We start from the raw sequence: 114,932 nt of genomic DNA, 5'->3' as shown, positions 1-114,932 counted from the left end.
AGCACCCGGCACGCCGCGGCGTCGGCCGCCTCGGAGGCCAGCGCCAGCACTCGCGCGTCCGGTTCGGTGCCGAACAGCGGCGCGGGCCGGGTGGCCACCCAGTTGTCGTAGTCGGCCTCCACGCTGCGCCATTCGGCGGTGACGCGGTAGTTCAGCCCGGTCCCGAAGGGGACCTGAAACGAGACGACGATCTCCGAACGCTGGGTGGCCGTGTACGCCTTCGCCAGCTCGGCTTCCAGCGCCCTTTTGAGCTGAGCCGATTGTTCGGGGGTGTACACCACGCCGAAGGTGGCGCACAGGTTGCCGCACAGGTGGACGTATTCGTCGATCAGGGCCGGCACGGCCGGCAGTGTGATTTTGCCCTCGGCCACCGTGCGGCGATACAACCGGCTGGCCATCGCGTCGCGCAGCAGCGCGGGATCGAACGACTCCGGTGGCTCGCCCACCAGACTCTTCTACACGACCCGCTCCGTGGCCGCACGGCGGACGAGGCGCGAGTTCGGCGCGAAATTAGCTATCGTTACCCGCCGGGGATGTACTACTAGGGGAAGTGCGAGTGTTTGCCGGCCCGGTCCTGACTGCGCCGTCCAGTACGTCGTCACCGAACCCGCCGGCGTGCTGGCGGAGTGCGCCCCGATCGGAGGAAACGACATGGACTTCGCAGCGCTGCCACCGGAGATCAACTCCGCGCGCATGTACCTGGGTCCCGGGTCGGGGCCGATGCTGGCCGCCGCGACGGCCTGGGACGGGCTGGCCGCGTCGCTGCACGCCGCGGCGAGCTCGTACCAGTCGGAGCTGGCGGCGCTGACGGCCGGGCCCTGGCTGGGCCCGGCGTCGGCGCTGATGGCCGCCGCGGCCGCCCCGTTCGTGGCGTGGACGAGAGTCTCGGCCACGCAGGCCGAGCAGGCCGCCAATCAGGCCGCGGCCGCTGCGGCGGCGTACGACGCGGCGTTCGCGGCGACGGTGCCGCCCCCGGTGATCGCGGCCAACCGCACCCAGTTGATGACGTTGGCCGCGACCAACATCTTCGGGCAGAACACTCCGGCGATCGCGGCCACCGAGGCGCAATACGCCGAGATGTGGGCCCAGGACGCCGTTGCGATGTACGGCTACGCGAGCGCCGCCGCGGCGGCGACGGCGCTGACGCCGTTCTCGCCGCCGCCGCAGAACACCAACTCGAGCGGGCCGGCCACCCAGGCCGCGGCGGTGGCCCAGGCCACCGGCACCTCCGCCGGAGACGCGCAAAGCGCGGTGTCCAGCGTCCCGCAGGCGATGTCGGCGGTGCCCACCACGCTGACCAGCCTCGCGGCCGCGCCGGCCCAGGTCGAGCCGGCCGACGTGCTGGGCGTGATCAACCTGCTGGGCAGCCTGAGCGGCATCTTCGTCGATCCCGAGATCGGCTCGGCGGGGCTGGCCAGCAGCCTGGTCGCCCTGCCGTACGACGTGGTCGGCGCCCTGACCGGTTTCCACACCGACGACATCGTCAGCGGCTGGGCGGGCATGCAGCCGTTCCCGGGGACCGGGCCGGTGCCGCCCTCGCCGTTCCCGGTCATCACCAACCTGGCGGGCGGGTCGGCCGTGACGGCGGGACTGGGCGAGGCGAGAGCCGTTGGGGCGCTGTCGGTTCCGCCGGCCTGGACCGCCGAGACGACGATGATCCGTCCGCTGGCGGTCGCGTTGCCCGCCGCGAGCGCGGCCGCCGCCGAGGCCGGCGCCGGGAGCGCCGGCAGCCTGTTCAGCCAGATGGCCCTGGCGGGCATGGCCGGGCGCGCGATGGCCGGCACCGGGGGAGGCGGCGGTGGCGCGCCCGGTCGTCGGGAGCGGATCGGCGCGCCCACGACCGGCAAGAAGGATGCCGACGACAAGGACGCGCCCGCGGAGACCCCCGCCGGCGGCCCGGTGACGAGCATCGCCGCCGAGCTGCGCGAACTGGCTTCACTGCGCGATTCGGGAGTCCTCACCGAAGAGGAATTCACCGCGCAAAAAAAGCGCCTATTGGCGCACTGAGCCCCTGACAAATTGTCCCTCAGGGCAATAGTTGCCAATTGATCGCTAGTAACGGCGCCAGCATTCCGGCGGCCCCAAAGCAAGCGCCTCCGTGCAGCTCACTCGCCTAATCGACGCGCGCGAATTTCTATATTTTTAATATTTGAATCGGCATAAGCACCCATATACTGACGGCACCCCAGACGACCAAAAAGAAGGGCACGAAAAATGTTTGCACCTCGCTGGCTGACCAAACTGACCATCCCCGTCGTGGTCGGCGCCGCCCTGACGACCGGCACCGCGATCGCCGCGGCCGACAGCACCGACGACGCCTACATCGCCAAGCTGCACGGCCTCGGCTTCACCTGGTCTTCGGGGGCCGACTCCGACATGGTGTCCATCGGGCACCAGATCTGTTCGGACCGCATGGCCGGCCAGACGCCCGACGCCATCGCCTCGGACATTCACGGCAGCCTGAGCTCGAAGGGCTACTCGTTCGCCGACGTCACCGGCATGGTCAGCGCGGCGGAGTCCGTGTACTGCCCGGGCTGATCGACGCGGGGGGCATTGCATAGCGACGCATACTGATCTCGTGATGCGGGTGGAAAGTCTGCGCCGCTACCCGGTGAAGTCGATGCTCGGCGAATCCGTCGACAGCCTGTTCGTCGACGAGGGCGGTGCCGAGGGGGACCGGCGCCTGGCGCTGGTCGACACCGAAACCGGCCACGTGGCCAGCGCCAAGCAGGCGCGCCTGTGGCGCGGGCTGCTGAAGTGCACCGCCCACGCCGGCGCCGGGCCGGTGAGCATCGACCTGCCCGACGGCACCAGCGTCACCGCCGACGACCCCGGCGCCGACGACCTGCTCTCGCGGCTGCTGGGGCGGACGGTCCGGCTGGTCCGCCAACGACCCGACGGCGCGACGCTGGAGCGCCCGGACCCGGAGAAGCTGCTCGAGTTCGGGTTGGACGCGCCGGACGCCGAGGTGGCCGGCCGGATCGTCGAGATCGCCCAGGCGACGCCCGGTGACTCGTTCCACGACGAGGCCCCGCTGCACGCGATCACCACGGCCACCCTCGAGCACATCGGCGTCGAGGCGCTGCGCTACCGGCCGAACCTGATCATCGCGACGCCGCCGGACCACCCGCCGTACGGCGAAAGCGATTGGATCGGAAGGGAAATCGCGGTGGGGGAGGCGCGGCTGCGCGTGTTGTCGTCCACGTCGCGGTGCGTGGTGCCCACCCTCGAGCACGGCCCGCTGCCGCGGGCGACGCAGGCGCTTCGCACACCCGCGGCCGAGAACCGTTGGGACACCGGCGGTCACGGGCAGCAGGCGTGTGCGGGGGTGTACCTGGCGGTGCTGGCCGAGGGCGTCATCCGGGTCGGCGATTCGTTCACCCTCGATCCCTAGACAGGCTCAGTCGGCGATCGCAGCAAAGTCCACCCACAGGTGTCGTGGCCCGCGGAACACTTGGTTGTGCCGATACGGCGGAGGGTCAACGACCAGCTTCGGGGATTCGACGCGGCGCAGGATGACTTCCAGCGCCAGGTTGACCTCCAGGCGCGCCAACGGGCCGCCGATGCAGGTGTGAATGCCGCTGCCCCAACCGAAATGCTCGTTGTCCTCGCGTAGCGGATCGAAGCGATCCGGGTTGTCGAACCTCCGCGGATCCCTATTGGCCGCCGCATATACCAGGTGCACGGCGGCCCCGGCCGGGATCACCGTCCCGCCGACCTCGATGTCGGTGGTAGCGCTGCGGCTGGGGAAGAACTGCACCGCGGACTGCAGCCGCTGCACCTCTTCGATTGCGCGCGGGATGAGCTCCGGGCGCTGCCGCATCAGATCCCAGGCACCGGAATTGCGCAGCAGCGTCATCACGCAGTTGGTGATGGTGTTGACCGTCGAGTCGTGGCCGGCGACCAACAGCAGCATGGCGTTGGAGGTCGTCTCCGCCACCGACATCGGCCCATCGGGCCCGTCATCGTGGAGCAGCCGGGAGAGCAGGCCGTCGCCGGGGGTATGTGCGAGCTTCTGCACCAGGCCGCCCAGATAGTCCTGCAATGCGGTGGTGCTTTCGCGGGCCTTCGCGGCCAGGGCCCGGCCCTGTTCGGTGGCGCCCTCCGGACCGAGGTCGGTCCCCATCATGAAGTCGAAGATCCAGGAGTGAAACCTCGGCTCGTCTTCGACTGGCACGCCGAGGATCTTGCAGATGACGGCGACGGGTATCGGGTAGGCGTAGTCCTCCACCACGTCCAAGCGGGTCTTGCCCCGGGCCCTGACGTCGTCCAGCATTTCGTTGGCGAGTTGCACGACGAACGGTTCCATGCCCGGGATCAGATCGGGGGTGTGCGGCGGGCCGAACTGGCGCATCACCTGCCGGCGCGCCCGGTCGTGATCGGGCGGGTCGGAAACGATGATGCTGGGGACGCGACCGTAGCCCTGCATGTGCCCGCTGCCGGCAGCGGTTTCGGGCTCGTCGCGGCGGACCGGGCTGCGGCGGATATCCGAGCTGATCCGTGGGTCGTGGGCCAAAGCCAGCAGCTCCCGGTAACCGCTGACGACATACGTCTTGTCGGCGACCTTGGCCACCGGCGTCTCGCGCAACGCCGCGAAATATGGGTAGGGATTCGGGCGGTTCTCGAACTTCATCGCCTCGGTCCAGGCGGTTTCGGCGTCCATCGTTGCGGGCTCAGCGGCTTCTGGGACGGAATTCGGCGCCGCGGGAGGTGGGGTCGTGCCCGGTCAGAACCACGTCGAGAACAGCGGTAGGTTCCCGGGGGTCGGGGAATCGGGCCGGCATCGGCTCGAAGATGGCCGGACGGTCATAGCCCGGCGGGGGCGGCGGGAACGGAGCGGACCGCTCGATGAGCGACGCGTAGTACGGCAGCCACTTGCCGTGGTTGAACGTCACCGCCCCGACGATGCGGCCCCGGTAGCCGTAAGCCGCCGCGAAGCGGCGCTGCGCGGGCGAGCCCTGGGTGAACACGATCTCGTCGCCGAACGAACACACCCCGACGCTTTTGATGTTGACACCGAACTGGCCGGACCAAAACGACGGGAGCGGCAGGTGTGGGCGCCGCCCCAATTCCAGGCTGATCATGTTGTTGGCCGCCACCTCCGCACCGAAAACGGCGTTGTCCCAATGCTCTTGAGACATGAACTGGTACTCGTACAGCACGTGCGGGGCGCGGGCCACATCGCCGGCGACGAAGATGTTGTCGGTCACCACACCGTTGATGTCGAAGGCGCGGCACCCGGCGTCGCACGCCAGCCCCCAGAACCCGCTCGCCAATTGTGCGCCGTCGAGCCATTCCACGTTGCGGATCGAGCCCAGGCAAGCTACCACGACGTCGACGTCGAGCACGGTGTCGTCGGACAGCCGTGCCGTGCGGACGTGGCCGTCAGCATCGCCATCGAGGCCGTTCACCGCTACACCGGTCCGCAGGTCGACTCCGGCGTCGACCTGCATCTGGGCGGCGATGTCGCCGATCACACCGCCGAGGGCGCCGGTGAGCGGCGCCTTGCCGCGTTCGGCGACAGTCACCGGAAGGTCGAGATCACGGCAAACCGAGGCGATTTCGGAGCCGACGAACCCCGACCCGACGATGAGCACGCGGCGCGGCCGCGCCCTCAGAGCGGCGGCCAGCTTCGCGGCGTCGTCACGGGTGCGCAGCGTGAACAGGCCCTCCAGCGCGGACTCGTGTGGGTTGAACCATGGGCGCGCCCTCGTCCCGGTGGCGACCAAAAGGCGGTCGTAGTCGACCTTTTCGCCATTGGCGAGCAGGACCTGGCGGTTGGTCCGGTCCAGGCCCACCGCGGCCACACCGAGCCGCCAATGCGCGTCGACGGGGCGCAGGCGGGGGAGCTTGGTGTGATCGGCGGGCACCCAGCCCTTCAAGACCTGCTTGGACAGGGGTGGCCGGTCGTAGGGCTCGTGCGGTTCCTCGCCGATGATCGTGAGCTGGCCGCGAAAACCCTTCTGCCGCAGGGCTTCAGCGGCTCGCAGACCGGCCAGCGACGCGCCCACGATGACGATCCGGCCTTCGCGCTTGAACGTTTCGACGAGCCGGCCGACCAGCGAAGCCGCCGTCATTCGGTGTCCCGGTCCGACGGGGGATCCACTTCCAGGATGATGGCCTGCACGGGACAGGACGCCGCCGCGCGCAACACGCGCTGCCGCTGAGTCTCTTCCGGATTCGGGTCGTAGGCCAAAGCCTCCTCGCCGACGAGTTCGAATACCTCGGGCGCGAGCGGGACACATTGGGCGTAACCCTGGCACTTGTTGAGATCGACCACCAACCGCATGTCCCGAGCCTTTCGCCCGTCGGCTAACTGAGCCCTCGCGCGCAGAGATTACTTGGCAGCGAGCGACCGCGACAGGCATAGCCGAAAAGTGCGGCTCAGCGCCACTTGATGCCGCACCCGATCGACGGCCGCTGGTCGGGGTCGACCGGGCGCCCGGCCAGCACGGCGTCGACGGCGGCGCGCACGTCGGCGCCCGTCACCGGCTTGTCGTTCTTCGGGCGGGAGTCGTCGAGCTGGCCGCGGTAGACCAGGCGCCGCTCGCCGTCGAAGACGAAGGTGTCGGGCGTGCAGGCCGCGGAGTAGGCGCGGGCGACGTCCTGGGTCTCGTCGTAGAGGTAGGGGAACGTCCAGCCGTGGGCGCGGGCCTCGGTGACCATCTGGTCGGGCCCGTCCTGCGGATAGGTGACGACGTCGTTGCTCGAGATGCCGACCATCGCGACGCCCTGGTCCGCGAGGTCGCGGCCCAGCGCGGCGAGCCCGGCGGCGACGTGCTTGACGTACGGGCAGTGGTTGCAGATGAAGGTGACGACGAGCGCGGGACCGGTGAGGTCGTCGAGGCCGACGGTGTTGCCGGTGGCCGGCTCGGGCAGCGCGAACGACGGGGCGGGGGTACCCAGGGCGAGCATGGTGGACTCGATGGCCATGCCCGCCAGCCTAACTCGGCGCTACAGCTTGGACCCCAGCCCCGCAATGAGATTGACCGTGACGGCCAGCACGACCGCCCCGAGCAGATAGGACAGCATCGCGTGGCGCAACACCGTCGCCCGGATCGACGTCAGCCCGATCTCGGTGTCGGACACCTGGAACGTCATGCCGACGGTGAACGCCACGTAGGCGAAGTCGCGGAACCGCGGCGGCTCCGGGTCGTGGAAGTTGATCCCGCCCGGCTCGTCGGAGTAGTAGAGCCGCGCGTAGTGCACGGTGAACAGCGTGTGCACGGCGAACCAGGACGCCACCACGGTCACGACGCCGAGCAGGGCGGCGGCCACGGACTCGGCGCCGGTGCGCGAGCCGGCGGCCACCACGTAGCCCACCCCGGCCACGCTCGCGACGCTGGCCCACACGATCACCGAGTCGGCGACCCAACGCGTGGGGTCCTCGCGGGTCACGTATTCGCGGGTCTGATCGGCGTCCATGCCGCCCAGCAGCAGCCGCGTCCACACCACATACAGCCCGGCGGTCGCGGTCCAGCCGACCAGCGCGAACCGCCAGCCCGCGGCGTTGCCCACCGCGACGGCGACGGCGACGCCGAGCACGACGGCGATCAGGATGCGCACCGCGACGGTGTCGCGGGTCAGCGCAACGAGGGATCGCACCCGCTCTACGTGGTGGGAGACGCCGGGCCGAGGTGGTTGACCACGAACGTCGCGGCCTGGTTGGTCATCCCGGACTGGATGTAGGAGACGTGGGCCATGATGTTGCCGCCCGACGAGCAGATCGGGTCGTCCGGCGCGCACAGGCTGATGGTCCTGCCGGCCAGCTGCGGGCTGATCGTCGGCAGCGGCTGGCCGCCCCACAGCATGCTGGAGAACCCGCTGGAGGGCTCGCCGAACAGGGCGACGGCGGCCACCCGGTCGGCCACCGGGGGCGGGAGCGTCTGACTGGCCAGGTCGATCACGGTCGAGCCCTGCGAGTACCCGCCGAGCACGATCTTCGACTTCGGGCAGCTGGCGACGACGTCCTGGATGTGCGCGCTGGCGTCGCTGGAGCCGGCCGTCGCGCTGTTGTGGTAGTCGTCGTTGGCCGGGTAGTTCACCGCGTAGGCGTCGACGGAGCGGCCGCCGGCCTGCGCGGTGAGGGAGTCGACGAAGGCCTGGCCGACGTCGGCCAGGCCCGGCTCCTGATGGGTGCCGCGGGCGTACACCACGGCGACGTCCGAGCATGGGTCGGCGGAAGCGGGGCCGATCACGGGCGCGCTCAGCGCCGCCCAGGCCGTCACGGCCGAGATACCAACGATGCGGGCAAGGCTGCGTGCACTCATGGCCAAATGCTGACACACCGCCGGCGGTGCCTTGCTATGCGGTCGGTGTGACGTTTGATCAATCCCGAGATTTTCGGGCCGGATTTTCCTAGAGTCTGGGCGTACCGGCACTAGTGACGCACCCCCGGTGAACGACGTGGTCTTGGGGCAGAGCGAGAAGGGACACCCTGGGGGATGAGTTTTCTGACGTCGCCGCCCGAGATCATCTCGTCGCTGCTGTATTCCGGGCCCGGATCGGCGCCGATGCTGGCGGCCGCCGCGTCGTGGGACGGGTTGGGCACCGAGCTGGCCACCGCGGCGCAATCGTTTTCCTCGGTCACTACGGGGCTGGCCGGCCAGGCCTGGCAGGGACCCGCGTCGGCGGCCATGATGCAGACCGCGACGCGCTACGCCGGCTACTTGAGCTCGGCGGCGACGCAGGCGCAGACCGCCGCCGCCCAGGCCCAGGCCGTGGCGAGCGCGTACGAATCCACGATCGCCGCCACCGTGCACCCACTGGCGGTGGCCGCCAACCGCAACGGTTTCGTGCAGCTGGTCATGTCGAACCTGTTCGGGCAGAACGCGCCCGCGATCGCCGCCGCGGAGTTCGACTACGAGCGGATGTGGGCCGCCGACGTGGCCGCGATGATCGGCTACCACGGCGGCGTCTCGGCGGCGGCTTCGCAGTTGCCGTCCTGGGCCGCGGCCGCGCAGGGACTGTCGACCCAGCTGTCGGGGGTGGTGGCCAACCCGCTGGGCGCGCTGGCCGCGGCGACCGCGGCGGCCACCAGTAACCCGATCGGCACCCTGGTCACCGACGTGCAGGCCGGCTTCGGCCAGGCCGAACAGAACATCCTGGGTGTGATCAACGCGCCCACCAACTACTTGCTGGGACGCCCGTTGCTCGGCAACGGCACCAACGGCGCGCCGGGCACCGGGCAGGCCGGCGGGGCCGGCGGCATCCTGTGGGGCAACGGCGGCAACGGCGGATCGGGAGGCGTTGGTCAGACGGGAGGCGCTGGCGGGCCGGCCGGTTTGATCGGCAACGGCGGCGTCGGCGGCACAGGTGGGAACGGTGCCTTTGGCGGCGCCGGCGGGATCGGCGGCTGGCTGTACGGCGCCAACGGGGCCAACGGCGCGCTCGGCGTCAACGCGCCGTCGACGATGCAGGTGCCGATCTCGATGTACGGCGTCACCGAGCCCATCGTCAACCTCTCCGTCAACGGCGGGCCGTCGGTGCCCATCCTGGTCGACACCGGGTCCACCGGACTGGTCATCCCGCTGCAGTACATCGGCTGGCAGCACCTCGGCATCCCGACCGGATTCGGCATCAGCGGCTACAGCGGCGGGCTGAACTACATCTACGCCTCCTTCAACGGACCGGTGAACTTCGGCAACGGCGTCGTCACCTCGTCGACCACCTACAACGTGCCGCTGATCTCGTGGCCCACCCGGCTCGGCGGGGCCTGGACCTTCACCCAGTTCTTCGCCCCCGACGGGGTGGTCGGCGTGCTGGGCCTCGGAGCCAACGCGGGCGGCCCGGGCGTCTCCATCCCGACCCAGGCGCTGCCGGCGGGCTACAACCAGGGCGTGCTCATCAACGAGGTGACTGCTGCTTCCCCCTCTCCCAACTATCCCGACTTCAATCCAAATCCCTACCCGTACATAGAGTTCGGTCCCGCCCCTGCCGACGTAGGGGCCGCGCATCCCATCGCCACGGTCAGCGGATCGCCGATCACCACGCTGAATGTCGAGATCAACCACAGCGGGATTCCCACGCCCGTTCTCACGAACGTCGACTCCGGCGGCGTGCAAGGAACGCTCACATTCAATGCGCAGACGGGCGACCACATCTACGTGTCCGCGCCTGACGGCACGCCTCTCTACGACTTCATCTACAACCAGGACTACTTCCCGACGCAATCGACGGGCAATATGAACACCGGCGCCTTGCCGTTCCTGACTCGCCCGATCTACATGGACTACACCAACGGGACGACAACTTTCTACGGCTGAGCGAGATACCTTCTTCCGCTTGATGTTTCGGCTCTAATCCGCCAAGCCCTCGCGACACGTAAACCACACACACGACACGCCGGAACTGCTCGCAGTGGTTTACGTGTCGATGAAAAGCGGGCTGGGGCCGCGCCGGACCGCGACAATCGCAATCATGCCGCGGCGCAACGCCGCTCGCGGGAAGGCGCATTTTCAGCTCTCCGGCCCGTTCCTTTCCTAAAGTCCTCCTACGGAGGGAAGGACATCGGGGATGAGTTTTTTGGTCTTGCCGCCAGAGATCAATTCGATGTTGATGTACGCGGGCGCCGGCGCGGAGCCGATGCTCGCCGCCGCGGCGGCCTGGGACGGGCTGGCGGGCGAGTTGAGTTCTGCGGCGCAGTCGTTTAGCTCGGTCACCGCGGGGCTGGCCACCGAGGCGTGGCAGGGACCGGCGTCGGGCGCGATGCTCTCGACCGCGGCGCAGTACACGCGGGTGCTCAGCGCGGCCGCCACGCACGCGCAATCGGCAGCCGCACAAGCCCAAACCGTCGCGGGCGCTTTCGAATCCGCCGTCGCCGCCACGGTGCATCCCGCCGTCGTCGCCGTCAACCGCAACCAGCTCGTGCAGCTGGTCGTGTCAAACCTGTTCGGGCAGAACGCGCCGGCGATCGCGGCCGCGGAATCCGAGTACGAGCAGATGTGGGCCAAGGACGTCGCCGCGATGGTCGGCTACCACGGCGGCGTCTCGCAGGCGGCGGCACAACTGTCGCCGTGGACGGCGGCGCTGAAAACCGTGCCGGCACAGGTGTCCGCCGCGACCATCGCCAACCCCGTGGGCGCGGCGCTGGACTGGCTGGGCGCGGCGGTCGGCAACAGTCCCGTCGCGGGCCTGCTCGGCCAGGCCCAGCAAGCCGTCATCAACGTCGTGAACACGCCCTCCGAGCTGCTGTTCGGCCGCCCGCTGATCGGCAGTGTCCCGACCGGCGGTGTCGCCACCGGTCCGCCCGGGACGGTCCCGATCACCATGGTCGGCGGCGTGGAGCCCGTGGTGGGCGTCGCCGTCGGTAGCGGGCCGATGGCGCCCGTCCTCGTCGACACCGGATCCACCGGCCTGGTCGTCCCCCTAAGCAACATCGGGGGGATCTTTGGGCTGTTCAACCTCGGGCTGCCCACCGGGTTCGGTACCAGCGGATACAGCGGCGGGCTGAGCTACCTCTATGCGACGTTCAACGCGCCGGTGAACTTCGGCAACGGCCTCGTCACCCCGCGCACCCCGGTCAACGTCGAACTCTTCGCGTGGCCGACGACGCTGCAGTCCGCGCTGGCGCACGGCCTGACGTGGGACTCGTACTTCGCCGCCGACGGGGTGACGGGCGTGCTGGGCGTGGGGCCGAACGCGGGCGGCCCGGGCCCCAGCATCCCGAACCAGGCGCTGCCGGCGCCCTACAACCAGGGCCTGCTGATCAACGAAACCGGGCCCAACCCGTACCTGCAGTTCGGTCCGGCCCCGGGGAACCTGACGCCGATCGCCACGCTGAACGGATCGCCGATCACCACCCTGGAGATCAGCACCGGCCCGCTGGGATGGCTGGGCCCGCAATATTCGGTCAACTCGGTCATCGATTCCGGCGGTGTATCGGGAACCATCCCGTCGGGCCTGAACGTGCAGACCGGGACGCCGGTGTATGTCTGGGCGCCCAACGGGCAGTTGCTGTACGCCTTCACCTACGGCGTCAACTATTCGCCGACGCCGTCGCCGTACATCATGAACACCGGGGCGCTTCCGTTCCTCGAACACCCGGTGTACATCGACTACGGCGCCAACACCACGACCTTCTACGCCGCCTGAGCCGCCCCTTCGCAAACACCGCGGCGATCGCTAACGTTTGACGGGTGCGCCGCTACCGCGTATTCGCCTGCTGCGCCGCGCCGCTTGCGCTGGCGGCGCTCGCCTTCGCGCCCGCCTGCTCGGGCGCGCCCGGCGGCGCGCAGCCCGGGCTGGCGTCGGACCCCGCGCAGCTCGCCGACGACCTCGTCGCCGACGAGCACGCGCTGCGTGACCCGTCGGCGGGGGAGGGCGCGCTGGCGGCCGCGGCGCATCGCGAACAGGCCGCCTACCGCGCGATCGGCCGGCACCCGGAGTGGGATGCGACGGCCCGGCCGCGGATCCCGCCGCCGCTGCTCGACGTCTACGACCGCAACGTCGACGCGCGGCGGCAGCTCACCGCGATGACGCCCACGCGAGACACGTTGCCCGCGTGGCGCATTGAGCCGCCCGCCCCCGCCGACGAGCTGCTGGGCTACTACCACCAGGCGGAGGCCGAATCCGGGGTCGGGTGGAACTACCTGGCCGCGATCAATCTCATCGAAACCCGGCTGGGCAGCATCGCCGGGGTGAGCACAGCCGGCGCGCAGGGGCCCATGCAGTTCCTGCCCGCGACGTTCGCCAGCTACGGGCAGGGCGGGGATATCGCGTCGCCCCACGACAGCATCCTGGCGGCGGGCCGCTACCTGGCCGCCAACGGCTTTGCCGGCGACCACGATCAGGCCATCTACCGCTACAACCACGCGAACCAGTACGTGCGCGCGGTCGACGACTACGCGGCGCTGATCGGCGCCGATCCCGCCACGTTCGCCGCCTACTACCGCTGGGACGTCTACTGCCACACGAGCAGCGGCGACGTGCTGCTCCCCATCGGCTACGCCGCGAGCGGGCCGATCCCGGTCGCGGACTACCTGGCAAGCCACCCGCAGCAGCGCACCAAAGCGCTTGGGGCAGTTAATGATTCGGGGTAACGTTTAAGGGGACGGTTTTCGGTCCGTCCCACCTCACCATATTACGCACCCGGGGGCTTGCGGCAAGGCCGGGGTCATGGCGCACAATCGCTGGCCGGGAACCTGCGGAATGGGGGAGTGCGACATGGGTGACGGACCGATCGCCGAGCATGCGGTGGTGATCGCCGGGGCGGGACCGACGGGATTGATGTTGGCCGGCGAGCTGGCCCTGGCCGGGGCCGACGTCGCGATCGTCGAGCGGCGCGCCGACCGGGAGCTGATCGGTGCGCGGGCCGGTGGCCTGCACGCGCGCACCCTCGAGGTGCTCGATCAGCGCGGCATCGCCGACCGTTTCCTCGCCGCGGGCGAGGTGGCGCAGGTGGCGGGGTTCGCGCAGATCCGGTTGGACATCGGCGACTTTCCCAGCCCGCACCCCTACGGGCTCGCGCTGTGGCAGGCGCATATCGAGCGCATCCTGGCCGACTGGGTCGACGAGCTGGCCGTGCCGATATACCGCGGGCGCGAGGTGACCGGCCTCGCCCGGGACGGCACCGGCGTCGACGTTCAGCTTGCAGGCGGCGAGCTGATGCGGGCGCGCTACGTCGTCGGGTGCGACGGGGGACGCAGCGCCGTCCGCAAGGCGGCCGGCATCGACTTCCCGGGCTGGGACCCGACCATGAGCTACCTGCTGGCCGAGGCCGAAATGGCTTTGGCGCCGGGGGAATCGCCGCCCTGGGGCATCCGCCACGACGCCCTCGGCGTCCATTCGCTCAGCGCGCCCGCCGAGGGCGGGCCGGTGCGGGTCATGGTCACCGAACGGCAGATCGGGCCCGCCGCCGAGCCCACCCTGGCCGAGCTGCGCGAGGCCCTGGCCGCCGTCTACGGGACGGACTACGGAATCCACAGCGCCGCTTGGATTTCCCGGTTCACCGACGCGTCGCGGCAGGCAGCGAGGTACCGCCACGGCCGCGTCCTGCTGGCCGGCGACGCCGCCCACGTGCATCATCCGGTGGGCGGGCAGGGCCTCAACACCGGCGTGCAGGACGCGGTGAACCTGGGCTGGAAGCTGGCGTCGGTGGCGCAGGGAAAGGCCCCGGACGGCCTGCTGGACACCTACCACGCCGAGCGGCACCCGGTCGGGGCCCGGGTGCTGCGCAACACGATGGCACAGATGGCGTTGCTGCGGCCCGACGATCGCCTGAAAGCGTTGCGCGAGTGTATGTCCGAGCTTCTCGCCATGGACGAGCCGCGCCGACAATTCGGCGCGATGATGTCGGGCCTGGACATCCGGTACGACCTCGGCGACGGGCACCCGCTACTCGGGCGCCGCATGCCCGACCTGAAACTGGTCACCGCGCACGGCGCGACGCGGGTGTTCACCCTGCTGCACGACGCCCGCCCGGTGCTGCTCAACCTCGGCGCGCCACTGGATATCGGCCCCTGGGCGGATCTGGTCAGGCTGGTCGACGCGAAATACGCTGGCGTGTGGGAACTTCCGGCAGTAGGCGCGGTGTCCTCCCCGGCGGCGGTGTTGATTCGCCCCGACGGACACGTCGCCTGGGTGGGGGACGGCTCCGACGCCGGGCTCGCCGACGCGCTGACCACCTGGTTCGGCGCGCCCGTTTAGGGGCCAGGGTCGGCGAATGGACTCACAGCCCGCACCTCGCGGCGTTTCACACCGCGCATGAGCACCGTTTAGTCGGGAGGCTCCTGCTCCGAGCCGCGGGTCGCGGTGTTCTCCCGTTCGCTGGGTTTGCCGGGGACGTCTTCGGCTTCGCGCTCGTTGGCGACCTTCTCGTCGAGCCGGTCGACGATGTTCTCCAGCTCCTCGTTGTGGCTGACGGGGTCTCGGTCGGGATTTGTCACCGCTATCCAGTACCCCGCAATAGGGGGCTGCACACACGCGCCGGCGATGGAAGTATCGAACGGGTGGCCACCAAAAAACCGCAAACGATCTCCTACCCGGCGCCGGGCGCGCGCCCGCACCGCCACGACGCCGTCCCGCTGGACCCGCACGTCATCGTCCTGTTCGGCGCGACGGGCGACCTGGCCAAACGCAAGCTGCTTCCCGGCCTGGCCTACCTGAACCAGTCCGATTTGGCGCCCGAGGTCCAGATCGTCGCCACCTCGCTCGAAAACTTCAGCAACGACGAATTCCGCGAGCTCGCCAAGAACGCGCTCGACTCGTTCGGCGCGCACAAGCTCACGTCCGAGCAGTGGGCCGATTTCGCGAAGAACATCTCCTACGTGCCGCAGGGAGCCGGGCCCGAGGCACTCGCCGAGATGGTCGCCGAGGCCGAGAGCAACCTGGGCCCCGACGTGCGCAGGCTGCACTATCTGTCGGTGCCCCCGAAGGCTGCGCGCGACGTGATCACCACGCTGCGCGACGCGAAACTCGTCGAGCGCTCCCGCGTGGTCATGGAAAAGCCGTTCGGCACCGATCTGGAAAGCGCGGTGTCGCTCAACGACTTCCTGCACGAAACGTTCGAGGAATCCCAGGTTTTCCGCATCGACCACTTCCTGGGCAAGGAGGCGGCCCAGAACATCCTGGCATTCCGCTTCGCCAACGGCCTGTTCGAGCCGATCTGGAACCGCAACTTCATCGACCACATCCAGATCGACATTCCCGAGGAACTCGGCCTGGATCAGCGGGCCAACTTCTACGAGAGCACCGGCGCCTACAAGGACATGGTCGTCACCCACCTCTTCCAGGTGATGGCGTTCGTGGTGATGGAACCGCCGACCGCACTCGAGCCGCGCGCCATCAGCGAGGAGAAGAACAAGGTCTTCCGGTCGATGTTGCCCGTCGATCCGTCCAACGTGGTGCGCGGCCAGTACAACGGCTATCGCGAAGAAGAGGGCGTGGCAAAGGATTCCGACACCGAGACGTTCATCGCGCTCAAGGTGGGCATCGACAACTGGCGCTGGGCCGGCGTGCCGATCTATCTGCGTACCGGCAAGAAGATGGCCGAGGGCATCCGCATCGTGTCGATCGCGTTCAAGGAGGCGCCCCGCACGATGTTCCCGCCCGGGTCGGGGGTGGGCACCCAGGGCCCCGACCACCTGACCTTCGACCTCGCCGACAACTCGAAGGTGTCGCTGTCCTTCTACGGCAAGCGACCGGGTCCCGGCATGAAGCTGGACAAGCTGTCCATGCAGTTCTCCTCGCAGGAGATCGATACCGTCGTCGACGTGCTTGAGGCCTACGAGCGGCTCATCCTCGACGCGATGCGCGGCGATCACACGCTGTTCAACACCGCCGAGGGCATCGAGTCGTTGTGGGAGCGGTCCGAGGAACTGCTCAACGACCCGCCGCCGGCGAAGATGTACCAGCCGGGCACGTGGGGCCCCAACGCCATTCACCAGCTGATCGCGCCCAACGCGTGGCGGTTGCCCTTCGAGCGGGGATGGCGCGAGTCCAAAGGCGACTGCTAGCCCGTCGGCTCCGGCGGGTGGCCCAGCCAGTCGCGCAGCTTGTCGTAGATGGCGGCGTGGTTGAGCAGGTCGAAGTGGTGCAGCCCGGTCAGGGTCAACCCGTGGTCGGGCTCGAACGGCACCCGCCGGGACTTGCCCACCCCGGACGCGCTCGCCGAGCGCACCAGGCGATCGCCGAGCATCGAGCCGACCGCGCGCGGCCCCGCCGTCGCGGCGACGAAGTGGTAGACCGCGCCGGGCAAAAACGGCACCTCGTGGCAGCGGTCGCGCAGGAACTCGTCGGGGTCGCAGTCGCTCCAGTCCTCGTCGAGCAGCGCGCCGTAGCGCAGGTCCTTGGTGCCCGAGCTGCGGGCGTTGAGAAACCAAGCCACGCCCTCGGTTTCGGGCAGTCGGGCCAGCGCCCAGGACGCGGCGTTGACGCCCTTTTCCAGGTCGGCGCCCAGGTGCGGGGAGCCCAGGCACACGACGTGGCGGACGGCGTCGGGCCAGTCGTGTTCGTGGCGGCTGCCGTAGTGGCAGGCGCTGCGCGCCACCAGGCCGCCCATCGAATGGCCGATCAGCGCGATCTCCTCGACGGGGACCGGCCACCGCGCGCGCAGCTCCTCGATCAGGGCGGCCAGGGACTTGCCGTTGTCGGAGATATGCAGACCCGTGTTGTAGCGCAGGTAGACCGGGGTGAACCCGAGGTCGTCGTGCAAACGCGCGCCGTAGGGGCCGACGCTGTCGCCGTCGCGCGGGGGGCGCCGCCACGCCCGTTCGGTCATGCACCAGCCATGCACGAACACCGCGATCCGCCCAGTGGCGTGCGGGAACGCGGCCGCGATGGCGTCGGCGTCCATCCCCACCGGCCTGCCGTGGCGGCGCACCTGCATCGTCAGCGCGAAGCCGTTGCCGCGCTCGGTGAGCTCGTCGCCGTAGATCCCGTTGAGCGCGGCGATGACGCCCGCGACCTTGGGGTTGGCTTCGACCGTGTCAGCGTCGTCACCGCGGGTTCCGGCGGCCAGGTGGCCGGCGCCGCGCAACGCGCCCCGCAGCGCACGGTCGACGGCGTAGTAGGTCGCCGCGGCCGTCGTGTTGTGGATGACCTCGACGGGTCTGGCGACCGGGCCCACCGCGCCGAACACCCGGCGCGCGATGCCGCTGTGGGTGTCGCGCACCAGGGTCGTCAGCACGCGGGTGCCCTCACCCGCGAGGTCGGCCAGTGACCGGATTTCCTGTCGCTGCATGAGCGCCTCCTTCCCGCTGCGACGCAGGGTTCCCACTCGGGGCGCCCGCCTACCAACCTCGAACGTGCGGCCAGCCGCACGTTCAACCTCGAATGTGCGGCCAGCCGCACATTCGCGGGGCCTTAGGCTCAGTAGGCTCAGTCGGTGGCACCCACCCTGCGCCCGCGCCGATCCGCCCTGTACCTGCCCGGCAATAAGGACCGGGCGCTGGAGAAGGGCACAACGCTGCCGGCGGACCTGTTGATCCTCGACCTCGAGGATGCCGTCGGGCCCGGCGCCAAGGCCGACTCGAGGGCGCGGGTGTGCGACGCGGTCGCGTCGGGCAGCTACGGGCCGCGCGAGGTCGTGGTGCGTATCAACGGCCTGGACACCGACTGGCACGACGACGATCTGGCCGCCGTCGCCGCTTCGCCGGCCGACGGGGTGCTGGTGCCGAAGGTCGAGACCGGCGCCCAGGTGGGGGCGCTGGCCGCGGCGCTCGATCGGCTCGGCGCGCCGGAGCCCATGCAGCTGTGGGTGATGATCGAAACGCCGCGCGCCTTCCTGCGGGCCGAGGAGGTCGCCTCGGCCAGCGAGCGGCTGGCCGGGCTGGTGGTCGGCACCAACGATCTGGTCAACGAGCTGCACGGGCTGCACGTGCCCGGGCGCACGCCGGCGCTGACCGCGTTGTCATTGGCCGTGCTGGGAGCCAGGGCGGCCGGAAAGGTCGTCCTGGACGGCGTTTTCAACGACATCACCGACGAGGCCGCGTTCCTGGCCGAGGCCCGCCAGGGCCGCGAGATGGGCTTCGACGGCAAGACCCTCATCCACCCGTCGCAGATCGCACCCGCCAACGACGTGTTCGGGCCGTCGCCCGACGAGCTGGCCGACGCCCGCAAGATCGTCTCGGCCTACGAGGAGGCGCAGGCGGCGGGCAACAGCGTCATCACGGTCGACGGGCGGATGATCGAGAACCTGCACGTGCGCGACGCCCAGCGGATCCTCGCGCTGGCCGACCTGATCGCGCAGTTGGAGTCCTAGCGGCCGCCGTTGCGGTCGATCCACCCGGTGAGCGCGTCCTCGAGCGCGGCGTCGACGCGCATCCCCGCGCCGTCGGCGGCCCGCTCGAACCGCTCGACCAACTCCGTCGGCACCAACGCGTCCACCCGGGAGTGGGTGGGTTTCGGCTTCGCCGCAGGCTCGGGTTGGGACACGGGCACGTGCTTCGCGGCGGTGGCCTCCATGGTGTCGCGCAGAGCGGGGATCTCGTCGAGCAGGCGGGCCAGGTCGTCGCGCTCGATGCGCAGCACCTCGGCCGGGCCCGTCGTCGTCACGGTCGCCGACCGCAATTTCCCACGGCGAAGCGCGGATTCGCCGATCACCTCGCCCGGCCCCAACAGGGCGACGCGGTCCTCGCCGACGTACACCCCGGCCTCCCCGCTGAGCAGGATGTAGCAGGAGTCCGACGGGGTCTGCTCCTGGATCAGCGGCCAGGGCTTGGATCTGGCGACGCGGTGGGCGGCCCCGACGAGACGCTGGAGCTCACCGTCGGAGAACTTGTTGAACGTGGTGAGCTCGCGCAGCCGGCGGAGGTCCTGCTCCTCATGTCCGTTCGCATCGACTTTCATGGCGGGCTCCTAGCGCGCGATGTGACCCGGGTCACGAGGAGCGTAACCCCATTTGCGGTGGCGAACAGCACAAATTCCGCGCCTGAAACCTGCCGCACCCGCCGGAACGGTAGGTTGAACGCGAATCCGGACGACCGTGAGGGGAGACACCGTGCGCCAGACCGCGGCCATGGCTGAGGCCGACCGCGCGTGGATGATCGATACGCTGCTCGCGCTGCTGCAGACCCCGAGCCCGGCGGGTCGCACGGACGCGGTGATGCAATTGATCGGCGACATCCTGGACGACTGCGGCGTGCCGTTCACGTTGACCCGCCGCGGGGCGCTGACCGCCGAACTGCCGGGGGAGTCGCCCACGACTGACCGCGCGCTGGCGGTGCACGCGGACACCATCGGCTGCATGGTGCGCAGCCTCAAGGACAACGGCCGCCTCGAGCTGATCCCGGTCGGCACGTTCTCGGCCCGGTTCGCCACCGGCGCGCGCGTGCGGATTTTCATCGACGACCCCGAGGAGTTCATCACCGGCACCGTCTTGCCGCTCAAGGCCAGCGGGCACAGGTTCGGCGACGAGATCGATACCCAGCCCACCGACTGGGAGCACGTCGAGGTCCGGCTCGACCGCAAGGTGTCCTCCCGTGAGGACCTGATCCGTCTCGGCCTGAACGTCGGCGACTTCGTCGCGTTGATCGCCAGCCCGGAGCTCACCGCCGACGGCTTCATCGTCTCCCGTCACCTCGACGGGAAGGCCGGGGTGGCGATCGCGCTGGCGCTGGCCAGGAGGCTGTCGCAGAACAAAATGGTCCTGCCGCACCGCACCATGATCATGGTCACCATCACCGAAGAGGTCGGCCACGGCGCCAGCCACGGCCTGCCCGCGGACGTCGCGGAGCTGATCTCGGTGGACAACGCGGTGTGCGCGCCCGGCCAGCACTCCATCGAGGACGGCGTGACCATCCCGATGGCCGACATGCACGGCCCCTTCGACTACCACCTGACCCGCAAGCTGTGCCGCCTGGCCGACGAACAGTCCATCCCGTTCGCGCGGGACGTGTTCCGCTACTACCGGTCCGACGCCGCCGCCGCGATCGAGGCCGGTGCCGAAACCCGTGCCGCGCTGGTCGGTTTCGGGCTCGACGGCAGCCACGGCTGGGAGCGCACGCACATCGACTCGCTCGAGGCCGCCTACAACCTGCTGCACGCCTGGCTGCAGACACCGCTGACGTTCGCCAAGTGGGACGCCAAGCCGTCGGGCAATCTGCGCGACTTCCCCTCTTCGAAGCAGCCCGCGCCGACCGAGCAGTGGGTGCCGCTGGCCCGCGGCGAGTACGAAAGCCCCGGCGAGGCTTCGCCCGGATCGCACTGGCCGCCCTCGACGGGCCCCCAATCCTGAAGTCGCGCGGGGTCTTTACCTGACCCGGTCCAGGGGATAGCGTGAGCGCCGAGTATTAAATCAACCAATTTATTTAGCGTTCCCGATATCGAAGGAATCGACATGCCCCAATCCGTTGCGAGCAACGAAAACGAACAGCTGGTGCTCGACTTCATCCACGCCGCCTACGGCGAACACATGGACGTCGACGCGATGACCGCACTGATGGCCGAGGACTTTGTCTGGCAGCTCCACGTCCCGCTGTCGCCGGTGGTGGCCGGGCGCGACGCGGCACGCGCGGAGCTCGAAAAGCACAACGGCCTGTCGACCGGAATGATCGACGGCAGTGAAATCCGCACGATTGTGTCGAGCGGGGACACGGTGGTCGTCGAACGGGTCGACGTGAACGCGATGAATGGCGTCGCGGTCACGTTTCACGTCACGGCATTTTTCGAAGTGCGCGACGGCGCGATCACTCATTGGCGCGAATATTGGGACACCAGCCATGTCGCCCAGCAACTCGGCATCGACCCGGCGCACATGTTCGCCCCGCTCACGGGGTAAGCACACCTTCTTAAACGAAACCTAAGAGGATCTTACGATTTTCTTAATCATCGTGTAGCGTCGCCTGTCATGCCCTTCGATGTGGTGATCGTCGGCGCGCGGTGCGCCGGCTCGCCGCTGGCCGCGACGCTCGCGCGACGGGGCCTGAGCGTCTGTCTCGTCGATCGCGCGAAGTTTCCGTCGGAGACGCCGTCGACACACATCATTCAGCCGTCGGGGGTCCAGTTGCTGGATCAGCTGGGCGTGCGCGACGCGGTCCTGGCCGCCGGCGCGGTCCCGCTCAATCGCATGACGCTGGTGGTCGACGACGCGGTTCGCATCGATGCGACGATCGATCCCGCGGACATGATCCAGCCGAGCCTGTGCGTGCGGCGGGTGACGCTGGACGCGCTGCTCGTCGACGCGGCGGCCGCCGCGGGCGCCGACGTGCGCACCGGATTGCGCGTCACGGGCCTGGTCAGCGAAGGCGGTCGCGTCACCGGGGTCGACACGGCCGCCGGCCGCATCGAGGGCCGGTTGGTGGTCGGCGCGGATGGCCGCCACTCGACGGTCGCCGCGCTCGTCGGCGCCCGCGAATATCACGTCGCGCCGCCCGGAAAGATGTTCGCCTGGGGCTATTTCGAGCACGTGCACGATCGGGAAGGCCACGCGCGGCTGGGCCGCCGCGGGGACGTGGGCTTCCTCGCCGGCCCGACCGACGGTGACCTCTACATGGCCGCCATCGCGATCGATATGGCGAAACAGGCCGAGTTCCATGCCAATCGCGACGCCAACTTCACCGCCGGCCTGCGGTCGTGGCCCGAACTGGCCGAGGCGATCGGGGACGGGCGGCGCGTCGGCCCGATCCGGGTCCTGACCAACTGGCACGGGTACTTCCGGGAGGCCGCCGGTCCCGGCTGGGTCCTGGCCGGCGACGCCGGGCACTTCAAGGATCCGGCACCGGGACAAGGCATCAGCGACGCGTTCCGTCAGGCCGATTCGCTGGCCCGTTCCATCGAGGAGGGGCTGGGCAACGCTCACCCGGACGAGGCCACGCGACGCTGGTGGCACTGGCGCGACGACGATGCCTACGAAATGCATTGGTTTGCCGCGAATTTCGGCGCGTCCGGCGCTACGACGCCGTTCAATACCCGCGTGATGAAGGACATCGCGGCCGACCCCAAGGCCACCCAGCTGCTGTTCGGTGTGCTCAACCATATGATCCGCCCGTCGCAGCTGTTCACGTCGCGCAGGATCGCTCGTTCCGCTCTGCGTACGCTGCGTGACAGACCGGACCGGGCGATCTCGACGCTCCGGGAGATCGTCAGGGCGGGCAGGGAAAACGCCCGGCATTCCGGGCAGCACCGGGTGGTGGGTCAGGTCACCGATCGCTCCAAGCTCGCAAGCGATTCGGCGACGTAGTCGTCACCGAAGGCGGGCATCCCGCCGATCCGGTCGCGAAAGTCCTGCGGCGTGCCGCTCCAGTCGTAGGTGAGGGTGACTTCGGTGCCATCGCCGTTCGGGGTCAGGTCGTAGCGCCAGAACCAGCCGCCGGGGCTGTGGTTGCCGGCGTCGTCGAGCATGCCCGGCATCCACCCGATCGCGCGGTCCTTGTCGAACACGTTGACCAGGTTGTAGGTGACGTAGTCACCGCCGGCCTGCGGGAGGTACATGTTCATCGCGAATACCTGCCCCGCGTTGGTGATTGGTGCGGTGTCCACCGCGTCGCGGACCCAATCGGTGGGTTCGGTGTTCTGGTGGCGGACGGGGTCGGCGAGGACGGCGAAGATCTCGCCGGCGCCGGCGGCGATGGTGCGGGTGGCGACGTAGCGTTCGGTGGTCATGCGTGCTCCTTGGGTCCGTAGGCGGCGGCGATGTCGGGGGAGTCGAGCCAGCCCGAGTAGGTGGGGCGAGACGGCCAGCCATCGGGCGAGTCGAGCCAGTCTTCCTGGCGGCCCCAGGGCAGGACGTCGATCAGTCCGAAGGAGTGGCTGAGCTGTTCGGTGCCGCGTCCGTTCGTGTGCCATGTGCGGTACACGGTGTCGCCGTCGCGCAGGAACACGTTGACGCCGAAGCCCCCGCCGGGCGGTGCGTCCATGTCGGCGCCGAAGGAGCTCGCCGACGACGAGTACCAGTCCATCCGGTTGCCGACCTTCTGCTTGTAGGCGAGGGCCTCGTCGATCGGTCCGTTGGTGACAACGACGAAGCGCGCGTCGTAGTTATCGAGGAACTCCAGCCGGGTGAATTGCGACGTGAAGCCTGTGCACCCGCCGCACTGCCACTCCGCGCCGTCGGACCACATGTGGTGGTAGACGATCAGCTGCGCGCGGCCGCCGAACACGTCGACCAGGCGGACGGGGCCGTCGGCGCCGATCAGGGTGTAGTCGGGCACCTCGACCATCGGCAGGCGCCGCCGCCGGGCGGCGATCGCATCCAGCTCGCGGGTCGCGGCCTTCTCGCGCTTACGCAGTTCGTCGAGGGCGGCGCGCCAGGTTTCGTGATCGACGACGGGCGGCAGGGCTTCTTCGGCCAAGGCCATGGCACTCCACCTTTCACTCGGTTTGTCCGTTCCGGAAGGTATGACCATTGGCGCGCCCGAAATTCATCGGTCCGTCGGGATGCGCCGGCGCGGCGGTCCTCCGCCTCCGCGCCGAACGTGTAACTACGGCGAAAAAAGTCGCGAAATTTCGCCGTGGCTTCACGCGCGGCGAATGGTCCTGGACGACTTTTGCTTGACCTGCCCGCCCCGGCTCGGTTCGATGATTCATACACGACCAGGGGAGGCCCACAATGAGGACGTTCGTTCGCCATCTTGTTGCCGTCGTCGGGACGGTGTTCGTCTCGATGGCCGCCGTGACGATCGCGATGCCGGCGGTCAGCTCGGCCGACTGCGGGGACGGCGAGTGGTGGGACCCGACCGGCAAGGTCTGCCGACCGCTCGGCGTCGGGCCACAACCGCTGAACTGCGACCCGGGCCAGTGGTGGGACCCGACGGCCAACGTGTGCCGGCCGTTGGGCGTCGGGCCACAACCGTTGGCGTGTGACAACGGCTGGTGGTGGGACCCGGCCGCCAACGTGTGCCGGCCGCCGTTGGTGCCGGGCGGCTAACCCCCGTCGTACCGGCTCAGCGAAGGATGGCGACCAGAAAGTCGGAGTCCTCGGTGAACGGTCGCAGATCCCAGGTGGAGAGCAACAGGTCCGGGGTGAACCCGGCTTCGGCGGTGTCGTCGAGGAACTCGCCGAACTCGTAGTCGCGACCGGCGCCGAAGCCGATCACCGCCCGACCGTCGTCGGCGAGGTGGGCGCGCAGCCGGGTCAGCACCCGCACGCGGGTGCTGTGGGCCAGAAATGCCATGACGTTGCCGGCCGACATGATGACGTCGAACGGCTCGGGGATGCCGCGCGCGGGCAGGTCGAGCTCCGCCAGGTCGCCGACCAGCCAGCGCGGTCCGGGATGGTCGTGCTCGGCCGCCTCGATGAGCACCGGGTCCACGTCGACACCGACGACGTCGTGCCCGGCCGATGTCAGGTACGCGCCCAGCCGGCCGGGGCCGCAGCCGGCGTCGAGGATGCGGGCGCCGCGCGGCGCCATCGCGTCCACCAGGCGAGCCTCGCCGGCTAAGTCCTCCCCGGCGCGGGCCATGGAACGGAAGCGCTCCACGTACCAGTGCGAATGCCCGGGATCGGCCGCGACTTTTTGCATCCAGATGCTCGGCTCCGTCATGCCGACCATTGTTGCACCGCACCCGGCGCCCCGCGTAAACCGCACGCCGAGAGCGAGATTCACGACGCGACAACCGCGCAATTCACTTTCGGCGAGAACGGTCGAGACGAGTTACCCGGCGGGGACTCGCGGTTCCGACTACAGTATCTCCCGCATCATGTCCCTGATGTGCGGTTGCTGTGGCTGTGCCGGAGGCACCAGTCATGGCTGGTCAAGACGAGGCAGGCAGCTTTGGAGCGCTTGCTCGAGCGCGAGGCGATACTGGCCGAGCTCGGCACGCTGGCGGGCGCGGCCCGGCGCGGTGCCGGCCGGCTCGTGTTGCTCCGAGGGGAGGCCGGGGTCGGCAAGACCGCGGTGATCGGCCGGTTCACCGCCGGCCTCGACGACGGATTCTGCGTGCTGCGGGGGTGGTGTGACCCGTTGGCGGCGCCGCGCCCATTGGGTCCGCTGCTCGACGCGCTAACCGGGGTCGGTCCCGCGGCGGCCGACGCGCTGGGTTCAGCGATCGAATCGGGCGACACCGGGACGCTGTATCGGCGGCTGCTGGCGGTCCTGCGCGACGGGCACCGCTGGGTGTGGGTGATCGAGGACGCGCATTGGGCCGACGGTGCGACCCTGGACCTGTTGCGCTTTTTGGCGCGGCGTGTCGATTCGCTGCCCCTTTTGCTGGTCGTGTCGTACCGCGACGATCAGCTCGACCGGGAGCACCCGCTGGCCGTCGCCCTGGGCGACGTGGCGACCTGCGCGGGCGTGGCCCGCATCGGACTGCAACCGCTGAGCCGCGAAGCGGTCGCTGCGCTGGCCGCGGGCAGCGGCATCAACGCCGACCAGTTGCATGATCTCACCGACGGCAACCCGTTCTTTGTCACCGAGGTCTTGGCCGGCGGTGTCGCGGCGCTCTCAAATAGGTTGCCGCGCAGCGTTTCCGAGGCGGTATGGGGGCGGCTGGCGAGCCTGTCGCCGTCCGCGCGCGAGACCGCGCACGCCGCGGCGGTCTGCGGCCCGCACGCAGACCCCGCGCTGGTACGCAAGATTTGCCCGGCGGCACGAGCGGGGCTGGGCGAATGCCTCGACGCCGGAATTCTGGTGACCGACGGTGACACGATCGGGTTTCGTCACGAACTGGCCCGGCGCGCGACGCTCGAACAGGTCCCTCAACATCAGCGCAAGGCCCTGCACCGTCGCGCCCTGGCTGGGCTGTCCGAGCCGCAGGTCGACCCGGATGCGTTGTCCGCGCTGGCTTTTCACGCTGACATGGCCGGCGATGGGGAGGCGGCGTTGCGTTACGGGGCCGCCGCCGCCGAGCGGGCCGCGCGCTTGGGTGCGCACGGCCAGGCCGCCGACCTGTACGCGCTCACGCTGCGTCACGCCGATAACGCCCCCGACGATCAGAAGGTGCTCTGGCTCGAGGGCCACGCGTACGCGTCGTACTGCTGCGGGGCCGGGGCGGCGTCGGTGTCGTCGTGGAGCGAGGCGATCACACTGCGCCGCGCGTTGGGCGACACGCTGGGAGAAAGCGACGATCTGCGCTGGCTGTCACACCAGCTGTGGGGGACAGGCAAAACGGGCGCGGCCGTTGACACGGCCAAGGCGGCGCTGCAGGTGGTGCGCGACGCCGGCCCATGCCCACAGCTGGCGTGGTCCCTGGTGAACATGACCGAGGTGAGCACGTGGGGTTTCGATCCGGCCGCGGCCGACTATGCCGCCCAGGCGATTACGGTCGGCACCCAAATCGGTGACGACGCCGTCGTCAACCGGGCGCGCGGGTTCGCGGCCCTGACCCGGGTGCTGCGCAGCGACACCGGGTGGGAAGAGGCCGAAGCGGCGTGGCACGCCGCGATGGCCGGCGACGGCCCCGGCGAGGACGCCGGCCTGCTCGGCTCCAACCTGGCCGTGTTCGCCGCGCAGCACTTCGACCTGGATCGGGCCGAACGCTACGTCGCGGAGACGATGCCATATTGCCGGGACCGCAACATGTTCCAGTACGAGGCCAACATCCTGGGTGCCGGCGTGCTCGTCGGCACCCATCGGGGCGACTGGGACCGGGCCGCCTCGACCGCTTTGGAGCTGCTCGCTCGTCCGGCGGTGGTGGCGGTCAATCAGCTGCCGGCGCGCCTTGCCCTCGCCCTCATCCGAGCCCGTCGCTCCGGACAATCCGTTACCTCGCTGCTCGACGAGGTCGCCGTCGCCTCCGACCACGAGCGCATCATGTCCGTCTGGGCGGCGCGCGCCGAGTCCGCCTGGCTGGCCGGCGATGACGACGCCGCACACTCCCTGGCGCAGCGCGGACTGGACGCTACCGGTCCCGCCGGGGACCCCTGGCTGATCTGGCAGCTGCGCCGGTGGGTCCACCTTTCGGGGGGATCCGGCGCGACCGCCGACGCCGACGGCCCGATCACGCCCTTCCATCTCGAGGTCAGCGGCGACTGGCAGGGCGCGGCCGATGCCTGGGCGCGCCGTGGCTGCCCCTACGAGGCGGCCATCGCCCAACTCGGCGGTGACATTGCGGCGGTGGAGTCGGCGCTGGCCACCTTCCGCCGCCTCGGGGCGCGGGCCGCCGCACGCCGGGCCCAGCAGCGGCTGGGGGAATTGCGCGGGCCGACCCGGCGCAGCCGGCCGGGAGACCTTCGCGCCGACCCAAACGGGTTGAGCCGCCGCGAACGTGAGGTGCTCGACCTCATCGCCGACGGCCACAGCGACGCCGAGATCGCCACCCAACTGTCGATCAGCCCCAAAACCGTTGGGCACCACGTCAGCTCGATCCTGACCAAGCTCGGTGTCGCCAACCGCACCCAAGCCGCGCGGCAATACACCCGGGAAACGTAGGGTTTCTCCCCTTCCCTCCGCCGAGTGTGAATTTCAGGACGCGACACGCCGCTGCAGCGTCGCGCGATTCACTCCGGGCAACGGTCCCGGGCCGTGTCGACCGGGTCTGGGTTGCGGGACAATGACCACCATGACAGAAACGGTGAAGGTGACGCTGGATCGCAACAGCGTTGCCATGGGCGACGACACCGAGTCACACCGAGTTTTCTGGATCTTCCCCGGCTCAGCCACGGTCGATGACCTTTTGGTGGAGATTGCCCGGGGCTACGTTCCCGGGGTAGCCGGGCCGGTCGGGTGGTTCGTCGACGTCAATACGGACGATCAAATCAGCCGTCGCGAGCTCGGCATCGTCTACTCGCGCGACGACCTCAGGCAAGAGCCTCACATTTGCAGATTGGTGAACGGTGAGACGACATTGGGCGATCTGGCCCGCCGGGCGAAGGTCCCAGACCTTGACGTGTACGCCCGCTATATGACTTGGGACATGGGGCGCCCGCTCGCGCTGAGCGAGGTGACAGGCGGACCCACGTACACCGGGGCTCGGCCGACCAAATTGGAATCCGAAGCCGCGGCACAGGCCAAGACCGATTGGGTACTGGTAAACGAATTGGATCGCCGCGCCGCCGATGTCGCAGCAGCGCGGCGGGATTGGATTCGCGCCAACATCGTTTCCGCAGCCGCGCCGCCACCGGGCTCCGATGCCTTTATCGCCCGCAATTTCCACTTCTTGACCGACCTGCACTGTCCCGCCAGCATGCACGTCGCCGCGCAGCTGCTGACCAACGACGACGCCGGATTCAAAGACATCGAAGCGATAGTCGACACCGACCGGCGGCCCGCCGTGGTGACCCTCGCGATGGTGCTCGCGGCGTTCGAATGGAACATCGACCGCGGCAGCTGGGATGCGCAGGGTCGTCCATATTGCAAGCCGTACTTCGAATTCCTCACCGGCTGCGGCTATCGGCTTTCACCGATCGAGCAAGTCATGGCCGGCCACATCAGCGTCGAGCAGATGAAGTTCTCCACCCAGGACATCGCCAGGCTCGACCGCATCCGTCAACTGCGGGATCAGCAATATCAGCTGCGCACGGATCGCTACTACGCGAAGTCCCTCAGCGAAGATGAATACCGGGCAGCCATCGGGCCCGTCCATGCCGAACTTTCGGCGTTGGGTGAGTTGCCCGGTCCCATGTAGTTCGGCGTGTGCCCCACGCCTCGGCATGTTGATCGCCGAAGGCTGCCACGTCATCGTCGGCCAAGCTCACGCTCCTTCCAGTAGCGATGAGCCAAAATGTCCAATTGGTACAAAATAGACGAAACAGCTAGACTTGGAGGTCTGCAGACGAACGAGGGGAGCGCCATGACCACCGTCTTGTTCCGTGACCGCGACGGCAAGCTCGTCGATGTGCCCACGGTGACCGCCAGCCGCTTCAAAAACGAGTTCGGCAAGGTCTTCGACCAGGCCGCGGTCAGCGGGGCGGTGGTGATCACCAAGCACGACACCCCCAGGGCGGTGCTGCTGTCGTATTCGGAATTCGAGGCTCTGACCGCGTCGGCCACGCCGGCGCTCGACGAGCTCAGTGAGCGCTTCGACAAGCTGCTGGCGACCATGCAGACGCGCAAGGCCAAGGCCGGGGTGGCCGCGGCGTTCGACGCCACACCGGAGGAACTGGGCGCCGCCGCGGTGAAGGCGGCGCCCACCGCGGCGCGACGCTGATCCACCCGCTCCACGACGATGCCGCCGCAGATACACGTATTGGCGGGCGTCAACGGCGCCGGCAAGAGCAGCATCGTCGGCGCGACGATCCGCGCCAAGGGCGGCGAGTACTACAACCCCGACGAGGCCGCGCGCGAGATCAGGGCGGCCAATCCCGGACTGGGCCAGACCGAGGCCAACGCGGCGGCATGGGAGCAGGGCCGAAGGCTTCTGCAACGGGCGATCGACGAAGGCCTCGATTTCACCGTCGAGACCACGCTCGGCGGCAACACCATGCCGGCAATGCTGGCCGAGGCGGCCAAGCGAGGCATCGAGGTCCGCGTCTTCTACGTCGGGCTCGACAGCGCCGACGCCCATATCGAGCGGGTGCGACAACGGGTCCGCGCCGGGGGGCATGACATCCCCGAAGCCGACATCCGCCGTCGCTGCCGCCACAGCCTGATCAATCTCGTGGCGTTGCTACCGGTGCTCACCGGGCTGCGGGTCTATGACAACTCCGCGACCGGCGACCCCGCCGCCGGGCAGGCACCGAAGCCGGTCTTGGTGTTGCACATGGAGCGCGGCCGCATCGTCGCGCCGGAGGATTTGACCGCCACACCGGCTTGGGCCAAGCCCATCGTCGCCGCCGCGCTGGAGCGTTCGCAGCTCAGCCCGTAGCGCTGAGGATCTTGATCGCGAAGATGAGCGAGTCGCCGGGCCGGATTCCGGCGCTGGGCTGGCCGTTGGGGTAGCCGTCGGCGGGGACCATCGCGACCGCGACCGTGGACCCGACCTTTTGTCCCGCGATGGCCTTCTGAAAGCCCGGTACGACTCCGGTGAGCGGGAAGTCAACCGGCGCGCCCCGTTCGTAGCTGCTGTCGAAGACGGACCCATCACGTCCGTTGACGCCCATGTAGCAGACGGAAACCCGGGCGGTGGACGAGACCACCGGTCCGTCACCGGCGTGCAGCGTATGAACCTGAGTCTGAACGACGGCAAACGGCGCCGTCACGCTCACGCGCGGAGCGGTCGTATCAGTGGAGCCGGTGACCGCGACGCTGCCGGTGCTCCCGGCCAGCGTCCAGTCTGGAGTGCCGCCATTCGGAGGCGCCGCGGTGGGGCAGGAGCCGGCCGCGGTTGCGGTGCCCGTTCCGGCGAGCGTCAGGACGGTTGCCGCGACACAGGCCGCGAGCGCGATGGAGGAATTCACCCGGGAGAATTTCACCGCCGTCACGCTACAGCAGCCCGCCGCATCAAATGCACCGAGCAGGAAAGCCCGTCGCGCTCAATGCAGCGTCATTTGCCGTTGTCGACCTGGCTCATCGCGCCCGCATCCATTGAAATCGGCGGTAGACCTTCAACCTCTGGGCCATGGCTCTGACCTGGGACCCTGACGGCGTTGTGTTGGCTAAGGTTTCATAACGGTTTCGGTTGAGCAAAGGTACGGCAGCTTACCCGCGACGCGCGGGCTTATATCGCCTGCCTGGCCTTAATGTTGGCCGCTATGGCAGCACTGCACAACGGCGTGAAACGCTGGCGCACAGCGCTTCACGTGATCGTATCGGCATTGATGGTTGCCATCCCCGGACTCATCGCCACCCCCGTAGCTCATGCGGCCGCGGCCACGGCGACGTTCACGGTGGAACATACGTGGCAGACCGGCTTCATCGCCCGCTTCACCATCACCAACGCGAGCATCGCACCGCTCAGCGATTGGCGGATTGACTTCGACATGCCGGCGGGACAATCCGTCCTGCACACCTGGAATAGCACCGTCACCCAATCGGGCACACACTACGTTCTGACCCCCGCGAATTGGAATCGCGTCATCGCACCGGGCGGCACAGCCACAGGCGGCATCCGAGGCGGGCTCACCGGTACCTACTCGCCGCCGTCGAACTGCGTGCTTAACCGGCAATTTCCTTGCACGTAAAGGTGTTTGCGCACTTCGGCTCGATCACATAGCGATTCGGCCCCAAACGGGTTCCTGTCACGAATCCCCCAGCGGGGGAGCGGCGCACCTTGCACCACCCGCTGGGCATCGAAATCCGTTGGTGTGAAGCGTGTTAGAAATTTTGCGGTAAATCCGAGTCGCTAGCCTTTCCAGACGACCTTGTCCGTGCCCCCGGCGTCCCGGTAGACGACACTGTCGGGGTTCGTACCGCTGCGAACGTCGAAGTAAATGCGCCCCGTAACAGGATTGCCTAAGGGAAGTGGCCCCTCAGGAAGCCCGTCGGTCTGGTTGCCCTTCATCACCGCGAACGTGGAGCTGTTGACGGCGCGGGCATTGAAGTCGGCAATGTTCGGGGTTGCATTACCGCTCACACCTTTGGCGGTGACGTCGGAGTACCAGATGCCGTCGTTGTGGCCGCTGGGCTGCAGGTTGTTCACGGTGCAGTCGATGGTGCCGCCCATGCTGGAAATCTCGGCCATCTGGCCGAATTGCAGCACTTGCGGAGCGGCGAATGCCGGTGCGGGCGCGAAAAGTCCGACCCCGGCCAATACGGCTGTTATTGCCGTTGTTTTTGATGCAAGGTGTGAGAAGGCCACGTCGGGCTCCCTTCGTGAGGTGCCGGCTGTCAAAGGTGGCAGCTAATTACCCGGTGAGGTCTATCCACAGCACGGAATTTCAAACCTGATCTTCGCTTGCGCGTTTGTCGTTTCATGAATCTCGCGCCGTGCCGGACTCACCGTCTACGACCGCGGCGTAAGTTCGTTCGGAGCTACGAGGACCGCCACAGACCGCGCCACTCGCGAGAGGAAGCCCATGAAAGCGATCGGATCCCACCACGCAGCAGTCGTCGGCCTGGCCGCCGTCGCGCTGATCGCGGTGGGCTGCAGCAATGGCAAGAGCGTCCACGCGTCGGCACCGCCTCAGGCCGGGGTGAGTGCCACCTCCACGTCTCCATCCCCGGCGCGGCCGCCCGAGGTGAAGCTCATCGGGGAGAGCGACGTCGAGGTGACTCTGACCGGCCCGATCGCCGCCAAGTACTCGTCGGCAACCGAGGATCAAAAGAAGGCTCTCGGCAAGCCGCTGACGGGTGACCGCAACGCGGGGACACGGGAGAGCGGCGTGGTATTTCAGCAATTTCAGGGCGGCGTGATCACCGCCGAAAACGCCAAAGCCGGCACGCCCGCCTATATCACCCTGGGCAAGATCCGAGAGGCCTGGAATGTCCCGCGCGCCGCGGACGGTACGCCTGCGACCACCGGCACTAACGGATCGGCAGGTCCGCTGGGCCTACCCATCAGCGACGGAAACGCGGTCGGCGATCTGCTCGTGTCGAACTTCGAGCACGGCAAGATCGAGTACAACCCGAAGACCGACCAGGTCCAGGTGACGGTAAACGGCAAGGTCGTACCATCCGGGCTGTAAGGCGCGCACAGGTGACCCAATCGCTTTGCAGCGCCCGCTATTCGGGGACGCGACAACCACCGAGACGGAAACGCTGCACGGCGAAGACAGGGCAGCCTGATTCCGTTGATTATTGCCCCGCCACGACGAGCCGGAGTCCGGCGTCGACGGCCTCGAGACTATTCAGATCGCGATGGCGAATCTCCCAAGCACCCGTATCGAGGTCCTCGCGTAGCCGCTTGAGCCCAGGATCAAGATCCTTTGCCGGGAGCCGTGCTAGGCCTGATATGCAGCGCCGCACGCCGGGGTCAAGATACGCGGCAGGTCGGCGCCAATAGGCCGGGCCAAAGCCGTCCGAGCAATCATGCGGCACCAGAACCGTCTCGATCCGGTCGGCGCCAATCACTTCGGCTACTTCGGCGATAGGTAGTTCCGAGGCCGCCGACACACTTGCAGCGGCGGGGAAGTACTCCTGCCAAAGCCAGAACGCGCTGTGGACGGCCGGCTCGTAGGCAAAGATGACGATGCGCCGAGCGACGCGGACAAGTTCGCGCAACCCTGCGAGGGGATCGGACCAGTGGTGGATCGTCAAGACGGCCATCGCCGCATCGAAGGCCTGGTCGCAAAGCGGTAGTCGTTCAGCGGCGGCCCGGATGCATGGCGCCGCATCTGGAGCCCGCTGCTTGACCATCACCCCGGAGGGCTCGACCGCAAGGACGACGCGATCGATGGGCTCATAGGAACCCGTCCCGGCGCCGACGTTCACCACGTTCGAAGCATCGCCGAGAGCCGACGAGATCCTGGCTGCGATCCGAGAATCGGGGTTGCGAAAGCGCGCATAACTTACACCAACGCGGTCATAGGTGTTGCGCGCAACCGAACGCTTCACCCATCCACTCTGACCGACAGCGACGGCAACAAGCCAGCAATTCGTGCCTGGCGCAAAGCCGCCGCGGCCCCACAGCGGCCAAGGGGATGAACGCGCCGGCAGGGTCGAGCTGCCGGACGTCACCGACAACGATTACGGGTAACCCGCCTTATTCGAGTCGGCCGTATTCCACCCGAATCGAGCGGCGACGCGAGCGCTGGGCAGGACCTGGAGTCTGAGAGCAATGGCCGAGACGACCCAGACGCGCATGTTCTGTTTGCTACCGGCCACACCGGTTGTCGGTGGACAGGCGCTGCTGGAGTTGCCGCTGCTGGGTCAAAAAACGCCCATGTGGATCCAGCGGTCGTCTTACAAAACGTCGTACACTGTTGCGATGGCTGACACGATCACCTTCAGGCCCGACGAAGACACATCAAAGGCGCTGGAGGTCTTGACCAAAGACGGAACCGCCGTGTCCGTAGCCGTTCGATCTGCTCTTATCGATGCCGCACGACGGAAGGCCGGCGCGGCGATTCGTGCCGAGGCGGAAAGGCTTGCTGAAGACGAGTCCGACCGCGCTGAGGCTATGCAGGTGCTGCGCGATATGGAGACGTTGCGTGCGTGGTGAGGTCTTTCAGTTGCGTGCCCCGCGGGGGAGTCGCGGTCACGAGCAGTCCCGTTCCCGCTACGCCGTAGTAATCCAGTCAGATCAACTGCCGCTGTCGACGTGGCTGATTGCACCAACATCCACGTCGGCTCGTGCCGCCAGTTTTCGTCCCGAAGTTGAAATCGGCGGCGTGAACACCCGCGTGCTTGCCGAACAGGCCGCCGCAGTCGACCCGGGCCGACTCGGCAAGGGCGTCGGGTTCCTAAGCTTCGATGAGATGCGCCGCGTTGATGCGGCACTGCGCATCGTCCTCGATCTATGAGCGTCGGACAAGCCTCGATATCTGAAGAGACCATAGACCTTTTGCCCAAGTCCCCGCCCATGAGACGCGCAGTCGGGGGCAGGTCTGATTCATCTGACGAAACCGGAGAAAGTTTACCTAACATAATGTCGCTTATCGGTAAATGACTAATGCCGAGTTCATGCCACTCTCGGCGACGGTGATGATATGAGCCGACGCCCGCCACCTCTGCTCCACCGGCGTACAGCCCGTCGGAACCCAACTGGGCGCCCGTCGCGCCACCCCGGGAACCGGCAATGAGAGCGACGTGTTCACTGGGCGAGGCACTCGCACGCAAAACGGGGCCACTCGTTCGCCCCACCCACACCTACAGGCGAGATCGGCACTAATTTGTCACGGTGACGAATTGCGATGGGCCGCTGGCACTTTCCCGATGTCACCCGAACGGATCCCGACCCCCGCCCGTCAGTCCGTGCGGCCTAGCGGCGCCGCGCCTCGAGTACGTCAAGCTTTACCGATCGAATGGCAGTGCCAGCAGGTCGTTACGTATCCATACCAACCAGGGGGCGCACTTCCCCCGACTCGCCCATCGTCGCCAAAACGTCACTGTGACGAATATTGGTGCAGCGCAAGGTTATTGGGCTGCGGGCCGGCGTTTCTGGATCGGCTCAGTAGATAGCAGCGCCGCTGATCACCACTCATCGTCCACGGCGTCGAGTACGCGGTGGCCCACCGCCACCGCGGCAGCCTCCGCTTCGTCGTCGCCTTGCAGATGCACTAGTGCACTATCGATCTGTCCAGTCAGCGATTGTGCGGCTCGAGTAAAGAACTCGGATCGACTCATGCCCAGGTCACTCGCTCGCTGAACGACACGATCGAACGTCTCGTCCGGAAGCGATATGGCTGTCTTCATATGGAACTATAACCCGGTACCTGATGCCCCCTTCGCCGCATGCCTTGGTAGGCACTCGCAGCTGTCGAGCACGCACCGTTTACTAGATGGAACCGGCCTGCGTTGCACTGACTCTGCGCTCATGGCGCGCCCTTCTCGTACTTTTGCGCCCTGGACGCAGAGTCAACGCGGCGGGAACCCACCAAATGCTCTGCCCCGCAGGCGATTTCCAGACATTACCGTCACGGTGACGAAACTGCCGGGGCGGTCTGGATGACCCCGGCGCATGCTGATGGGTCGCCGCACCCCCTAAGAGCGACACTTTGCCGGCGAAGGATGCGAGGGCCGCAGCGACACCTGGCCGCGGCGCCGCATACGCTATCGATGCGCAAGGCCGGCGGGGAGGAACTGCATCCATGAGCGATGTCGATGCGGAGGGTGCGGGCGAGGGGTCCGGCTTAGAGCCGCCCGTCTCACCCGAGGTACGCAAAGCCTTCGAGGTGTTGGAGCGGTGCGCGCCGGAGCTGGGAGCGTGCTGGGCGATCGAGCTGTGGTGCACGCCGCCTGATCCCAGGTCGACTCGCATGCCGCCCGGCGTGGGCGCTGGCGAGCGCGTGGAAGCGCGGTGGTCAGGCCACCGGGTTGCCGGCGAGGCCTGGGGTGAGGGGCCACCCGTGTACCTGGTGCACGGCTGGGGCGGGTGCCGCGCACACCTCGGCGTGTTCATCAAGCCCCTTGTCGCGGCCGGGCATCGCGTCATTGCGTTCGACTTGCCCAGCCACGAGGAGTCCGAGCGCGGCGACCTGGCTCCGGGGCGCACGACGATCGCCGAATGTGCGCGTGCGGTACAGGCCATGGTGGATGCCCACGGGCCTGCGCGAGCGATCGTCGCCCACTCCCTCGGCGCCAAGGCGGCCGCGCTGGCGCTGTCCTGGGGAGCACCCGCCGAGCGGCTGGTCTTTCTGGCGCCGATGGGTGGGTTTTCGAAATATCTCGACTGGTTCGCGCGCCGCCACGGCTTCGGCCCGCGCATCCGCGACGCCCTGCACCGCCGACTCGATCGTCGACTCGGGTTCCCCTTGCTGCACTCAGACCTCACGCACCTGGCGTCGTGCATTGACGATCCGCCGCCGCTGCTGGTCGTGCACGACCCCGATGACCCCGACAGCCCCTTCGAGATGAGCAAAGACCTGGTCAGCAGGTGGCCGGGGGCGACCTTGACCGCTACCCAGGGACTCGGGCGGCTCGCGCACTACCGCATCTTGCGCCATCCAGAGGCGGTGCGCGCCGGCGTCGAGTTCGCGCTTGCGGATTCGCCGGCGGCAGCGCTGCCCGACACGGTGTGAAAGCGCGTCGGCGCACCATTTCGTCACGGTGCCGTTTCTCTCGTTCCCACGCCCCCGCTCGACAAACCGGAAAATGTGCGCCTATCGCACACGCGCCGGACGGTCGGCAGTCCTGAGCCCGAATTCCTCCCGTGCGCGCTCGATCAACGCGGTCTCGACGAGGTCGCGCGCTGGGCCGATCTGGCTCGCAGCGCTGACTTTTCGGGCGTCGCCGCTTCGGTGCGCCCGATCTAGGACAACCGCCGCTAGCCCGTCGCGACCACCGACGCGGAGTTCCACGGCGCGGGGCGCTCGGGCGAAACCGCGGTGTCGGGCAGATCCTCGGTGACGTCCCAGGTCGCCGAGAGCCGCCCGATGCCCAGCGCGACCGCGCAGTGCACACCGAGCTCCACGAGCTGGTCCTCGGTGAAGTGCTCGCGCAGTTCGTCGTACACCGCGTCGTCGATGGCCAGATGGTCGGTGGCGAACAGCTCGGCGAAGCGGATCGCGGATCGCTCGGCGGCCGAAAGGTTTTCGGCTTCGGCGGGCCGTTCCAGCGAGCAGACCGCGTCCTCGTCGAGGCCGTCGTCGATGGCGCTCTGATAGCGCACCGCGATGCAGCTTCGGCACTGGTTGAAAAATGCGATGCGCAGTCGGGCCAGCTCGAGCAATCTTGGCGGCAACGTTCCGCTGTCACGCAGCGCCGCGGTCAGTGAGCCCAGCGCCCCGGCCACCGCGGGAAGGCGTCCCATGATGGCGGCGACGCCGAGATTGATCCGATCGCCCTGACCGAGATCTTGGGTGGGCACCGCAGCAAAGGCCGCCGAAGGCTCGATTCGCGTCACTGCATCGTCTCCCGTTCACCGAATAGCCCCGGCGCCACGCTACTCCCCTGCGTCGCCCGTCCCGCCGAAGGGCGGACCGTCGAAGCGCTCGGAGGTGGCGAACTCGGGCACGGACCGTCGGCGCAATTTGGTGACCTGACGCACCGGCCTGCCGAGCGGCACCACCGCGGCGATCGCATACGGGTCGGGCACGCCGAGCAATTCCTTGACTCGGGGCTCCTCGGCCACGGCCATCGTGGTCAACACCCCGCCGTACCCTTCGTTGCGCGCGGCCAGCAGCACGCTCCAGACGAACGGGTACACCGAAGCCCCGGCTATCACCCCGATCCGGTCGAGGCCCTGATCGCTGGCGGCGACGACGCCGAGGTCCAGGCAGATCACCAGCACCACCGGCGCCTCGCGGACCGAGGCCGACATGCGCGCGGGCGGCTGGGTCGCCTCGATCGTGGCGGCGTCGACTCCACTGGGCCGCAACGGATTCCACGGCGACTCGCCGGCCGCGAGCTGCGCGGTGTACCGGCGGGCGGCGGGTAGACCGAGGTCCGCCAGCGACGCCCGGGTCTGCCGGTCGCGCACCGCGATGACGCGCACGCCCTGCCGGTTGCCGCCCGTCGGCGCGAAGCGGGCGTGGTCGAGGATGCGCGCGAGCACGTCGTCGGGAAGTGGGTCTTCGCTGAATTCGCGCACCGCGGGCGTGGATCGCATGACGTCGTACAGCTCCATGGCACCATCGTGCCGCACGCGTCACTCAGGCCGCGTCGTGAAAGATCAAACCGAGGGTGCAGCGCACGCCGGACCGGACCACCGACACCCCGTGGCGCACCGGAGCGGCGGACCATCCCCGCGTCGTGCGCACCGGCCGTTCCCGAGTGGTGAAGATGTAGCCGTGCCCCTGCGGCAGCGTCGTGGCGGTACCACGCGACTGGGCGCGGGGCCGCTGCTCGACGAGCAGGAACTCACCGCCGGTGTGCGCCACGCCCGGCTGGTGCAGGTTGATGACAACCTGCAGCGGAAAAACGAGTTCCCCGTAGAGGTCTCGGTGCAAGGCGTTCCAGTCGCCCGGGCCGTACTTGAGCAACAACGCGGTCGGTTTGGTTTGGCCGGCGCCATGGCACACGTCCAGCCACTCGTCGAGACTGTCGGGCCAGGGTGGCTCGCGGCGCAGCTTGGTCCACCAGTCGCGGGCGATCGGCAACAGCCGTGGGTAGAGCGCCTGTTTCAGCCCCTCGATCGGCCGCGGCAACGGGCGGTCGAAGTAGCGGTACTCGCCCCGGCCGTAGCGGTGGCGGCCCATGTCGATGGTGGCGCGAAACAAGCCGTCGTCGCGATACAGATCGAACAGCGCCGCGCACTCGGTCGCAGTGAGCAGCGGCGGAAGCAGCGCGCCGCCAACGTCGTTCATGGCGACGGCGACGGCGTCCCAGTCCGCGGCGTTTACCCGCCGATCCCATTTCGACGGCATTGATTCACCTTCCCTGCCCAGCCGCGAAAGTGCGACTGGCGACGCGCTTCTCGAGTACGGGTGTCGGTAGTTGCACTCTCGCGGCCAGAAACTGAGGTATGGTCGGCGAAAGCCGGGCACGGGAGAGCACGCGATGGCAAATGCATACGCCGAGAACGCCTTCACGGCGCGGCACGCGATGGCCCCCGGTCTGCGCAAGGCGGCCCGATTCGTGCCCCGCGGATACGCGCTGAATCGCGGCTACCGGGTGCAGCGGGCGCTGATGAACCTCATGGGCAACGCGGGCCGGCTGCGCCACGTCCCGGTCGCGCGGGTCAACGAGCACGTGACGGTCCGGCTGCATCGCCCGGCCAGCCTGCCCGAGCGGGCGCCGGCGATGTTGTGGATCCACGGCGGCGGCACGATCATGGGCCACGCCGCCCAGGACGACAAGTTTCTCCGGAAGCTCTCGCATCTCACCGATGTCGCGGTGGCCGCGGTGGAACACCGGCTGGCACCCGAGCATCCCTACCCGATCCCGGTGGAGGACTGCTATGCGGCGCTGCAATGGCTGGCGCGGCAACCGTGGGTCGACCCGGATCGGGTCGCGATCGGGGGGGCCAGTGCCGGTGGACATTTCGCGGCGGCGGTGGCCCAACGGGCCCACGATCGCGACGACATCAAGCTCGCCTACCAGATGCTGGTCTATCCGATGCTGGACGACCGGACCGGCGCCGGCGGGGGCGACAAGCGAATCGTTTGGACCGCCAACGACAATCGGCTGGCGTGGCGGTGGTATCTCAACGGCGCGGATCCCAGGGAGGCCGCGCCGGCGCGACGGGAGAACCTGGCCGGCCTGCCCCCGACCTGGATCGGGGTTGGCTCGCTGGACCTGTTCTATCAGGAATGCTTGGACTACGCGCGACGGCTGCGCGAGGCGGGCGTCCCCGTGCATGAAGAGATCGTCCCGGGGGCGTTTCATGCGTTCGATCAGATCGCGGACAAGGCGCCGGTGTCGGTGAAGTTCTTCGCCAGCCAGTGCGACCACCTGCGCGACGCCTTAACCTCAAGACGCCCGTGAGGTAGTCGGCGCGGACGGACCCGTCACAACCTGACTGCAAAGTTTGCGTTTTGTGCAACTATTAGTGCCATGGGCAACGAGATGGGACTTCGCGAGCGGCGCCGCCGCCAGACGAGCGCGGACATCCGCGACGCCGCGGTGCGCCTGGCGAGCGACCGCGGTTTCGACAAGGTCACCATCGAGGAGATCTGCATCGACGCCGGCATTTCCACGCGCACGTTCTTCAACTACTTCCCCACCAAAGAATCCGCGATCGCCTACGGCCCCTCCGACCTGCCCCCCGAGTTGGCCGAGGAATTCATCGCGGCCGGGTCCGCCTCGTACCGGGTCGTGCTGGCCGAGCTCATCACGCTGGCGGCCCACCATCTGCGCGACCTGCCGCCGCGGCGCGAACAGGCCGCCGGCATGATGGAACTGGCCAAAACCAGCCCCGCCGTCCTGGCCGCGTTCCTCGCCGAGTTGGAGCGATTCCAGACCCAGCTCACCGACATCGTCGCGCGCCGCCAGGCGATGCGGCCCGACGACGACATCCCCGCCCTGATCGCGGCGCTGGCGTTGACGGCCGTCCGTTCGGGCCTCGAGCGCTGGGCCAGCGACGACTCGAAGTACGCCGACGACACGCCGATGCCCTACGTCGAGCGCGCCGCCGCGCTGGTCAACAGCATTTTCGAAGCGCCCGCGACAGTTAGCTAGATCACTTTTTTGCACTGTCTGCAAATTATGCAGGCAATGTACTATGCTTTGGTGGGCTAAGTAGGGGGTAAGGCGATGCGGGGCCGGCATCCCAGCGCCCAACGATCGAAAACACGCGGATCGCGATGATCGGCGAAGTCCACTGCGCCGCAAGCTGATTGCGGCCAGTGCCACCCGACCTCGCCCGGTCCGGCCGCCGAGTGACGCCGAGCGATGAGAAAGGACGCCCGCAGGTGCAGCTATCGAAGGTGGTGCGCAACGCCTGGCTGCCGCTGTTGATCGTGGCGGTGGTCCTGGTCGGCGGGTTTGCCGTCGCTCGAGTCAAGTCGTTCTTCGGCGCGCACGACACGGGCGTCATGACCAGTCCGCGACTCGATGAGTCCAAGCCGTTCAAGCCCAAGGTCGTCAAATACGAAGTCTTCGGCTCGGCGACCCACGCCAACGTGAACTACCTCGATCTGTCCGCCGACCCGAAACGGATCGACGGCGCGCCGCTGCCGTGGACGCTGGTGCTGTCCACCACCGCGCCTTCGGCGTTCCCGAACCTCTCGGCGCAAAGCGACGGCAACTCCCTGGGCTGCCGCATCACCATCGATGACGAGGTCAAGGACGAGAACCTCACCCACGGCGTACACGCGCTGACCTTCTGCATGGTGAAGTCCGCATGAGCACGACGTTCAACGACGCCCGCACCGACACCATCCCCGTCGTCAGCGAACCCGTGCGGGACAAGATCCCCCGGCTCATCCGGACGTTCGCCGTGCCGATCATCCTGGGCTGGATCGCGATCATCGCCGTGCTCAACGTCTCCGTCCCCCAGTTGGAGGAGGTCGGCAAGACGCGCTCGGTGTCGATGGCCCCCGACGACGCGCAGTCGGTGGTCGCGACCAAGCGCATGGGCGCCGTGTTCAACGAGTACAAGTCCAACAGCTCGGTGATGATCGTCCTCGAGGGCCAGAATCCGCTGGGCGCGGATGCGCATAAGTACTACGACGAGGTCGTCAAGAGACTCGACGCCGACACCAAACACGTTGAGCACGTTCAGGATATGTGGAGCGACCCGCTGACCGGCGCGGGCGCGCAGAGCAACGACGGCAAGGCCGCCTACGTCCAGGTCTACCTCGCCGGTAACCAGGGCGAGGCCTTGGCCAACGAATCGGTGGAATCGGTTCAGAAGATCGTCAAGAGCATGCCCCCGCCCGGCGGGGTCAAGGCCTATGTCACCGGCCCCGCGGCGCTGGCGGCGGACCAGCACGAGGCCGGTGACCGCAGCATGCAGCTCATCACGGCGACCACATTCACGGTGATCATCGCGATGCTGCTGTTGGTCTATCGCTCGATCGTCACGGTCCTGCTCACGCTGGTGATGGTGGTGCTCGAGCTGTCGGCGGCGCGCGGAATGGTCGCGTTCCTGGGCTATTTCAAGCTCATCGGGCTCTCGACGTTCGCGACGAACCTGTTGGTCACCCTGGGGATCGCGGCCGCAACAGATTATGCGATCTTTCTGATCGGTCGGTATCAGGAAGCGCGCGCTATTGGCGAATCCCGAGAAGATGCGTACTACACGATGTACAAGGGCACCGCCCACGTGGTGCTCGGGTCGGGCTTGACCATCGCCGGCGCCACCTTCTGTCTGCACTTCACGAACCTGCCCTACTTCCAGACGCTGGGCATCCCGCTGGCGATCGGCATGGTGGTCGTCGTGGCGGCAGCCTTGACCCTGGGCCCCGCGGTCATCTCGCTGGCGTGCCGCTTCCGCAATACTCTGGAACCCAAGCGGGCGCAAAGGATTCGCGGCTGGCGCAAGGTCGGCGCCCTGGTCGTGCGGTGGCCCGGCCCGATCCTGGTGATGACGATCGGGGTGGCGCTGGTCGGCTTGCTGACCCTGCCCGGCTACCGCACCAACTACAACGACCGCAACTACCTGCCCACCGATCTGCCCGCGAATGAGGGTTACGCGGCCGCCGACCGGCACTTCTCGCAGGCACGGATGAATCCCGAAGTGCTGATGATCGAAAGCGACCATGATCTGCGTAACTCCGCGGACTTTCTGGTCATCGACAAGATCGCCAAGACCATCTTCCGGGTCCCGGGAATCTCTCGCGTGCAGGCCATCACCCGGCCGGAGGGCACGCCGATCGAGCACACGTCGATCCCGTTCCAGATCAGCATGCAGGGCGTCACCCAGCAGATGAATCAGAAGTACCAAGAAGACCAGATGGCCGACATGCTCAAACAGGCCGACATGATGCAGACGACGATCGACAGCATGGAAAAGATGTCCAGCATCACCGTGCAGATGTCAAACGACATGCATGCCATGGTCAAGAAGATGCACGACATGACCATGCATATCGACGAATTGCGTCAGCACATGGCGGATTTCGAGGACTTCTTCCGGCCGCTCCGCAGCTACTTCTACTGGGAAAAGCACTGCTACGACATCCCGGTCTGTTTCTCGATCCGGTCCGTCTTCGATGCGCTCGACGGCATCGACATCATGACCGACGACATCCAGAGCCTGCTGCCGGTCATGGATCATCTCGACACGCTGATGCCGCAGATGGTTGCGCTGATGCCGTCGATGATCGAGAACATGAAGGCCATGAAAACCACGATGCTGACCATGTATTCGACCCAGAAGGGCCTGCAGGATCAGCAGAACGAGGCGCAGAAGAACTCCAACGCCATGGGCAAGGCGTTCGACGCGTCCAAGAACGACGACTCGTTCTATCTGCCGCCGGAGACGTTCAACAACGCCGAGTTCAAGAAGGGCATGAAGAACTTCATCTCCCCCGACGGCCACGCCGTGCGCTTCATCATCAGCCACGACGGTGATCCGATGTCGCAGGAAGGCATTTCGCACATCGGCGCCATCAAGAAGGCCGCCTACGAGTCGCTGAAGGGCACTCCGCTGGAGGGCTCCAAGATCTACCTCGCGGGCACCGCGTCCATCTACAAGGACCTCAGCGACGGCAACACCTATGACCTGCTGATCGCCGGGATCGCCTCGCTGTGCCTGATTTTCATCATCATGCTGCTGATCACCCGGGGCGTCGTGGCGTCGGCGGTGATCGTGGGCACGGTCCTGCTGTCGCTGGGCGCTTCCTTCGGGCTTTCGGTGCTGATCTGGCAGCACCTGATCGGCATCGAACTGCACTGGATGGTGCTCGCGATGTCGGTGATCATCCTGCTGGCCGTCGGCGCCGACTACAACCTGCTGTTGGTGGCGCGGTTCAAGGAGGAGATCCACGCCGGCCTGAATACCGGGATCATCCGATCGATGGGCGGCACCGGGTCGGTGGTGACGTCGGCGGGTCTGGTGTTCGCGTTCACGATGATGACGATGGCGGTCAGTGAGTTGACGGTGATCGGCCAGGTGGGTACGACCATCGGCCTGGGGTTGCTGTTCGACACGTTGATCGTGCGCTCGCTGATGACGCCATCGATCGCCGCGCTGCTGGGCAAGTGGTTCTGGTGGCCGCAGCGGGTGCGACAGCGCCCGAAGCCGTCGCCCTGGCCGACTCCGGCCAAGCATCGCGAAGAGCTCGTCGACGCCGGACCCGCGAAAGTGCAGTAGGGCTTAGGTGACCCACTCCGGCTGTTGACTGGCGTCCACCGCCGAGAAGTCCTTGTGCCCCAGGCCGGCGGTGGTGCCGCCGTCCACGACGAACTCGGAGCCTGTCGAGTAGCTCGACTCGTCGCTGGCCAGGTACACGACGAGGTTCGACACCTCGCGGGGGTCGGCGGCGCGGCCCAGCGCGGTCTGGAAGATGTCGTCGGGCACCCATTCGGTCATCGGTGTCTTGATGAGCCCGGGATGGATGGAGTTCACCCGGATCCCGCTCGGACCCAGTTCCAGCGCCACCGATTTCGTCAGCCCGCGCACGGCGAATTTGCTTGCGGTGTAACCGTGGGAGGCGATAGTGCCGGCCATCCCCTCGATGGATGAGATGTTGATGATCGACCCGCGTCCCGCCTCCTTCATGGGCTTCACCACCGCGCGGATGCCGAGGAACACCCCGGTCACGTTGATGTCGAAAATCCTGTGCCACTCGGAGAGTTCGTAATCCTCGACGGTGCCGATGTTGAGGATGCCGGCGTTGTTCACCAGCACGTCGACGCCGCCGAACTCGCCGAGGGCCGTCGCCACCGCGGCTTCCCAGTGCTCGGCCTTCGTGACGTCCAGGTGTAGGTAGCGCGCGGCGTCACCGACTTCGGCCGCGACCGCCTTGCCCTCGTCGTCGAGAATGTCGCCGAACACCACCTTGGCCCCCTCGGCCACCAGCGTCCTGACGTGCGAGGCACCCATCCCCCGCGCTCCGCCGCTGACGATCGCGACCTTTCCCGCCAACCGTTCTGCCACTGTGCTTCTCCTGTCGCGTGCCGGGGTTTTCTGCACCCTATCTGGTCAGTCGACGACGTCGAAGATCGCCGCGGCCGAGGTGACGGCCTTGTCGGCGTTGCCCTCGTCGTGCAGCAGCATGCGCACGCCGACGCGTCGCGGTCCACCTCCTGAACCGGCGAGATGCGCCGTGCCCTCCACGCGGAAGGGCCCCACCTTGCCGCGCGACATGAACATGACGTGCCAGCTGGCGACCTGCACCCTGCGGGTGGCGGCGGCGTCGGCGGCCAGGTCGGTCGCCGCCGTCTCGAGGACGACATGCTGAGGCCCGATGTGTAGCGCGGCATCCGGTGAGGCGAGTTCGGTGCTCAGTTCGGGCAGCGTCCAGTGGCCATCGTCGCGCTTGCGGGCGCCGAAGGCCTGCCACAGCGGCGGCAGGTCGGGCGAGTCCTCGACCACCAGCTCGGTGCCCGAAACATCCATCCTGCCAAGGCCTTCCGGTGGCACCCCGATGACCGCCCCCTGGCCCTCGTTGAACGCGATCACCCGATCGGGGTTGTCGGCGTCGACGATCTTGCACCGCCCGTAGCCCATGGTCCGGCCCTGGTGCACGATGCCCGACCCGACAATCTCGATCCGTGTGACGTCGTAGCCGGGGTCGACGATCTGCACCGACGCGATGACCGGGTTGGGGACCGCGACCATGTCCGTCTGGCAGCCCTCGGGCGACGAGATCGCCAGCGGCGCCACCATCAATCCGCCCGCCTCGTTGCGCATGTCGCGGCGGATGGTGACCGTGTCGTCGGTCTCGCCGAGGTTCATCGACGAGTGATTGCGCCCGATGTAGCGGTAGCTCAACAGGCCCGTCCAGCGCCGGTACAGCTCCTCGCGGTAGGCGTCGGTGTCTTCGGCCAGCTCGCGGATATCACGAAGTTGATCGCTCACTTCTGGCCTCCTCCTGGGGATTTGCCGTGGCGCACCTGTTTGAACGGCACGCCGCGGTCGGCGGCGTACTCGCGCGGGAAGTTCAATACCCGTTCGCCGATCACGTTGCGCGCCATCTCGGTGGTGCCGCCGCCGATGCTGGCGACCTGGCGGCCCAGGTACCGCGTGCCGATGTTGAGCAGCCCCGCGTCGTCCTCGACCACCCCCGCCGCGCCGGCAACGGAGTGCGCGGTGTCGTTCTCGACGTGACTCACCTCGGCCATGTCGAGCCGGATGATCGATCCGGCTGCGGGGGGCAGGGTTCCGGCGACGACGGCGTGGTAGACGTGTTCGCTCAGTTGCCCGTGCACCGCACGGTGGACCAGGGCGCGGCCGACCATCTCCCCGACGCGTTCGTTGCCGCCCTGCCCGGTGCGCTCGACCAGCGCCATCAGGTCGACCGAAACGTCCTCGGCCTCAGTGATTCCGGGCCCGCTGGTGTATTCCGAGCCGTCGCCCATGCTGCGGCGCTCATGATAGAGCTGGCGCGACGCGACCTCCCACCCCTTGCCCGGCTCCCCGACGACCGCGTCGTCACCCAGGTCGACGTCGTCGAAGAACTCCTCGCAGAACTCGATTGAGCCGTTGACCTGCTGGATGCGGCTGATCGTCACCCCGGGGTGGTGCAGCGGCACCAGAAACATCGTCAGGCCCTCGTGTTTGGGTGCGTCCCAATCGGTTCGGGCCAGGCACAGGCCGTAGTCGGCCGCGAACGCCCAGGTGCTCCAGGTCTTGGCGCCGTTGAGGATCCAGCGCCCGTCGCGGCGGTCGGCGCGTGTGAGGACGCCCGCGAGGTCCGAGCCGCCGCTGGGTTCCGACAGCAGCTGCACGAGCACTTCGTCGCCGCGCAATGCCGCCCGAATGTGGGTGCGCTTCTGCTCCTCACCGCCCATGTCGAGGATCGTCGCGCAGCAGATCGCGAAGGACGGGACGTTGAGCAGCAGCGGTGTCTCGTAGGCCAGGGCCTCGGCGTCGAACGCCTTCTTGTACTCGTAGCCCAACCCGAGGCCGCCGTACTCGCGGGGAAAGCAGATTCCGGCGAATCCCCCGTCGTACAGCATCCGCTGCAGTTCGCGGGCGCGCTGCCAGGACGTCAGTTCGTCGCGCTCGAGGACCATCGCGTCCTCGGAGTCCAGCCGCGGCAGGTTCTCGGCCAGCCAGGCCCTGGCCCGGTCGCGGAATTCCGCTACGGACTCGGTCGCGTCGCCGCTCACGGGCGGCCTCGAATTCGCCTGGGCGTCATCGCCGGTGGCCTCCCGCGCTGTTCGAGAGATGAGCTGGTGCTGGGCGACTGTACAGCACTTTTCGTGACTATACAGCCTTGACTGACGGGTTACAGTTTTGGCGTGAAATGTCACGCTCCGGCCGGATCCCGATGACCGCCGGCACCATCCTGATCACCGGCGCATTCGGTCAGGTCGGCAAGCGGTGCGCGCAGCTGCTGCTCGAGCGGGGCCGCACCGTCGTCGCCACGGACCTGCGGACCGACAAGACCGTGGCCGCCGCGGCCGAATTGTCCGCGGGCGCCGGAGCGCTGGTTGCTGTCTACATCGACCTGACGGATGCCGCGTCGGTGCGCGAGTTGCTCGCCGCCCACCAACCCGAGGCGATCGTTCACCTCGCGGCCATCGTGTCACCGCCGTCGTATCGCCACCCCGGGCTGGCGCGACGGGTCAACGTCGGGGGCACCGAGAACCTGCTGGCGGCCGCCACGACCCTGACCGCTCCCCCGCTGTTCCTGATGGCATCCAGCGCCGCGGTGTACGGGTCGATCAACCCCTACCGGCACCCCGAGCGGATCACCCCCGAGACCGCGGTGAATCCCATCGACCAGTACGGCCAGGACAAGGTGCTGGCCGAGGCGGCGGTGCAAGCCAGCGGCCTGCCGCACGCGCTGTTCCGGCTGGGCGGGGTCATCTCGCCGGATGGGCAGGCGAACTTCAGCGGCGACTACCTGGTGCTGGTGCAGTCGATGCCGCGCGACAACCGCATTCACGCCGTCGACGCACGCGACGTGGCACTGGCCTTCGCCAATGGTGTCGACCGCCAGGACGCGATCGCAGGCAAGGTGCTGCTCATCGGCGGCAACGAATCGTATGTGAAGCTCCAGCGCGACCTGGAGGACGACGTGATGGCCGCCCTCGGGCTGGGCCGCCTGGGCCCCTCGGCGAGCCTGCCCGGGGACCCTGACGACGAGCGCGGGTGGAGTTTCACGGGCTGGTTCGACACCACGGAATCGCAAGCGCTGCTTGGCTTTCAGGAGCACGACTGGGACCAGACGGTGGCCTGGGTCGCCGATCCCCAGCGGCACCTGCGCATCGTCTTGCGCGTGCTCGGCCCGATGTTGCGGCCCCTGATGCGCGCCGCGCTCAAGCTGCAGCGCAGGGTTGAGGGCCGGGGCAAGTACGCCGATCCGTGGACGCTGATCGAGAAAAAATACGGCCCGGGCGCTTTGGCCGCCGCGGACTAGCTCCGCGATTCGCCCGTCCGCAGCGCACAAGCCCGTGTGCGGAGCATGACTTGACGCCCAATCGCGCAGGGCTTTTCCCGCGGTCCCAGCTCGTCGGGTGCGGTGGTGCGCGAGGCGTAACGATGCACGCTTGCCAAAAACATTGGTTGGATCTGTCGGGGTCCTCCCCTATCCTGGAGTCGCTCAAGAGCGGACGGCTGTTCGGGTACCTGGCCCGCCGTCCCGGCAACCGCGCCACCACCGCACGGTGCCCCAGGGGAAGAGCCGGCACGTGACACGTGCAAGTGGTGGACGCCCGAGGGTGGCGTCGCCGGGAATGGCGAAGAAATGACCAAGCAGAAGCTAAGCATCACTGATGCGGCACTACGCAAGCGCAATACCGAGTTGTCCGTGCATATTCCTTGCGGATGGCTGCGAGGACCCGTGCCGACCACCTGCAGGTGGAATTATCTGCACGGTCGTTGGCAGTCGTGCGGGGACGAAGACTCGCCCGAGAAATGGAAAGGTTGTGATGTCTCCCGTGCGCTCGACCTGTGCATCATCTGCTGCAGGGGAACGGCTGGCGGCCCCACGCGGTGGTCATGGCTGGCGTGTGCCGATTGCCGGGCCGTAAACGCGGAACTGCAGTCGGCGTGGGGATTTCGCCCACTCGCCCTGGGACGACACAGCCTGATGAATCGGATCGGCGTGGGGGGCAACAGTTCACCGGAAGTCCAGAAGGCGCAGATCGACCGGCTGATGGGGTTCACGAAACACGTCCAGCGGCTCGGCGAGTGGAAGAAGCAGGAGTACGGGCGGTTGGCGAGCAGGTTCGACCCGCTTGCCGACGTTCCCCTGAGCGCGTGGCAACAAGAATGGCCGCCCGGCCCAGACGCATCGTGGGACGCGTTCTCACGTCTGACCGGGCTCGAACCTCCTCCGCGACGATAGACGAGCGGAGGACGGAAGACAGGTCAACGCGTCGAACGACAACCCGCAAGGCGGGTCCAGCCCGGCATCGAGCGCGCCGAAGGCCTCGGACGATTAGCGGCGTGACGCGAAAAAGATTGCGGCCTTGCGGATCGAGTCTTCGACGGGTTCGGGTTTCCACCCGAGTTCGCGTTCGGCCTTGGAATGGTCCAGGGGCGACATGAGCTCGGCCATGCGCATCCCGGCGTAGGCCAACGGGAGGTCGCGGCGCAGCAGCCGCGCCAGCAGGTCGTTGACGCGCGCCCCGGCGCGCAGCACGGGCATCGGGATGGGTATGCGCGGTGGGCGCCTACCCACGGCGGTCGCGGCAATGCGGTGCAGCTCCTTGATGCTCAGGTACTTGTCCGAGATGATGTAGCGCTCGCCGCTTCGCCCGCGCTCGGCGGCCAAAAGCATTGCCCTGGCTGCGTCTTCGATGCCGACAACTTCTGCCGAGTAGCCCAGATAGAACGGGAACCGCCCGTTGGCGACCAGGGAGATCACAGAGCCGTGCGGGGTCGGCGCCCAGTCTTCGGGGCCGTAGGTGGTGGAGATGCACATCGCCGCGGCGGGCAGCCCTTTGTCCCGCGCGTAGGACAGCAGCAGCTCTTCGCCGGCCACCCGGGCCTGGATGTAGGCCCCGCCCTGATCCCAGTTGTGCGGATCGTCTTCGGTGACCGCCCTGGTCTCGCTGATAGCCAAAGAGCCTGTGGTGCTGGTGTATATGAACTTCGTCAGGTCCGCGGCCAGGGCGGCGTCGAGAACGTGCCGCAACCCTTCGACGTTGGTTCGAAACAGCGGCGCGGGATCGCGCAGCCACATCCGGGCGTCGACGACGCAGTAGTAGACGACGTCACACCCGGCCATCGCCGCACGCAGCGCGGCGTCGTCGAAGACGTCGCCGTAGCACCGCTCGACGGCCAGGTCGTCGATCCCCTTGGTGGAGCTGGTGCGGCGCAACATGACTCGCACGTCGGCCCCGGCGGCGACAAGCTGCCGCGTGACATGGGAGCCGAGGAAGCCGCTGGCGCCGATCACCAGCTTCTTGTCGCCGGCCACTAGCGGTCGATCCAGCCCATTTGCGCCTCGGCGTGGTGGCCGCCGACGGGTGGGGTGAGCCGGTCGATGCTGGCCAGCTGATCGGGGGTGAGTTCGACCGTGTCGGCGGCGGCGTTCTCCTCGAGCCGCGCGACGCGCTTGGTTCCCGGAATCGGCACGATGTCAGGCCCTTTCGCGAGCAGCCAGGCCAACGCAATCTGGGCGGGGGTGGCGCCGGCGTCGCCGGCGATGGCGCGCAATTCGTCGGCGCTGTTGAGGTTGTGCGCGAAGTTCTCGTCGAAGAAGCGCGGGTTGGTCTTGCGGTAGTCGCTGTCGGGCAGCTCGCGGTTGGAGCGGATCGCGCCGGTGAGGAAGCCGCGGCCGAGCGGCGAGTAGGCGACGAATCCGATGCCCAGTTCGCGCAGGACGTCGAGCACCCCGTCCTCGGGGTCGCGCGTCCACACCGAATATTCGGACTGCACGGCGGTGATCGGGTGAACGGCGTGGGCGCGGCGAATGGTGTTGACGCCCACCTCGGAAAGGCCGATGTGCCGGAGTTTGCCGGCGCTGACCAGCTCGGCCAGCGCGCCGATCGTGTCCTCGATCGGAGTCTCGCGGTGGAGGCGGTGCTGGAAGTAGAGGTCGATGCGGTCGGTCTCCAGCCGTCGCAGCGAGCCGTCGACGGCGATGCGAATGTTGGCGGGGCTGCTGTCGAGGCCGTCTCGTCCGGTGTGGGAGATCAGGCCGAACTTGGTCGCGAGCGCGACCTCGTCGCGGCGGCCGCGCAGGGCGCGGGCGACCAGTTCCTCGTTGACGTAGGGGCCGTACACCTCGGCGGTGTCGATCAGCGTGACGCCCAGGTCGATGGCGCGATGGACCGTGCGGATGGATTCGGCGTCGTCGGTTCCGGCGCCCGCGTAGGCGACGGACATGCCCATCGCGCCCAGGCCGAGGCGCCCGACTTCGAGTTCGCCGAGGTGAGCGCGCTTGATGGGCCCTTGCATGGGCCTATTGTGCGCGACGGCATTTCGGCCCGTTTGGCGGGTAGCCTGGCGCGGGTGCACACCGCGCGACCGGTCCGCGACCTGGCGGTCGACTTCTATCGGGTGTCCGGTGTCGTCCTCATCGTGCTGGGCCATTGGCTGGCCGGTTCGGTGACATATCACGACGGAGCATTCGGCAGGCAGAACCCGCTCGTCGACCTGCCCTGGACGCAGTGGCTGACGTGGCCCTTCCAGGCGGTCCCGACGTTTTTCGTGGTGGCCGGCTACGCGGGCGCGGTGTCCTGGGCGCATCGGCGGGAGGCCGAGGGGGTGTCCCGGCAGGCCTGGCTGCGCCGGCGGCTGGCGCGGGTGCTGGGCCCGACGGCGGCCTACGTCGCGCTGGTCTCGGTGGTCGTGGTGGCGCTGGGCGCCGGTCACGTGGCCGGTTCGACGCTTCAGTACGCGGGCTGGGCGGTGGCGATGCACCTGTGGTTTTTGGCCGTCTACCTGATGGTGGTGTCGCTGACGCCGATCGCCATTGCGGCACACCGGCGTTGGGGGCTGCTGGTGCCGGCCGGCCTCGCGGCGGCGGTGGTGGCGGTGGACATCGCATCGATCGCCGGTCATGCACACCATCTCGCGTGGGCGAACTACCTGCTGTGCTGGGGCACGTTCTACCAGCTCGGAATCGCTTGGCACGGTGGGTCGTTGGCGCTACGCAGATCCGCGGTGCTCGCGGCGGCCTCGGGTATCGCGCTGGCCCTGTTGACCGCGCTGGGCCCCTATCCGGTCAGCATGATCGGTGTGCCCGGGCAGACCATCGACAACACCACGCCGCCCACCGCGGCGCTGCTGGCTTTCGGATGCGCGCAGGCGGGATTGGTGATCATGCTCGCGCCCGCGCTCAACCGCGCATTGCGCGCGGGTGTGGTCAAGCGGGCGCTGGCCATTGGGAACAACAACGTCATGGCCCTGTACCTGTGGCACATGATCCCGGTGGTGATCGTCGCGCTCGTCGCGTATCCGGCGGGCCTGCTGCCGCAACCCCCGGAGGGTACAGGGGCGTGGTGGCTGGCCCGGCTGGAGTGGGTCGTCGTCCTCAGCGTGGCCACGGCGGCCGAGCTCGTGTTGTTGTGGTCGCAGCGGCGCGTCTTCGCGACGCCGCTCCCCATGCTCGGTATCCCCCTCACGGACCGTTGGGGTGAGGCACCCATGCTGGTGGGTGCCGCGGTAGCCGCCGCCGGTCTGAGTTTCTTCGCCGGCGGCGGCTTCGCGCCGGACGGGCGTTTTCCGTGGCTGACCGCGGCGGCCTTCGGCGTCGGGGTGCTGCTGGTGGCGCTTAATCCCACAAAGGTCAGCCGACAGTCGGTTGGCCCGGCACCTGCGGCCGGCTGAGCTCCCGCGATTACCGGCCTCGGCCGGTTTGTCAAGCGACTTACGGCCCCTGGAGAGGGGCCGCAAGGCCCTGGTTGCAGGCCATATCCGAGGAGAAATGTCGCATACAGGGAATGTTCGAGCTCCCGGACCAGATCGAGACAACCTCGCTATGGGAGTACACAGATGTTAGACAGCCTGGCGGTCACCAACAACCACGTCCCTCAGCAGCGCACACAGGATGCCGAGCTATTGAAGGAATCCGGCGTGCACAAGCTCGTTGTCCTAGATCGTGACGGGAACTGCTTGGCATTCGTATTGGCTTGGGACGGCTTCGATTACGACGCTGATACGGACACATATGTGTGCGTTGCCGACCGTGATGGCAGAGAACTCATGACCGTATACACCGAAGGTGAGGTCACGTCAGCACCCGGCGCGAACATGTATGTCGTAAGCGCGCCCGATGGGTCCGGTAAAGGGCGCCGCGGGCCCCGTTGACCTAATCGGCCGCCGGCGAGGAGTTCCCCGGCGTGGCGCAGTCGTGCACCGATATGGTCACGACGGATGAGGATTTGCTGTCACGGACGATTATGATGAACCGTTCGTACGGTTAGTTGTGCCGAGGGGTTGAAGATGCCCAGATCGCCTGGCAGGCGTAGCGAGATCCTGGACGCGTTCGTCCGCTACGTCGCCGAACGCGGCTATGACAGAACGAATATCGGTGATATCGCCGACGAACTTGGCATGTCGAAGGGCACCATCGTTCACCACTTCGGAACCAAAGCGCAGATGTTGCGGGAGTTGGAAGAGACCCACTTGACCCTCCATCTCGATGTGCTGCGCATGGTATGGGATCGCCTGGCCGCGCCGCACGAACGCATCGCCGCAATCATTTTCGCCTCCGCACTGCTCCAGGTGATCGGCCGCGAAGCCACCGTTGCCAGCCAGCGCGAGGTGGTCCAGCTGTTCGATGATCCGGCGATGCAGCAAGTGCGCACTTTGCGCGATCAATTGCAGGCGCTCGCGATTGACGAAATTCGCACCGGGATAGAGAGCGGTGTGTTCCGAAGCGTCGACGTCGAACTGGCCGCGCTGCAGCTGTGGGGATCGCTGCAGTGGATGTGGGTGTGGTTCGACCCCACCGACTCCCGGGCGCCCGAACAAGTCGGCGCTGCTTTCGTTGACGTGTTCCTCGGCGGACTGCTGCTCGACCGCTTTGGACTTAGCAGGTGGGCGGACCCCTCCACGGGCGTCGTCTCGGTGGTGCGCGAATGCCTGACCGCGTTAGCGAGCACCGAAGGTTGACCTGAAACAGGATGCTCTGCGCGGGAAGATAATTCGCCGCCAATCGGTCTCGACCTGAAACGCTGAGCCGCCCCGGCAGCGACATCGCCGGGCCACGACACCGATCAACGCGCGCCAACCGGGTTGCAGGAGGTGCAAAAGCGCTGGTAGGGCCAAATGATGCGCGGATCAGCGAGAAGTGTTGGCGGCGGCGGGCGGGCCACATTGCCGATTTATTGACCGCACGTACGGTCTGATGTCATAGTTGCTGGCGTGGCGCAAAGACTGGCGGCGTGCGGCCGGGCGGGGATCGGGGCCGACGCTTGGGGGGATCATCGGGTTGGCTCACATCCGCAGGTACGTGAGCCACGCCGCGGCTCACACCAGGAAGCGCTGGGCCCGAGCTTCGGCCGAAGACGTCGCCGGCGGTCCTTGTACGCGCGAGATTCGGAATGTGTTCTGGCGGCGTACTTTTCGCGTCGATCGGCCGTGCGATACCCGCTCGGGCGAGCGGCCGAAGACCTGTGGCTCATCACGTGGTCACGCCGGGGAGCACACCGATGACAACCACGCAGCTGCTTTCCGGCAAAGTCGCCGAAAAGATCCGGCCGGGCACGGAAGTGGCCGGCGGTTTCTTCCGGATGTGCGTGCTGACCGGCAAAGCTCTGAGGCAGCCGTTCGAGTGGCGTGAGTTCATCTGGACCGGCTGGTTCCTCATGCGGGTCTCGCTGCTGCCCACCATCGCGGTGTCCATCCCGGAAACCGTGCTTCTCATCTTCACCCTTAACCTCCTGCTGGCCGAGATCGGCGCGGCCGACGTCTCCGGTGCCGGCGCCGCGATCGGTGCGGTCACCCAACTCGGCCCGATCGTGACGGTTCTGGTCGTCGCCGGCGCGGGGGGCACCGCCATCTGTGCCGACCTCGGCGCGCGCACCATCCGCGAGGAGATCGATGCGCTCGAGGTGCTCGGGATCGACCCTATCCACCGGCTGGTGGTGCCGCGCGTCGTTGCCTCGACGATGGTCGCGATACTGCTCAACGGCCTCGTAGTCGCCGTCGGGCTGGGCGGCGGCTACCTATTCAGCGTCTACCTGCAGAACGTCTCGAGCGGTGCCTACCTGTCCACGTTGACGGCGCTCACCGGGCTGCCCGAGGTGGTGATCGCGTTCGTCAAGGCCGCAACGTTCGGGCTGATCGCCGGGCTGGTCGGCTGTTACCGCGGGCTCATTGTCCGCGGCGGGTCCAAAGGTCTGGGCACCGCTGTGAACGAGACGGTGGTGCTGTGCTTCATCGCGCTGTTCGCGGTCAACGCGGCACTGACCACCATCGGTGTCCGGTTCGGAACGGGGCACTGATGGCCTCAGCTACGGGGGCTGCCCCGGCGCGTATGCACTTCCCGCAGGCAACCCTCATCCGATACGGAGAAGCCCCGGTCCGGCTACTGGTCGAGATCGGTCAGATGGTCTGGTTCGCGTTGACCACCGTCGGGCAGATCCCTTTCGCCATGCGCCGCTACCACAAAGAGATGCTGCGGATGGTCGCCCAGATGGGGATGGGTACCGGCGCGATGGCCGTCGTCGGTGGCACCGCCGCCATCGTCGGCTTCATCACCCTGTCCGCCGGCTCATTGGTCGCCATCCAGGGCTACGCGACGCTGGGCAACATCGGTGTCGAAGCATTCACCGGATTCTTGGCCGCACTGGTCAACGTGCGGTTTGTGGCGCCGGTGGCCGCCGGTCAGGCGCTGGCCGCAACAGTCGGTGCCGGCGCCACCGCGGAACTGGGCGCCATGCGCATCAGCGAGGAGATCGACGCGCTGGAGGTGATGAGTATCCGGTCGGTCGCCTTCCTGGCATCCACCCGGGTAGTGGCAGGTCTCATCGTCATCATCCCGCTGTACGGGTTGGCGATCACCCTGGCCTTCGTCTCCCAGCAGGTCACCACGGTGTTCTTCTACGGTCAGTCCGCCGGTACCTACAACCACTATTTCCACACATTCCTGCGCCTCAACGATGTGGGCTGGTCGTTCGCGGAGGTGATCCTGGTCGCGGTGGTCGTGATGACCACCCACTGCTACTACGGCTATACCGCCAGCGGCGGGCCGGTCGGCGTCGGTGAAGCGGTCGGGCGGTCGATGCGGCTGTCGTTGATCACGATCGTCGTGGTGGTGGTGCTGACCGCGATGGCTGTCTACGGCAAAAGCCCGAACTTCAACCTCACCGTGTAGCCGCCATGACGTCCCCAGCGAAGGAGAACCCGCCACGCATCCCGCCGTACAAGACGGTCGCTGTGGTGTTCTTGGTGATCGCAACGGTGGTGTTGGCGTTCGTGTGGCTGCAGTTTCGGGGCCGGCTCACGCCGAGGACGCCCTTGACGATGGTTGCTGCCCGGTCGGGTCTGGTGATGGATGCGGGGTCGAAGGTCACCTACAACGGGGTGGAAATCGGCCGGGTGACAAACATTTCGGAGATCCACCGCGATGGCACGCCTGCGGCAAAGTTCGTCTTGGACGTCGACCCCAAGTACATCAAGCTGATTCCGGCCAACGTGGAGGCCAATATCAAGGCGACTACGGTGTTCGGCAACAAGTATGTGGCGTTGACCTCACCGAAAACTCCTACGCCGCAACGCATCACACCGCAGCACGAGATAGACGCGAGGTCGGTGACGACGGAGTTCAACTCCTTGTTCGAGACCATCACCTCGATCGCGGAGAAGGTGGATCCGGTCAAGGTGAACCTGACGCTGGCCGCGGCCGCGCAGGCACTGACCGGGCTGGGCGACAAGTTCGGGCAGTCGATCGCCAATGCCAACGCGATCCTCGACGACATCAATCCGCAGATGCCGCAGTTACGACATGACATTCAGCGGCTGGCCGCCCTGGGCGACACCTACGCCAACGCCGCACCGGATCTGTTGGACTCGCTCAGCAACGCCGTGATCACGGCGCGCACGCTGCACCGACAGGAAGCCGACCTGGATGCCGCGTTGTTGGCCGCGGCCGGGTTGGGCAACACCGGGGAAGACATCTTCCGCCGGGGTGGGCCCTACCTGCAGCGGGGGGCTGCCGATCTGGTGCCAACCGCCCAGCTGCTCGACACCTACAGCCCAGAGTTCTTCTGCACCATCCGCAGGTACTACGACGTGGAACCCGCGGCCTTTTCGACGACGGGCGGCGGTAACGGCTACGCGCTCAGAACCATGACCGAGCTGACGTCGGGGTTGGGAGCCATCCTGACCCTCCCCGGGTTGACCGGCACAGTGCTCACCCAGGGACTGCTCGGACTGGCCGGACTGGTAGGCGGGGCGCCGAATCCCTATGTGTTTCCGGACAATTTGCCGCGGGTGAACGCCCGCGGCGGGCCGGGCGGCGCGCCGGGTTGCTGGCAATCCATCACCCGTGACCTGTGGCCGGCACCGAGTCTGGTGGTGGACACCGGCGCCAGTCTCGCGCCGTACAACCACCTGGATACCGGCTCGCCGTACGCCATCGAGTACGTGTGGGGCCGCCAAGTCGGGGACAACACGATCAACCCATGAAAATCACCGGCTCCGCTATCAAACTCGGCATCGTCTCGCTGGTGCTGCTGCTGATCACCGTGTCGATCGTCGTGGTGTTCGCTCAGATGCGCTTCAACAGCACCAACAGCTATTCCGCGGAGTTCAACAATGCCAGCGGGCTGAAAAACGGCCAGTTCGTCCGCGCCTCCGGAGTGGAGGTCGGCAAGGTCAAAGAGGTGCGGCTGATCGACGGCGGCCGGCGGGTACTGGTGAAGTTCGACGTCGACCGTTCGACACCGCTCTATCAGTCGACCACCGCGCAGATCCGCTATCTCAACCTGTTCGCCGACCGCTACCTGGAGCTCAAGCGCGGCGAAGGCGAAGGCGCGGACCGGGTGCTGCCGCCGGGCGGATTCATCCCGTTGTCTCGCACGTCACCGGCGCTGGATCTCGACGCCCTGATCGGTGGCTTCAAGCCGCTGTTCCGGGCGCTCGAACCCGAAAAGGTCAACACCATCGCGTCGGCGATCGTCACCGTGTTCCAGGGTCAGGGCGGCACCATCAACGACATCCTCGACCAGACCGCGCGGCTGACCGCACACCTCGCCGACCGCGACCAGGCGATCGGCGAGGTGGTCAAGAACCTGAACGTCGTGCTGGACACCACGGTTCGGCATCGCAAGGAGTTCGACCAGACCGTCGACAACTTCGAGAGATTGATCACCGGGTTGCAAAACCACGCCGACCCGCTGGCCGCCGGCACCGCGCACATCAGCGACGCCGCCGGAACGGTGGCCGACCTGCTCGCGGACAACCGCGCCCTGCTGCACAAGGAGATCAACTACCTGCAGGCCCTTCAGCAGCCGCTCGTCGACCAACGCGATCAGCTCAACGATCTGATCCACAAGACACCGACCGCGCTCAACCTGATCGGACGCAGCATCGGGCTCTACGGGGACTGGGTGAACTTCTACGTCTGCGACCTCACGATCAAGTGGAACGGGCTGCAGGCCGGCGGCCCGGTACGCACGGTTCGGCTCTGGCAGCAGCCCACCGGTAGGTGCGCGCCGCAATGAGAACGCTGACGGAGTTCAACCGAAGCCGGGTCGGGCTCATGGGCATCACCGTGCTGGTGCTCGCGGTCGCCGTCGGCCAAAGCTTCACCAGTGTCCCGATGATGTTCGCCAGTCCGAGCTACTACGGGCAGTTCACCGACACCGGTCAACTCAACAAGGGCGACAAAGTGCGCATCTCGGGCGTGAATGTCGGCAAGGTGGAGGCGCTCGACGTCGACGGCGACCACGTGCGCATCAAGTTTTCCATCGGCAGCAGCACCATCGGCACCGAAAGCCGGCTCGCGATCAAGACCGACACCATCCTGGGCAAGAAGGTGATCGAGATCGACCCGCGGGGAAACCGGACGTTGCGGCCGGGAGGCGTTTTGTCGCTGAGCCAAAGCACTACCCCGTATCAGCTCTACGACGCGAACTTCGACATCACCAAGGCCACCTCCGGCTGGGACATCGACACCGTCAAGCGGTCACTGAACGTCTTGTCGCAGACCATCGATGAGACCTATCCCCACCTGAGCGCCACACTCGACGGCCTGGCCAAATTCTCCGACACCATCGGTAAACGCGACGACCAGATCAAACACCTGCTCGCTCAGGCACATCAGGTGGCCGGCGTGCTCGGTGACCGCAGCGGACAAATCAACCGGCTCCTGGTCAACGCGAAGACGCTGCTCGTCGCGTTCAACGAACGCGGACGGGCTATCGGCGCCCTGCTGCAAAACATTTCCGCCTTTTCCGCCCAGGTGCAGGGGTTCATCAACGACAACCCGAACCTCAATCCTGTGCTGGAGCAGTTACGGACCATCAGCGACGTGCTGGTGGCGCGCAAAGACGACCTGGCTCAAACCTTCACGTACGTCAGCCAATTCGCCGCATCGCTGGGGGAATCCATCGCATCGGGACCGTATTTCAAGATCGTCCTTTCCAACCTGCTGCCGTACTGGATGTTGCAGCCGTTTGTGGACGCTGCCTTCAAGAAGCGTGGCATCGACCCCGAGAACTTCTGGCGCAGCGCCGGGCTGCCCGAGTTCCGCTGGCCCGACCCCAATGGCACCCGGTTCCCCAACGGTGCGCCGCCGCCCGCGCCCCCGGCGCTGGAGGGCACGCCGGATCACCCGGGCCCCGCGGTCCCCCCGGGAACGGCGTGTTCGTACACCCCGGCCGCCGGCGCACCGCCACGGCCGTGGAACCCGTTGCCGTGCGCCGGCATCGAGGTCGGACCGTTCGGCGGCAGCTTCCCGGCACCTATCGACGTGCAGGCCTCGCCGCCGAACCCGAATGGCCTGCCACCGACACCGGGTATCCCGATCGCCGGGCGGCCGGGCGACGCGCCTCCGGACGTTCCGGGCACACCGGTGCCGCTGCCGACCCAAGCGCCACCGGGCGCACGCACCGAGAACCTGCAACCCGCCGGCCCCACGCCCCCACCGTCGACGTTCGCGCCGGGGCTGCCGGCGGGGCCGTCCGCGCCGCCGGGACCGGGACAGCAGCTGCCGGCACCGTTCATCAACCCCGGCGGCACCGGCGGCAGCGGCATCACGGGAGGCAACCAAAATTGAGCGGCGTCTTTAGCGTGCGTAACCCGCGGTCCCGGAAGGCGATCGGGACGCTCATCGTGGCGCTGGCTGTCCTGGCCGGGTTCCTCGGGTTGCGGCTGTACGACAAGTTGACCACCAACACCGTGGTCGCTTACTTCCCGTCGGCGAACGCGATCTATTCCGGGGACAAAGTCCAGATCATGGGCGTTCACGTGGGTTCGGTCGACAAGATCGAACCGGCCGGCAACAAGATGAGAGTGACGTTTCACTACAAGAACAAGTACAAGGTGCCCGCCAACGCGTCCGCCGTGATCGTGAACCCCACCCTGGTGGCATCGCGGATCATCCAGTTGGAGCCGCCCTACAAAGGCGGTCCGGTGATGGCCGACAACGCGGTGATTCCCATCGAGCGCACACAGGTCCCGGCGGAGTGGGATCAACTGCGCGAGGGCGTCGCCAACGTCATCGACAAACTCGGCCCGACACCCGAGCATCCCAAGGGACCGTTCGGTGAGGCCATCGAGTCGTTCGCGGACGGGTTGGCGGGCAAGGGCAAGCAGATCAACACGACACTGAACAGCCTGTCGCAGGCGTTGACCGCGCTGAACGAGGGGCGGGGCGACTTCTTCGCGGTAACGCGCAGCCTGGCGCAGTTCGTCAACGCCCTGCATAAAGACGACCAGCAGTTCGTCGCGCTCAACACCAACCTGGCCCAGTTCACCGACAACTTGACCGGGTCCGACCGGGACCTCGCCAATGCCATCCAGCAGTTCGACGGCCTGCTGTCCACCCTGCGTCCGTTCCTGGACAAGAACCGGGAGGTGCTCGCGCACGACGTCGACAACCTCGCCAACCTGACCACCAGGCTGGTCCAACCCGATTCGCTGAACGGTTTGGAGACCGCCCTGCACGTCCTGCCGACGCTGGAGACGAACCTCAGCCAGATTTACCACCCGTCGCACGGTGCGGTCATGTCCATCCCGGCGATCCCGAGCTTCGCGAACCCAATGCAGTTCGTGTGCAGCATGATTCAGGCCGGCAGCCGGCTGGGCTACCAAGAGTCCGCCGAACTATGTGCGCAGTACCTCGCGCCGGTTCTCGACGCGATCAAGTTCAACTACCTGCCGTTCGGGCTGAACCTGTTCAGCACCGCCGAGACGCTGCCCAAGGAAATCGCTTACTCCGAGCCGAGGCTGCAGCCGCCGAACGGATACAAGGACACCACCGTGCCCGGGATCTGGGTGCCCGACACCCCGTTGTCGCACCGCAACACCCAGCCCGGCTGGGTCGTCGCGCCGGGCATGCAGGGCACCCAGGTGGGACCGGTCACCGGGGCACTGTTGACCCCCGCCTCGCTGGCCGAACTGATGGGCGGCCCGGACACGCCGCCTCCGCCGTCAGGGCTGCAGACCCCGCCGGGACCGCCGAACGCCTACGACGAGAACCCGGTGGTGCCCCCGATCGGCGTGCAGGCCCCGCGAGTGCCGATCCCGCCGCCGCCACCGGGGCCGGGGGTGGTCCCGGGCCCGGTCGCCCCGACGCCCGCGCCGGTGGCCGCCGCGACGGGAGCGGGCTCGTGAACACGTTGCGCACCTTGGCTATTCGGGTCCGATACCGAGCGCGGCACGGAGTAGCGCTACTGGCTGTCGCCGTGGCGCTGACGTCGTGCGCGCAGTGGCACGGGATCGCAAACGTACCGATGCCCGGCGGCCCGGGCAGCGGGCCCGGGTCCTACACCGTCTACGTGCAGTTGCGCGACACCCTGGCCCTCAACGACAACAGCCGGGTGCGGGTGGCCGATGTCTTTGTCGGCACGGTGCGCGCGATCCAGCTGAAAAACTGGGTCGCGACGCTGACGCTGCGCCTGGGCAAAGGCGTCAAGTTACCCAAAAACGCGACCGCGAAGATCGGGCAGACCAGCCTCCTGGGTTCTCAGCACATCGAGTTGGCCGCGCCCCCCCATCCGTCCCCGGAGCTACTCAAGGACGGCGACACCATCCCGCTGGAACATGCGTCCGCATATCCCACGACCGAGCAGACGCTGGCCAGTCTCGCCATGATCTTGCGCGGAGGCAACATCCCGAACCTCGAAACACTGCAGAACGAGGTGTACAACGTCGTCAACGGGCGGGCCGACCAGATCCGTGCCTTCCTCGGCAAGCTGGACACCTTCACCGCCCGACTCGACGAACAGCGGGCCGACATCACCCGAGCCATCGATTCCACTAACCGGCTGTTGGCGTACGTGGGCCCACGCTCGGACGTTCTGGATCGGGTCCTCACCGAATTCCCCCCACTGCTCAAGCATTTCGCCGACAAGCAGAACCTTTTGATCAACGCGGTCGAGGCGACGGGACGGCTCGGCCAGGTTGCGGACCAATACCTGTCCGCCTCGCGGAACGACCTCCACGAAGACCTGCTGGCGCTGCAGTGCCCGTTGCGCGAACTCGGCCGTGGCGCGCCATATCTGATCCGCGCACTCAAGCTGATCATCGTGCGGCCCTTCGACATCGACGCGGTGCCCAAGGCGTTCCGCGGCGACTACTTCAACCTGTCGCTGACGCTCGACCTGACACTCAGCGCCGTCGACAACGCGGTCCTCACCGGGACGGGATTCTCCGGAGCGCTGCGCGCGCTCGAACAAGCGTGGGGTCGTGACCCCGAAACGATGATCCCCGACGTCCGGTACACGCCGAACCCGAACGACGTGCCGGGCGGCCCGCTCGTGGAAAGGGCGGACAGGCAATGCTGACACCCTTCATCAAGCGCCAGCTGATCCTGTTCGGCATCCTGTCTGCGATCACGGCGGTGGTGCTGGGCGGATATTACCTGCAGATTCCCACCGCGGCAGGGATCGGCCAGTACACCCTGAACGCAAACCTGCCCGCGTCGGGCGGTCTGTACGAGACGGCCAACGTGGCTTATCGCGGCGAAACGATCGGTACGGTAACCGCCGTCGAGCCGACCGAGTCGGGCGCCCGGGTGACCATGCGGATCGCCGACCGCTACAAGATCCCGATTGACGCCTCGGCCAACGTGCATTCGGTGTCGGCGGTCGGTGAGCAGTATCTGGACCTGGTGTCACCCGGCAACCCGGGCAAGTACTTCGCCCCGGGACAGACCATCACCCGTGGCACCGTGCCCACCGAGATCGGGCCGGCGGTGGATGCCGCGAACCGCGGGCTGGCCGCGCTGCCCAAGGACAAGATCGCCTCGCTGCTCGACGAAACAGCCCAGGCCGTAGGGGGTTTGGGACCCGCCCTGCAGCGCCTGGTCGATGCGACGCAGGCGATCGCCGGCGACCTCAAGACGAACATTTCCGATGTCAATGACATCATCCAGAATTCCGGGCCGATCATCGACAGCCAGGTCGATTCGGGTGACTCGATCGAGCGCTGGTCGCACAACCTGGACACCCTGGCCGAGCAGAGTGCCGGAAACGACCAGCACGTGCGAAGCATCCTGACGCAGGCGGCACCGACCGCCGACCAGGTCAACACCGTGTTCGGCGACGTCCGCGAATCGCTTCCGCAGACACTGGCGAACGTCGAGATCGTGCTGGAGATGCTCAAGCGCTACCACAAGGGCATCGAGCAATTGCTGGTCGCCTATCCGCAGGGAGCGTCGGAAGGCCAGACGGTAGTGGCGCCCTTCCCGGGCTACGCCTCGCTGGGCACCTCGCTGACGATCAACCAGCCCCCGCCGTGCCTGACCGGGTTCCTCCCGGCGCCGGAATGGCGGTCACCCGCCGATACCAGCCTGGCGGCCATGCCGTCCGGAACCTATTGCAAGATCCCGCAGGACACTCCGGCCAACGCCGTGCGCGGGGCACGCAACCTTCCCTGCGTAGATGTCCCCGGCAAGCGCGCCGCGACGCCGCGCGAGTGCCGCGACTCGAAACCGTATGTCCCGCTGGGAACCAACCCGTGGTACGGAGACCCGAACCAGATCCTGACGTGTCCCGCACCCGCGGCGCGCTGCGATCAGTCGGTGCGGCCGGGCATGGTGATCCCGGCGCCGTCGATCAACAACGGCATGAACCCGGCGCCCTCGGACAGGGTGCCGGGGACGCCGCCCCCCGTCAGCGATCCGTTGCAGCGGCCGGGATCGGGGACCGTCGAGTGCAATGGCCAGCAGCCCAATCCCTGCGTCTACACACCTAGCAACCCGCCCGCGGTCGTTTACAGCCCACAGAGCGGTGAACTCCTGGGGCCCGACGGGGTCAGGTACGCGGTCGAAAACTCGACCAAGACCGGGGACGACGGCTGGAAGGACATGCTGGCCCCGCCCCGTTGACTCGGGTCTGAGTTTTCTGTGCTGCGTTTCAATCCGGCTGATCCACAGCACCATTGGGGGACAGGCCCGGGACTGTCGGCGGTGGGAACGCTCGCCCCGCAACTCCCCCGATCGTCGCCCAGCCCGGCCGGACCATTGACACTGACCGCACGTACAGTCATATACTGACACGACATGCGACAAGCTGACCGCTTCGGTGCGTCGAAGTGTGCCCCTGGCTCGACAGCCCGCGGCCGGCCGGCGAACGACAGAGATCGGAGCGACATGCCGGAAGTGATTGGCCTAGGCCAACTCCGGAGTGACGCCTGCGCGTATCTCGAGCGGGTTGCCGCCGGCGAGACGATCGAAGTCGTCCGTCGTGGCAAGTTGGTGGCACAAATCGCGCCCGTAGGCGACTGGAGGGTGGCTCCGATCCCCGCGCGATCCGTCCAAGTCCCACCACCCCACGCCGGTGGCTGGGTCGGGCTCGAGGAACTGCGAACGCGTGCCGGGCGGTGCTTCGACCGGGTCGCGTCCGGCGAGACGGTCTATGTCGTCCGTGGCGGGAAGTTATTGGCGCGGATCGTGTCGGCCGGTGCCTCGACGACGACGCCGCTGCCTGCGGACGCCGGTCGCCGGGTAGGGCTCGACGAGCTGAGAAAGCGTGCCGGGCGCTACTTCGACGAGGTGGCGGCGGGCCAGACGATCGAGGTCGTCCGCGGCGGCAAGCTGGTTGCCCACATCGTGTCGGCGGCCGGGACCGACGCCCGCAAAGGCGCCTGACCGCGCCGCTGCCTCCCGCCCGGTGTCAGCGCGCCGGGCCGTTGGCCAGCAGGGCCTCGCTCTCCTGCGGACGCATTCGCTAGCGCGGGAAGGCACGTCCGGTTCAGGATCCCGGCGGTTGCGTCACGAAGTCGATGAGTTCCTCGACGCGGCCGATGAGGACCGGTTCCAGATCGTTCCAGTCGCGCACCCGCGAGCGGATGCGCCGCCAGGCCCGGGCGATGTCGGCCTGGTTGGCGTGCGGCAGGCCCAGCGCCGTGCAGGCGCCGTGCTTCCACTCGATGTGCCGCGGAACGTCCGGCCAGGCCGCGAGGCCCAGCCGGTGCGGCTTGACGGCCTGCCAGATGTCGACATAGGGGTGCCCCACCACCAAGGTGTCGGCCCCACCGGGCCCGTCGCGCACCGCGTCGGCGATCCGCGCCTCCTTGGAGCCCGCGACGAGGTGGTCGACGAGCACGCCCAGCCGGCGGCCCGGGCCCGGTGCGAATTCCGCCACGATGCCCACCAGATCGTCGACGCCGCCGAGGTGTTCGACGACGACACCCTCGATGCGCAGGTCCTCCCCCCACACCTGCGCGATCAGTTCGGCGTCGTGGCGGCCCTCGACGTAGATCCGGCTGGCGCGCGCGACCCTGGCGCGGGCACCTGACACCGCGACCGAGCCGGAAGCGGTCCTGCCCTTGGCTTTCGGCGCGGGGCGGTGAGGGGCGGTGAGGATCACCGGGCGGCCGTCGATCAGGTAGCCGGGACCGAGCGGAAAGCCGCGGACGTGGCCGTGCCGGTCTTCCAGGTCGACTCGACCGTATTCGACGCGCACCACCGCTCCGACGTAGCCGCTCGTCGCGTCCTCGACCACCAGGCCGGGCTCCGCCGGCTGCTCGGTCGAGCGGGGTTTGCGCCGGCCCGCGGCGAGGATATCGGTTCCGTAGCGATCTGGCACCCGGCAATAGTAGGGGAAGCGTTGCGGCTAAAGGCCGTTAGGGCGCGCCCGCCCGGGAGCTATTCGAAATTGTTAAAGCACTAAGGATTCGGGAGTAAGACTGAAAAATTCATAAATAGTTGTAAGTAACTGCGTTGTCTTACCAGGCTGATGGCGCTACCGCTGATAGGTTGCTAACCGCCGCTAATACGCAGCGGTGAGCGAGGTGGACGTTATGGACCTGTCCCATTGGGTGTCGAGCATCGTCGCTTTTGTGCGCGCCGGCTATGTGCCGCCGACGGCTTTGTCGCATCGGCGCGTATCCAATGACGAGATCACCGCTATTACAAGAGAACTGATTGTGCGTCAATGCCGGTCGATCAGCGCGGCCGACGTCGGGGTGGCGATCACGTACGTCACCGACGAGCTGCCGTCCCAGGGTGACATCGCCCGCGTGCAGCGCAGGCTGCAGGCGATCGGCTAGTCCTTCCGGCGCCCAACGTCGACTGTTGGGGAAACGTTGGCGCTCTGGCCCGCCACCTCCACGTTCGGCGCCCGCCGTTGCGAAGGTGCTCATGTGATCCTCAGGCCGTCGACGCCGAAGAAGTGCAGGTGTCCGGGCTCGGGCCGCAGGTGCACGCGGCAGCCCCGCTCCGGTGGGTGGCGGCCATCGGCGCGGGCCACGACGGGCTGATCGATGACCTTGTTGGAGCCGGTGATTCGTCCGTACAGGTACGCGTCCGCGCCCAACTCCTCGACCACGTCAACCTCTATCTCGACGCCGATACCACCCAGCGCGAAGTGCTCGGGACGTACCCCGACGACGACTTCGCGCGCCGTCCCGGAGATCTCCCGCGGCACCGGGATGGTCCAATCCCCCAGGGACACCGATGCGTCCGTGATCGGCAGGGTGAACAGGTTCATCGCTGGGGATCCGATGAATCCCGCGACGAAGACGTTGGCGGGATCGCGGTAGAGCTCGCGGGGCGCCGCGAACTGTTGCAGCACGCCGTCGCACAGCACGGCCACGCGGTCCCCCATGGTCATGGCTTCCACCTGATCGTGGGTGACGTAGACCGTGGTGGTGCCAAGACGCCGTTGCAGCGCGGCGATCTGGTTGCGGGTCTGCACGCGCAGCTTGGCGTCGAGATTCGACAGCGGCTCGTCCATCAAGAACACCTGCGGGCGTCGCACGATCGCGCGCCCCATCGCCACCCGCTGGCGCTGCCCACCGGAGAGGTCTTTGGGCTTGCGGTCCAGATACGGTTGCAGGTCAAGCAGTTTGGCAGCCGCCAGCACCCGCTCGCGGACCTCTGCCTTGGGGGTCTTGGCGATCTTCAAGGCGAACCCCATGTTCTGCGCCACGGTCATGTGCGGGTAGAGCGCATAGTTCTGGAAGACCATCGCTACGTCGCGATCCTTGGGATCGACACCGGTGACGTCGTGTTCGCCGATGCGGATGCGTCCGGAGTCCAGCGTCTCCAGACCGGCCACCATCCGCAGCGAGGTCGTCTTGCCGCATCCGGATGGTCCGACCAGCACGACGAACTCGCCGTCCCCGACGTCCAGGTCGAGGCCATCCAGGGCCGGGCGGTCCGACCCCGGATAGCGCCGCGTCGCACGCTCGAAACTCACCGAGGCCATCGCTATCCGTTCATTCCGGTCACGGCGATGCCACGGACGAAGGAGCGCTGGGCGGCGGCGTAGATGACGACGAGCGGCACCATGATCAGCATCGAGGCCGCCATGATGATCGGCCACCGCGCGACGTATTCGCCCCGCAGCCGGACCAGGCCCAGCGTCAGGGTCGCCAGGCTGTTGCGTTGCAGCATCAGCAGCGGCCACAGGAAGTCGTTCCAGACGTTGACCCAGGTGAGCACCGCGAGCACCATCACCGCCGGGCGGGCGTGCGGCAGCAGGATGCGCCAGTAGATCTGCCACGGGGAGCAGCCGTCCAGGATTGCCGCCTCCTCGAGATCGCCGGGGAGCGTGCGGAAGAACTGCCGCATGAGGTAGGTGCCGAACGCGCTGCCGAACAAGCCCGGCACGATCATCGCCCAGGGGGTGTCGACCCAGCCCGCCGTTCGCATCAGGATGAACTGCGGGATCACCGTGACCGTCAGCGGCACCATCAGGGTGCCCAGGTACAGCACGAACAGCGTGTCGCGGCCGCGAAATTGCAGTCGCGCGAACGCATACCCGGCCAGCGAGCAGAAGAAGACCTGCCCCGCGGTGACGCAACCCGCGTACAGCACGGTGTTGAAGAACATGCGCCCGAACGGCATCAGCGTGAAGACCTCGGTGTAGTTCGACCACCGCGGGTGGGCCGGCAGCAACCTCGGTTCGCTCACCTCGCCTTCCCGCTTCAACGAGCCGGACAACGCCCAGGCGATCGGGAACAGCCAGCACCACGCGATGGCGAGCAGCGCGGTGTAGACCCCGACGGCACGAAACACGTTGCGCGCGAACACCCGCTCAGCCGAGCCCATGCGAGGCCTCCAAGGATCGCTGCCGGGTCAGGCGCAGCTGCACCACCGTCAACGCCAGCAGGATGGCGAACATCACCCACGCCAGCGCCGACGCGTAGCCGAATTCCAGGAAGGAGAACGCGTGCTGGAACAGCATGATGCCCAGCACGTAGGTCGCGGTTTCCGGGCCGCCGTTGGCGCCGTTGAGGACGTAGACCAGGTCGAACGCCTGGAACGCGTGGATGATCGAGATCACCACGACGAACGACATCGCTCCCCTGATCAGCGGCACCGTGATGAAGGCGAACTGCCGGATCTCCCCGGCACCGTCGATTCTGGCCGCCTCGTAGACGCTTTCCGGTACCCCCTGCATCGCGGCCAGCAGGATGACGGTGGCGAACGGCACGGCGCGCCAGACGCTGACGAGGCACAGCGAGAACATCGCCCAGTTGGGGTCCACCAGCCATGGGACGGGGCCGATCCCGGCCCAGCCGAGCATGATGTTGAGCAGCCCGCTGTCGGTGTTGAAGACGAACTGCCACACGACCGCCATCACCACCGACGAGATGGCCAGCGGCAAAAAGACGATGGTGCGAAAGACGCCGATCCCCTTGACCTTTCGGTTCAATACCCCGGCCACCACCAGGCTGATGACGATGGTCGGCGCGACGGTGCCGACCGTGAAGATCACCGTGTTGCGGATGGCGATGAGAAACAGCGGGTCGGAGGTGAACAGCTCCTGAAAGTTCTTCAGGCCCACGAACTTCGGGGGCCGGAAGACGTCCCACTGCTGGAAGCTCATGTACAGCGAGAATCCGAGCGGGAACAGCATGAACACCGCGACGGCGGCCAGGTTGGGCGCGACGAACAGGCGACCGGCCCGGGCGCGCCGTCGTGAGGGGCCGGAGCGGTTGGACCCGTGGCGGGCAACGGATGTCATGGGCTGCGCAGCACCTCGTCGATGGCGGGCGACATCGCCGCCAGCGACGTCGCCGGGCGGGACCCGCGCAGCACCGGTCCGAAGTTGCGGTCCATCAGCGCCACGATCTTCTCCCATGCCGGGGTGACCGGCAACCCGTCGGAGTGCGCGGGGCCGTCGGTGAGCACACCGAGGTTGCCGACGCGGTGGTGGGCCGCGGCGAATCCGGTCGAGCCGAGCGCGGACCGCAGCACCGGCACGAAGAGGCTGGATTCAGCGATCAGTGCCTGCCCGACGGGTCCGGTCGCGAATTTGACGAATTCCCATGCCTGCTCCTTGCGTTGGCTGCTCGACGAGATGGCCAGCCCGGTGGAGCCGATGTTGGAGCGGGCGGGCTGCCCGTGCCGGCGCGGTCCCACCGGCAGCGGGGCGACGTCGAAATCCAGGTCTTCGGCGCGGATGAACGTCTGGTTGCGCCAGTGACCGCCGAGTGCGATCGCGGCCTTGCCCGCCGCGAACAGATCCGGCGTGGACATCGACTGCACGTCCGACGCGTTGGGCGCCACCCTGTGCTTGTTTGCCAGGTCGGCGTAAAACTGCACCGCCTCGATGAAGGCGTCGTGGTCGAAGTTGAAGTGGGCCGGGTTCTTCAGCGGGGTGGACCACGGCACCCCGTTGTTCATGGCGAACAGGCCGGCCGAATAGTAGGAAACGAAGACGTTGACGAATCCCCACTGGGTGGTACGACCGGATCCGTCCCGCTTGGTGAGAGCGGTTGCGGTGTCGAGGAATTCGGCCCACGTCCAGGGCCGGTCCCACGCGCTGGGCGGCGAGGGCACGCCGGCGTCGGCGAAAAGCCGTGTGTTGTAGAACAGGTAGTTGCCCGACCACTGCTCCGGAAGCGCGTACTGGCCGCCGTCGAAGGTGAAGGCGTCGTACAACGGCGCGATGCCGTCCGACGCCAGTTGCGCGCTGAAGGCACGATCGTGGGCGAGCATGCTGTTGAGGTCCAGCAGCACCCCGCGGGCGGCCAGTTCGGCGTAGGTCAGGTCCCACGCCATCAGCACGTCCGGGCATCTGCCGCCGGCGCAAAACGTCGACAGCTGCTGCATCACGCCGGGCGCGGACAACACCGCCCGTACCTTGATCTCGGGACGGCGGCGCTGGAATTCGTCGACGATGCGCATCCGGGCGTCGCGTTCCTCGGGGTTGGCCGCGAAGAAGAACGTCAGCGCGTCGTCGTCGGGGGCGCAGCCGCCCTCCCAGGGCGCCATGGAGGCCACTGAGGCCGCGGTGAGCGCACCGGCGCCCCGCAGCAGGCTGCGCCGCCCGAACGGCCTAGCAGGCATGGTGCTCCCTTGGCCGCTCGGGAGGCGGTGCGGGCAGCGCGAGCGCGACCCGGCGCAGGGTGCCGGGGTCCCCTGTGATGTCGACGGTGTGAATGCGGTTGTCGGCTCCCACGCCGATCCGCAGCAGGATCTCCGCGTGCCCGCGCGGCGCGATCGCGATGCCGGGCGCGCCGTCGATGAGCACGACGACGCCGGCCCGCGCGCGCCGGGTGAAGCGGCGGGTCTCCTCGGCGACGCGGCGGGCCCCGCGCAGCTCGGTCGGCACGTCCCCGGGCACCAGCCCCGGGTCGACCCGGCGGACCACGTCGGGGGCGAGTAGCTGGAGCAGCGTGGTGATGTCGCCGCCGCGCGACGCCGCGAGGAACGCCTCCACGACGGCGACGAGCTCGGCCGCGCGGCCCGGCGGGGCGGACGGGCGGCTGTGCAGCCGCCCCCGCGCCCGGCTGGCGAGCTTCTTCGCGGCCGCGGGCGAATTGCCCAGCAGGCCGGCGATTTCCTCGAACGGCATGGCGAACACGTCGTGGAGCACGAATGCGACGCGCTGCCCGGGTGACAGCCGGTCGAGCACCACGAGCATCGCGTCGCTGACCGAGTCGGTCAGCAGCGCGGCCTCATCCGCGGGCGGTGCCGTCGCGGCGAGCCGGTCCAGCTCGTCGGGATCGGCAAGGGACTGCTCGGCGCGCCGCGCGCGCGCCCGGAGTTGGTCGATCGCCGCGCGGACGGTGATGGTGGTGAACCACCCGGTGAGGTTGGCTATGCCGGCGGTGTCCGAACGGCTGGCCTTCAGCCACGCCGACTGCACCGCGTCGTCGGCGTCGGCCCCCGAGCCGAGCAGTTGAAACGCGACCGATCTCAGGTGCCGACGATCCGCGTCGAACCGCTGGGCGAGGTCTACCAGATCCTGTGGTGCGCTCAAGGGTCACCTTTCTTGCGCGGGAGTCGTCAAGAAGATGTGCGCATCCATCGAACTCTCTGTCGCAAAAGGAGACCAACACGATGACCCTATCGATTGTGCGCCGCCACGGGCGCCGCGGCCATTCGGCTCGCCGTTGCGGAAACAGCTGGAAGACAAGGGGCTAAAGCACATGTCACTGATGTCCCACACCGTCTATGTCGTCATCACGCTGGCCACGGCCGCCGTCACCGCCGGCATCGCCGTGGCCGACCTCATCCCGGCCCGATTCGTCCTGTCGAATTCGGCCGAGGTGGGGGTGCCGCGCTCGTGGCTTCCGGCGCTGGGCGCGGTGAAGCTGGCCGGGGCCTGCGGGCTGCTCGCCGGGCTGCTGGGTCTGCCGGTGCTGGGGATCGCGGCCGCCGCCGGCCTGGTCCTGTTCTTCGTCGGCGCGGTACTCACGCACATCAGGGCCCGGGTCCTCTACAACATCGCGTTTCCCGGCGCCTACCTGGGCCTGTCGGCGGCGACGCTCGCGTCGATGGTGGTGCGCTGACTCCCGAGGCCGATCAGGCGGGAAAGTACCGAATCGCGTTGAGCGCGTTGCCAGGCCACGCCACGTCGACGAACACGATGCCGCGCCCGTGAGCCGCGTTGACCGACACCGCGACGGTGCTGCCCGCGCCGATCACCTTGGTCCAGCTGAGCCCGTCGAGCCGTTCGACAAGTTCGGGGATGCCGAGCGGGATCCCACCATCGATGTCGCCCAACGTGATTGGCGCCTCTGGCGACAGCGCGCGCAGGGCGGCGCCTTCGTCCTTGCGCGCGACGGCACCGAGGAACTCCTCGGCCCGCCGCTTGTGCCGTGCACCGGGGCGCCGAAACCCGGCCAGGAAGCCCGCACTCCCCCGCAGCCCCTGATTGGCCAGCAGGCCACGCGACAGCGCCACCGCGGGCGACGCCGCGCGGGTCCCGGTGCGCAGGAACTGCAGCATCATCGCCGGCAGCTCCCAATGGGCGCGCAATCGCGCAATTATCCAGTGGCCGCTGGCTTCTCGGAGGTCGTAGCGCAGGAACGCGGGGATGTGCATCGTCACCGCGGAACCCATCGACACCTCGAGCTCGAGGTCGCGCAGCACGGCGGTGCCCGACACGATGTCGAGGTCGCGGTGGAACGTGATGTCGCGCGGACCGATGAACGTGTCGTAGAACCGGCCGATCTGCGTGTGCCCCACGTGCGGCCGCGACCCCACCGGGTCCTCGACGACGCCGTCGGCGCTGAACAGCCCCACCCACTCGGCGCGGTCGTGCGCGGCGGCCGCCTGCGGCGACCGTTCCACCGCGGCGAGCAGGCGTTCGGGGTCCAGCGGAGCCACCGTCAGGGCCCGCCGACCAGCTCGACGCCGGCCGACCGCATCGACGCCAGCGCGCGCTCGGCCGAATCCGCCGCCACGGCCGCCGTCAGATTCACCAGCACCCTGGTGGTCAGGCCGGCCCGCGCCGCGTCCTCGGCGGTGCGCCGGACGCAGTGGTCGGTGGCGATGCCCACCACGTCGACCTGATCGACCCCGCGCCGCCGCAACCAGTCGAGCAGCTGGGTCCCGTCGTCGTCGGCGCCCTCGAAGCCGCTGTACGCGGCGCCGTGGGCGCCCTTGCGGAACACCGCCTCGATCCGGGCGGGGTCGAGTTCGGGGCGGAGCTCGGCGCCCGGGCTTCCGGCGACGCAGTGCGGGGGCCACGACGACGAGTAGTCGGGCCGGTCGGAGAAATGGTCGCCAGGGTCGATGTGGAAGTCCTCGGTGGCCACGACGTGGTCATAGCCGGGCCCGCACGCCAGGTAGTCGTCGATCGCGGACGCCAGGCCCGCACCGCCGCGCACCGGCAGCGAGCCTCCCTCGCAGAAGTCGTTTTGCACGTCGACGACGATCAACGCTCGCACGCGCTCCACCGTAGTCCGGGGCCGCCGCCCGGTTGGCTCTGCGTCCAGGGCGCAAAAGTACGAGAAGGCCACACCCTCAGAGCAGAGTCAACAGAAAGGTCACGGAGCCAAGGGCCCGCGGGCACGGTTTGTTTGCGGGTCCGTGGGGTAACCCAGCTGCCATGTTGTTCCGCAGAATAGCGAGACCCCTGTTGTCAGCGGTGTTCGTCGGCCAAGGTATCGACTCACTGCGCAATCCCAAACCGGCGGCGGAAGCCGCGGCTCCGACGGTCGACGGCCTTCGGGCCCTGCCGGATCCGGTGGGTAGCCGCGTTCCCAGCGATCCCCAGACCGTCGCCCAGATCACCGCGGCCGTTCAGATCGGCGGCGGCTTGCTGCTCGCCACCGGCAAAGCCCCGCGCGTCGCCTCGGCGGCGCTCGCCCTGACGGTGGTGCCGGCCAATCTCGGCGGCCACATGTTCTGGAGCGAGAGCGACCCGCAGCTCAAAGCGCAGAAGCGCAAGGACTTTCTGACCGACCTCAGCCTGCTGGGCGGGCTGATGATCGCGTCCGCCGATACCGCGGGCAAGCCGTCCCTGGGATGGCGCGGCCGCCGGGCCGCCGAACGGCTCTCCGAGCGGGTGTCGTCGGCGCTGCCGGGATCCCTGGAGTCCCCCGATGCCGACTTCGGCGAGCTCGGCGAAAAGATCGCGCGCGGTTTGCACGTCGGCGCCGAGCGCGGCCGCGAATTGGCCAGCACCGCAGCCGAGAAGGGCGCCCCCTACGCCGAGGCCGCCCTCGAGCGCGGCCGCGAGCTGGCCAGCACGGCCGCCGAGCGGAGCGCCCCGTACGCCGAGGCCGCCCTCGAGCGCGGCCGCGAATTGGCCGAGACCGCCGCGGAACGGAGCGCGCCGCTGGCGAAGAAGGCACGCAAACGTGGCGAGGAACTGGCGAGCACCGCGGCTGAAAAGGGCGCGCCCCTGGCGAAGAAGGCGCGCAAGCGCGGCGAGGAACTGGCGAGCACCGCCGCCGACCGGAGTGCGCCTCTGGCGAAGAAGGCGCGCAAGCGCGGCGAAGAGCTGGTCGACGTGGCGCGCGACCGTGGGACCGAACTCGCGGAGATCGCGCGGCTGCGTGGCAGCCAGCTCGCCAGCGAGGCCGCAGTGCGCGGCACTCACCTGGCCGACGCCGCCCGCGAGCGCGTCGGCGAGGGGGTCGTCAAGACACGGGTCAAGGCCCGCCGCCGCCGTCCCTGGTAGCCGCGCTCAGTTGAGCCTCGTGGTGAACCGCTTGATGGGGGCGGGGCCGTCGCGTTGGGGCTGCCGCTGAACTGGACGTTGTCGCTCGCCTCCGCGGCGACCCAAACCGCCAGCCGCGCCACGAAGGCGCGCGTCGTTCAGGCGCCCGACACGAACGCATCGACGATCGCGTCGACACGCTGACCGACGTCCACGGTGATGCCGGCCTCGTCGGCGCCCAAGGGCTCCAGCGCGTCGAACTGCGAGCGCAGCAACGCAGCCGGCATGAAATGTCCGGGCCGCCCGGCCAGCCGGGCGGCGATGAGCTCCGGTGAACCGCGCAGGTGCAGGAACGTCGCGCGCGGACAATGCGCCCGAAGTTGGTCGCGGTAGGCGCGTTTGAGCGCCGAGCAACTCATCACCCCGCCGTCGCGGTGGGCGGCCAGCCATTCGCCGACCCGCTCCAGCCAGGGATGGCGGTCGTCGTCGGTGAGGCTCTTACCGGCGGTCATCTTGGCGATGTTGGCGGGGGGATGCAGGGTGTCGGCGTCGGCGAACGGCACTCCCAGCCGACCGGCCAGCGCCGCCCCCACCGTCGACTTGCCGGATCCGGACACGCCCATCACGACGACGGGCGCCGTGGCGCCTACTCGGCGCGGTGGCGGTTCCATTCCACCCAGCCGACCCCGCTGCGGCCGTCCGCGGTGTGGACCGTGGCCCAGGCGCGCGGAAACTGGCTGGCCCGCCCGTCGGCGGCGGTCAGGCGCACCGGCGCGTGGCCGCGCAGTTCGACCTCGGCGGTGATCCCGCCGGGGCTGAGTTCCAGCGTCGCATTCCGCGGTAATCCGTTGTCGCCGAAGCCTTCCCGCGAGGTGACCGTCTCCAGCTCGGTGAGGTCCCCGCCCGCGTCCTGGGCGTAGCCGATGCTGAACTCCGGGGCGCCCGGAATGCGGATGTTCACGCCGTGCAGGTGGCTGCCGTCGTCGAGGTGCAGCGCGCTCCAGATCCAGTCCATGCTCCACCAGTCGCGCACGCCCCACGAGTGGTCGCGCTGCCCGGGGACCGCGTCGACGCGATAGCTGGTGTCCCCGATTGTGACGGTTCCCGTGACGGTACAAGGGATTTCGTAGCGCGTCGTCACCCGGTACTGATACGGCGTGCCGTCGGTGGCCCACACCAGATTCATCGTCACCGCGACGGGAGTCCCCGGCTCGCCGCGCAGCAACGCCGACGGATCGGAAAAAGCCTGGCCCCGCCCGCGGATGTCCACCCGATAGGACTGCAACGGGGCGGCGGCGGAGTGGCCGACCTCGAGGCCGTCGGTGCGCACCACCCACGGGTCGCACGGCAGCGCGACCTCGGCATCGATGGCGACGGTCGGCATGTCGGGTCCGCACAGCAATGCGTGCACCCAGGCCGTCTGCTGGTTGGCGATCAGGCCGAGGCGAAACCAGCCGCCCAATCCCTGTGCGGCATCGACGAAGTCGGCGTACCAGCTTTCGCTCCACAGCGGCTCGGCCGTCGGGACGTGGGCGCCTTCGTCGTCCTCCGACGGTCGCAGCGGCTCCGGCAGTGCCGCGACCGGTAGCGTCGCCAGCGCGTCGGTGTCGAGCACGTGGTCGCAGTTGCGTTGCAGCATCGTCATGAACATCCGGTCGCCGCGGTCGGTGCGCTCCACCAGCATCGACGAGACGATCGCCATCATCACGCCGAAAAAGCTTTGCCGGCGCACACCTTCGGCGACGTCGGTGCGCCCGATCGGCGCCTGCGGCCCCAACGCCTCGTGATAGGCGGTCAGCAATTCGTCGTAGCGCTCCCGGCGGTCCTCGGTACGCAGCGCGCAGCCCAGGAAGTACGCCAGGTCGGTCAGCGCCGGCCCCCAGGACACGGTCTGCCAGTCGACCACGGTCAGCGCGCGTTCGGCCCCGGCGGTGCCGAACAGCATGTTGTCCAGCCGGTAGTCGCCGTGCACCAGACCCATGATCCGGCCCGGCTCCGACTCCTGGGCGAGGTAGCCGTCGAACGCGGACACCAGGCGTTCGCACACCACCCGGTGTTCCGGGGCGATCTGGTCGCCGTAGCGGTCGACGAAGCCGGCGTACAGCGCCGCGATCATCGCCTGGTTCAGCGGCGCGTCCCGGTTGAGCCATGGCGCCTCGGCCAGGGTGGTGTCCCCGAGCAGCGGGCCGTGCAGCCGCCCCAACTCGACGACACCGACGCGGGCCTGCTCGGTTGTGGCACCGGCGATTTCGTCACCGACGAGGGCCGGCCCGGCGTCACCGAGCAACAGGTCGAACACGCCCGTCGCAGTATCGACCGCGCCGTGGTAGCACGGCGCGATGGGCCCGCCCAGCCGCGGCGCGATGTCGCCGTAGAAGCGGACTTCGCGCTCGTAGAGGCCCAGCGCCGAGCCCGTCTGCCGGCTCACCGGATCCGACGCCGCGACCTTGAGCACCACCGACCCGGGTCCCCGGCCTTCCGAATCCGCATAGGTGAGCAACACGCGGTAGCACTCGCTCATCTGGCCGGTGCCGATGCGCTCCACGGCAAAGTCGGCGACGGGCCCCGCCCCGAGCGCCGCGGCCAGCCAGGCGGCCGTGAGATCGTCGGGGCGTTCGATGATTTGCTCGGTGTCGGCGTGCATGGACCTCAGCGTGCCAGCTCATTGCGCAAGGGAGAAACCGTCCCAGGCGATTCGGCGGTGCGGGTGCGGGTCGAACTCGACCCGGCTCTTGCGGTCGAAGACCATGACGGCGCGGTCGGCGGGGGTGTAGGCGGGCCAGTCGTCGCCGGGCGCGCCCGTGCGGCTGAACGACCGCCACCGCCGTTGCACCTCGTTGCTGACCCGAAGGGCGGCGCCGCGATCGGCGGCGGCGGTCAGCAGCGCGCCGAGCCGGGTGCGGTAGACGTCGAAGACGGCCAGCAGCTCGGTGGCATGCGTCGCTCCCAGGCCCGACCAGCGCAGCGTGCGCGGGGCGTAGTCGTACCGGTACAGGTAGGTGGGCGCGTGGCCGCTGTGGGCCTCGGCGATCTGCCACGCCGCCGAGCTGAACGCGAAGTCGCCGCCGAGCTGGATGCAAGCCGAGGGCGCGGGGTATCCGGGGTAGGCCGCCGTAATGCGTTCGCGGGCGGCCGGTTCCGTGTCGGCCAGCAACTCTTCGATCATCGATTTGTTCGTCGGCAGCATTTTGAGGAACCGGGTGAACAGGCGGCCCTCCTCGGCGTTGGTGCCCACGATGAGCGGCACCCGGTGCGCCCGGCCGCGGCGCATCGCCTCGACGGGCTCGACGGGCAGGACGTCGTCGCCGAAGCTCGGCCCGATGGGAAAGGCGCCCAGCCTGCTCTCCATGCCCTCGTCGATGAGCCGGTGCTGGGCGCGGACCAATTGCGACGCTGACGCCCGCATCACCGCGTGGGCGGCGTCCCCGCCGCGCGCGCCGAGCAGCCGGGCAAATCGGTTCGCGAATTCCTCGGCGACCTCTTGCGAGCGCACCAGGCCCGACGCCGGGCTCTCCGAGATCGCCCGGGCGAACAGGCCTTTGGCCGCGGGCACGGCCAACAGCGTGGAGGTGATGCACGCCCCGGCGCTTTCGCCGAAGATGGTGACACTGCCGGGGTCGCCGCCGAATTCGGCGATGTTGTCCTTGACCCATTGCAATGCCAGGACGATGTCGCGCAGGTACAGGTTGCTGTCGATGCTGACATCCGGTGTCGACAGCGACGACAGGTCCAGGCATCCCAGCGCGCCGAGCCGGTAGTTGACCGACACGTATACGCATCCGCGACGCGCCAGCGCGGCGCCGTCGTAGATCGGGGTGGCCGAGCTGCCCAGGATGTAACCGCCGCCGTGAATGAACACCATCACCGGCAATGGCTCCGTCGGCGCGGCCTCCGGGGTGACGACGTTGAGGGTGAGGCAGTCCTCGCTGGTGGGCTGGTAGCGGCCGATACCTAGCAGGGTGTAGCGGCGCTGCTGGGGCGCGCAGTTGCCGAAGCCATGGCAGTGCCGCACCCCCGACCACGGCAGCGCCGGCTCCGGCGCCCGCAGCCGCAGGCGCCCCACCGGCGGCCGGGCGTACGGGACGGATCGCCAGCGGTTGACGCCGTCGCGGGTGAATCCTTCGACGATCCCGGCGGTCGTGCGGGCGCGCGTGGTGCGCTGATGCATACCAGTGACGGTAACTGACACACGCGATCCGCAGGGCCACTAGTGCGCCGGACCGCGGGGCGTGGCGGCTAACCTGGCGGGATGCGGATCGCCGCGCTGGTCGCCCTGACGTTGCTGGTTGCCGGTTGCTCGCATGCGGGCGAGGGGAACTCGGGGCAATCCCAGACCACCTCGCCGACATCGGCCGGCGGTTCGCCGACAACGACCGGGCCGTCGGGCAGCAAACCGGCGGCCCCGTCCGTCGCGCCCGCGGCCGGCGCCCCGATCTCCGACGTCGTCGCGTGGATCGAGGCAGGTCACCCCGCCGACCCGGGCCGCTATCACAGCGCGACGCGCGACGGCGCCAGCACACCCCTCGGCGGCGACGTCGCGCTCACGGCAACCGCGGGCGCGGTTTCCTGCATGACCGACTCCCAGCACACCGGCGGTGCGCTGGCGTGCCTGGTGAACCTGACCAATCCCCCGCCCCGGCCCGACACGGCCTACGGCGAGTGGAAGGGCGGCTGGGTCGACTTCGACGGGGTGAACCTGCAGGTCGGGTCGGCGCGCGCCGATCCCGGCCCGTTCATCAACGGCAACGGGCCCGAACTCGCCAACGGGGATTCGCTGTCGTTCGGCGATTACCGCTGCCGCGCGGACCAGGCGGGCCTGTTCTGCGTGAACTACGCCCATCAGTCGGCGGTGCGATTCGCGGCCGCCGGCATCCAGCCGTTCGGCTGCCTGAAGTCCGTGCCGCCGCCGGACGGGGTCGGCACCGCGTTCAGGTGCTGACACCCCCGATGATGCCGGCGAAGAGCTCGCTCATCTCGTCGCCCGGCCCGCCCGGAACGGTGTAGCCGGCCTCGTCGCGGATTTCGTCGAGGTGGTCGCGCACGTCCTCGACGGACAGCCCCGGGCGATGGAAACCCTTTGTCCTGCCGATGAAGAAGCGCGCGACGTGGCCGGCGCCCACCGTGTAGATCTCCCCCGACACCGGACAATCCCGGTGTGCCAGGAAGGCCACGACCGGAGCCACCAACGCCGGGTCCAGCCGCTGCAGGTACTGGCCGACAAGGTCGTCCAGCACCTCCCGCGCCGCGGGATCATCGGGTGCGCCCGCCTCGTCGATCGAGTGCGTCAACATCCGCGTGTAGGCGATCGGGGCGATGGCGTTGACCTTGATGCCGTGGGCGGCGCCCTCCGCGGCCAGCACGCGGGTCAGTCCGATCAGCCCTGCCTTGGCGGCACCGTAGTTGCTCATCCGTTCGGCGCCAAGGATTCCCGCGGCCGAGCACGTGTTGAGGATGCGGCCGTAGCGCCGCCCGCGCATCGCCGCCCACGCCGGCCGGGTCACGTAGAACGCGCCCTTGAGGTGCACGTCGACGAGCGGCTCGAGCCGGGCGGCGGTCATGTCCTCGAAGGGGGCGTCGCCGACGATCCCGGCGTTGTTGACCACGATGTCCACCCGGCCCCAGGCGCGCAGGGCGGTGTCGACGATCGCCTGTCCCCCTTCGGGAGTCGTCACGGTGTGGGCGTCGGCGACGGCCTCGCCGCCCAGCGCGCGGATCTCGTCGGCGACGGCGCCGGCCGCCGCGGCGTCGGACCCGCCCCCGGTCACCGATCCACCGACGTCGTTGACCACGACGCGCGCGCCGCGCGAGGCAAGCAGCAGCGCGTACTGCCGGCCCAGGCCGCCGCCCGCGCCGGTGATGACGGCGACCTCGTCGTCGAAGCGAAGTTCCGCGGCGCTCACCAGCTGACCGGGAGTTCTTTCATGCCATAGATGTTGGCGTCTTTGAACCGCAGTTCTTCCGGCGGCACCGCGAGCTTGAGGCCGGGCAGGCGGCGCGCCAGCGTGGTGAACGCCACCTGCATCTCGACGCGGGCCAGGTTCGCCCCGATGCATTGGTGTGCGCCGTACCCGAAGCCCAAGTGCCCGCGGGCGTTTCGGAAGGCATCGAACGCTTCGGGATTGCCGACGAATTCGGCGTCCCAGTTCCCGGCCAGCAGGTTCATCATGACGAACTCCCCGGCACGGATCAGCTGGCCACCGATCACCAGGTCCTCGGTCGCCACGCGATCGACCTGGCTGTGCACGATGGACAGGTAGCGCATGAGCTCCTCGACGGCGTTGGCGACGAAGGCGGGGTCGTCGGTTTGCCCGAGTCGGGCGAATACGTCCGGATGTTCCAGCAGCGCAACCGTTCCCAACGCGATCATGTTCGCGGTCGTCTCGTGGCCGGCCTGCATCATGATGACGCTGTTCATCGACGTGGTGGCGTGGTCGAGCTGGCCGGTCGCCGCGTATTCGGTGAGCAGACGGCTGATCAGGTCGTCGCCGGGTTCGTGCGCTTTGCGTTCCACCAACTCCTGGATGTAGGCGTACATGGCCCCGAAGGCCTGTCCGCGCTCCTCGTCGGTGCTCCTTTGGTCGAGTCCCCGCGTGGTGTTGTGCTGGAAGAGTTCGAGGTCTTCGGGCGGCACCCCCAGCAGCAGCGCGATCACCATCGACGGCACCGGCAAGGCGAATTCACGCACCAGATCGGCCGGCGCGCCCTTGTCGATCATCCGGCCGAGATAGTGGTCGACCATGTCCTGGATGTGCGGGCGCATCGACTCGCAGCGCCGGAAAGTGAAGTTGCTGGTCATCATGCGCCGCAAGCGCTGATGCTCGGGATCGTCGGCCCGCGCGAACATCACCGGCACCTTGTTGTCCTCGTCCGTCGGCATGATCGAGTCCGGAATGGTCTTCGCGGACAGGCGCGGATCGACCAGCGCCGCCCTGATGTCCGCGTACCGGCTGACCACCCAGACCGGGTTGCCGCCGAACATCGCCCGTCGCAGCCCGGGGCCGTCACGCCAGTCCGCGAACTCCGCGGGTGCCGCCAGCGGGCAGTGCGCGGCCCGCGGCACGGGCAGGACAGGAAGTTCGATCTCCGATTCGGAAGTTGTTGAGGTCACCGGCATTTCCCAATAAGTGTCAGTCGGCTGTCAATTACAAGAGCGTAGAACGTCGGTGCTGGGCAGTCAACCGTCGGTTAGGCTGTCACGATGACCGCGGTTGCAGACCGGCCGTTGCGGGCGGACGCGGCGCGCAACGTCGAGCGCATCCTGCGCGCGGCGCGGGAGGTCTATGGCGAGCTCGGGCCGGATGCGCCGGTGGAGGCCGTCGCGCGCCGTGCCGGCGTCGGCGAACGCACCCTCTACCGCCGGTTTCCGGCCAAGGCGGACCTGGTCCGGGCCGCCCTGGATCAAAGCATCGCCGAGGATCTCACGCCGGCCATCGAGGACGCCCGCCGCGCCGACGACCCGCTGCGCGGCATCGGCCACCTGATCGAGGCCGCGATCTCGCTGGGGGCCCGGGAACACAACCTGCTGGCCGCCGCGCACCGCGCCGGGTCCCTGAGCGCGGACATCTCGGACACCCTGAACCAGGCCCTCCACGAGCTCGTCGTCCGGGGCCAGCGGGCCGGGCTGGTGCGCGCCGACCTGGTCGCCGATGATCTTCCGCGGCTGATCGCGATGCTTTACGGCGTACTGCCGACGATGGATTCGAACAGCGATGGCTGGCGGCGCTACGTCGCACTCATCCTCGACGCGGTGTCGAGCACCGAACGAAAGCCGTTGCCCCCCGGGGCCGCCCTGCAGATTTCCGAGCCCAGCAGCTGGCGCGTGTAGCGGTTCAGTTGATCGTAACCCCGGCGTCGACCTTGAACTGCAGCCCGGTGACCCACCTGGACTCATCGGAGATGAGAAACAGCACCGCGTTGCTGACGTCGGCGGGCTCGACGGCGGGTGTGGGCATCGCGTTGACGAAGATCGGGATCAGGTCGGGCCGTTCCTCCCCCAGGGCGACGCCGAACGACGGGGGAATCATCCCGGTATGGCAGCCCGTGGGAAGCACAGCATTCACCCGCACATTCTGGGCGGCCAGTTCATTGGCCAATCCCAGGGTCAGACCCACGACACCGTATTTCGCGGCCGTGTAAGGCAGCTGTAGCGGATAGCCTTTCACGGCTCCCGCAGAACTGATGTTGACGAGACTGCCGCCTCCTTGCTCGAGCAGGTGCGGTATCGCGGCCGCGCAGGTGTTCCACACTCCGATGAGATCGATGTCGACCACCGTTCGCCACTGATCGAGTGTTGTTCTGTCCCAAGGCGCCGACGTCAACACGCCGGCATTGGCCACCGCTCCGTCCAGGCCGCCCAGCTCGCTTACGCCGTCATCGACGGCCGAGCGCAACTCAACGTCGTCACGGACGTCGACGACGCGGCTCACGCAGCGACGGCCCAACTCGAGAACCAGGCGTACGGTCTCGTCGAGGTCATCCTCGGTGGCCAAGGGATAGTCGATCTGCGGCAGCGACTGGCAGATATCGACCAGGATGAGATCCGCGCCCTCCTCCGCGAGCCGCAGCGCGTGGCTGCGCCCCAAACCGCGGGCGGCGCCCGTAATAAGTACGCGTTTGCCGGCGACGCGGCCCGAGGGTGAGGCCGTCACCAAATCAGGCCGCGCATCGTTGCCGATTGGGGAATGTCCTCGACGGCGATCAGCCCTTGCGGCGCACCGCATACCCAGTCGATCGCGTTGACGGCCCGGCCCGCCGTCGAGATGCAGCCGGCGTCGGTGGAATCGAAGACCGGATGGGAAACGTGGGTGTTGATTTCGACGCGCGGTTCACCCTCCACAACGACACGGTGCACGCCGGTATGGCCATCGGGCGGGAATTCCCAGTCGGGCGCCGCGGCGATGGTAAGCCGTGTCACGTGCTCGAGGGTGATCACCGGCTCGCCGTCGCGGACACCCTCGGTGGCGAACCGCACCGCGGCCATCTGGCCCGGCTCGACCGTCATCATCGTGCATTCGATGCGCTCCGGTGTGTACCACGGTTCGACACGTTGGCGCACGTCGTCAAGGTTGATGTCGAGGTTGTCCGCCAGGCTGCGCACCTGACCGCCCCACATCGACACGATTACCCCGGGCAGAAACATCATCGGCGAGTCGTCGTCCGGAGTCGACCCAAAACCCATTGCAGCGCCGGTGAACTCGGCATCGTCATAGTTTCCGTAGTCGAAGATCTCCTGCACGGTGATCGAGGAGACCCGGGTGGTGAGGCTGACCGCCGAGTGCACCAGCGTGTCGCCGGAGAAGCCGGGGTCGATGCCGTTGACGTAAAGCGACGTGTTGCCGCCCTCGCAAGCCTTTTGCAGCGGCTCTCGCAACCAGTCGTCCGCGTGGCGGGGTGTGACCAGCCAGACCATCGACGTACCGACGACGTTGGTTCCCGCCGCGAGGAATTTGGCCATCTGGTCGATGGCTTCCATCGGCCTCGTCTCGCCCTGCGAGGTGTAGACCACGCAGTCGGCATCGAGGGCAATCAGGGCGTCTATGTCGTCAGTGGCGATGACGCCGGTCGGTTCGTCTAGTCCGCACAGCTGCGCTGCATCCTTGCCGATCTTGTCGGCACTGGCGGCATGCACCCCTACCAGTTCCAGGTCGGGTCGGCCGATGATCGCGCGCAGCGAATGTCGGCCGACATTCCCGGTGGAGAATTGGATTACTCGCCGCATTGCTGCCCTCAACCTCCTTCAGATCCGTTGCGCCGCCGGTCAAGTCCGCCCGGGCCGCCCGTCAGTAGTCGGGTATCGGCAACGGCGAATTGTTCGAGTCTATGCCGCCGTCGACGTGGAAGGTCGCGTTGGTCGCGTAACAATCGCGCGTGCATAGATACACGGTAAGCCGCCCGAGGTCCTCGACGTCGCCCAAACGATGCAGCGGCGTGGCCTCTTGCATCTTTTCCAGCGACCCAGGCATCAAGTCCAGGCTGCCCTTCAGGCCGTCGGTGGCGAACGAGCCGAGCGCGATGGCGTTGACGCGGATCTTCGGCGCGAGTTCCTGTGCCATGGCGCGCGTGAGCGCTTCCAGAGCGCCCTTCGCGACGCAATAAGCGGTCAGCGCCCGAATGCCGAACCGGGCCGATCCCGAGGAGATGTTGACGATGGATCCGCGTCCGCCCTCCAGCATGTGCGGGGCCACAAGCTGGCTCATGATGAAGGCGGAGGTCACGCACCAGTCGAACGTATGCCGAAAATCTTCGTCGGTAATGTCCAGAAACCGGGCGTAGGTAGACCCACCCACATTGTTGACCAGGATGTCGATGCGGCCGAAGCGCTCCATGGCGGTGTTCACCACACGCTCTCCGTCCGGACGACTCATCGCGTCCGCGACGATCGCCAGCCCCTTGCCACCCGCGGCCTCGATACCCTCAATCGTGCCAACGATATCCGCCTCGGTGCGCGCGGTGCCGACGACCGTCGCCCCCGCCTCCGCCAGCACCCGGGCGATACCTGCCCCGACACCCTTCCCGGCGCCGGTGACGATCGCGACCTGTCCATCCAGCTGGAACTGCTCCAACGCCATGCCGGGCTCCTTCGGTCGTGCGTGGTGTGTGCGCCGTTCAATCTAAGAACGAATCTGACTAAAGTCAACGACAATGTGCGATCCGGACTCGCATCGACAAGGGCAGGGCAACGATGTTCAAAGTAGTACAAGCCTTTCTGACACAAACACGTCATACTGGTTGAACAACCCCCGGAATTATCATGCGAGTCAAGTCAACTGTGAGGAACCGAAATGGCTGTGACGGACAGGGTGTCTGCGCGAGAAGCCAAGCGCTTGCAGACGAGGGAGCGATTGATGGGCGCCTCGATCGCCGAGTTCGCCAGGGCCGGAATGGCCGAAGCCGACGTCAGTGCCATCGTGGCCGCAGCAGGGGTCGCCCACGGAACCTTCTTCTTCCACTTCCCCACCAAGGAGCATGTTCTGCTCGAGCTGGAACGACGCGAAGAGGACCGGATAGCCAAGCAGTTCGCCCAGTTCTTGAAGTCCAAGCACGACCTGCCTAGCGCCTTGCGGGAGGCGGTCCGCCTGGTGGTCGGATTGGAACGGCGGCTGGGCGACCTGTTATTCAATGACTTTCTTGCGCTGCATTTTTCGCAGACCCGCCCGCAGACCGAAGACGGCAGAGACCACCCGTTGATCGTTCTGGTCGCCCAGGAAATCGCGCATGCTCAAGAACGCGGCGAGACGGACCCCAGAGTCAATCCGATGAACAGTGCGGTGTTCTTCCTATTGGGTCTCTACGCTCTTTTGATCACCACCAACCACTGGCCGACAGGCCACGAACTGCTGGAAGATTACGTCGTCAGAACGTTGCGGAGTATGAAGTCCTGACTCAGGCGAGTCACGGGCGTATCACGCCGCGCAGCGGCATGAGCCCGAGTTCGTTGTGGGACATGAACCCCGGCGGAGCGTCGCAGACCGCGGGAATGGCGTTCGCGGGGCCCATCGCGGTCCAGGTGTACCCGGGCAGCGCGTAGCCGCCATTCGGGTCCTGTGCCCCCTGCAGGATCAGCTCGGTGGACGAATCACCCTCGATCACTATGCGGTAGTGGTAGTGCTGAGGCCAATCCTCCTGCGGTTCAATGGCGTCGAAGGTGTCCATCGTGTAAATCTCGTGAAAAATTATGAGCGGCTTGCCATCCACCCACGCCGTCCACTTGTGATGCTGGCGAGCGACGGTACCCTTCTTGATCACGCCCTTGAAGCCCGGCATGTCGCTGGTCTCCCCGCCTTCGAAGGGGATGTCGCGCGTGGCAGACCCCAGCTCCACCTCTGTCGTGTATTTCTCGACTGTTTTGCCCATGCCCTCCACGATCATCGCCATCGATTGCGCGAACAATGGCCATGCTTGCCCCAGCAGATTCGGGCCGTCCTCGAATCCGGCCGGATCGCTCCCCATCCCCATCTCGAACAGATACTTCAGCGTGTCCCGGCCGAAATTCACCACCTCGTAGATGTGAATCGTATCGATCTGGCTGACGATTCGGGCCAGAGTCAGCACGAGCAGGTCTCCCGCGAAACCGGGATTGACACCACCCGCGTGGAACGATGTCCCGCCCTCCAGGCAGGCCGCATGGATCTTGTCGATATCCGCCTGGCTGTGCTCTGTTCGGTACCACCACGCGCCACCCGATGCGACCACGTTCTTCCCGCCGCGCAGCAGGCGGCAGACCTCGTCGGGGTCAGACCACAGTGGCGCGTAGAACACGCAATCGGCATCGAGCGCCTCGATGACCGCCTTGTCGTTGGTCGCGAGCACTCCCGTCGGTGGTTTACCGCAGAGATCGCCGGCGTCCTTGCCGACCTTCTCCGGACGATTGCACAGCACTCCAACCAGTTCGTAGGCCGGGTTATGCGCAAAATGGCGGAGCGCTATCGTGCCGACGTTGCCGACGCCCCACTGGATAACGCGATACTTCCTCTCGGCCGGGGACTTTCGCGTCGCTGCCTCCGCTTGGGTGAGCGTCATTGCTACTCCTTACCTGCACCGACACGACGAAAAACGAACGGCTCTTCGCCGGAGCACAGCGGGCCGGCGTAAGAGGCTGGCTGCCGGCAGTTCGCCGAGCCTGAGCGGCAGAGCGCTTGCTGAGCCTAGGCCCTTCTTGAACATTGTGTCAACGATACTAATGGCTGACTCATGTCAGTACTGGTACGCGATTGCGCCCGATGCAACCGGCGGTAGGTAGCCCGCGCACGCATCGCTCTGCTGCACCCGCCGAGCACAGGAGCCAAGGCACTTGTGGCATACAACGGCAAGAATTAGTCGCATTCCGGGTCAATTGACCGCCAACTCGCGCCGCAGCTACGACTCGACACGAATTTGAAGGTTTTCCTTGACGCGGCGGCCCTTCTACTGAGTACAGTCAGTGAGTCACGTCACCATACGTGCGGTGGCGATTGGCAAGCATCATCAAACCTGCAAGCAGAATGGTTCCTACCCATGCTTCAAGATCGGAAGATCCTGGTGACCGGGGGTACCGGTCAGATCGCGGGACCGATTGCCGAGGACTTCGCCAGGCACAATGAGGTGTGGATCGCGGCGCGGTTCAGCAACCCCGACCGGAAGGCGGAACTCGAGGCGCTCGGCATCAGGACTTGTGTATGGGATATGGACACGGGCGACAACTCGATGCTGCCAGACGACTTCACCCACGTGGTCCATTCGGCGCTGAACCTCAGCCCTGACCATGACCGGGCCATCGCCAACAACGCTGAAGGATCCGCGCTGCTGATGCAGCACTGCCGCAAGGCAAAAGCGTTCCTTCATGTCTCCAGCACCTGCGTCTACAAGCCTCACGGAGATCATCCCAACCATGCCTATGCTGAGACCGACCCGCTCGGCGGCCTCGCCAGTTACGCTGAGGTCTATCCGGTCGCAAAGCTCACCTCCGAGGGCAGCGTTCGCGCGGCCGCACGTCTGCTCAACCTCCCGACCACCATTGCTCGAATGAACGTGGGATACAGCTGGACGGGTCACGGTGGACTGCCCATCATGCAGTATCAGACCTTCAAGAATGGACAACCTTGGCTTACACCGGTGGGCTACAACAACATCGGTTCACCCATCGGAGGCGTTGACATCGCTGACCAAGCGCACAAGCTGCTTGAAATCGCGACTGTCCCTGCGACGATCGTCAATTGGGGCGGCGACGACCCCGTCACGGACCAACAGATGGGCGAATACGTCGCCGAACTCACCGGCGTGACCGCAAGTTTTGCGGAGTCGCCCGTCAGCTTCGACAGCTTCTGGTCAGACAACACCCGCCGCGAGCAACTCATCGGAAAATGCTCGCAGCACTGGAAGCAAGGCGTCCGGGACACATTTTCCAGGCTCGGTCTCATCAGCGCCGACTAGCGGCGCCGAACTGATCGTGCGAGTGGACCGGGCAGAGGCGGGTTCGTATGTGCCTCGAGGCGATGAACGGAGGCAGGTAATGCGCAGGGTGATCCAATTTTCGACAGGTAACGTCGGCCGACACTCGCTGAAATCAATAATCGAACGACAAGATCTTGAACTGGTCGGCGTCCACGCCGCCGGCCCCGAGAAGGTCGGCCGCGACGCTGCCGAACTGTGCGGAGCGGGAGAAGCAACGGGCATATTCGCGACGGACGACATCGACGCACTTGTGGACCTTCGGGCCGACTGCGTCGTCTTCACGGCACAAGCCGAAACCCGGCCAGTAGAAGTAATCGATCAGATGTCAAAATTCCTTTCCGCTGGCACCAATGTCGTTGGCAGTTCGTTGGTCTGGCTGGTGGCACCCAGCCATGCACAGGACTGGATACGAGATCCTCTGGTGCAGGCGTGCGAACAGGGCAAGTCCTCGCTATACATCAACGGGGTTGATCCGGGCTTTTCGGCAGATACTCTGACCCATACCGCTCTGAGCCTGGTCACCCGTGCCCGCTCAGTAACGGTGCAAGAGATATTCGACTACGGGAACTATGACGACGCCGAGTTCACCGGTGCGGGAATGGGCTTCAACAAAGGGCCCGACGACGACCCGCCCTTGCTATTTCAACCTGGGATCGTCGACTTCATGTGGGGAGGGCAAGTACGTCGGCTGGCTGACCTGATGGGGATAAAGCTGGACGAAACGCGTCAGCGGACCGAAAGTTGGTACACGCCAGAGAAGATTGAATGCACGATGATGACCGTCGCCCCAGGACGACGGGCCGCTGTTCGATTCGCCGTCGAAGGGGTCCTCAATGGAGAGCCGGTGATAACCATCGAGCACGTCACCCGGCTGACAACCGCTGCAGGACCCGATTGGGTCTACCCCCCAGAAGGTCTCACCGGGGTTCACAAGGTGGTGATCGAGGGAGACCCGCGGGTAGAGATCAACACCCATGTCTCTCACCCGCTGCTGGATTCCACCGACGCCGCATGTATGTCGACGGCGGCGCGCGCGCTGAACGCGATCGATTGGGTCTGCGATGCCCCCGCGGGCCTCGTTGCCCTGGAAGACATTCCGCCGGCGGAGATGTTGCCGCCATTGATGTAGCGGCGACGCGTGCTGCGGCACTACACGGGAAGGAAAGTGAAACGGTGACGGTCAAACCCGGCGGCTCGAACGTGTCGGCACGTTCCGTCGTGAAAACCCCCATAGCTGCTCGCCATTTCGACTGCCTGGCTGACTATAGTCAGTCTGTTATAGTGCACGAGCGTCGCCAAGCAGCCTGTGACAAGGAGGGTTTGTGAACCTGCCGAATCTGCCGAAGCTGCACCAGCGTGACGCCGGCACTGGTGTGACGGCCGGACCTGCCGCACCGGGTGTGGCAATCGACGAGCACATGGAGCGGTCGCGACTCGCGCAGCGTCAGGCCGACACGTGGCTGATCTCCGGCAGTCTCCTGATCGGCACCGCGGCCCTCGGCGTCTTCGGCCTGCCGCTATTCCTCTGGGGTGTGCGGTTGCTGCGGCGGGCCCAACGCGATGGTCTGTCCGTTCGGCCGATGCTGGTCACGCTGCTCGGCTACCTCGTCATCATCGACGCCGCGATCAACACCGTCGGGTGGGCGCTCGACCTGGTGGCAAACCACACCCTGCTGGCCCGCGTGCTGCTCAACGGGTGGGGCAACATGTTCGATGCCGGCTATTTCTGGCACTACAACGAGCTATGGGTCGGCGGCGCGGCCGGCCCCGGCGAAAAGGCCATGGAAGTCGGTCTCATCCTGACCGTGTTCACCATGCGCATCGCCGCTGCCATCGGCTTCCTGCAGATGAAGCGGTGGGGCCATCAGTGGATGGTCGTCACCTGCTGGATGGGCGTGGTGATCTGGACCGCCTACGTCTTCAACATGACCATGTTCGCCGACGTGCGCTTCGCCGGTGTCGTGCTGCCGGTCGTCGGCTGGTGGCTCTACGACATCTTCTACATCACCCCGTTCCTGGCGATCCCCTATCTGCACACCGTCAACCGTGAACTGTTCTCCGACTGAGCGCGGCGCGATGACCGTCGAATTCACGCATCACCTGACTACGTCACCGAGGAGGTCAAATCGTGGACTATGTGTGGGAAATCCTTCGCTACGTCGCCGCGTGGGGCGGCACCGGCCTGATCATCTGGTTTTGGTATTGGCTGTTCTCCAACATCGGCACATTCTGAATGGCTGACCACTCCGATGCCCATGCGATGGCGCTGGAACGGAGCTGCTCCGTGACGGCGGTCGCGCTCAGCGAGCAACGCCGCGAAGGCGTCCGGCTCGTCACCGGCGAGCGGCGGGGCTTCGGTTTGAACGCGGCACTGACCTTCGTGCATGTCCCCTACCCCCCGCTGTCCGACTGGACGCGCCGGACCCTCACCTGCGCTGTGGCCCTGCAATGTTCGCCATCGAAAGAACGCATCACCGAGTACCGCCTGAACGAGTTATCGTCTCGCGAACTGCGCGCGCTCACCCTTGTCGAAGCCGGCGTCGCCCTGGGCTGGATCGCTTCGCGGTGGCCCGGCCTGCTGCCCGACGCACGGCGCCTACTCCCCCACATCCACATCGAGGCCGGCGACATGTCCGCCGCCGAGATGCTGGGCCGGGCAATCGCATTGGCGGCCGAGGGCGAAGCACTGACGTTTTATCCGCTGCTGGGCACGTTGCCGCTGGCCCACACCGCGCCGCAGGGACTGACCGATAGGTTGCGGCGCAGCTTCGGCAGGATGCCCTGGACGACCACGCAGAAACGCCTCCCACGGCCGTACTCGGTTCCCGTCGGCGGCGACGGGGGCGTCCGCAATCCCAACCTGCCACCGCCGAGCCGGCCGCAGGACAACGATTTCGACGTCACACCGCAGCACCGGCCCGGGATCCCCTACCCCGAGTGGAACATGTGGACGCGGCGATTCATGCGTGACCACGTCGCGGTCGTCGAGCATGCCGACGGCCGGCGCATCGGCCGCCCGGTTCCAGTGGCCGTCGACGTGCGCAAGTGGTTCGAGGAACACACCCACCGCGCGATGACCAACCGCCTCGAGGACGGCTCCGACCTCGACGTCGATCAGTACGTCAACCACTACATCGACCTGACCACCGGTGAGGCCAAGGAGCCCAGGGTGTTTCGTGAGCTGCTGCCCAGCAGCCGCGACGTGACCACGGCGTTGCTGCTCGACGGCAGCTCGTCGCTGGGGGTGCACGGCGGCCGGATTTTCCAGCTCGAATTGGCCTGCGCCGACGCGCTTTCGCGGGCCATGACGACGGCGCGCGAGCGCCACGGCGTCTTCGTCTTCACCGGCAACACCCGGCATCGCGTCGAAGTGCGCTGCCTGAAGGACTTCGAAGACCGCCGGTTCGTGCCGCCCAGCGGGCTGGGTCTGGCCACCCGCGGATACACCAGACTCGGCGCACCCCTTCGCCATCTGACGAGCCGGCTGCTGGCGCAGCCCTCCGAGCGGCGCCTGCTGATCGTCATCGGCGACGGGCTCATCTCCGATGAAGGTTACGAGGGCCGCTATGCGTGGGCCGACGCCGCGCACGCCGTCGAGGAGGCCAACGACGCCGGGGTCTCGATGTACTACGTGGGCGTCGGGCCGACCCGCGTCGATCCCCTGCCCGAGGTGTTCGGTCCCCGTCGTTCGCAGCGGATCCGGCGTATCGAGGAGCTGCCCCGGGTACTGGCCCATGTCCATCGCGAACTGGTCGCCGCGTGACCGACCACCAACTGAGGAAGAGATGACGACCGAGATATATTTCGCCAACGGCAACGAAGTTCAGCTGTTCGAGCAGGCCTTCCGCCGACGCATACCGGTGATGCTGACCGGCCCCACCGGGTGCGGCAAGACCCGGTTCGTCGAGCACATGGGCTCGCTGCTGCAACGGCCCGTGGTCACGATCAGCTGCCACGACGACCTCACCAGCTCCGATCTCGTCGGGCGCTTCATGGTGACCGGTGGCGATGTGGTCTGGACCGACGGCCCGCTGACCCGGGCGGTCAAGGCCGGGGCCGTCTGCTACCTCGACGAGGTCGTCGAGGCCCGCCACGACTCGCTGGCGATCCTGCACTCGCTGACCGACCACCGGCGCTCGCTCTACCTCGACCGCGCCGGCGAAGTCGTGCAGGCACCCGACGAGTTCATGCTCGTGTGTTCGTACAACCCGGCCTATCGCAGCTCGCTCAAGGAGCTCAAACCGTCGTTCCGCCAACGGTTCGTCACGCTGACGATGCACTACCTGCCGCCGGACCGCGAGGCCGAGGTGATCGTCGCCGAATCCGGAATTCCGCTGGCCACCGCCCGGCGGCTGGTCGGATGCGCGGTCGCGATCCGCACGGCCGACGAAGCCTTTCACTTCGAGCCGCCGTCGACCCGGGTGCTGGTCACGGCCGCGCAGCTGATCGCCGCCGGCGCAACCGAATTGGACGCCGCGGACGCCTGCATACTCGCGCCGCTGAGCACCGACGGCGCGGTCACCGACGGCCTCCGTGAGGTCGCGGCGGCCAGCCTGGCCCCCTCGAACAGTTCGCCTTAGGAAAGGAGCAACCGGCATGGACCGACAGGAGCAGAAGCGCAAAAGGGCGCTCATTGTGTTCCAGATCTTCATCTACGGCTACCTGCTGGCGATGTTCGGCATCCAGCTGTACATGTCGTTTGCGCGGGGGTGGTGGGATCTGTGACCGTCTCTGCCGCGCAACCGAATTCGCTCAGCCTCGAGGATCACCACGACGAATCGCGCCTGGCGCAACGCCGCGCCGACAAGTGGATGATCGTCGGCGCCGCCCTGATGGGCATGTGGGCGCCGGGCCTGATCGGTTTTCCCGTCTTCATGCGCGGCGTCTGGCTGCAGCGCCAGGCCCTGCGCGCCGGCCTGTCAGTGCGCCCGATGATCGTGACCCTGATCGGCTACCTGGTCCTGATCGACGGCATGCTCAACAGCCTGGGCTGGGCCCTGGACCTGGTCGCCAACCACACCTTGATCAACCGGGTGCTGATGGTCGGCTGGGGCAACATGTTCGACGCGGGCTACTTCTGGCACTACAACGAACTCTGGGTCGGCGGCTCCGCGGGACCGGGCGAGAAAGCCTATGTGGCGGGCCTGATCCTCACCGTGTTCTCCATGCGGGTCGCCGCGGCGATCGGCTTCCTGCAGATGAAGCGCTGGGGTCATCAGTGGATGGTCGTCACCTGCTGGATGGGCGTGGTGATCTGGTCCGCCTACGTGTTCAACATGACGATGTTCGCCGACGTGCGGTACGCCGGCGTAGTTTTCCCGGTGATCGGCTGGTGGCTCTACGACATCTTCTACATCACCCCGTTCCTCGCCATCCCCTACCTGCACACCGTCAATCGAGAAATCTTCTCCGACTAAAAGGAGCAGCATCATGACCAGCCCTTCCGCGCCGTCCGCCACCGAAGACAAAGACCCGACCGCCGACCTCGAGCCGGGCACCACGCCGTACTACGCGCGGATGCACAAATGGATCAAACGCGCGGTGCTGGTGTGCCTGGTCGCGCTGGTCATCGAGGGCGCCTTCACGCTGCCGTTCATGGCCGTCTACTACGGCTATCCGACGCTGAGCCTCACCCAGATCTGCAGCGAGCTGCTCAAGATCCGTTATTCCAACGACACTTTGGAGTGCAAGTACCCGTATCCTCCGTTCGGCCCGCCGGAGGGCGCCGAGGGCAAGGCCACCGCTCAGGACGTGTGGGGCATCCAGCCAATACCGAAGTACCACCGGCTCGGGTTCCGCGAGCTCGTCAGGATCCACGACGAGCGGCTGGCCCGCCAGCACGCGGCGTCGCACCCGTGAGAGGGCTCGCACCTTGACCTACCGGGTCGTCCAGTGGACGACGGGCAACGTCGGCAAGAGCTCGGTGCGGGCGATCGCCGCGAACCCGACGCTGGAACTCGTCGGGTGCTACGCCTGGTCGCCGGCAAAGGACGGCCGCGACGTCGGCGAGCTGTGCGGGCTCGAACCCCTGAACGTCAAGGCCACCAACGACATCGACGCCCTGCTCGCGCTGAAGCCGGACTGCGTGGTGTACAACCCGATGTTCGCCGACGTCGACGAGCTCGTCCGGATCCTCGGCACCGGCATCAACGTGGTGGGCACCGCCGAGTTCATCACCGGGCACTTCCTCGGCCCGGGACGCGATCGGATCGCCGAAGCCTGCCAACAGGGCGGGTCGACCATCTTCGGCAGCGGCATCAACCCCGGCTTCATCCAACTGCTCACCATCGTCTCGGCGGGGCTGAGCGACCGGGTGGACAAGCTGTCGCTCCTGGAATCCTTTGACACCACCATCTACAACTCACCCGCGACCGAGATCCCGATGGGCTTCGGCTGCCCCATCGACCAGCCCGACCTGCCGGCCGTCACCGAGAAAGGATCCGGCATCTTCCGCGACGGCGTGTTGCTGCTCGCCGACGCCCTGGGCGTCGAGCTCGACGAAGTTCGTTGTGAGGCCGAGTACGCCCAGACCACCGAGGATCTGCACCTGCCCGGGGACTGGACCATCGCGAAGGGTTGCGTCGCGGGCATCCACGTTCGGTGGAAAGGGATTCTGGCCGGCCGAGAGGTCATCGAAATTGGCGGGCAGTGGCGCAAAGGCCAAGCGCTGGAGCCGGATTGGCCGCTGGACATGGGCTACACCATCGAGGTCCAGGGCCGACCGACGATCAAGACCACCCTGAGTTTCCTGCCGCCGCCGGACTTTGCGGGCGAAACGCTGGACGACTACATCATGCTGGGCCTGACCATCACGGCGATGCCGGCGATCACCGCGATCCCGGCGGTGGTCGCGGCGCCGCCCGGCATCGTCACCTACAACGACTTGCCGCTGCTCCTGCCCCGCGGAGTGCTGGCGCATCACTGAAAGGATATGCGTTTGATGGCCGCAGCAACCGGTGCGCCCAGTGTGTTCGAGGCGGGCCTTCCGACACTCGACTACGACGTCATCGAATCGCCCCACGACGTCTGCGAACGCATTCGGGCGGCCCAGCGGCGGGGGCCGGTCGCCATCGGTCCGTTCGGCCCCGAAATCCTCTCCTACGAACTCGCCCGCAGCGTCCTGCGCGACACCCGATTTGTCATCCCTCCCGGTCTACATCTGGCCGCCCAAGGCGTGACTTCAGGCCCGCTCTGGGAGAGAGTCGTCGGCAGCATTATCTGCGCGGAAGGCGCCGAACACCACCGGCTGCGCAGCCTGGTATCAAAGGCATTTACGCCGCGGGCCACCGCTCGTCTGTACGACACAATCGGTGAAGTCGTCAACGAACTCATCGACGGCGTCGTTGTCGCGGGTAGCTGCGACATCGTCACCGACATCGCCCTTCACTATCCGATTCCGGTCATCTGCGCATTGCTCGGCGCGCCACGCGCGAGCTGGGGAGAGTTTTCACGATGGGCCGAAGCCATCTTCAAAATGGCCAACTTCTCGGTCAATCTCGCCGAGGAAACGCCCGCGGTTCTTCGCGGCTGGGCCGAACTGGACGCCTATGTCGATGAAATGGTCGCCGAACGACGACACCGTCTGACCGATGACTTGCTCTCCGATCTCATCCGTGCCGAGGATGCCGGCGACCGGCTCAGCGCTGACGAACTTCGTTCGACGGTGGCCGGATTATTGCTTGCCGGTACGGATACCACGCGCAATCAGCTGGCCGCGTCGGTACAGGTGCTTCTCGATCACCCGGAGCAGTGGGCGATGCTGCGCGAGCATCCCGAACTCGCCATGTCCGCGGTCGAGGAGAGCATGCGGCACTCGCCCGCCGTGTGCAACACGGTGCGCACCGTGAAGGGCGATGTCGAGCTGGACGGATACACGTTCCCCACTGGCACCTACATCTTCGTGAATTCGTTTGCGGCTAATCGTGATCCCGACATTTACCAGGACCCCGATCGCTTCGACATCACCCGCGAGGGAGCGCCGGCGGTGCTCACATTCGGCGGCGGCGTGCACTATTGCCTCGGCGCGAACCTGGCCAGGCTGGAGCTGGCAGAGGGACTCAAGATTCTGGCAAACCGGTTGCCGGACGCCCGCCTCGGCGGGCGCGCACCGTGGAAGCCGATGCTTGGCGTGAGCGGGCCGATAAGTCTGCCCGTGGAGTTCGGCGCTCGATGAGGCGACCCGCCGATTTGCCAGACGACGTCGCAACGCACCCACTCCCGATCGCGCCAGGAGGTCACGGATGACTGATTCATCGTCCCGGTTGCATCACGTCGTATTCGCAGTGACGCGTGAGCAACATGAAGCAGTGGGACGGCTATTTACCGACGTGGGCTTCAGCTTCGACAAAATCGAGCTGGACGAACTCGGGATTCAGGTGCTCCTGGATTGGAATCGAGGCATCGAGCTGATCAGCCCGAACCCAGGGTCCACCGCTGAGGTAGCCGTTTCGGTCACCGACTTCCTGGCGAAGCATGGCAATGGCATCTTCACCGTAGTGGTGCAGGTTCCCGGAGCATCAGAGGCAGAGGACATTGCCAAGCGGTACGGCTCGACCACCCGCTTTCGCCAAGGCTTCAAGGGTGAGGGCAACTACCTCGAGGAGATCGACCTGTCGGTGTTGGGCCTGCCCCTGACATTCCTGTCGACGAACCTGCCGTAACGACGCTGCGAAAAGGACTGCAATGAAACAACTTCGGTTCGATGGCCGGGTTGCCATCGTCACGGGAGCCGGCGGCCAGGACCCGAGCCTAGGTCGGTCCTACGCCACGTTGCTTGCCGAGCGCGGAGCCAAGGTAGTGGTCAATGACCTCGGCGTCGGTCCTGACGGACGAGGAATCTTGCGGGCGAACGCGGAGCAGGTGGTCGAGGAGATCCGCGCCGCCGGCGGCCAGGCAGTCGCCGACCAGCACAGCGTTGCCGCGGAGGAAGGCGCCCACGGTGTGGTTGCGACGGCGCTGGACACCTGGGGGCGGCTCGACATCGTGGTGAACAATGCCGGGGTCTGCTTCATGGCGCACTTCGATGAGATTTCCAGCGCCGACATCCGCAACATCATCGACGTGCACCTGATGGGGACTGTATGGATGTGCCGGGCGGCGTGGCCGCACCTGCGTGACGCCGGGTATGGACGAATTGTCAATACCACGTCGGGCGCGATGTTCGGGATCGAGAACCTGTCCATCTACGGCGCTGCCAAGAGCGGCATCTTCGGATTGACCCGCGGGCTGGCCGTCGAAGGCGCGGCTTTGGGGATCAAAGTCAACGTACTCGGACCGGCCGCCAACACGACCGCCATCCGCCACTTCAACGAGACTTCGCCGTTCACCTCGTTGATGGAAACGCATTTCCCCACCAGTCTTGTGTCACCCGCCGTCGCTTACCTGGCTCATGAGGACTGCGAGCTCTCGGGAGCCAACCTCGAAGCTGCCGCCGGAAACGTAGGCTTACGCGTTTTCGGCCAGACCGCGGGATACACCGACACCAACCTCACCATCGAGAAAGTGCGAGACAACCTCTCGACCATCATTGACAAGGGGACGGCGACGATGATCCCCGACCCCGGCGAGCTACCTGCCGGACCCACCGGCGCGCACCAGCTAGGTGCCATTCTGAAGCCCTACCAACCGATTTGAACCAACTCCAGAGACTGCAGCCAGGGAGAGATGATGACCGTGGGTACCGCAAAGCCCAGTATCTTCGACGCCGGCCTGCCGGTCCTGAACTACGACGTCACCGACACGCCACAGCAGATCTACCCGCAGTTTCGCGCCGCCCAGCAGGTGGCACCGATCGCGCTCGGTCCCGTCGGCCCGGAGGTGCTCTCTTACGACCTGGCGCGTACCGTGCTGGGCGACCCGCGGTTCGGCATCCCTCCCGGCATCCACCTCACCGCGCACGGCGTCACGTCGGGCGAGCTGTGGGATCGGGTCGTCGGCAGCATCCTGTGCATGGAGGGCGCCGAACACCGCCGGCTGCGCGGCCTGGTGTCGAAGGCCTTTACCCCCCGGGCGACCGGGCGCATGGACCCCACAATCCACGCCGTCATCAACGAACTCGTCGATGCCGTTGTCGCGCAGGAGCGCTGCGAGTTCGTCGAGGAGATCGCGCGACCATACCCGATCCCCGTCATCTGCGCCCTGCTCGGTGCGCCTCGCCAAGACTGGCAGCTGTTCTCCACCTGGGCCGAGGACATCTTCAAGATCGTCAGCTTCGACTGCGACCTCGCCGAGGAAGAGCCCCGGGTCTTGCGCGCCTGGGACGCCTTTGACGAGTACATCGACGGGATGATCGCCGACCGGCGCAAGGCCCTGACCGACGACCTGCTCTCCGAACTCATCCGCGCCGAAGATCGCGGCGACCGCCTCGACGCCGGCGAAGTCAGGATGCTGGCATTCAGCATCCTGGTGGCCGGAACCGACACCACCCGTACACAATTGGCCGCCTCGATGCAGGTGTTGTGCGAACATCCGGACCAATGGGCGCTGCTTCGCGACCGCCCCGAGCTCGCGATGCGCGCCGTCGAGGAAACCATGCGACACTCCCCGTCCATGTGCAGCACCCTGCGCAGCGCCACCGACGACGTCACTATCGACGACTACACGTTCCCGGCCGGAACGTTCATCATCGTCAACACCTATGCCGCCAACCGGGATCCGTCGGTCTACGACGCCCCCACGCGCTTCGACATCACCCGCGACGACCCGCCGCCCATCCTCACCTTCGGCGGCGGGGCACACTACTGCCTTGGTGCGAACCTCGCCAGGCGGGAACTCTCCGAGGCACTCAAGATTCTGGCGCACCGACTGCCGCATCCGCGGATAACCGAGACTCCCTCGTGGCGGCCACTTCTCGGCATGAGCGGGCCGACGAGCCTGAAACTGGAGTTCGAATCCGGCTAGCCCTATGCGAGGGTCGCCGTCAGGTATCCCGATGCGTCGCCGAACGAGCCCAGCTCGTCGTCGGGAACCTCGAAACCATTGGCCGCATAAGACTGCTCGGTCGTCTTGATGTCCACGCGCCAGCCGTGCGCGGCCAGATACTCGGCGGCGGTGTTGCGTTCGCCGGTGTAGAACAGCTCGGCCAGGTTGATGCCGGAGCCGGCACGCTGGGAACGCTCGCTGAGCTTCTGTGCCCAATCCGACGGCATGCGGCGCAAATCCAGGTGCTCGGTGGCGATCCGGCTGCCCGGCGCCGACAGCGCGGCGACGTCGTCGAACAGGCGGTCCTGCGCGTCGGGCGGCAGGTAGACCAAAAGGCCCTCGGCGATCCACGCCGTGGGCTGTCCGCTGTCGAATCCGGCCGCCCGCAGCGCCGCCGGCCAGTCCTCCCGCAGGTCGATCGCGATCGTGCGCCGCTGCGCGGTGGGCTCGGCGCCGAGACCGGCCAGCGTCCGCGTCTTGAAATCGATGACCTGCGGTTGGTCGATCTCGTAGACCACCGTGCCCGCCGGCCACGGCAACCGGAAGGACCGGGTGTCCAGGCCGGAGGCCAGGATGACGGCCTGCCGGATCCCCGCGGCGGTCGCACTCGAGAAGAAATCGTCGAAAAAGCGGGTGCGCACGGTGATCTGCTCGTCCATGGCGCGGCGGTTCAGCACGGGATCGTCGTTGTCGCGGAGCCTTCCGTCGAGCAGCTTGACGAACCGGTCGATGCCCACGGCGCGGACCAGCGGATCCGCCCACGGGTCGTCCAGCAGCGGGTCCGGGCCCCGCGAGGCCATCGCGCGCGACGCCGCGACGGCCGTCGCCGTCGCGCCCACGCTGGACGCCAAATCCCAAGTGTCGTCGTCGGTGCGGGCCATCCAATGAACCTCTCTGTCGTCTATGCGCCTTACCGTACGCGCGGGCCGTCGGGCGCCGGTTCGAGCACCCGAATTTCGCCCGAGGTCCCGTCCACCTCGACGAGCGCGCCCGCCGGCAGCAATCGGGTCGCGCCCTGCACGTCGACCACACACGGAAAGCCGAACTCGCGGGCCACCACGGCGGCGTGGGACATGGGGCCGCCGAGCTCCGTCACCACCGCGGCGGCGTAGCAGAAGGCGGCGGTGTACCCGACGTCGGTGACCTCGGCGACGAGGATCTCGCCGGGTTGCAGGTCGTCGATGGTTTCGGGACGCACGATCCGCACCCGGCCGCGGACCCGTCCCCCGCAGACGCCGACGCCGCGCAGGACGTCGCCGCCGGCCAGGGTCGCCTGCGACGGGGTCGACGGCTCCCAGTGGCCGCTGAAGACCGGCGGCGGTGCGACGGCGACCAGGCGACGCTGCTCGGCCCGGCGGCGGGCCACGATCTTCGCGACATCCGGTGGCAGCGCGTCGAGTTCGTCGACCAACAGGTAGAACACGTCGTCGACCGACTCGAAGACCCCCCTTTCGGTCATGCGTCGCCCGAACTCGCGCAGCAGCCCGCGCAACACCCAATTCGCGCGAACCACCTTGTCGCGGCGCACCTCCCGGTCGCGGAGTTGCGTCGTGAACAGCGATGCGACCGGCCTGGCGCGCAACGGGATTCGGGCATGATGCGGCGACGGAGCGGGCGGCGCGCCGATCGCCCTGGCCACCATCCGGATCAACAGTTCCGGGTCGTCGGCGTAGCTGGTCGACCGCATCTCGAGTTCGGCCGGGCCGCGGTGTCCGATCAGCGCCAGCTCGGCCAACAGGGCGGCGTGAAACTGCGGGGCCTCGACGGCCAGCTTCTCGAGGCGGTCCCCCGGTTCGGCCAGCACGCGCACCACGTCCGGGTTGCGTTGCGCCGCAACCACCAGCCGTTGCACGGCCTCCACCGGCCGCGCACTGACCAGATCGTGCCCGATCGAGGGTGCGGTATCCCTTCCGGACAGGACGCGCAGCAGCACGTTGAACGAGGCGCACAGCATAAATGACCCCGACGCCAACACCCAGCCGTGCACCACGTGGTCGCGCGCCAGCGAGACCAGGCTGAGCAGCCGATGGTCGTCGAGCCGGGCGAGGTCCCCGGCGGCGAGGCGCTCCAGCCGGTCGACGGCGGCGACGAATTCGCGGGTGTCCCCCGGTGCACCGGCGCTCAGGCCGATGACATTGACGCCGAAGACCCCGATATTGCGCACGGTGCGCAGTTGCCTGCCGCCCCAGCCCCTTTCCGCGGACGGAAGCTCCGCACCGAAGATCGGCAGGGACGCCATGCTGGGCCCGAAGAACCCGCTCTTGCTGATGAACATCGAGGGCTCCATGAACGGCACGGTCTCGGCCATGAAATGAGCCGCCGTGATCGCCCCGTAGAACCGGTGGGCGAACACCCCGACGGTGCGCATGGCGATCTCGTTTTGGACGATCCCACCGGGCCGCAGCCGTTCCGCGACGCCCACCCCGCTGGCGCGCAGGCCTCGCACGGTCACCGACGCCGACGAGGGCGAGAACGGGCCGGGCAGCGCCTCGGACAGATTGGTGGCCAAGAAGGTTGGGAAGCGCGGGTCGACGGGGGTGTCGAATTCGCCGTTGAGCCCGTCGGGACCGGCCGGTACGGGGGCCACCCCGTCGTCGGCCGGCGTGTCGACGGCCGGCAGATCGTCGATCGTGGCCAGCCGCCACGGCAGGGAGATCACGCGCCTGCCCAGAGCGACCCGGCCACGCGCGCCCAGCGCCAGATCCTCGATGCATTCGCCGGCGTTCCAGGCCGGCTGGAATCCCCACTCGTCGCGGAGCCGCGAGGTGTCCATCAGCGGGGCGCGCTGCACAAGCTCCAGCTCGGCGAGCGAGGCCAGCAGCCGCCGCAGCGGTGCGCCGAACCGGTTACCGACCGGCAGCACCGGTCGCCCGAGCGCGGCGGCGATATCCCGAAACGTCGGCGCCCCCGCGGCGGCAAGGTTGACTGGGCCGCTTGGAGTCTCGGCGTCCAGGACCGCGCGTGCGAACAGCCGGAGCGCGTCATCGAGATGCAAGACCTGCACGGGGCGATCGGCGAACCCGCCGGGAAACGCTGGCAGCGCGAACAGCCGGCGCACCCAATTGTCGACCCCGCGACCGACGACGAGCCCGCAGCGGATCACGGCCGAGTCGAGGCCGGAGACCGCCAGCATCTCTTCGACGCGGGCCTGCTGGACGCCGTCGGCGGACACCGGGGCCGGCGCCTCGCGCTCGGTGTGCGAGTCTTCGGCTGGGCCGTAGACGTGTGCCGACGACGGGAAAACGATGCGCCCGGAACGGTTTTCCGCCATCGCCTCGAGGACGTTGCGGGTACCCCCGATGTTGACCTGCTCTCCGATGCCTCCACCAGATACGGTGTTCTTTGCCCACGCGCAATGCGCGACGACGTCCGCGGCGGCGACGCAGCGCTGCACCGCGTCGCTGTCCCGGATATCGCCCGAGACGAATTCGGCTGCGCTGGGCCAGCTTTGGGGTCGATGACGCGCAAGCCCGACGACGTCGTGTCCCTGGCTGAGCAGCCGCGCGGCAAGCCCGCGGCCGACTATCCCGCCGGCACCGGTGACCGCGATTCTCACTGGGCATCCTCGCTCACGTGCGCCCGCTGCATCGTCGTTGGCACGGCGGTGGCTATTCGTCGTCGTCGCGCAGCGCCGCGTTGACCAGGTCGTCGAGATCCATGTCGGCGATACTCTTCTCGGCGGGCGCCGCCTCGTCGGTCGGCTGACCGGCCCCGTCGGATTCCTTCGCCAACGCCAGCAGCAGTTCCAGCACCCCCGCCTGGCGGAGCCGCTTGACCGGGATCGAGCCCACCACGCGCCGGATTTCGGCATCCCCCGGCGCCTCCGCCGGGGCGTCCGGCCCGGACGTGCCGAGGAGCTCGCGATGCATGTAGCCGGCCAGCGCCGCGGGCTCGGGGTAGTCGAAGATCAACGTCGGCGACAACGCCAGGCCGGTCGCGCTTTTGAGCCGGTTGCGCATCTCGAAGGCGGCCAGCGAATCAAAACCCAACTCCTGCAGGGCCCGGCCCGGATCGATCGCGTCCGGGCCGCTGCGTCCGAGCACGGCCGCGACGTCCGAACAGACCAGCTCCAACAGCAGCGCGTATTGCTCGTCCTCCGACAGGCCCTCGAGGCGTTGCAGCAGCAGGGATTTCGATGCCGCGGCCGCCGCCGAGTCGTCGCCTTCGCCGCCGGTGTAGGAATTCATCAACTCGACGAGCATCGGCGTCCCTGGCACCGATGTAGTCCGGGCAACGATCACCGGGATCGGCACGCAGTGCAAAACCGCGTTGCACACCGAGCCCACCCAGGTGCCGCTGCCCACGACGACCAGCTGCGCGGACTCCGACTTCGCGATGAGCTGCTGCGCCGGCCGGTCGCGTGCGACCACTCGGTTCACCGTCACGTCGGGATAGCGCTCTTGCCACCCCGCCAGGCCTTCCGCGAGGCGACGTTCCGCTTCCCGCTCCAGCGCCGCCTCGAAGGCCGGCGGCGCCACGTCGGTGATCACGACGTCGCTCCAGGCGTGCAGGGCCACCAACTCGACGCCGCGGCGCGCGGCCTGGTCGAACGCGATGGCCATCGCGAGTTGGGAAGTCGGCGAGCCGTCCACCCCCACCAGGACCGGAGCGCGCTCCAGGTCGGGCACGTCGGGTACTCGGAAATCGTCGCTGTCCCGAATGATTGCGACCGGGCAATTCGCGTGGTGCGCGACTGTGGAACTGACCGAACCGAGCATGCCCGGACCCGGCGACGCGCGTCCGGAGCTGCCCACGACGATCATCTCCGCCTTGTCAGACATCTCGATCAGCGCCGGCCCCGGGCCCGAATGCACCACTTCCGTGGCGATGGGTACCTTGCGGTGCGACGGCATTGCCTCGTCGGCGATCTTCATCGCGTGCCTGACGGCCGTTGCACCGTCGTCCTCCAGCCGCACCCCGAACGGGTCGCGAAAAGGGCCCAAAGGCCACGTCGCGGTGGGCGTCACCACCGCGTGGACGACGGTCAACGGAACGTTTCTGATGGCCGCGGCACGGGCCGCCCAACGAGCGGCGGCGTTCGATGCCGGCGAGCCGTCGGCCCCGACGACGACGCCGAGTTGTTTATCGGGTCCCGCCATGAGCCTTCCTCCTCGGCAGCAACCCCCGGTGGCTATTCATCATCGTTCAGCAGCGCCGCGTTGACCAGGTCGTCGAGGTCCATACCCGCGATGTTGTCTTCCATGGTCACCGCGGCGGTCGCCGGCTCCCCCCCGAGCGCACTGCCCTCGGATTCCTTCGCCAGTGCCAGCAGCAGTTCGAGAACCCCCGCCTGGCGCAGGCGCTTGACGGGGATCGATCCCAGCACACGCTGGATTTCGGCGTCGCCGGGCACCGCCGCGGGCGCCGCCGGCCTTGAATCGCCGACGAGCTCGCCGTGGATGTAACCGGCCAGCGCGGCCGGGTTGGGGTAGTCGAAGATCAACGTCGGCGACAACGCCAGGCCGGTCGCGGCTTTGAGCCGGTTGCGCATCTCGACGGCGGTCAGCGAATCGAAGCCCAGCTCCTGGAACGCCTGGTCCGGGCCGATCGCCTCGGGGCTGGCACTGCCGAGCACGGTGGCGATGCTGGAACGCACCAGGTCCAGCAGTATCGCGTGCTGCTCGTCCTCGGGCAGACCCTCCAGGCGTTGCAGCAGAACCGATTTCGACTTCGCGGCCAGCAGCGAATCGTCGACCTGGCGGCGGGTGGGGGCGTTGATCAAGTCGACGAACATCGGGGGCAGCGTGCCCCCGTCGAACTTGGCCCGCAGCGCAACGAGGTCGATGTGGGCCGGCAACACGAACGGCTGGTCGACGACGAGCGCGGTGTCGAACAGTTGCAGCGCTTCGTCCGACGACATCGCCTCGATGCCGTCGCGGGCGAAGCGGGCCAATTCGACGGCCCCCAGCCCCCCGGTCATGGTGCTGGCCTGATCCCACAGGCCCCAGCCCAGCGAGATCGCCGGCAGCCCGCGGGCCCGGCGACGCGCGGCAAGCCCGTCCAGGAAGGAGTTGGCCGCCGCGTAGTTGCCCTGCCCCGAGGACCCCACCAGCCCCGCCATCGACGAAAACAGCACGAACGCCGACACATCCAGGTCGAGGGTCAACTCGTGCAGGTTCCACGCCGCGTCCACCTTGGCCCGCAACGCCACATCCATCCGCTCGGGGGTCAGCGAGGTGACGACCGCGTCGTCGAGGGCTCCGGCGGCGTGAATGACGGCCGAAAGCGGATGCTGCACCGGGATTTCGGCGATCACCTTGGCCAGCGCCTCACGATCGGCCGCATCACAGGCCACCACCTGCACCTCGGCCCCGGTCGTGCTCAGCTCCGTGGCCAGCTCCGCGGCGCCCGGCGCGTTGAGACCGCGCCGGCTCGCCAACACGAGGCGGCGCGCCCCGTGCCGTGCCACCACGTGACGGGCCAGCGCCGAACCCGCCATCCCGGTGGCGCCGGTGATCAACACGGTGCCCGCCGTCCACGCATCGGGCATGGTCATCACGACCTTGCCGACGTGGCGGGCCTGGCTCAGATGCCGCAGGGCGGCACCGGCGCGGCGCACATCGAACCTCGTTGCCGGCAACGGCCGCAGCGCCTGCTCGCCGAACAGCGCGGACAGCTCGGCGAGCAACTGCGCAATGCGGTCCGGTCCCGCTTCGAACAGGTCGAAGGCGCGATAGCGCACTCCGGGGTGCTCCGCGGCGACCGCCGCGACGTCGCGGATGTCGGTCTTACCCATCTCCAGGAACACGCCGCCGGGGGCGACCAGCCGCAGGGACGCATCGACGAAATCGCCGGCCAGCGAATCCAGCACGAGATCCACACCCCGGCCCCCGGTGGCCCTCCGGAACGTCTCCTCGAACTCGAGGCTGCGGGAGTCGGAGATGTGGTCGTCGTCAAAGCCCATGGCCCGCAACGTGTCCCACTTGCCGCGGCTGGCGGTGGCGAACACCTCGAGCCCCAGATGCCGAGCCAGCTGGACCGCGGCCATCCCGACCCCACCCGTGGCGGCGTGGACCAGCACCCGCTGCCCGGCCCGCACGGCCGCCAGGTCCACCAGCGCGTAGTAGGCCGTCGCGAAGGCCACCGAGGCGGTGGCCGCGGCGGTGTGCGACCAGCCCTCGGGCACCCTGGCCAACAGGCGCTGATCGGTCACCGCGACCGTTCCGGTGCCCTCGGGGAACAGCCCCATGACGCGGTCGCCCACCGCGAATCGAGCGTCTCCCGCGGCGGCCGCCGGGCCGGTTTCCACCACGATGCCTGCGGCCTCGATGCCCATCACCGCGTCCGCGTCGGGGTAAAGGTTCAACGCGATCATCACATCGCGGAAGTTGGCGGCGATCGCCGACGGCGCGACACGAACCTGACCGGGGCCAAGCGGTGCCCCGGCGTCGGGAATGCGCTCCAGCCGCAGATTCTCGAAAGTGCCGCGGCTGCTCATGCCCAGCCGCCACGGCCCCTCGCCCGGCGGCGTCAGGAGACTGCCCACGGCGCGGCTGCCCTGCACGCGAGCCGTGTAAACCTCTGCGGCACGCAGCAATACCTGCGGCTCACCGACCGCCAGGACCGCCGCCGCCCACTCGTCGTCGAGGGGCGCGTCGCAATCGACGAGCACGATGCGGCCGGGATGCTCGGTCTGCGCCGAGCGCACCAGCCCCCATACCGCCGCGCCCGCCAGATCGGTGACGTCCTCGCCCGGCAGCGGCATGGCGCCGCGGGTGGCCACGAGCAGCGTTCCCGCGGTGTCGTCGCGGGACAGCCACGACTGCAGGACCGACAACACCGCGCGCGTGGCCGCGTACACCTCGGTCACGACGTCACCGGCCACAGGTGCCGACTCGTAAACCACCACCGGCGGCCGTGCGGGGTCGGGGGCCAGTTCCGGTGCACCCCAGGCCTGCACGGGCACCGGCTGCACGGCGGTTGCCGGCTGCGCCGTCCAGACCACCTCGAAGAGCCGGTCGGGACCCGTATTCGACACCGCGGCCATGAGCTGGTGATCCGAGACCGGGCGCGCCACCATCGACGCCACCGACAACACCGGCAATCCGAGCCCGTCGGCCAACTCGATGGAGACCGCCGAGTGACTCACCCGCACGATCCGCGCCCGCACCGCCGATGCGCCCGCGGCGTGCAACGACACCTGCTGCCAGGAGAACGGCACCAACACGGTGCCTTCGTCGGCGCCCGCGCCGTCGCCGTCGTCGTCTGAGGCCAGGATCACCGCGTGCAGCGCGGCATCCAGCATCACCGGGTGGACACCGAATCCGGCCGTGGACACACCGGCGTCCGACGGCAGCGACACCTCGGCGAACACTTCCTCGCCGCGACGCCACATCGAGGTCAAGCCTCGGAACGCCGGTCCGTACCCGTACCCTCGCTCGGCCAGCCGCTCGTAGCCGTCCCCGATGTCGACCGGGACCGCGCCGACGGGCGGCCACGCCGACAGGTCGGCGCCCGGCTCGGACGAACCCGCGCGCAGCACCCCCTCGGCGTGCAAGAGCCAGCCGGACCCTGTCTCACCACGCGAAAACACCGAAACCGCACGGGCTCCCGAATCGTCGGGGCCGCCGACGACGACCTGAATGGCCACCGAATCCGAGGGCGGCAACACCAGCGGCGCGGCCAGGTTCAGCTCGTCGACGATTCCGCAGCCCACCTCGTCGCCGGCCCGGATCGCCAATTCCACGAACCCCGCGCCGGGGAACAGCACCACCCCGCCGACGGCATGGTCGGCCAGCCAACCCTGCGAGCTGGGACACAGCCTGCCGGTCAGCACCACCCCGCCCGAAGCCGGCAACTCCACCACCGCGCCCAGCAGGGCGTGGTCGCCGGCGGCCAGGCCCAGCCCGGCGGCGTCGGCGGGGGCACGGTCGCCGGACAGCCAAAACCGCCGTCGCTCAAAAGCATACGTGGGTAGCTCCACGAAGCCGGCCGCGCCGATCACCCGGCGCCAGTCAACGTCCATGCCCGCGGCCCAGCCCTGGGCGACGGCGTCGACGAGCGCCGGCGGTTCGGGGCGATCCTTGCGCAGGCCGGGCATCGTGGCCACGGGCGCTCCGGCCAGCACTTCGTCGATCGATGCCATCAGGCCGCCGCCGGGCCCGACCTCGAGGAAGCGGTTGGCGCCGGCCGAGTGCACGAAGCGCACGCTGTCCGCGAATCGCACCGCTTCGCGGGCGTGTCGCTTCCAGTAGGCGGCGGATCCGAAATCGTCGCCGGCCGGCTGCCCGGTCACGTTCGACACGATCGGAATCGTGGGCTTGCCGATCGTGAATCCCCCGGCGACCGTGCCGAATTCGTCGATCATGGGATCCATCAGCGGCGAGTGGAAGGCGTGCGAGACGGCGAGTCGATGCACCCGGCGACCGTCGGCGCGGAGCCGGTCGGCGATGGCGGCCACGGCTTCCTGGGCACCAGAAATCACCACCGACGCGGGCCCGTTGACCGCAGCGATCCCGACGCCGGGCCCAAGTAGCGGCCGCACTTCCTCTTCGGTGGCCTGTACGGCGGCCATCGCCCCGCCCGCCGGCAGCGCCTGCATGAATCGGCCCCGGGCGGCCACCAACACCGCCGCGTTACGCAGGGACAGGACGCCGGCGACGTGGGCGGCCGACACTTCGCCGATCGAGTGGCCCAGCACGAAATCGGGCCGTATGCCCCAGGATTCCAGCAACCGGAACAGGGCTACCTCCACGGCGAACAGCGCGGGTTGCGCGAATTCCGTGGTGTTCAGCACGTTTTCGCCATCGCCCCACATGACGTCGCGGAGCGGGCGCAGCAGGTGCTGATCGAGTTCGGCCACGACCTCGTCGAACGCCCCGGCGAACACCGGGTACGCGGCGTGCAGTTCCCTGCCCATGCCGAGGGTTTGCGAACCTTGGCCGGGGAAGACGAAGACGGTCTTGCCCGTGGGCGTTGCGGTGCCGCGGATCACCGAGACGGGCTGGCCTCCGGCCAGCTCGTCCAGACCGGCCAGCAGCCGCTCACGGTCGTCGCCGACGATGACGGCCCGCTGCTCGAAGGCCGATCGGCCCGACAAAGTCCACCCCACGTCGGCAGTGCCGAGCCCGTCGTGGGCGCGCACGTGGGCGGCCAACCGCGCCGCCTGAGCGGTCAACGCGCCCTCGGACTTCGCCGAAAGCACCCACGGCACCACCGGCGGCTCGGGGGCGGGCGGCGACTGCGGTTCCGGCGCGGGCGGCGCCTCGACGATGATGTGCGCGTTGGTGCCGCTGATGCCGAACGACGACACGCCCGCCCGGCGCGCGTGGCCATCGGCTCGCCAGGGCCGGGCTTCGGTCAGCAGGGACACCGAGCCCAGCGACCAATCCACGTGCGGGCTGGGCTCATCGACATGCAGTGTCGCCGGGAGCATCTCGTGGCGCATCGCCTGCACCATCTTGATCACGCCCGCGACGCCGGCGGCGGCCTGGGTGTGGCCCATGTTCGACTTGATCGACCCCAGCCACAGCGGCTCGGCGCGATTCTGCCCGTAGGTCGCCAACAGGGACTGGGCCTCGATCGGGTCGCCCAAGGTGGTTCCGGTGCCGTGGCCCTCGACCGCGTCGACTTCGGAAGCCGACAGACCGGCGTTGGCCAGCGCGGCGCGCACCACCCGCTGCTGTGACGGACCATTGGGCGCGGTCAACCCGTTGGACGCACCGTCCTGATTGACCGCGCTGCCACGCACCACCGCCAGCACCGGATGGCCCAACCGCTGTGCGTCCGACAACCGCTCGACCACGAGCATGCCGCCGCCCTCGGAGAATCCGGTACCGTCGGCCGCGCCCGCGTACGCCTTGCAGCGGCCATCCGGGGACAACCCGCGCATGCGGCTGAACTCCACGAAGATGTCCGGCGTGGCGTTCACGGTGACGCCCCCGGCCAGCGCCAGTTCGCATTCCCCCGTCCGCAGCGACTGCACCGCCATGTGCAACGCCACCAACGACGACGAGCACGCCGTGTCCACCGACACCGCCGGGCCCTCCAGCCCCAGCACATACGAAATCCGTCCCGACGCCACACTGGACGACTGCCCGGTCAACCGGAAGCCGTCCGCGGTCGACGCGGCGCCCATTCCGTAACCCTGCGTGTACACCCCGGCGAAGACGCCGGTGGCGCTGCCGCGCAGCCCGCCGGGCTCGATTCCCGCGCGCTCCAAGGCTTCCCACGACAACTCCAGGAACAGGCGCTGCTGCGGATCCATGGCCAGCGCCTCGCTGGGGGCGATGCCGAAGAAGGCGGGATCGAAATCGGCGACGCCGTCCACGAAGCCGCCGGTGCGGGTGTTGCACGTGCCCGGGACGTCGGGGTCCGGGTTGTACAGCCCGGCCAGGTTCCAACCGCGATCGGTCGGAAATTCCGAGAGCACGTCGCGGCCGTCGGTCAGCATGTCCCACAGGTCGTCGGGGGAACTCACCCCGCCGGGATAGCGGCAGGACATGCCGACGATCACGATGGGGTCGTCGTCGGTGGCGCGAACCGCCGGGGCGTGCTTGATTTCTTGCGGCACGCCGGCGAGCTCGGTCCGGACGTAGCTCGCCAGGCCGTTGGGTGTCGGGTAGTCGAAGATCAGGGTGGGCGAAAGGGCAAGCCCGGTCGCGGTTTTGAGGCGGTTGCGCATTTCGACCGCAGTCAGCGAGTCGAAGCCCAACTCCTGGAACGGCCGGTCGGGGTCGATCGTCTCGGCGCTGGTGTTGCCCAGCACGGTGGCGATGTGCGAGCGCACCAGGTCCAGCAGCAGCGCGTGCTGCTCGGCCTCGGCCAGCCCCTGCAGACGGTGTGCGAGCGCCGATTTCGACTTTGCGGCCGCCATCGAGTCGTCGACGCGGCGCCGGGTCGGCGCGTTGACCAGGTCGGCGAACATCGGGGGCACCACGACGGCGTGGGCGCGCAGCGTGGCGATATCGATGCGGGCCGGCGCCACGTACGGTTCGTCGACGATCAATGCCGTGTCGAACAGTTCCATCGCCTCGGCCGAGGACAGCGCCAGGACGCCGTCGCGGCCCAACCGGGCGAGGTCGGCGGCGTCCAGTCCGCCGGTCATGGCGCTGGCCTGCTCCCACAGCCCCCACGCCAGCGAGATCGCCGGCAGCGCATGCGCCCGCCGATGCGCGGCGAGCGCGTCCAGGAAGGAGTTGGCCGCCGCGTAGTTGCCCTGCCCCGACGAGCCCACCAGCCCGGCCATCGACGAAAACAGCACGAACGCGGACAGATTGAGGTCGCACGTCAACTCGTGCAGGTTCCACGCCCCGTCGACCTTGGCCCGCAACACCGCGCCGATGCGCTCGGGCGTCAGCGAGGTGATCATCGCGTCGTCGAGCACCCCGGCGGCGTGGATGACGCCGGAGAGCGGTCGCCGCGCCGACGCGTCGGCGATCACCTCGGCCAGCGCGGCGCGGTCGGCCGCGTCGCAGGCGATCACCCGCGCCCGGGCCCCGGCCGCCTCCAGCTCGGCGATCAATTCCGCGGAGCCCGGCGCGTCGGCGCCGTGGCGGCTCAGCAGCGCCAGGTCCGTGACGCCGTGCCGGGCCACCAGGTGCCGCGCCAGCGCCGATCCCGCCATCCCCGTGCCGCCGGTGATCAGCACGGTGCCGGACCCCAGCCCGCCGGAGGGCAGTGTCATGACGACCTTGCCGATGTGCCGGGCCTGGCTGAGGTATCGCAACGCGGCGCGCGCGCGGCGCACGTCAAACGTCGTCACGGGCAACGGTTTCAACGCCCCGGAGGCGAACAGCCCGGCCAGCTCGTGCATCCACTGCTGCATCAGGGGACGGCCGGGCTCGAACAGGTCGAACGCGCGGTAGCGCACGCCGGGGTAGTCCCGGGCGACCGCGCCGGGGTCGCGGATGTCGGTCTTGCCCATCTCCAGGAAGATGCCGCCGGGGGCGACCAGCCGCAGTGAGGCGTCGACGAATTCCCCGGCCAGCGAGTCCAGCACGACGTCCATGCCGGCCGCGCCGGTCCTGCCGGCGACCGCCCGGAATTTGTCCTCGAATTCCAGGGTGCGCGAGTCCGCGATGTGGTCGTCGTCAAAGCCCATGGCGCGCAGGGTGTCCCACTTGCCGCGGCTGGCGGTGCCGAACACCTCGAGACCCAGATGCCGGGCCAGCTGAACCGCGGCCATTCCGACGCCGCCGGCCGCGGCGTGCACCAATACCCGTTGCCCCGGCTTGACGCCGGCCAGGTGGATGAAGGCCATGTACGCGGTGGTGAAAACCGCCGAGATGCCGGCGGCTTCGGCGTAGGACCAGTCGGCGGGCATCGGCTGCAGCAGCCGGACGTCGCCGGGCACCAAGGTGCCGCTGCCGTCGGGGAAGAAGCCGTAGACCGAGTCGCCGACGGCGAACTCGGTGACTCCCGGCCCGACCTCGACCACCACGCCGGCGCCCTCGCCGCCGAGCAGGGCGTCGTGGGTGAACATGCCCAGTGTGACCATGATGTCGCGGAAGTTCGCGGCAATGGCGCGCAGCGCCACCCGGACGTGTCCCGGCTGCAGCGGGGCGTCGGGGTCGCGCACCGGCTCCAGTTGCAGGTTCTCGAACGTGCCCGCGGTGCCGATGCCGAGGCGCCAGGGCCCGTCCTCGGGGGGCACCATGATGTCGTCGACCGCGCGGCTGCCGCGCACCCGCGCGGTGTACGCCGTGCCGCCGCGCAGCACCACGTGAGGTTCGCCGACGGCCAGGACGGTCGCTATCGCCGTATCATTCAGCGGCGCATCGGAATCCACGAGCACGATGCGGCCCGGGTGCTCGGTCTGCGCCGAACGCACCAGCCCCCACACCGCCGCGCCCGCGAGGTCGGTGACGTCCTCCCCCGCCAGCGCGACCGCGTTGCGGGTGGCCACGATCAGCACCCCGGAGTCGGGCCCGGCCAGCCAGGATTGCACGGCGGCCAGCGCCTCGCGCGTGCGCGCATACGATCCGGCCACCGGATCGTCGCCGGCCGCAACGGATTCGAACAGCTCGTAGGAGCGCGCGTCGGCGCGGGCGGCCACGTTGGCCGGCGACCACGACAGCTCGAAGAGCCGGTCGGGTCCCGAGCCCGACACCGCCACCCGCAACTGCTGCTCGCTCACCGAGCGGCCCACCATCGCGGCCACCGACAGCACCGGCAGGCCCAGCCCGTCGGCCAGCTCGATGGTGACCGCCGAAGTCCCGGCCGGGACTATGCGCGCGCGCACCGCCGACGCGCCCGCGGCATGCAACGACACCCCCTGCCAGGAGAACGGCAGCACGACTTCGGTTGTGGCCGTTGCCGTCCCGTCAGCCATAACCAGCGCGTGCATCGCCGCGTCCAGGAGCGCGGGGTGCACGCCGAACCCGGTTACGCCCCCCGCGGCGTCCGGCAGGCGCACCTCGGCGAACACCTCGTCGCCGCGGACCCACGCCGCGGTCAGCCCACGAAACGCCGGGCCGTAACCGTAGCCGCGGGCCTGCAGCCGGTCGTAGCCGTCGGTGAGGTCAACCGGGGCCGCGCCGGCAGGCGGCCACACCGACAGGTCCGCGGCCGGCGCGACCGCCGCCGGGCTCAGCGCGCCCTCGGCGTGGCACACCCACGCGCCCGGCGCGTCGGCTTCGGTGCGGGAGTAGATCGAGACGTTGCGCCGGCCCGTGTCGTCGGCCGGACCGACGACCACTTGCACCGCAACCGATCCCGACGCCGGCACCACGAGCGGTGACTGCAGCGTCAGTTCGTCGACCACCGGGCAGCCGACCTCGTCGCCGGCGCGGATCGCCAGTTCGACGAAGCCGGCGCCGGGGAACACCGCCACGCCGGACACGGCATGATCCTTCAGCCACCCCTGCACCCCGGGTGACACCCGGCCGGTGAGCACCACCCCACCCGAGTCCGGAAGCTCCACGACCGCACCCAGCAGCGCGTGCTCGCTCGTCGCGAGTCCCAGCCCGGCGGCGTCGGCGGCCAAACCCT

At 67.9% G+C, this 114,932-nt stretch carries 103 protein-coding genes, 2 pseudogenes and 1 riboswitch (2 of these 106 cut by a window edge); of the genes and pseudogenes, 58 read left to right on the top strand and 47 right to left on the bottom strand.

The annotated features are described in order from the left end of the window. Positions 1-446, bottom strand: the beginning of a protein-coding gene (locus tag AC5Y43_RS07175) for a class I SAM-dependent methyltransferase (RefSeq protein ID WP_499970783.1). Its footprint begins 595 nt before the window's first position; 446 of the gene's 1,041 nt are visible here — the first part of the coding sequence; it begins with the start codon at positions 444-446; the stop codon falls past the left edge of the window. 205 nt (positions 447-651) lie between these two features. Between AC5Y43_RS07175 and AC5Y43_RS07170 the strand changes: the two genes are divergently transcribed. From AC5Y43_RS07170 to AC5Y43_RS07160, 3 genes are all read left to right on the top strand, one after another. After that, positions 652-2,007, top strand: a complete 1,356-nt coding sequence (locus AC5Y43_RS07170) for a PPE family protein, SVP subgroup (protein ID WP_499970781.1) — start codon at positions 652-654, stop codon at positions 2,005-2,007. A 207-nt stretch (positions 2,008-2,214) separates the two neighbouring features. Beyond that, the gene (locus AC5Y43_RS07165; RefSeq protein ID WP_499970779.1) at positions 2,215-2,538 is read left to right on the top strand and encodes a DUF732 domain-containing protein; all 324 of its coding nucleotides are present in this window, start codon (positions 2,215-2,217) and stop codon (positions 2,536-2,538) included. A gap of 43 nt (positions 2,539-2,581) precedes the next feature. Beyond that, positions 2,582-3,394, top strand: coding sequence for an MOSC domain-containing protein (locus AC5Y43_RS07160; RefSeq protein ID WP_499971527.1), 813 nt, complete (start codon positions 2,582-2,584; stop codon positions 3,392-3,394). Positions 3,395-3,400: 6 nt separating this feature from the next. Here AC5Y43_RS07160 and AC5Y43_RS07155 read toward each other — a convergent pair whose 3' ends face one another. The 6 genes from AC5Y43_RS07155 to AC5Y43_RS07130 all read right to left on the bottom strand — a co-directional run bounded on the left by AC5Y43_RS07155 (position 3,401) and on the right by AC5Y43_RS07130 (position 8,270). Further along, complete coding sequence (locus AC5Y43_RS07155) at positions 3,401-4,663, bottom strand: cytochrome P450 (protein ID WP_499970777.1); 1,263 nt, start codon at positions 4,661-4,663, stop codon at positions 3,401-3,403. 10 nt (positions 4,664-4,673) lie between these two features. Then, positions 4,674-6,077 (bottom strand): NAD(P)/FAD-dependent oxidoreductase, encoded by a 1,404-nt coding sequence (locus AC5Y43_RS07150; protein ID WP_499970775.1) that lies wholly within the window; start codon positions 6,075-6,077, stop codon positions 4,674-4,676. Continuing rightward, entirely contained in the window at positions 6,074-6,289 is a 216-nt protein-coding gene (locus AC5Y43_RS07145; RefSeq protein ID WP_499970772.1) for a ferredoxin, read from the bottom strand. The genes AC5Y43_RS07150 and AC5Y43_RS07145 overlap by 4 nt, the downstream gene beginning before the upstream one ends. Positions 6,290-6,384: 95 nt before the next feature. Beyond that, entirely contained in the window at positions 6,385-6,933 is a 549-nt protein-coding gene (locus AC5Y43_RS07140) for a thioredoxin family protein (protein WP_499970769.1), read from the bottom strand. A gap of 21 nt (positions 6,934-6,954) precedes the next feature. Further along, the gene (locus AC5Y43_RS07135) at positions 6,955-7,605 is read right to left on the bottom strand and encodes a DUF1345 domain-containing protein (protein ID WP_499970767.1); all 651 of its coding nucleotides are present in this window, start codon (positions 7,603-7,605) and stop codon (positions 6,955-6,957) included. 5 nt (positions 7,606-7,610) lie between these two features. Continuing rightward, entirely contained in the window at positions 7,611-8,270 is a 660-nt protein-coding gene (locus AC5Y43_RS07130) for a cutinase family protein (protein WP_499970765.1), read from the bottom strand. Positions 8,271-8,444: 174 nt separating this feature from the next. On the opposite strand from AC5Y43_RS07130, the gene AC5Y43_RS07125 reads away from it, so the two are divergent. The 4 genes from AC5Y43_RS07125 (at position 8,445) to AC5Y43_RS07110 (ending at position 14,646) form a co-directional block, all read left to right on the top strand. Beyond that, positions 8,445-10,265, top strand: coding sequence for a PecA family PE domain-processing aspartic protease (locus tag AC5Y43_RS07125; protein WP_499970761.1), 1,821 nt, complete (start codon positions 8,445-8,447; stop codon positions 10,263-10,265). A gap of 250 nt (positions 10,266-10,515) precedes the next feature. After that, on the top strand, positions 10,516-12,093 hold the full coding sequence (locus AC5Y43_RS07120) for a PecA family PE domain-processing aspartic protease (protein WP_499970760.1): 1,578 nt from the start codon (positions 10,516-10,518) through the stop codon (positions 12,091-12,093). 89 nt (positions 12,094-12,182) lie between these two features. After that, the gene (locus AC5Y43_RS07115; protein WP_499971524.1) at positions 12,183-13,040 is read left to right on the top strand and encodes a lytic transglycosylase domain-containing protein; all 858 of its coding nucleotides are present in this window, start codon (positions 12,183-12,185) and stop codon (positions 13,038-13,040) included. Between the two features lie 139 nt (positions 13,041-13,179). Then, positions 13,180-14,646 carry an FAD-dependent monooxygenase gene (locus AC5Y43_RS07110; protein WP_499971522.1) on the top strand — a complete coding sequence of 489 codons (1,467 nt, stop codon included), beginning with the start codon at positions 13,180-13,182 and terminating at the stop codon, positions 14,644-14,646. Between the two features lie 68 nt (positions 14,647-14,714). On the opposite strand, the gene AC5Y43_RS07105 is transcribed toward AC5Y43_RS07110, so the two are convergent. Further along, complete coding sequence (locus AC5Y43_RS07105) at positions 14,715-14,885, bottom strand: hypothetical protein (protein WP_499970757.1); 171 nt, start codon at positions 14,883-14,885, stop codon at positions 14,715-14,717. Between the two features lie 63 nt (positions 14,886-14,948). Here AC5Y43_RS07105 and zwf point away from each other — a divergent pair, with 63 nt between their 5' ends. Beyond that, positions 14,949-16,454: a glucose-6-phosphate dehydrogenase gene (gene zwf, locus AC5Y43_RS07100; RefSeq protein WP_499970755.1), complete on the top strand. Its 1,506-nt coding sequence runs from the start codon at positions 14,949-14,951 to the stop codon at positions 16,452-16,454. Here the strand turns inward: zwf and AC5Y43_RS07095 are convergent. Continuing rightward, on the bottom strand, positions 16,451-17,680 hold the full coding sequence (locus AC5Y43_RS07095) for an esterase/lipase family protein (protein ID WP_499970753.1): 1,230 nt from the start codon (positions 17,678-17,680) through the stop codon (positions 16,451-16,453). The two genes, zwf and AC5Y43_RS07095, sit on opposite strands and share 4 nt — an antisense overlap. A 144-nt stretch (positions 17,681-17,824) precedes the next feature. On the opposite strand from AC5Y43_RS07095, the gene AC5Y43_RS07090 reads away from it, so the two are divergent. Next, a complete protein-coding gene (locus AC5Y43_RS07090; RefSeq protein WP_499970751.1) occupies positions 17,825-18,700 on the top strand; it encodes an HpcH/HpaI aldolase/citrate lyase family protein in 876 nt (291 codons plus the stop codon). On the opposite strand, the gene AC5Y43_RS07085 is transcribed toward AC5Y43_RS07090, so the two are convergent. Next, on the bottom strand, positions 18,697-19,287 hold the full coding sequence (locus tag AC5Y43_RS07085) for a cyclic nucleotide-binding domain-containing protein (RefSeq protein WP_499970749.1): 591 nt from the start codon (positions 19,285-19,287) through the stop codon (positions 18,697-18,699). The genes AC5Y43_RS07090 and AC5Y43_RS07085 overlap by 4 nt on opposite strands. A gap of 151 nt (positions 19,288-19,438) precedes the next feature. Between AC5Y43_RS07085 and AC5Y43_RS07080 the strand changes: the two genes are divergently transcribed. The 3 genes from AC5Y43_RS07080 (at position 19,439) to AC5Y43_RS07070 (ending at position 22,618) form a co-directional block, all read left to right on the top strand. Continuing rightward, a complete protein-coding gene (locus AC5Y43_RS07080) occupies positions 19,439-20,674 on the top strand; it encodes an osmoprotectant NAGGN system M42 family peptidase (protein ID WP_499970746.1) in 1,236 nt (411 codons plus the stop codon). 102 nt (positions 20,675-20,776) lie between these two features. Further along, on the top strand, positions 20,777-21,217 hold the full coding sequence (locus AC5Y43_RS07075) for a nuclear transport factor 2 family protein (RefSeq protein WP_499970744.1): 441 nt from the start codon (positions 20,777-20,779) through the stop codon (positions 21,215-21,217). Between the two features lie 69 nt (positions 21,218-21,286). Beyond that, positions 21,287-22,618, top strand: a complete 1,332-nt coding sequence (locus AC5Y43_RS07070) for an FAD-dependent oxidoreductase (RefSeq protein ID WP_499970742.1) — start codon at positions 21,287-21,289, stop codon at positions 22,616-22,618. On the opposite strand, the gene AC5Y43_RS07065 is transcribed toward AC5Y43_RS07070, so the two are convergent. Continuing rightward, positions 22,573-23,040, bottom strand: a complete 468-nt coding sequence (locus AC5Y43_RS07065; RefSeq protein ID WP_499970740.1) for an SRPBCC family protein — start codon at positions 23,038-23,040, stop codon at positions 22,573-22,575. The genes AC5Y43_RS07070 and AC5Y43_RS07065 overlap by 46 nt on opposite strands. After that, positions 23,037-23,735 carry a DUF899 domain-containing protein gene (locus tag AC5Y43_RS07060; RefSeq protein ID WP_499970738.1) on the bottom strand — a complete coding sequence of 233 codons (699 nt, stop codon included), beginning with the start codon at positions 23,733-23,735 and terminating at the stop codon, positions 23,037-23,039. Before AC5Y43_RS07060 ends, AC5Y43_RS07065 begins: the two co-directional genes overlap by 4 nt. Before the next feature lie 251 nt (positions 23,736-23,986). Here AC5Y43_RS07060 and AC5Y43_RS07055 point away from each other — a divergent pair, with 251 nt between their 5' ends. Continuing rightward, positions 23,987-24,304, top strand: coding sequence for a hypothetical protein (locus tag AC5Y43_RS07055; RefSeq protein WP_499970736.1), 318 nt, complete (start codon positions 23,987-23,989; stop codon positions 24,302-24,304). Positions 24,305-24,320: 16 nt separating this feature from the next. Here AC5Y43_RS07055 and AC5Y43_RS07050 read toward each other — a convergent pair whose 3' ends face one another. Then, the gene (locus tag AC5Y43_RS07050; protein WP_499970734.1) at positions 24,321-24,920 is read right to left on the bottom strand and encodes a class I SAM-dependent methyltransferase; all 600 of its coding nucleotides are present in this window, start codon (positions 24,918-24,920) and stop codon (positions 24,321-24,323) included. 231 nt (positions 24,921-25,151) lie between these two features. Between AC5Y43_RS07050 and AC5Y43_RS07045 the strand changes: the two genes are divergently transcribed. The 4 genes from AC5Y43_RS07045 to AC5Y43_RS07030 all read left to right on the top strand — a co-directional run bounded on the left by AC5Y43_RS07045 (position 25,152) and on the right by AC5Y43_RS07030 (position 30,120). Continuing rightward, positions 25,152-27,746 carry a helix-turn-helix transcriptional regulator gene (locus tag AC5Y43_RS07045; protein WP_499970732.1) on the top strand — a complete coding sequence of 865 codons (2,595 nt, stop codon included), beginning with the start codon at positions 25,152-25,154 and terminating at the stop codon, positions 27,744-27,746. Between the two features lie 130 nt (positions 27,747-27,876). Then, entirely contained in the window at positions 27,877-28,941 is a 1,065-nt protein-coding gene (locus tag AC5Y43_RS07040) for a hypothetical protein (protein WP_499970730.1), read from the top strand. A gap of 165 nt (positions 28,942-29,106) precedes the next feature. Beyond that, the gene (locus AC5Y43_RS07035) at positions 29,107-29,463 is read left to right on the top strand and encodes a type II toxin-antitoxin system Phd/YefM family antitoxin (RefSeq protein ID WP_499970728.1); all 357 of its coding nucleotides are present in this window, start codon (positions 29,107-29,109) and stop codon (positions 29,461-29,463) included. Positions 29,464-29,481: 18 nt separating this feature from the next. Further along, positions 29,482-30,120, top strand: coding sequence for an ATPase (locus AC5Y43_RS07030; RefSeq protein ID WP_499970725.1), 639 nt, complete (start codon positions 29,482-29,484; stop codon positions 30,118-30,120). Here the strand turns inward: AC5Y43_RS07030 and AC5Y43_RS07025 are convergent. After that, on the bottom strand, positions 30,110-30,667 hold the full coding sequence (locus AC5Y43_RS07025) for an FKBP-type peptidyl-prolyl cis-trans isomerase (protein ID WP_499970723.1): 558 nt from the start codon (positions 30,665-30,667) through the stop codon (positions 30,110-30,112). The two genes, AC5Y43_RS07030 and AC5Y43_RS07025, sit on opposite strands and share 11 nt — an antisense overlap. Positions 30,668-30,946: 279 nt before the next feature. Here AC5Y43_RS07025 and AC5Y43_RS07020 point away from each other — a divergent pair, with 279 nt between their 5' ends. Continuing rightward, the gene (locus AC5Y43_RS07020) at positions 30,947-31,375 is read left to right on the top strand and encodes a cellulose-binding domain-containing protein (protein WP_499970721.1); all 429 of its coding nucleotides are present in this window, start codon (positions 30,947-30,949) and stop codon (positions 31,373-31,375) included. A 161-nt stretch (positions 31,376-31,536) separates the two neighbouring features. Here the strand turns inward: AC5Y43_RS07020 and AC5Y43_RS07015 are convergent, their stop codons facing one another. Continuing rightward, positions 31,537-31,956 (bottom strand): DUF1942 domain-containing protein, encoded by a 420-nt coding sequence (locus AC5Y43_RS07015; RefSeq protein WP_499971519.1) that lies wholly within the window; start codon positions 31,954-31,956, stop codon positions 31,537-31,539. Between the two features lie 253 nt (positions 31,957-32,209). Here AC5Y43_RS07015 and AC5Y43_RS07010 point away from each other — a divergent pair, with 253 nt between their 5' ends. Then, positions 32,210-32,818: an LGFP repeat-containing protein gene (locus AC5Y43_RS07010; RefSeq protein ID WP_499970718.1), complete on the top strand. Its 609-nt coding sequence runs from the start codon at positions 32,210-32,212 to the stop codon at positions 32,816-32,818. Positions 32,819-32,927: 109 nt separating this feature from the next. Here AC5Y43_RS07010 and AC5Y43_RS07005 read toward each other — a convergent pair whose 3' ends face one another. Beyond that, positions 32,928-33,686 carry a class I SAM-dependent methyltransferase gene (locus tag AC5Y43_RS07005; RefSeq protein WP_499970716.1) on the bottom strand — a complete coding sequence of 253 codons (759 nt, stop codon included), beginning with the start codon at positions 33,684-33,686 and terminating at the stop codon, positions 32,928-32,930. 373 nt (positions 33,687-34,059) lie between these two features. Between AC5Y43_RS07005 and AC5Y43_RS07000 the strand changes: the two genes are divergently transcribed. Together AC5Y43_RS07000 and AC5Y43_RS06995 are read left to right on the top strand one after the other, a co-directional pair. Continuing rightward, the gene (locus tag AC5Y43_RS07000; RefSeq protein WP_019971094.1) at positions 34,060-34,293 is read left to right on the top strand and encodes a hypothetical protein; all 234 of its coding nucleotides are present in this window, start codon (positions 34,060-34,062) and stop codon (positions 34,291-34,293) included. After that, positions 34,283-34,594, top strand: coding sequence for a type II toxin-antitoxin system PemK/MazF family toxin (locus AC5Y43_RS06995; RefSeq protein ID WP_499970714.1), 312 nt, complete (start codon positions 34,283-34,285; stop codon positions 34,592-34,594). Before AC5Y43_RS07000 ends, AC5Y43_RS06995 begins: the two co-directional genes overlap by 11 nt. A gap of 670 nt (positions 34,595-35,264) precedes the next feature. Here the strand turns inward: AC5Y43_RS06995 and AC5Y43_RS06990 are convergent. After that, entirely contained in the window at positions 35,265-35,486 is a 222-nt protein-coding gene (locus AC5Y43_RS06990; protein ID WP_499970712.1) for a ribbon-helix-helix protein, CopG family, read from the bottom strand. A gap of 395 nt (positions 35,487-35,881) precedes the next feature. Here AC5Y43_RS06990 and AC5Y43_RS06985 point away from each other — a divergent pair, with 395 nt between their 5' ends. Beyond that, a complete protein-coding gene (locus AC5Y43_RS06985) occupies positions 35,882-36,811 on the top strand; it encodes an alpha/beta fold hydrolase (protein WP_499970710.1) in 930 nt (309 codons plus the stop codon). A gap of 245 nt (positions 36,812-37,056) precedes the next feature. On the opposite strand, the gene AC5Y43_RS06980 is transcribed toward AC5Y43_RS06985, so the two are convergent. The 3 genes from AC5Y43_RS06980 to AC5Y43_RS06970 are packed head-to-tail and all read right to left on the bottom strand — an operon-like array spanning position 37,057 to position 39,097. Beyond that, positions 37,057-37,635, bottom strand: a complete 579-nt coding sequence (locus AC5Y43_RS06980; protein ID WP_499970707.1) for a carboxymuconolactone decarboxylase family protein — start codon at positions 37,633-37,635, stop codon at positions 37,057-37,059. A 39-nt stretch (positions 37,636-37,674) separates the two neighbouring features. Further along, complete coding sequence (locus AC5Y43_RS06975) at positions 37,675-38,358, bottom strand: nitroreductase family protein (RefSeq protein ID WP_499970705.1); 684 nt, start codon at positions 38,356-38,358, stop codon at positions 37,675-37,677. 25 nt (positions 38,359-38,383) lie between these two features. Further along, a complete protein-coding gene (locus AC5Y43_RS06970) occupies positions 38,384-39,097 on the bottom strand; it encodes a 2OG-Fe(II) oxygenase (protein ID WP_499970704.1) in 714 nt (237 codons plus the stop codon). 133 nt (positions 39,098-39,230) lie between these two features. Here AC5Y43_RS06970 and AC5Y43_RS06965 point away from each other — a divergent pair, with 133 nt between their 5' ends. From AC5Y43_RS06965 to AC5Y43_RS06950, 4 genes are all read left to right on the top strand, one after another. Next, positions 39,231-40,157 (top strand): alpha/beta hydrolase, encoded by a 927-nt coding sequence (locus AC5Y43_RS06965; RefSeq protein WP_499970703.1) that lies wholly within the window; start codon positions 39,231-39,233, stop codon positions 40,155-40,157. 69 nt (positions 40,158-40,226) lie between these two features. Further along, positions 40,227-40,850: a TetR family transcriptional regulator gene (locus AC5Y43_RS06960; protein ID WP_499970702.1), complete on the top strand. Its 624-nt coding sequence runs from the start codon at positions 40,227-40,229 to the stop codon at positions 40,848-40,850. A gap of 233 nt (positions 40,851-41,083) precedes the next feature. Continuing rightward, positions 41,084-41,518: an MmpS family transport accessory protein gene (locus tag AC5Y43_RS06955; RefSeq protein ID WP_499970701.1), complete on the top strand. Its 435-nt coding sequence runs from the start codon at positions 41,084-41,086 to the stop codon at positions 41,516-41,518. Next, entirely contained in the window at positions 41,515-44,430 is a 2,916-nt protein-coding gene (locus AC5Y43_RS06950; RefSeq protein WP_499970700.1) for an MMPL/RND family transporter, read from the top strand. Before AC5Y43_RS06955 ends, AC5Y43_RS06950 begins: the two co-directional genes overlap by 4 nt. A 3-nt stretch (positions 44,431-44,433) precedes the next feature. Here the strand turns inward: AC5Y43_RS06950 and AC5Y43_RS06945 are convergent, their stop codons facing one another. The 3 genes from AC5Y43_RS06945 to AC5Y43_RS06935 are packed head-to-tail and all read right to left on the bottom strand — an operon-like array spanning position 44,434 to position 47,393. Further along, on the bottom strand, positions 44,434-45,216 hold the full coding sequence (locus tag AC5Y43_RS06945; protein ID WP_499970699.1) for an SDR family oxidoreductase: 783 nt from the start codon (positions 45,214-45,216) through the stop codon (positions 44,434-44,436). 45 nt (positions 45,217-45,261) lie between these two features. Then, entirely contained in the window at positions 45,262-46,140 is an 879-nt protein-coding gene (locus AC5Y43_RS06940) for a hypothetical protein (protein WP_499970697.1), read from the bottom strand. Then, positions 46,137-47,393: an acyl-CoA dehydrogenase family protein gene (locus tag AC5Y43_RS06935; RefSeq protein WP_499970695.1), complete on the bottom strand. Its 1,257-nt coding sequence runs from the start codon at positions 47,391-47,393 to the stop codon at positions 46,137-46,139. The genes AC5Y43_RS06940 and AC5Y43_RS06935 overlap by 4 nt, the downstream gene beginning before the upstream one ends. Before the next feature lie 161 nt (positions 47,394-47,554). Here AC5Y43_RS06935 and AC5Y43_RS06930 point away from each other — a divergent pair, with 161 nt between their 5' ends. Both AC5Y43_RS06930 and AC5Y43_RS06925 read left to right on the top strand, forming a co-directional pair. Next, the gene (locus AC5Y43_RS06930; protein ID WP_499971512.1) at positions 47,555-48,649 is read left to right on the top strand and encodes an NAD-dependent epimerase/dehydratase family protein; all 1,095 of its coding nucleotides are present in this window, start codon (positions 47,555-47,557) and stop codon (positions 48,647-48,649) included. Between the two features lie 181 nt (positions 48,650-48,830). Beyond that, positions 48,831-48,942, top strand: a riboswitch (SAM riboswitch). A gap of 34 nt (positions 48,943-48,976) precedes the next feature. Then, entirely contained in the window at positions 48,977-49,579 is a 603-nt protein-coding gene (locus AC5Y43_RS06925) for a hypothetical protein (RefSeq protein WP_499970693.1), read from the top strand. 93 nt (positions 49,580-49,672) lie between these two features. Here AC5Y43_RS06925 and AC5Y43_RS06920 read toward each other — a convergent pair whose 3' ends face one another. Together AC5Y43_RS06920 and AC5Y43_RS06915 are read right to left on the bottom strand one after the other, a co-directional pair. Next, a complete protein-coding gene (locus tag AC5Y43_RS06920; RefSeq protein ID WP_499970691.1) occupies positions 49,673-50,656 on the bottom strand; it encodes an NAD-dependent epimerase/dehydratase family protein in 984 nt (327 codons plus the stop codon). Then, complete coding sequence (locus tag AC5Y43_RS06915; protein ID WP_499971507.1) at positions 50,656-51,627, bottom strand: aldo/keto reductase; 972 nt, start codon at positions 51,625-51,627, stop codon at positions 50,656-50,658. Before AC5Y43_RS06915 ends, AC5Y43_RS06920 begins: the two co-directional genes overlap by 1 nt. Positions 51,628-51,684: 57 nt before the next feature. Here AC5Y43_RS06915 and AC5Y43_RS06910 point away from each other — a divergent pair, with 57 nt between their 5' ends. From AC5Y43_RS06910 to AC5Y43_RS06860, 11 genes are all read left to right on the top strand, one after another. Further along, positions 51,685-53,013: an acyltransferase family protein gene (locus AC5Y43_RS06910; RefSeq protein WP_499971505.1), complete on the top strand. Its 1,329-nt coding sequence runs from the start codon at positions 51,685-51,687 to the stop codon at positions 53,011-53,013. Positions 53,014-53,628: 615 nt separating this feature from the next. Continuing rightward, entirely contained in the window at positions 53,629-54,300 is a 672-nt protein-coding gene (locus tag AC5Y43_RS06905; RefSeq protein ID WP_499970689.1) for a TetR/AcrR family transcriptional regulator, read from the top strand. 620 nt (positions 54,301-54,920) lie between these two features. After that, positions 54,921-55,634, top strand: a complete 714-nt coding sequence (locus tag AC5Y43_RS06900; protein WP_499971502.1) for an MlaE family ABC transporter permease — start codon at positions 54,921-54,923, stop codon at positions 55,632-55,634. Next, positions 55,634-56,506, top strand: a complete 873-nt coding sequence (locus tag AC5Y43_RS06895; protein ID WP_499970687.1) for an MlaE family ABC transporter permease — start codon at positions 55,634-55,636, stop codon at positions 56,504-56,506. The genes AC5Y43_RS06900 and AC5Y43_RS06895 overlap by 1 nt, the downstream gene beginning before the upstream one ends. Before the next feature lie 5 nt (positions 56,507-56,511). Next, a complete protein-coding gene (locus tag AC5Y43_RS06890; RefSeq protein WP_499970685.1) occupies positions 56,512-57,819 on the top strand; it encodes an MCE family protein in 1,308 nt (435 codons plus the stop codon). Then, positions 57,816-58,856, top strand: coding sequence for a virulence factor Mce family protein (locus tag AC5Y43_RS06885; protein ID WP_499970683.1), 1,041 nt, complete (start codon positions 57,816-57,818; stop codon positions 58,854-58,856). Before AC5Y43_RS06890 ends, AC5Y43_RS06885 begins: the two co-directional genes overlap by 4 nt. Then, positions 58,853-60,412 (top strand): virulence factor Mce family protein, encoded by a 1,560-nt coding sequence (locus AC5Y43_RS06880; RefSeq protein WP_499970681.1) that lies wholly within the window; start codon positions 58,853-58,855, stop codon positions 60,410-60,412. The genes AC5Y43_RS06885 and AC5Y43_RS06880 overlap by 4 nt, the downstream gene beginning before the upstream one ends. Then, complete coding sequence (locus AC5Y43_RS06875; RefSeq protein WP_499970679.1) at positions 60,409-61,971, top strand: virulence factor Mce family protein; 1,563 nt, start codon at positions 60,409-60,411, stop codon at positions 61,969-61,971. The genes AC5Y43_RS06880 and AC5Y43_RS06875 overlap by 4 nt, the downstream gene beginning before the upstream one ends. Positions 61,972-61,985: 14 nt before the next feature. Next, the gene (locus AC5Y43_RS06870) at positions 61,986-63,143 is read left to right on the top strand and encodes a virulence factor Mce family protein (RefSeq protein WP_499970677.1); all 1,158 of its coding nucleotides are present in this window, start codon (positions 61,986-61,988) and stop codon (positions 63,141-63,143) included. Next, the gene (locus tag AC5Y43_RS06865; RefSeq protein ID WP_499970675.1) at positions 63,137-64,687 is read left to right on the top strand and encodes an MCE family protein; all 1,551 of its coding nucleotides are present in this window, start codon (positions 63,137-63,139) and stop codon (positions 64,685-64,687) included. The genes AC5Y43_RS06870 and AC5Y43_RS06865 overlap by 7 nt, the downstream gene beginning before the upstream one ends. 402 nt (positions 64,688-65,089) lie before the next feature. Then, the gene (locus AC5Y43_RS06860) at positions 65,090-65,449 is read left to right on the top strand and encodes a hypothetical protein (RefSeq protein WP_499970673.1); all 360 of its coding nucleotides are present in this window, start codon (positions 65,090-65,092) and stop codon (positions 65,447-65,449) included. Positions 65,450-65,552: 103 nt separating this feature from the next. Here AC5Y43_RS06860 and AC5Y43_RS06855 read toward each other — a convergent pair whose 3' ends face one another. Next, positions 65,553-66,389 (bottom strand): DUF3097 domain-containing protein, encoded by an 837-nt coding sequence (locus AC5Y43_RS06855; RefSeq protein ID WP_499970671.1) that lies wholly within the window; start codon positions 66,387-66,389, stop codon positions 65,553-65,555. 214 nt (positions 66,390-66,603) lie between these two features. Here AC5Y43_RS06855 and AC5Y43_RS06850 point away from each other — a divergent pair, with 214 nt between their 5' ends. After that, a complete protein-coding gene (locus AC5Y43_RS06850; RefSeq protein WP_499971500.1) occupies positions 66,604-66,852 on the top strand; it encodes a DUF3349 domain-containing protein in 249 nt (82 codons plus the stop codon). 89 nt (positions 66,853-66,941) lie between these two features. Here the strand turns inward: AC5Y43_RS06850 and AC5Y43_RS06845 are convergent, their stop codons facing one another. From AC5Y43_RS06845 to AC5Y43_RS06825, 5 genes are read right to left on the bottom strand one after another with little or no spacing between them, the layout of a single operon-like run. Beyond that, on the bottom strand, positions 66,942-68,012 hold the full coding sequence (locus tag AC5Y43_RS06845) for an ABC transporter ATP-binding protein (protein ID WP_499970669.1): 1,071 nt from the start codon (positions 68,010-68,012) through the stop codon (positions 66,942-66,944). Between the two features lie 2 nt (positions 68,013-68,014). Continuing rightward, complete coding sequence (locus AC5Y43_RS06840; RefSeq protein WP_499970667.1) at positions 68,015-68,857, bottom strand: carbohydrate ABC transporter permease; 843 nt, start codon at positions 68,855-68,857, stop codon at positions 68,015-68,017. After that, entirely contained in the window at positions 68,844-69,776 is a 933-nt protein-coding gene (locus tag AC5Y43_RS06835; protein WP_499970665.1) for a carbohydrate ABC transporter permease, read from the bottom strand. The genes AC5Y43_RS06840 and AC5Y43_RS06835 overlap by 14 nt, the downstream gene beginning before the upstream one ends. Then, a complete protein-coding gene (locus tag AC5Y43_RS06830; RefSeq protein WP_499970664.1) occupies positions 69,773-71,104 on the bottom strand; it encodes an ABC transporter substrate-binding protein in 1,332 nt (443 codons plus the stop codon). Before AC5Y43_RS06830 ends, AC5Y43_RS06835 begins: the two co-directional genes overlap by 4 nt. Then, positions 71,094-72,020 carry a sigma-70 family RNA polymerase sigma factor gene (locus tag AC5Y43_RS06825; RefSeq protein ID WP_499970663.1) on the bottom strand — a complete coding sequence of 309 codons (927 nt, stop codon included), beginning with the start codon at positions 72,018-72,020 and terminating at the stop codon, positions 71,094-71,096. Before AC5Y43_RS06825 ends, AC5Y43_RS06830 begins: the two co-directional genes overlap by 11 nt. 169 nt (positions 72,021-72,189) lie before the next feature. On the opposite strand from AC5Y43_RS06825, the gene AC5Y43_RS06820 reads away from it, so the two are divergent. Continuing rightward, positions 72,190-72,552: a DoxX family protein gene (locus AC5Y43_RS06820; RefSeq protein WP_499970661.1), complete on the top strand. Its 363-nt coding sequence runs from the start codon at positions 72,190-72,192 to the stop codon at positions 72,550-72,552. A 13-nt stretch (positions 72,553-72,565) separates the two neighbouring features. On the opposite strand, the gene AC5Y43_RS06815 is transcribed toward AC5Y43_RS06820, so the two are convergent. Then, positions 72,566-73,372, bottom strand: a complete 807-nt coding sequence (locus AC5Y43_RS06815) for a ketosteroid isomerase family protein (RefSeq protein ID WP_499970659.1) — start codon at positions 73,370-73,372, stop codon at positions 72,566-72,568. A gap of 2 nt (positions 73,373-73,374) precedes the next feature. Further along, positions 73,375-73,935, bottom strand: a complete 561-nt coding sequence (gene pncA, locus AC5Y43_RS06810) for a pyrazinamidase PncA (RefSeq protein ID WP_499970657.1) — start codon at positions 73,933-73,935, stop codon at positions 73,375-73,377. Between the two features lie 161 nt (positions 73,936-74,096). Here pncA and AC5Y43_RS06805 point away from each other — a divergent pair, with 161 nt between their 5' ends. Continuing rightward, the gene (locus AC5Y43_RS06805) at positions 74,097-75,173 is read left to right on the top strand and encodes a DoxX family protein (protein WP_499970655.1); all 1,077 of its coding nucleotides are present in this window, start codon (positions 74,097-74,099) and stop codon (positions 75,171-75,173) included. Between the two features lie 137 nt (positions 75,174-75,310). Here the strand turns inward: AC5Y43_RS06805 and AC5Y43_RS06800 are convergent, their stop codons facing one another. The 3 genes from AC5Y43_RS06800 to AC5Y43_RS06790 are packed head-to-tail and all read right to left on the bottom strand — an operon-like array spanning position 75,311 to position 79,320. Then, positions 75,311-75,823 (bottom strand): gluconokinase, encoded by a 513-nt coding sequence (locus tag AC5Y43_RS06800; RefSeq protein ID WP_499970653.1) that lies wholly within the window; start codon positions 75,821-75,823, stop codon positions 75,311-75,313. Continuing rightward, on the bottom strand, positions 75,799-77,796 hold the full coding sequence (locus AC5Y43_RS06795) for a DUF7064 domain-containing protein (RefSeq protein ID WP_499970651.1): 1,998 nt from the start codon (positions 77,794-77,796) through the stop codon (positions 75,799-75,801). Before AC5Y43_RS06795 ends, AC5Y43_RS06800 begins: the two co-directional genes overlap by 25 nt. Positions 77,797-77,814: 18 nt before the next feature. Continuing rightward, positions 77,815-79,320, bottom strand: coding sequence for a carboxylesterase/lipase family protein (locus AC5Y43_RS06790; RefSeq protein ID WP_499970649.1), 1,506 nt, complete (start codon positions 79,318-79,320; stop codon positions 77,815-77,817). Positions 79,321-79,401: 81 nt separating this feature from the next. Between AC5Y43_RS06790 and AC5Y43_RS06785 the strand changes: the two genes are divergently transcribed. Beyond that, the gene (locus AC5Y43_RS06785; RefSeq protein WP_499970647.1) at positions 79,402-80,091 is read left to right on the top strand and encodes a hypothetical protein; all 690 of its coding nucleotides are present in this window, start codon (positions 79,402-79,404) and stop codon (positions 80,089-80,091) included. Here AC5Y43_RS06785 and AC5Y43_RS06780 read toward each other — a convergent pair. Next, entirely contained in the window at positions 80,081-81,055 is a 975-nt protein-coding gene (locus AC5Y43_RS06780) for an SDR family NAD(P)-dependent oxidoreductase (protein WP_499971497.1), read from the bottom strand. The genes AC5Y43_RS06785 and AC5Y43_RS06780 overlap by 11 nt on opposite strands. Next, positions 81,049-82,266: a cytochrome P450 gene (locus AC5Y43_RS06775; protein ID WP_499970645.1), complete on the bottom strand. Its 1,218-nt coding sequence runs from the start codon at positions 82,264-82,266 to the stop codon at positions 81,049-81,051. Before AC5Y43_RS06775 ends, AC5Y43_RS06780 begins: the two co-directional genes overlap by 7 nt. A gap of 84 nt (positions 82,267-82,350) precedes the next feature. On the opposite strand from AC5Y43_RS06775, the gene AC5Y43_RS06770 reads away from it, so the two are divergent. Next, positions 82,351-82,977 (top strand): TetR/AcrR family transcriptional regulator, encoded by a 627-nt coding sequence (locus AC5Y43_RS06770; protein ID WP_499970643.1) that lies wholly within the window; start codon positions 82,351-82,353, stop codon positions 82,975-82,977. A gap of 4 nt (positions 82,978-82,981) precedes the next feature. Here AC5Y43_RS06770 and AC5Y43_RS06765 read toward each other — a convergent pair whose 3' ends face one another. The 3 genes from AC5Y43_RS06765 to AC5Y43_RS06755 all read right to left on the bottom strand — a co-directional run bounded on the left by AC5Y43_RS06765 (position 82,982) and on the right by AC5Y43_RS06755 (position 85,720). Further along, a complete protein-coding gene (locus tag AC5Y43_RS06765; protein ID WP_499970641.1) occupies positions 82,982-83,803 on the bottom strand; it encodes a mycofactocin-coupled SDR family oxidoreductase in 822 nt (273 codons plus the stop codon). Then, complete coding sequence (locus AC5Y43_RS06760; protein WP_499970639.1) at positions 83,797-84,870, bottom strand: NAD(P)H-dependent amine dehydrogenase family protein; 1,074 nt, start codon at positions 84,868-84,870, stop codon at positions 83,797-83,799. Before AC5Y43_RS06760 ends, AC5Y43_RS06765 begins: the two co-directional genes overlap by 7 nt. Positions 84,871-84,931: 61 nt before the next feature. Next, positions 84,932-85,720 (bottom strand): SDR family NAD(P)-dependent oxidoreductase, encoded by a 789-nt coding sequence (locus tag AC5Y43_RS06755; protein WP_499970637.1) that lies wholly within the window; start codon positions 85,718-85,720, stop codon positions 84,932-84,934. A 213-nt stretch (positions 85,721-85,933) separates the two neighbouring features. On the opposite strand from AC5Y43_RS06755, the gene AC5Y43_RS06750 reads away from it, so the two are divergent. After that, positions 85,934-86,533 (top strand): TetR/AcrR family transcriptional regulator, encoded by a 600-nt coding sequence (locus AC5Y43_RS06750; protein ID WP_499970635.1) that lies wholly within the window; start codon positions 85,934-85,936, stop codon positions 86,531-86,533. Between the two features lie 10 nt (positions 86,534-86,543). Here the strand turns inward: AC5Y43_RS06750 and AC5Y43_RS06745 are convergent, their stop codons facing one another. Beyond that, the gene (locus AC5Y43_RS06745; protein WP_499970633.1) at positions 86,544-87,671 is read right to left on the bottom strand and encodes an NAD(P)H-dependent amine dehydrogenase family protein; all 1,128 of its coding nucleotides are present in this window, start codon (positions 87,669-87,671) and stop codon (positions 86,544-86,546) included. Positions 87,672-88,145: 474 nt separating this feature from the next. On the opposite strand from AC5Y43_RS06745, the gene AC5Y43_RS06740 reads away from it, so the two are divergent. From AC5Y43_RS06740 to AC5Y43_RS06680, 13 genes are all read left to right on the top strand, one after another. Beyond that, complete coding sequence (locus AC5Y43_RS06740) at positions 88,146-89,060, top strand: NAD-dependent epimerase/dehydratase family protein (RefSeq protein ID WP_499970631.1); 915 nt, start codon at positions 88,146-88,148, stop codon at positions 89,058-89,060. A 79-nt stretch (positions 89,061-89,139) separates the two neighbouring features. Next, complete coding sequence (locus AC5Y43_RS06735) at positions 89,140-90,210, top strand: NAD(P)H-dependent amine dehydrogenase family protein (protein WP_499970629.1); 1,071 nt, start codon at positions 89,140-89,142, stop codon at positions 90,208-90,210. Between the two features lie 289 nt (positions 90,211-90,499). Next, a complete protein-coding gene (locus AC5Y43_RS06730; protein ID WP_499971495.1) occupies positions 90,500-91,147 on the top strand; it encodes a hypothetical protein in 648 nt (215 codons plus the stop codon). 167 nt (positions 91,148-91,314) lie between these two features. Further along, positions 91,315-92,844, top strand: coding sequence for a nitric oxide reductase activation protein NorD (locus AC5Y43_RS06725; protein ID WP_499970627.1), 1,530 nt, complete (start codon positions 91,315-91,317; stop codon positions 92,842-92,844). Positions 92,845-92,866: 22 nt separating this feature from the next. Next, complete coding sequence (locus tag AC5Y43_RS06720) at positions 92,867-93,661, top strand: CbbQ/NirQ/NorQ/GpvN family protein (protein ID WP_499970625.1); 795 nt, start codon at positions 92,867-92,869, stop codon at positions 93,659-93,661. Between the two features lie 16 nt (positions 93,662-93,677). Next, on the top strand, positions 93,678-93,806 hold the full coding sequence (locus tag AC5Y43_RS06715) for a hypothetical protein (RefSeq protein WP_255361372.1): 129 nt from the start codon (positions 93,678-93,680) through the stop codon (positions 93,804-93,806). Next, on the top strand, positions 93,803-94,498 hold the full coding sequence (locus AC5Y43_RS06710; RefSeq protein WP_499970623.1) for a hypothetical protein: 696 nt from the start codon (positions 93,803-93,805) through the stop codon (positions 94,496-94,498). Before AC5Y43_RS06715 ends, AC5Y43_RS06710 begins: the two co-directional genes overlap by 4 nt. A 13-nt stretch (positions 94,499-94,511) precedes the next feature. Continuing rightward, positions 94,512-94,940 (top strand): hypothetical protein, encoded by a 429-nt coding sequence (locus tag AC5Y43_RS06705; RefSeq protein ID WP_499970621.1) that lies wholly within the window; start codon positions 94,512-94,514, stop codon positions 94,938-94,940. A gap of 13 nt (positions 94,941-94,953) precedes the next feature. Next, a complete protein-coding gene (locus AC5Y43_RS06700) occupies positions 94,954-96,006 on the top strand; it encodes an NAD(P)H-dependent amine dehydrogenase family protein (protein WP_499970619.1) in 1,053 nt (350 codons plus the stop codon). A gap of 15 nt (positions 96,007-96,021) precedes the next feature. Then, a complete protein-coding gene (locus tag AC5Y43_RS06695; protein WP_499970617.1) occupies positions 96,022-97,254 on the top strand; it encodes a cytochrome P450 in 1,233 nt (410 codons plus the stop codon). A gap of 67 nt (positions 97,255-97,321) precedes the next feature. Further along, positions 97,322-97,741: a hypothetical protein gene (locus AC5Y43_RS06690; protein WP_499970615.1), complete on the top strand. Its 420-nt coding sequence runs from the start codon at positions 97,322-97,324 to the stop codon at positions 97,739-97,741. A gap of 22 nt (positions 97,742-97,763) precedes the next feature. Then, positions 97,764-98,714 (top strand): SDR family NAD(P)-dependent oxidoreductase, encoded by a 951-nt coding sequence (locus tag AC5Y43_RS06685; RefSeq protein ID WP_499970613.1) that lies wholly within the window; start codon positions 97,764-97,766, stop codon positions 98,712-98,714. A 33-nt stretch (positions 98,715-98,747) separates the two neighbouring features. Next, positions 98,748-99,980, top strand: coding sequence for a cytochrome P450 (locus tag AC5Y43_RS06680; protein ID WP_499970611.1), 1,233 nt, complete (start codon positions 98,748-98,750; stop codon positions 99,978-99,980). 2 nt (positions 99,981-99,982) lie between these two features. Here AC5Y43_RS06680 and AC5Y43_RS06675 read toward each other — a convergent pair whose 3' ends face one another. The 5 genes and pseudogenes from AC5Y43_RS06675 to AC5Y43_RS06655 all read right to left on the bottom strand — a co-directional run. Continuing rightward, positions 99,983-100,882, bottom strand: a complete 900-nt coding sequence (locus tag AC5Y43_RS06675) for a class I SAM-dependent methyltransferase (protein ID WP_499970609.1) — start codon at positions 100,880-100,882, stop codon at positions 99,983-99,985. 29 nt (positions 100,883-100,911) lie between these two features. Next, complete coding sequence (locus AC5Y43_RS06670) at positions 100,912-103,557, bottom strand: sugar epimerase family protein (RefSeq protein ID WP_499970607.1); 2,646 nt, start codon at positions 103,555-103,557, stop codon at positions 100,912-100,914. A gap of 52 nt (positions 103,558-103,609) precedes the next feature. Continuing rightward, a pseudogene (locus AC5Y43_RS06665) lies at positions 103,610-104,206 on the bottom strand (acyl carrier protein); the annotation flags it as partial. A gap of 21 nt (positions 104,207-104,227) precedes the next feature. Further along, positions 104,228-105,100 (bottom strand): annotated as a pseudogene (locus AC5Y43_RS06660) (universal stress protein); the annotation flags it as partial. A gap of 32 nt (positions 105,101-105,132) precedes the next feature. Continuing rightward, positions 105,133-114,932: the 3' portion of a type I polyketide synthase gene (locus AC5Y43_RS06655; RefSeq protein WP_499970605.1), read on the bottom strand. It continues 2,719 nt past the right edge of the window; only the last 9,800 of its 12,519 coding nucleotides appear in the window; its start codon lies beyond the right edge, outside the window; it ends in the stop codon at positions 105,133-105,135.

The organism is Mycobacterium sp. NGS57 (assembly GCF_059812405.1).
The sequence above is the reverse complement of the archived record's forward strand: the minus strand, read 5'-3'. Positions and strand labels throughout refer to the sequence as shown.

Excerpts from the sequence above, each read along its gene's own strand:
- AC5Y43_RS07050 (WP_499970734.1), bottom strand. The coding sequence starts at position 24,920 with ATGACGGAGCCGAGCATCTGGATGCAAAAAGTCGCGGCCGATCCCGGG.
- AC5Y43_RS06750 (WP_499970635.1), top strand. The coding sequence starts at position 85,934 with ATGGCTGTGACGGACAGGGTGTCTGCGCGAGAAGCCAAGCGCTTGCAG.
- AC5Y43_RS07075 (WP_499970744.1), top strand. The coding sequence starts at position 20,777 with ATGCCCCAATCCGTTGCGAGCAACGAAAACGAACAGCTGGTGCTCGAC.
- AC5Y43_RS06770 (WP_499970643.1), top strand. The coding sequence starts at position 82,351 with ATGACCGCGGTTGCAGACCGGCCGTTGCGGGCGGACGCGGCGCGCAAC.
- AC5Y43_RS06900 (WP_499971502.1), top strand. The coding sequence starts at position 54,921 with ATGTGCGTGCTGACCGGCAAAGCTCTGAGGCAGCCGTTCGAGTGGCGT.
- AC5Y43_RS07030 (WP_499970725.1), top strand. The coding sequence starts at position 29,482 with ATGCCGCCGCAGATACACGTATTGGCGGGCGTCAACGGCGCCGGCAAG.
- AC5Y43_RS07155 (WP_499970777.1), bottom strand. The coding sequence starts at position 4,663 with ATGGACGCCGAAACCGCCTGGACCGAGGCGATGAAGTTCGAGAACCGC.
- AC5Y43_RS06965 (WP_499970703.1), top strand. The coding sequence starts at position 39,231 with ATGGCAAATGCATACGCCGAGAACGCCTTCACGGCGCGGCACGCGATG.
- AC5Y43_RS06805 (WP_499970655.1), top strand. The coding sequence starts at position 74,097 with ATGTTGTTCCGCAGAATAGCGAGACCCCTGTTGTCAGCGGTGTTCGTC.
- AC5Y43_RS06800 (WP_499970653.1), bottom strand. The coding sequence starts at position 75,823 with ATGGAACCGCCACCGCGCCGAGTAGGCGCCACGGCGCCCGTCGTCGTG.
- AC5Y43_RS06735 (WP_499970629.1), top strand. The coding sequence starts at position 89,140 with ATGCGCAGGGTGATCCAATTTTCGACAGGTAACGTCGGCCGACACTCG.
- AC5Y43_RS06720 (WP_499970625.1), top strand. The coding sequence starts at position 92,867 with ATGACGACCGAGATATATTTCGCCAACGGCAACGAAGTTCAGCTGTTC.
- AC5Y43_RS06830 (WP_499970664.1), bottom strand. The coding sequence starts at position 71,104 with ATGCCTGCTAGGCCGTTCGGGCGGCGCAGCCTGCTGCGGGGCGCCGGT.
- AC5Y43_RS06690 (WP_499970615.1), top strand. The coding sequence starts at position 97,322 with ATGACTGATTCATCGTCCCGGTTGCATCACGTCGTATTCGCAGTGACG.
- AC5Y43_RS06725 (WP_499970627.1), top strand. The coding sequence starts at position 91,315 with ATGGCTGACCACTCCGATGCCCATGCGATGGCGCTGGAACGGAGCTGC.
- AC5Y43_RS07055 (WP_499970736.1), top strand. The coding sequence starts at position 23,987 with ATGAGGACGTTCGTTCGCCATCTTGTTGCCGTCGTCGGGACGGTGTTC.
- AC5Y43_RS07020 (WP_499970721.1), top strand. The coding sequence starts at position 30,947 with ATGGCAGCACTGCACAACGGCGTGAAACGCTGGCGCACAGCGCTTCAC.
- AC5Y43_RS06760 (WP_499970639.1), bottom strand. The coding sequence starts at position 84,870 with ATGCGGCGAGTAATCCAATTCTCCACCGGGAATGTCGGCCGACATTCG.
- AC5Y43_RS06705 (WP_499970621.1), top strand. The coding sequence starts at position 94,512 with ATGACCAGCCCTTCCGCGCCGTCCGCCACCGAAGACAAAGACCCGACC.
- AC5Y43_RS06970 (WP_499970704.1), bottom strand. The coding sequence starts at position 39,097 with ATGCCGTCGAAATGGGATCGGCGGGTAAACGCCGCGGACTGGGACGCC.
- AC5Y43_RS06890 (WP_499970685.1), top strand. The coding sequence starts at position 56,512 with ATGACGTCCCCAGCGAAGGAGAACCCGCCACGCATCCCGCCGTACAAG.
- AC5Y43_RS07140 (WP_499970769.1), bottom strand. The coding sequence starts at position 6,933 with ATGGCCATCGAGTCCACCATGCTCGCCCTGGGTACCCCCGCCCCGTCG.
- AC5Y43_RS06730 (WP_499971495.1), top strand. The coding sequence starts at position 90,500 with ATGGAGCGGTCGCGACTCGCGCAGCGTCAGGCCGACACGTGGCTGATC.
- AC5Y43_RS06820 (WP_499970661.1), top strand. The coding sequence starts at position 72,190 with ATGTCACTGATGTCCCACACCGTCTATGTCGTCATCACGCTGGCCACG.
- AC5Y43_RS07085 (WP_499970749.1), bottom strand. The coding sequence starts at position 19,287 with ATGAAAGTCGATGCGAACGGACATGAGGAGCAGGACCTCCGCCGGCTG.
- AC5Y43_RS06885 (WP_499970683.1), top strand. The coding sequence starts at position 57,816 with ATGAAAATCACCGGCTCCGCTATCAAACTCGGCATCGTCTCGCTGGTG.
- AC5Y43_RS06685 (WP_499970613.1), top strand. The coding sequence starts at position 97,764 with ATGAAACAACTTCGGTTCGATGGCCGGGTTGCCATCGTCACGGGAGCC.
- AC5Y43_RS06845 (WP_499970669.1), bottom strand. The coding sequence starts at position 68,012 with ATGGCCTCGGTGAGTTTCGAGCGTGCGACGCGGCGCTATCCGGGGTCG.
- AC5Y43_RS06715 (WP_255361372.1), top strand. The coding sequence starts at position 93,678 with ATGGACCGACAGGAGCAGAAGCGCAAAAGGGCGCTCATTGTGTTCCAG.
- AC5Y43_RS06745 (WP_499970633.1), bottom strand. The coding sequence starts at position 87,671 with ATGACGCTCACCCAAGCGGAGGCAGCGACGCGAAAGTCCCCGGCCGAG.
- AC5Y43_RS07160 (WP_499971527.1), top strand. The coding sequence starts at position 2,582 with ATGCGGGTGGAAAGTCTGCGCCGCTACCCGGTGAAGTCGATGCTCGGC.
- AC5Y43_RS07170 (WP_499970781.1), top strand. The coding sequence starts at position 652 with ATGGACTTCGCAGCGCTGCCACCGGAGATCAACTCCGCGCGCATGTAC.
- AC5Y43_RS06990 (WP_499970712.1), bottom strand. The coding sequence starts at position 35,486 with ATGAAGACAGCCATATCGCTTCCGGACGAGACGTTCGATCGTGTCGTT.
- AC5Y43_RS07125 (WP_499970761.1), top strand. The coding sequence starts at position 8,445 with ATGAGTTTTCTGACGTCGCCGCCCGAGATCATCTCGTCGCTGCTGTAT.
- AC5Y43_RS06740 (WP_499970631.1), top strand. The coding sequence starts at position 88,146 with ATGCTTCAAGATCGGAAGATCCTGGTGACCGGGGGTACCGGTCAGATC.
- AC5Y43_RS07120 (WP_499970760.1), top strand. The coding sequence starts at position 10,516 with ATGAGTTTTTTGGTCTTGCCGCCAGAGATCAATTCGATGTTGATGTAC.
- AC5Y43_RS06905 (WP_499970689.1), top strand. The coding sequence starts at position 53,629 with ATGCCCAGATCGCCTGGCAGGCGTAGCGAGATCCTGGACGCGTTCGTC.
- AC5Y43_RS06960 (WP_499970702.1), top strand. The coding sequence starts at position 40,227 with ATGGGCAACGAGATGGGACTTCGCGAGCGGCGCCGCCGCCAGACGAGC.
- AC5Y43_RS07035 (WP_499970728.1), top strand. The coding sequence starts at position 29,107 with ATGACCACCGTCTTGTTCCGTGACCGCGACGGCAAGCTCGTCGATGTG.
- AC5Y43_RS06895 (WP_499970687.1), top strand. The coding sequence starts at position 55,634 with ATGGCCTCAGCTACGGGGGCTGCCCCGGCGCGTATGCACTTCCCGCAG.
- AC5Y43_RS06835 (WP_499970665.1), bottom strand. The coding sequence starts at position 69,776 with ATGACATCCGTTGCCCGCCACGGGTCCAACCGCTCCGGCCCCTCACGA.
- AC5Y43_RS06925 (WP_499970693.1), top strand. The coding sequence starts at position 48,977 with ATGACCAAGCAGAAGCTAAGCATCACTGATGCGGCACTACGCAAGCGC.
- AC5Y43_RS06775 (WP_499970645.1), bottom strand. The coding sequence starts at position 82,266 with ATGCCGGTGACCTCAACAACTTCCGAATCGGAGATCGAACTTCCTGTC.
- AC5Y43_RS07000 (WP_019971094.1), top strand. The coding sequence starts at position 34,060 with ATGGCTGACACGATCACCTTCAGGCCCGACGAAGACACATCAAAGGCG.
- AC5Y43_RS07165 (WP_499970779.1), top strand. The coding sequence starts at position 2,215 with ATGTTTGCACCTCGCTGGCTGACCAAACTGACCATCCCCGTCGTGGTC.
- AC5Y43_RS06790 (WP_499970649.1), bottom strand. The coding sequence starts at position 79,320 with ATGCATCAGCGCACCACGCGCGCCCGCACGACCGCCGGGATCGTCGAA.
- AC5Y43_RS07040 (WP_499970730.1), top strand. The coding sequence starts at position 27,877 with ATGACAGAAACGGTGAAGGTGACGCTGGATCGCAACAGCGTTGCCATG.
- AC5Y43_RS06840 (WP_499970667.1), bottom strand. The coding sequence starts at position 68,857 with ATGGGCTCGGCTGAGCGGGTGTTCGCGCGCAACGTGTTTCGTGCCGTC.
- AC5Y43_RS07070 (WP_499970742.1), top strand. The coding sequence starts at position 21,287 with ATGCCCTTCGATGTGGTGATCGTCGGCGCGCGGTGCGCCGGCTCGCCG.
- AC5Y43_RS06755 (WP_499970637.1), bottom strand. The coding sequence starts at position 85,720 with ATGGCGTTGGAGCAGTTCCAGCTGGATGGACAGGTCGCGATCGTCACC.
- AC5Y43_RS06680 (WP_499970611.1), top strand. The coding sequence starts at position 98,748 with ATGACCGTGGGTACCGCAAAGCCCAGTATCTTCGACGCCGGCCTGCCG.
- AC5Y43_RS07130 (WP_499970765.1), bottom strand. The coding sequence starts at position 8,270 with ATGAGTGCACGCAGCCTTGCCCGCATCGTTGGTATCTCGGCCGTGACG.
- AC5Y43_RS07065 (WP_499970740.1), bottom strand. The coding sequence starts at position 23,040 with ATGACCACCGAACGCTACGTCGCCACCCGCACCATCGCCGCCGGCGCC.
- AC5Y43_RS06695 (WP_499970617.1), top strand. The coding sequence starts at position 96,022 with ATGGCCGCAGCAACCGGTGCGCCCAGTGTGTTCGAGGCGGGCCTTCCG.
- AC5Y43_RS06950 (WP_499970700.1), top strand. The coding sequence starts at position 41,515 with ATGAGCACGACGTTCAACGACGCCCGCACCGACACCATCCCCGTCGTC.
- AC5Y43_RS07145 (WP_499970772.1), bottom strand. The coding sequence starts at position 6,289 with ATGCGGTTGGTGGTCGATCTCAACAAGTGCCAGGGTTACGCCCAATGT.
- AC5Y43_RS07060 (WP_499970738.1), bottom strand. The coding sequence starts at position 23,735 with ATGGCCTTGGCCGAAGAAGCCCTGCCGCCCGTCGTCGATCACGAAACC.
- AC5Y43_RS06785 (WP_499970647.1), top strand. The coding sequence starts at position 79,402 with ATGCGGATCGCCGCGCTGGTCGCCCTGACGTTGCTGGTTGCCGGTTGC.
- AC5Y43_RS06985 (WP_499970710.1), top strand. The coding sequence starts at position 35,882 with ATGAGCGATGTCGATGCGGAGGGTGCGGGCGAGGGGTCCGGCTTAGAG.
- AC5Y43_RS07010 (WP_499970718.1), top strand. The coding sequence starts at position 32,210 with ATGAAAGCGATCGGATCCCACCACGCAGCAGTCGTCGGCCTGGCCGCC.
- AC5Y43_RS06880 (WP_499970681.1), top strand. The coding sequence starts at position 58,853 with ATGAGAACGCTGACGGAGTTCAACCGAAGCCGGGTCGGGCTCATGGGC.
- AC5Y43_RS07150 (WP_499970775.1), bottom strand. The coding sequence starts at position 6,077 with ATGACGGCGGCTTCGCTGGTCGGCCGGCTCGTCGAAACGTTCAAGCGC.
- AC5Y43_RS07095 (WP_499970753.1), bottom strand. The coding sequence starts at position 17,680 with ATGCAGCGACAGGAAATCCGGTCACTGGCCGACCTCGCGGGTGAGGGC.
- AC5Y43_RS06850 (WP_499971500.1), top strand. The coding sequence starts at position 66,604 with ATGGACCTGTCCCATTGGGTGTCGAGCATCGTCGCTTTTGTGCGCGCC.
- AC5Y43_RS06675 (WP_499970609.1), bottom strand. The coding sequence starts at position 100,882 with ATGGCCCGCACCGACGACGACACTTGGGATTTGGCGTCCAGCGTGGGC.
- AC5Y43_RS06865 (WP_499970675.1), top strand. The coding sequence starts at position 63,137 with ATGCTGACACCCTTCATCAAGCGCCAGCTGATCCTGTTCGGCATCCTG.
- AC5Y43_RS06975 (WP_499970705.1), bottom strand. The coding sequence starts at position 38,358 with ATGGAGCTGTACGACGTCATGCGATCCACGCCCGCGGTGCGCGAATTC.
- AC5Y43_RS06930 (WP_499971512.1), top strand. The coding sequence starts at position 47,555 with ATGACCGCCGGCACCATCCTGATCACCGGCGCATTCGGTCAGGTCGGC.
- AC5Y43_RS06795 (WP_499970651.1), bottom strand. The coding sequence starts at position 77,796 with ATGCACGCCGACACCGAGCAAATCATCGAACGCCCCGACGATCTCACG.